Raw genomic sequence first — 113,944 nt, forward strand, 5'->3', positions numbered from 1 at the left:
CGCGATGGAGCAGGGCCTGCGCTTTGCGATCCGCGAAGGCGGCCGCACCGTCGGCGCCGGCGTTGTGTCGAAAATCACTGAATAAGTCGCGTAAGCGAATGATCAGACGGAAAGGGCGTCCCTCGGGACGCCCTTTTTTTTGTTGCAGCTATGATCTGGATGTCTCTCAAGGTGTCTGAGATGTTGCCTTTTGGCCGCGACTCACTGCACTCACGCATGAAAATATTGTTGAAATCAAAACCTTTTCTTACGGTCCTTGAAAACGTATCGCGCCTGATGAACGGCTGAGCGTGAAGAGGGAAGGGGACGGCAATGAAGATATTCTGGGCACTTATCTTCATCTGTGTTCCGCAGTTTCTGCTCGCGCAATCCTTGTCTCCCACGCCCCAACAAACAGAGCCAACAAAGCGAGAGCTGATCGGGTTCGGTTGGATGTTCACGGATGATCTGATTGGTGATGATCACGACCGTTGGCAGACATCGTCTCTGAACCTGTCGTGGATTCTGGCGCGGGGCTGGAGCGAGGAACTGCCAGAAACCTTTGGGGACGTGATCGAGATTCGGGCGTACACGCAGATGATATCTCCCGAGGATCTGGTTACGCCAAACCCGCAGGACAGACAGTATGCCGGGATCCTGTCGCTTGGTGCGTATACGCATTTTCAAAGACATAGTGCGCAGTTCACTGTTGGCGCTGAATTGGTGGCCGTAGGGCCGCGAACGGGCGTGGACAGCCTGCAGACCGAATTTCACAAGCTGATCGGAAGCACGCCACCGTCGCGGGCGGTCCTGGATGAGCAGATTTCCAATGATTTTTATCCCACCGTAGTCGCGGAAATCGGGCGAGAGTGGGATTGGGGCCGAAACACGCGCCTCCGCCCGTTTGCCTCTGTGCGGGCCGGAGACGAGACTCTCGCTCGCGTTGGAGTGGATGTGACCTTTGGACAAGTGGGACGGTCAGAGCTACTGATCCGCGACAAGATCACTGGTCAGCGCTATCGCTCCATGCGGACAGGACCAAAGGGTGTCAGCGGTGTGTTCGGGTTTGATGCAGCCTACGTGGACGACAGCGCATATATCCCGAATTCCGGGGCGGTCAGCCTTAAGCATGAACGGTATCGCGCGCGCCTTGGTCTGAACTGGGAGGCCAAATACGGAACTCTGTTTTACGGCGCGACGTATCTTAGCGAAGAATTCAACCAACAACCTGAAGGACAGGTTGTTGGATCATTGAGTTTCAAGGTCTCGTTCTGACCTTGTGTTGCTGTGAAACAGCGGCGGCCAGTAGCATTATTTCAATGCAGATTCCGCGGCCGCCCGAACCGAAGCGATATTCGCACCATAGACGTCAGGTTGGTCAACCGACCCGCCTTTGAACACGGCCGATCCCGCGACCAGCACATCCGCGCCTGCTGCTGCGACCAGCGAGGCTGTGTTTGGGTCAACACCGCCGTCAATCTCGATATGCACCGGGCGGTCTCCGATCATCTGGCGGAGCTTGCGGACCTTGCTGGTCATGTCGATGAACTTTTGGCCTCCGAAGCCCGGGTTCACGGTCATGACGCAGACCAGATCGGCGAGGTCCAGCAGATGCTCGACCGCCTCGGCAGGGGTGCCCGGGTTCAGGGCAACACCGGCCTTCATGCCTGCGGCGCGGATGGCTTGCAGGGTGCGGTGTGTATGTGGACCGGCCTCGACATGGGCAGTCAGTATGTCGGCACCCGCATCGGCATAGGCCTGGATATAGGGATCGACCGGCGTGATCATCAGATGCACATCCATCACCGTTTTCACATGGGGGCGGAACGCTTTGACCGCCGGAGGGCCGAAGGTCAGGTTTGGCACGAAATGGCCGTCCATGACATCAACGTGGACCCAATCGGCACCCTGGGCCTCGATGGCCTGAATTTCGGCTCCGAAATTGGCGAAATCGGCGGACAGGATCGACGGAGCGATCTTGATGGAACGGTCAAAGCTCATAGCGGGCCTCATGCAGGAAACTGGGGTTGCGGGCGCGTATAACGGGGAATGAGCCTAAAGGGTAGGCCCTATGGTACGGGCTGCGGTGTTTACAAAACTTTCACTGAACCGACACATATCCGTTGAGTGCAATCCGTAGCTACCCGCCAACACGAATTGGGGGTGGCACGTGCTGCACATCAAAAAACTGACCAAACGTTTCGGCGAGAATGTGGCGGTGGATACCGCAACGCTGGACGTGGACAAGCCCTGCATGATCGGCATCATCGGTCGCTCGGGCGCGGGGAAATCGACGCTGTTGCGCATGATCAACCGGCTGACGGATGCCAGTGATGGCGAGATCCTGTTCCAAGGCCGCGACGTGACGCAGTTGAAGGGTCGCGACAAGCGCGCTTGGCAGGCCGATTGTGCGATGATCTTCCAGCAGTTCAACCTCGTGCCCCGTCTGGACGTGGTGTCGAACGTGCTTCACGGGACGCTGAACCGCCACTCGACCCTGGCTACGATGTTCAATCTGTTCCCGATGGATGAGGTCCACCGCGCTATCGACATCCTAGATCGTCTGGGCATCGCGGAACATGCGCCCAAGAGGGCCGAGGCGCTTTCGGGTGGTCAACAGCAGCGCGTTGCCATTGCCCGCGCCCTGATGCAGAACCCCAAGATCATTCTTGCCGATGAACCGATTGCCTCGCTGGACCCGATGAATGCTCAGGTGGTGATGCAGACCCTGCGCCGCATCCACGAAGAGGACAGCCGCACTGTCATCGCCAACCTGCACACGCTGGATACTGCGCGCCGCTATTGCGACCGCGTGGTGGGTATGCGCGACGGGCGTATCGTCTTTGACGGTCTGCCCGAACAACTGACCACAGGTGTCGCCCGCGAGATCTATGGCGCCGATGCCAGCTTCTCGGAAGAGGCAACCTCGACCGAGATCGAAACCCTCGACGCCACACAAAAGGCCCTGATGGAAGCCGAAGCGACCGTCTGAGCCACCCCAAACCCTTTCATCGCCCGGCCCGATGAGAGGTCGGGAACATCAAACTGGAGAGAGACAGATGAAAAAACTAGTTGCTGCCCTTGTTGCGACCACTGCCATGGCCGCGCCTGCAATGGCTCAGGAAATTTCCGAGCTGCGTATCGGCATTCTGGGCGGTGAGAACGCTCAGGACCGTCTGAACAACAACGAATGCCTGCGCGTCTACACCGAAGAGGCTCTGGGCGTTCCAGTCAAGCTGTTTGCCCCTGCCGACTATAACGGTGTGATCCAGGGCCTGCTGGGCGGCACCATCGACGTCGCCTGGCTGGGCGCGTCGGGCTACGCGAAAACCTACCTGTCCGACCCCGAAGCGGTTGAGCCGGTTCTGGTCAAGGTCAACACCGATGGCGGCTACGGCTATCACTCGATCGGTTTTGCCCGCAAAGACAGCGGCATCACCTCGTTGGAAGACATGAAAGGCAAGACCTTTGGCTTCGGCGATCCCAATTCGACCTCGGGCTACCTGATCCCGTCGATCGAAATCCCTGCGGCCACCGGTGCGACCATGGATCCGGGCGACTATTTCGGTGAAGTGAAGTTCACCGGCGGTCACGAGCAGACCATCGTTGCAGTGAACAACGGGGACGTTGATGGCGGTGTGACCTGGGCCGATGGTCTGGGCGAATGGGAAGACGGCTACCAGTCGGGTGCCCTGCGCCGTGCCGTTGATGCCGGTCTGATCGACATGAACGATCTGGTGCAGATTTGGAAATCCGAGCCGATCCCGGAAGGCCCAGTTGTTGTCCGCAAGGCCCTGCCCGCCGACGTCAAAGCCAAAGTGACCGAGCTGTGGGACACCCTGTCGGAGAAAGACCGCGATTGCTTCTACGGTGTGGCTGCGGGCGAAGCCAAAAGCTTTGATCCGATCACCCACGACGCCTACGAAATCATCATCGAAGCACGCAAGCTGAAGTCCAACTAAGCCTGTCTCTTCTATTCGCGGGGTCCGGTGTTTTGCCGGACCCCGTTTTCCACTCAGGAGCATTCCATGACAGACCTTTCGGCAGGGTCCTATAGCGTCGATCAGATCCGCGACGACTATACCGCGATGACGCGGCGCAAACGGGTATATGGTGGTATCCTCCTGATCCTGTTCGTTGCTCTGATGGCAGCGGGCTTCCGCACGGCGGATGAGCGCAACGCGGGCAGTTTCATTGACGGTTGGCACAGGATTCTGGACTACCCGTCCGAGGTTCTGTCCGAGGCGTGGGAAAAGATCGCCGAGATGCCGGCCAATCTGGTCGAATTCTTCCCGGCCCTGATCGAGACGATCAACATTGCCGCCGCCTCGACCCTGATTGGGACGATTGCGGGTACGTTTCTGGCCCTGATGGCGACACGGGGTATGGCGCTCTGGCCCTCGTTGATCCCGCTGTTCCGCCGGATCTCGGATATCTGTCGCGCGATCCCAGAGATCGTGATTGCTCTGGTTCTGATCTTCATTCTGGGTGGCGGGCCGGTGCCCGCGATGATCGCCATTGCCATCCACACGGCTGGCGCTTTGGGCAAGCTGTTCTCTGAGGTGAATGAAAACGCCTCTCTCAAACCTGTTGAAGGTTTGCAGTCCGTCGGGGCGAATTGGTCCCAGCGCATGTATCTGGGCGTGATCCCTCAGGTCGGCCCGAACTATGTCAGCTACGCTCTGCTGCGGTTCGAGATCAACATCCGCGCCTCAGCCATCCTCGGTTTTGTCGGTGCCGGAGGTCTGGGCTATGAGTTGCGCAACGCCATGTCCTGGGGGCAGGGGCGCTATGATGAGGCCGCGGCCATCTTCATCCTTCTCTTCGTCACTATTGTGGTCGTTGACCAGATTTCTGGCTATCTGCGCGACCGTCTGACCCACGGGTCGGAAAAAGGAGCCTCGGCATGAGTACCTTTGCCACCGATCTGTCGATTGATGACCTGAAGGCCGAAGCGGACCGCCTGTTCAGCCGTAAACGCATCGTGAATTTCGGGTTGCCGGGGCTGGTTGCCCTCTACCTGATCTACGTCTTCTTCGCCTTTGACGTTCCGGGATTGACCGAACGGGCCAACTGGGAAAACGGCAAGACGCTGGTGGCGGACAGCTACAGCTACAAGACGCATATTGAACGCGATAACCGCACTGGCGAGGTCTCCGCCGCGATCGAAGGTGAGCGGAAAGGGAGCTATCCCGATGGCACAGCACCCGATTGGGTCGCGCTGGGTGAGACCACGGTGATCGATCTGGAAGACGGCCATGTGGTGCGTTTCGGGCCTGAGACAGTCGAATACGACATCCCAGGCTACGGCACAGTACGCGCAACCCCCAGCCGGTCGGCCGGTGTGCAGGCCGAACTTCCTGCCGGAGAAGTTCCGGACTGGATCAATGTTTCCAAGAACCGTCTGGCCATCAAAACTGATGCAGGCCGTCTGACCGTCACCCGCAACCGGTCCGAGGTGTTCCGTTACTTCACCGGGTGGGAGCTGTTCTGGTTCACGCTCGACAGCCCCTACTACGGCAAGTCCTTCCCCGAGCTTGTGAGCCTTGCGGCATCTGGTGAGGCGGGCGCGATCCTGAATGACTTCTGGACCAACAAGATGTGGCGGCATCAGGACGTGGCCTGGGCGATCTTCGAGACGATCCTGATGGCGTTCCTCGGCACGCTGGGCGCGGGCATGATTGCACTGCCTTTGGCCTTCCTCGCGACGCGGAACTTCAATCCGCTGCGCTCGGTCCGCTTTGCAACGCGGCGCGTGTTTGATTTTGTACGCGGCGTGGATGCGTTGATTTGGACTGTTGTTCTGGCGCGGGCTTTTGGTCCCGGTCCGTTGACAGGGGCACTGGCGATTCTGGTCACGGATACTGGAACCTTCGGGAAGATCTTCTCGGAGGCGCTGGAGAATGTCGACAACAAGCAGATCGAAGGCGTCCAGTCGACCGGGGCAAACGCGCCGCAACGCTATCGCTTTGGGGTGATCCCGCAGATCACTCCGGTTCTGCTAAGCCAGCTTTTGTACTTCCTTGAATCCAACACCCGCAGCGCGACCGTGATTGGTGCGATCACTGGTGGCGGGATTGGTCTGTTGCTGACGCAGGCGATCATCACGCAGAAAGACTGGGAAGAGGTCGCCTATTACATCGTTCTTATCATTCTAATGGTGATGCTGATGGATTGGTTCTCGGGCTGGTTGCGCAAGCGTCTGATTCAGGGCGAGGCCGGCAAAAAGCGCAAGCCGCGCGGTGCGGCCAAGCTGCAATCCTGAGCGTATGGGGAATACGATGACGCGTCTGCGCTCTGATCAGCCTTTCATTCACCCGGATTGCCAAATCTCGGGCAGCAGCTTTGGCGCCTATGTTGAGATCGGCGCGGGGACGCGGGTCGCCAATTCGCGGTTCGGAGACTACTCCTATTGCGACCGAACCTGTGACATAGCCAATGCCGAGATCGGCAAATTCGCCAATATCGCCAGCTTCACCCGGATCGGCGCGACGGACCATCCGATGGAGAAAGCCTCCTTGCATCATTTCCTGTATCGCTCAGCGGATTATTGGGAGGACGCGGAAGACGATGCAGAGTGGTTTGCCCATCGTGCCGGGCGACAAGCGTCGATTGGCCATGACACTTGGATCGGCCACGCGGCGATCATCAAGCCCGAGGTGAAGATCGGGCACGGGGCGGTTGTAGCGTCCGGTGCGATCGTGACCAAGGATGTCGCCCCCTACACGATCGTTGCCGGGGTAACCGCGCAACCGATCCGGCGGCGCTTTTCCGAGCAGGTGTCGGAGAGGCTACTGGCTCTGGCCTGGTGGGATTGGAGCCACGACAGATTGCGCGACGTGCTGCCGGATTTCCGCGCATTGCACATTGAGGCGTTTCTGGAGAAATACGCGTAACCCTCCCGCGTCCGCATGTGCATCGGCTACGCCGATACCCGTTGGCGGTCTTAGGCCCAGCGCCGCGCTTTGCGCGGCGCGACCCCCAACAGGATGAGGCCTTCGACAGGAGGCTGAAGACGGGCGGGAGCACCCCCGGATCAGGTCTCGTGCAGCGTCAGGGTTACGCGCTCACCGGCGAAAACGGTTTTTCCATACTCGACCGGTTGCCCATCTGGGGCCGCATTGATCCCAAGCGAATGCAGGATCGGCGCGCCTTCGTTGAGGTTCAGGTGCAACGCTTGCGTCGCCGTGGCCGCGCGGGCCGTTAGCCGTGTGGATGTCCGTATGAAATCCTCGATACCGCAGAGTTGAAGCGCCTTGGTGACGGATTGGGTTTCGGTCAAGTGGGTGAGGATTTCAGGCAGTCTGAGCGCCGGAAAGACGCTTTGAAACAGCGCGATGGGTTGACCATCCGCCAAAGACAAGCCGTCATAAACATGAACTGGATCGCCGGGCTGCAAAGCCAGTGCTTCGGCTTCGGCCTCATCCGCAGCGCGGGTGGTCAGAGACAGGATGCGCTTGCCCGGTATCTTGCCGCTGGCGGAGATGCTCTTGTGATATCGAACTCGTTTGCCAATCGGATAATCCGTTGGCCGCGCGGTGACAAAGACACCGGCCCCGCGGCGAGGCTGAACCAACCCCTGCTCCGAAAGCTCGGCCAGCGCGCGCCGGACCGTATGGCGATTGACGCCGTGGGTGGCCGCGAGTTGCGCCTCGGTCGGCAGCCGGTCGCCCGTGCCAAAGCGCCCCTCGGCGATATCCGAGGTCAGGCTGAGTGCGATGCTTTTCCAGATCGGTGTTTTGCTCATGTCATCAAAACTTCATGGTCTCATGGATTGCCTGACAGGCGTATGCAGGTTAATATTTGTCTAGTTGTATAGTTCGAGTAGACAACCGCGACAAGGGCTTTCGATGACAGAACAGATGAAAAGCAACGGGATCACGCGTCAGGAGTGGATGGGCCTGCTGGCCCGCGCCCCCGAGGACGCGATGATGCCGCTTTGGGACAGGGTGGCGTATCATCCATCGTTCAAATGGCTGCGCAGCCCCGAGATTGGCGGAGTGATGGTGCGCGGTCGAGCGGGCGCCATTGGCGCGCCGTTCAATCTGGGTGAAATGACGGTCACGCGCTGCTCGTTGGCTTTGGAGGATGGCACTGTAGGGCATGGCTATGTCCAGGGCCGTTCCAAGTCCAAGGCTGAGGCCGCCGCACTGATTGATGCTCTGATGCAGACCGAGGCAGCGGATCGTCTGACCGAACTGGTGATCACTCCGCTCAAGACCCAAATGCAGGATACCCGCAAGGCGCGTGCGGCAAAAGCGGCGGCCACCAAGGTTGAGTTCTTCACGCTGGTCCGAGGAGAGGACTGATGAACGCACAACCGCATTTTTCAGGCGGATTTCAGGACGCCCCGCGTGATGCTGCGCACGCGTTTCGGGCCGCGATGACCGTGATGGCGCGACCCGGAGAAATCAGAACGCTAGTCGGGGCGGAACCTCCGGCACCGCTATCGGTTGCGGCAGGTACTCTGCTGCTGACTCTGTGCGATGCGGATGCAGGGGTTTATCTGGCGGGCGCGGCAGATACGCCGGACATGCGTCAATGGCTCGGGTTTCATACAGGTGCTCCAATCGTCGAGGCGTCGAAAGCGGATTTCGCCGTGGGCCGCTGGCCTGAACTGATGCCTTTGAACGACTACAGGATCGGCACGTCCGAATATCCCGACCGCTCGGCCACTTTGATTGTTGAGAGTGATGCACTCGCGCCTAAGGGCGCGGTTCTGAGCGGGCCTGGGATCAAGACCACGGCACGTCTGTCGCTGCCGGATATCGCGGCGCTGCAGGGCAATGCGATGCTCTATCCGTTGGGCTGTGACTTCTTCTTCACCTGCGGGGATCAGGTCGCAGCCTTGCCGCGTAGCACGCAGATTCAGGCCGAGGGGTAACCGATGTATGTAGCCGTCAAAGGTGGTGAAAAGGCCATCAAAAACGCCCATGCCTGGCTGGCTGAGGAGCGTCGGGGCGATACCGACATCACCGATCTGAGTATCGCGCAAATCCGCGAACAGCTGAGCCTTGCCGTCAATCGGGTTATGGCCGAGGGTTCACTGTACGACCCGGACCTCGCGGCGCTGGCGATCAAGCAGGCGCGCGGGGATCTGATCGAGGCGATCTTTCTGATCCGCGCCTATCGCACCACGCTGCCCCGGTTTGGCTATTCCAATCCGGTCAAGACGGGGGATATGGCCTGCGACCGTCGCGTCTCGGCCACGTTCAAGGACGCGCCGGGGGGGCAGGTGCTGGGGCCGACCTTCGACTACACCCACCGCCTACTGGATTTTAAACTGGCCGCCGATGGTGAAATTGCCCCCGCGCCCGAAGGCGACGCCCGGCAAGAACCGACACCGCATATCACCAGCTTCCTCAAGGGTGAGGGCGTTATTCAGGACGAGCCGCTCAGCGAGGACGCACCGGGCGACATGACCCGGGAGCCGATGGAGTTTCCGTCGAACCGCCCTTTGCGTTTGCAGGCTCTGACCCGCGGGGATGAGGGGTTCGTTCTCGGCATGGCCTACTCAACCCAGCGCGGCTACGCCCGTAACCACGCTTTTGTCGGCGAATTGCGGATCGGTAAAGTGGCGGTCGAGATGGACATCCCCGAGCTTGGTTTCGCCATTGAGATCGGTGAGGTCGAGCTGACCGAATGTGAAACCGTCAACCAGTTTCAGGGTTCCAAGACCGAACCGCCGCAGTTCACCCGTGGCTATGGTCTGGTCTTTGGGCAGTCCGAGCGCAAAGCGATCTCGATGGCTCTAGTCGACCGGGCATTGCGGTGGAAAGAGCTGGGCGAAGACTATCTGGGGGCTGCCGCGCAGGATGAGGAATTCGTCCTCAGCCATGCGGATAATATTCAGGCCACCGGGTTCCTCGAACACATCAAGCTGCCGCATTACGTGGATTTCCAATCGGAACTGGAACTCGTGCGCAAGCTGCGCCGAGAGGCGGAAGAACGCATAGCACCCAAGGAGGCTGCAGAATGAAAGCGGTGGTTTTTGATATCGGTGGCGTGCTTGTCGATTGGCAGCCGCATCTGGCCTGGGTCGAGGCGCTGGGGTCGGAAGACGCCGCACACGCCTTCATCAAAAGGACAGATTTCCTAGCGCGCAACGCGCGGGGCGACAATGGAGAGCGTTTCGCCGATATGGCGCAGGAGCTTTCGGACCCGCGCGATCAGGAGCTGTTCGCAGCCTATGTCGACCTCTACGCCCGCACGGTCGAGACACCGATCCACGGCACATGGGACGTTCTGGACCGCCTGAAGACGCAAGGCACGCCGGTCCACGCCATCACCAATTGGTCGGCGGAAACATGGCCCGAGGGACTGAAGGTTCAACCACGGCTGGGCGAGGTCTTTGGCACGCTGGTCGTGTCGGGCCAGGAGGGCGTGATGAAACCCGACGCGCGGATTTTCGAAATCCTGTGCGAACGTTCCGGCCACGCGCCCGAAGACTGCGTGTTCATCGACGACGGCCTGCACAATGTCAAAGGTGCACAGGCAGTGGGCATGGACGCCATTCACTTCACCTCGCCACAGGCTTTGGATGCCGCGTTGACTGAAAGAGGCTTGCTATGACCGAGTACAACTTCGCCTATCTGGATGAGCAGACCAAGCGGATGATCCGCCGGGCGATCCTCAAAGCGTTGGCGGTTCCGGGCTATCAGGTGCCTTTCGCTAGCCGCGAGATGCCGATGCCCTATGGGTGGGGCACTGGCGGTGTTCAGGTCTCGGCGGCAACGCTAACGCCCGACGATACGTTCAAGGTGATTGATCAGGGTGCGGATGACACGACCAATGCGGTATCGATCCGCAAGTTCTTTGAGAACACTGCCTGTGTTGCGACTACCGAAGAGACCGAGAAGGCCACCGTCATCCAGACCCGCCACCGCATCCCCGAGGCAAAGCTGACCGAGGATCAGATCCTTGTCTATCAGGTCCCGATCCCTGAGCCTCTGCGCTTTCTCGAACCACGCGAGACAGAAACGCGAAAGATGCACAGCCTTGAGGAGTACGGGCTGATGCATGTGAAGCTTTACGAAGATATCAGCCAACACGGTGCGATTTCGACCTCATACGCTTATCCGGTCAAAGTGTCGGATCGCTATGTGATGGACCCGTCGCCGATTCCGAAATTCGACAACCCGAAGCTGGAGATGGACGCGATCCAACTATTTGGCGCGGGGCGCGAACAGCGGATCTACGCGGTGCCACCCCATACCAAGGTCGTCAGCCTCGATTTTGAGGACTACCCGTTTGAGGCCTCCAAAGCCGATCACCCCTGCGACATGTGCGGGGCCGAGGACAGCTATCTGGACGAAGTCATCATGGATGACGCGGGCAATCGGATGTTTGTCTGCTCGGACACGGATTACTGCCGGTCGCGCCGTGAAGCGGGCCACCAAGGCCCCATGACCAGAGAGGACGCGGCATGACCCCGCTATTGCAAGTCAAGGACATCGAAAAAAGCTACGGTGCCCGGATCGGATGTACGGATGTAAGTTTTGATCTCTATCCCGGTGAGGTGATGGGGATCGTCGGCGAAAGCGGGTCGGGCAAATCGACGTTGCTGAATTGCCTGGCGGGTCATCTTGAACCCGATGTAGGGCAGGTGATCTTTGACACCCGTGCTGACGGTCCTGTCGATACGGTCACCATGTCCGAGCCCGAGAGGCGGATGCTGAGCCGCACGGATTGGGCCTTTGTCCATCAACACGCTCGCGACGGCTTGCGCATGTCGGTCAGTGCGGGCGGCAATATTGGCGAGCGTCTGATGGCCGTTGGCGATCGCCACTACGGTGACATTCGCGACAAGGCGATCGACTGGTTGGGCCGGGTTGAGATCAGCGAGGTTCGGGTCGATGATCGCCCCACTGCGTTCTCGGGAGGGATGCAGCAGCGCCTGCAGATCGCGCGTAATCTGGTGACAGGGCCTCGGCTTGTATTCATGGATGAACCGACCGGAGGGCTGGATGTTTCGGTTCAGGCGCGGCTTCTGGATCTGTTGCGCGGTTTGGTGCGAGAGATGGGTCTGAGCGCGATTATCGTCACCCACGATCTGGCCGTTGTGCGCCTGCTGGCGGATCGGTTGATGGTGATGAAAGACGGGCATGTCGTCGAAACCGGCCTGACCGATCAGGTGCTGGACGATCCGCAACATGCGTATACGCAGCTGCTCGTGTCCAGCGTTCTGCAGGTTTGAGAATTTGGGAAAAGATGAAGCAATGATTGAGCTTACAGACGTCAGCAAGAGCTTTACCCTGCACAATCAGGGCAGCGCGGTCATTCCTGTGATGGAGGGTGCCTCGCTGAAGGTCGGCCCCGGTGAATGCGTTGCACTGACCGGGGCCTCGGGCGCGGGCAAATCCACCTTGATGCGGGTGATCTATGGAAACTACCTCGCGGCCTCTGGAACAGTGCTGGTCGGCGGGTTGGACGTGGCCAACGCCCAACCGCGCGAGATTCTGGCGCTGCGGCGTGAGACGCTGGGCTATGTCAGTCAGTTCCTGCGGGTTGTCCCTCGAGTCCCGACGCTTGAGGTCGTGGCTGAGCCTCTATTGGCGTTGAGCTGTGACCGGCAAGTCGCTTTGGACAAGGCGGCGGGGTTGCTGGCGCGGTTGAACATTCCCGAACGGCTTTGGTCGCTCAGCCCGACCACGTTTTCGGGCGGTGAGCAGCAGCGCGTGAACATCGCGCGCGGTTTTGCGCATGACTACCCGGCGATGCTGTTGGACGAACCGACGGCCAGCCTGGACGCGCAGAACCGTGAAACGGTTCTGTCGCTGATCGAAGAGGCCAAGGTCCGCGGGGCCGCAATTGTTGGGATTTTCCACGACGTCGAGGCGCGCGAGCGTGTCTGCGACCGTTCGGTAGATGTCTCGGAATTCACGCCCGGACAGGCGGCATGAGCCTTGCGCCCGTCATAGCGGTTGTTGGCCCGTCAGGTGTGGGCAAGGACAGCGTCATGGCTGCACTAGAGGCCCGCGCGTCGGGGGTTCAGCGCCTGCGTCGCGTTATCACGCGGCCCGAGGGGGAAGAGGGCGAGGATTTCGACCGGGTCTCGGTCGAAGTGTTTGAGCAGATGGTGCTGGATGGTGCCTTCTCGATGCACTGGCAGGCGCATGGGCTGCATTACGGTGTGCCGGTGCAGATCGCGAAACAGCGCACGAAATGTCAGGCTCTTCTGGTCAATTTCTCTCGCGCGGTTCTGCTGCAAGCGCAGGAGGTGTTCGGAAACCTCATCGTGATTTCGCTGACCGCCGATGCGAAGGTTCTGGAACAACGCCTTGCAGCGCGGGGGCGCGAAACCACAGAAGAACAGGCCAAGCGCCTTGGACGCGCCAAAGCGCCGCTGCCCGAAGGGTTGCGCCGGGTGATCGAGATCGACAACTCGGGCGCGTTGGACGATACGGTCAGCGCGATCCTTGCGCGGCTTCAGCCGGAAAGGGCGTAGCGATGGATCAGGTGAAAACGTCCATCCTCGGCCTCGCCCATCAGGGCCAGATCCTCGATCCGGAAGGGCGCGGGCAGCTTTGGGGCCAGATGCGCGTTCAAAGCCGCTTCGACCTCCGCCAGCACAGGTTTTGCCAGTTTGCCGCTCAGCGTGATGTGGAAGCGGAAGGCCTCCAACACGTAAGGGTAGCCCCATCGCACCAAATTGACGTCCTGTTCCGGGGTCAGGTTTGCCGCGCGGCGGCGGGCCAGTTCGGCCTCGGACGCAGGCGCGCGGAACGCGTCAAGCTCTTGCACACAGGCCGCGGCGAGGGCGTTCAGGGCATGGGTTTCTCCGACCGGGCGCAAGGCCAAAAACCGGCCCAGTCGCGCGATCTCAAGCCCGTCCAGCGAGACCGGCGCGTGGCGCGCGGCCAGCGTGGCGCTGGCCTCGAAGAGCGCCTCAACCGTCTGCCCATTGCGCAGCCGGAACGGAGGTTTCATCGTCGCGTGCAACCCGTATTTGCGCGGCACCTCGGTGACGGATGCAACGTCGATACTATCCACGGCGGGATGCGCCACCGACGCCCCGGCTTCCATGTCCCAGCCCAGCCAGCTGGTTGCAAATTGCGTCCACTCTGCATCGGCAGGGGGGGCATAGTAGATCGCGTATCGCGTGAATGTCACATTGGCCTCCTATTGCGTGGCCCGTTCAATAGCTCAAACTGTGTGAAGTTCAGATGACAGAAGAAATGATCCTTGCCAATGCCACGCTCGTTCTGCCGGACGAAACCGTAACGGGGAGTGTTCGGGTCGTAGGAGAAAGCATTGCGGATATCGACGCAGGCGCCTCGGTCCCTGCAGGGGCGGTCGATTGCGAAGGCGACTATATCAGCCCGGGTCTGGTCGAGCTGCACACGGACAACCTTGAGCGTCACATCCAGCCGCGCCCGAAGGTCGACTGGCCCCACGCCGCCGCGATCCTCGCCCATGATGCCGAGCTGGCAAGCACCGGGATCACCACCGTGTTTGATGCGATGCGGATCGGATCCATCCCCTCAGGCTCGGCCCGGTACCTGAAATACGCGCGCGGGCTGTCGCAGGAGCTCTGGGACCTGCGTGAACAGGATGCGCTGAAGATCAGCCACTTCCTACATCTCAGAGCCGAGGTGTGCTCTGAAACACTGGTCGAGGAGTTGGACGAGTTCGGCCCCGAGGACCGCGTTGGTCTTGTCTCGATCATGGATCACACGCCGGGTCAGAGGCAGTTTCGCGATATCTCGAAGCTTGAGGCCTATATGAAGGGCAAATACGCCATGGACGATGATACGTTCATGCAACACGTCGCCCATCTGAAAGGGCTGCGCGATCGCAACGGCGAGAAGCATGAGGTCGAGACCGTCAAGGCCGCCAACCGCTTTGGTGCGGTTTTGGCCAGCCACGATGATACGACGGAAGAGCAGGTTCAGGTCTCCGCAGGCCACGGTATTCGTCTGGCCGAGTTCCCGACTACGGTCGAAGCTGCTCGAGCCTGCCACACGCACGAGATCAAGGTGATGATGGGGGCGCCTAACATCATCCGGGGCGGGTCGCATTCGGGCAATGTCGCCGCGCAGGAGCTGGCGGAGCTGGGCCATTTGGACATCATCTCGTCTGATTACGTGCCCTCGGCGCTGCTGCTGTCGGCTGTGCGGCTGGGACAGATGTGGGACGACATTGCCCGTGGGCTGAGGACTGTGACCCAGACCCCGGCACAGGCCGTGGGGCTAGACGACCGAGGCGTGTTGCGCACCGGCGCCCGCGCGGATCTGATCCGGTTTCGCATGCGGGCAGGTGTTCCCGCCCTGAATGCGGTCTGGTCGCGTGGGCGGCGCGTCGCCTGATCACGCCATGTAGAACAGGTAGCGGTCCGGAGCGATGGTTTCGGGCCCCTCGATCTGATCGAACCCGACCAGAGGCTGGCCCGAGATCAGCAATCCTCCGGGCTGCATCACCTGCGCGATCAAAGGGCTGAGGCGCGCCGCCTCGGCCACGTCATCCGCCTTGATCCCTCGGCCGAAATCATAATGCGCCATCGCCATCTTGTGCCCTGCGCTGGCAAGCTTTTGCAGCATCGGTTCGGCCTCACCTTGCAGGAAATCCTGTTCCGGCGGAGTGCTGTCGGGATGGCATTGCAGAACGCGATCCATCACCCAGATGCGGCGCTCGGGCAGGATTTCACGCAGATGGTCATAGGTGCGCCCATTGCCGAGCCCCATATCCAGAACATCACCTTTCTGATCAGCGATCTTCGCAGCGGCCCAGTTCAGCCCGTCGCGTTGCGCGGTCAGGCGGCGCAGCATGGAATCCAGTCGGCTCATTCGGGGTCTCCGTTTCCGTGTCTGGGGGCGGTCCAGAGGGTCGCCGGCCCGTCCAGCATGTGTTTCAGCAAAGCTTCGGTAAAGGCCCAGATGTCTTGATCATGGACCAGATGATGGGTCAATACGCCAAGCGGTTCGCTGTTGTCGGCGTGCCCTTCCCGGCGGTCACGCAGCAGCGCGGTGGTTTTCTGGATCAGCGCGTCAGGATCCACCAAGCTCCGGCTGCCGCGCCAATCGATCGGGTCGATATGGGTGTTCACCTGCTCCAGCCCCGGCGCGGCCTGCGCTGATGTCCGAGGGGTCGCGGTCGAGAGGATTTCATACCCGAGATCGGGCAGGCGCGCGCCAATCTCGGGCGCGATACGGTTCCACGGCGGGACGAACATGGGACGCAAACTATCCGGAAACAGAGACCGCAGGCGCGTCATACCGGCCTCGGCGTCCTGCAAGATCGTCTCCATGGGACGGTGCAGCCGGAATTCGGATTTCTTTTCCTCTGGCGGAGCGTGGTTTTCATGCGCCCAGCCGTGGACAACGGGTATCAGGTACGGCCGTTGCGCCATGTAAGTCGCCAGTTCGCTCGTTACGTCACGCGGGATGATCGCCAGGTGAACCGAAATCCCAAGCCGTTCGGACAAATCGGAGAGTTGGTCCAGCTGAGGGGTCGGAGCAATCGCATCGTCGTCCCGCCACCACAGCGGAAAAGACAGCCCTTGGTCGCGCCAAATGGCCAGTTCTTCGTCCAATATGTGCCAATTTGCCATCATCTGCGCGCGTCCCAGAGCCTCTGAACGATCTCAACGCTGCGCTGCGCTCCGTCGAAGCCAAAGCCCTGCGTCGAACGGGGTACGTCAGAAATCACTCGCTCCAGCGCCTCGGAAAGACGGGTCGCGTCAAGGTCCTTGCTGGGAAGAACCTCCATCGCCGAAAGTGCAGAGAGGCTTTGCCCTCGCAGGCTTTGTTCCACTTCATTGCCGTCATCAAAGGGCACCATCACCGCCGGAGTCCCCGATTGCAGCAGGTCCATCGCGGTGTTGTAGCCGCACATGCTCACCGATGCCGCCGCATGAGGGAGCATTTGCCGAAAATCCGGGCGCACGGGTTCGATGACAACAGGCGCGCCTTTGGCCAGCTGGGACAGTTCGGAAATACGCGCTTCGGCATCACGCCCGCCCACCAACAGGCGCCAGCGCCTGTTGGGCATCTTTCGGGCGGCCTCGATGGCCGCGCGAAAGATCGGCTGCCCTACCGATCCACCGCCCGCGCTGACCAGAACCTCTCCCTCCCCAACACCGTCCGGATGGGGCTGCGGCGCAACCGGCGCGACAAAGCCGGTATAGTGCAAATACCCGGCCAGCCGGTCTGAGACGGGCCAGCTGACAGTCAGCGGCGTGATACGTTCATCCGCGTGAACCAGAACACCGTGATAAAACGCGTCAATAATCTCATCGGCCCGTTCGGCCTTGGAGGGTTTGGACGGTGGTGCCAGAATATCGCGGATTGAGCTGAGGATGACGGGGCGGTGAAGCAGTGCCCGCGCGGCGGTCAGTGCAGCCTCGAATTCATCCGCCAATACGCGTCGGCCAAAGGGGAAAAGCTCGGTGATCAACACGTCCGGCTGTAACGAACGGACGGCCTCAACCAACGCCACGGTCCGCGCGTTGCGATAGGTTTCATCAGCCTCTTCGCCGTCCTCACCCAACAGCCGGGTAAAGTTGGTCCCATCCGAGCGCAGCGGCGGCAGGCCAAACAGCGTCAGGCCCGTGCTGTCGAGTTGCGGCGCAGGCATGCCACCAGACACCACCATCACTTCATGGCCTGCACCCGAAAAGGCACGTCCCAGCGTCAAGGCTCGGCTCAGGTGCCCGGTTCCCAACAGGTGGGTAACGACAAGCATCACTTTCATGTCGTGGCCTCGCGCTTGATCAGGCGGGTTGGTTCTGCTTCGGGCGTCATCGTTTCCATGTCGATGACATAGAGCCTGTTGCGCTTGATTTTAAAAGGGACAGGGCCTTCAAAATCCCATCCCCAGGCCCGCGCCAGAATGACCCGCATGATGCCGATGTGGCACACAGCAAGCGCGTCTTGCCGGAGTTCTGCCAGCCAAGGCGCGAGACGATCTGCAACCTCAGCCGGGCTTTCGCCATTTGGCGGGCGGTAGTCCCAACCCCAGTCTTCGATATGTCGGTAGCCGCTGGACGGGTCTGCAATCAGGTCTACACCGCGCAAGCCTTCCCAATCACCCCAGTTCATCTCGATCAGCGTGTCGCTGGTCATCGGGGCGCGGCCCGAGACGATCTGCGCCGTCTCAAACGCGCGCTGCAACGGACTGGCCCAGATCTGAGCCTGCTCCCAAGAGGTGGGCAGGGCGTATCCGGACAGTTCAGCCCGCGCCTCGGGGTCGAGCGCAATATCACTGCGCCCCTGAATCTGTCCGGCGCGGTTCCACGGCGTATGACCGTGTCGCAGCAAGGCCAGTCTGGTCATGCCGAATCCTCCAACAAGGGGCGGATGGTCTGCCAGAACCGACGCGTTGCACCGGGCATCAGGTGGCGATCTGCCACGTATTTGCGGGCTTCACTCCCAAGGCGTTCCCGCTCTTCGCCGTTCTGCAACAGGGTCTGCATGCGCTGGGCCAGTCCTTGCGCCCCTTGATCGACACTGGGGTAGTCCGAAGGCGAAAGAACGTCGCGCACGCCGGGGCGGTCTTGCGCGACCACAGGCAGGCCTGTGGCCTGAGCCTCAAGATAGATCATGCCGTAGGCTTCGTTGACGCCGGGCCAGACCAGAAACCCAGAGTTCTGATAGAGGTGGCCTAGGCTCTCTTGGTCCAGTTGGCCCAGTAACGTGACCTTTTCACCGAACTGGGCCATGAGTGCTTCAACTGCGCCTCGAGCCGGTCCGTCGCCTGCGATCTGCAACTGCCAATCGCCAGTGAGATAAGTCAGAGCTTCGGCCAGCAGCTGATAGGAGGCCAGCTTGTCCCCGTGCCGCATCATGCCGACGGCCAGCATTGGACCTTCGGCAGCGGCCTGAGGTGGCAAATCCCTGATCGGCAGAAACGGTGGCAACTCGACCAGAGCCTGAGCGTCAAAGCGGTCGCGCTCCAACGTGATCAGGTCATTTGCGGTGTGATAGAAAATCACGTTGGCCGCATCGCAGGCCTCATGAGCGGATTGCGCGAACCCGACCCAAGGCCCCTTCAGGCGGCTGCTGGCCCGTGTGCTTTCTATTTGAACATAGGGGATTTGCCGCGCCGCGCAGACCTGAGGGCCAATCAGGTCCGGGGCTTTGTAGTAGTTGTGGTAGGTCACCCAAGTCGACGTGTCTTGCGGCAACGCGGCGATCAGGCGTTGCGTTTCGGCTTCGGCCGCCGCGCGCAAAGCGCGCTGTTTGGCGCTATCTCCGTGCTTGTCGTAGATCCGCAGCTCGGAGACGAGATCTACTTGGTCTCCTTCGGCGGCAATGGCGGTGATCAGGTTGCGCGCCATCTCGCGGTCGCCCGAAGGGGTCGGGCTGTGTGGGGACTTCATGGGGGCGTAAAACGCCACGCGAGTCATCAGACCGTTTCCAGGCACAAAGCGTTCAGCCGATCCGAAAGCCGCGCGATGCCGGGGTCCATCCGGAACTCGGCCAGCAAACGGTCATAGGCGGCCCGGGCCATTTTGGCGGTGGCTTCGGGATGGCTCGCCAGTGCTAGCACCGCGTCGGCCAGCGCCTTTGGGTCGTCATCCGACAGGATGCCGTGTGTGCCTGAGGAGATGAACTCAGGAATAGCGGACACCGGCGTCGACAGAATCGGCAGGAGTTGCGAGGCGGCCTCCATCAACACATTCGGCAACCCGTCCCGATCGCCATCCTCGGCAATGCGGCTGGGGAGGACGAAGAGATCGGCAGCGCGCATGGCCTCGATCACTTCAGGCTGATCGCAGGCGCCTTTCCAACTGATCCGGTCGGCAATGCCGGCTGCCGTGACGCGGTCGCGCAGGACGTCCCCCAAAGCGCCGCCGCCGATATGGGTCCAATGCCAGTCCAGCGTCTCGGGCAGCAAGGCCAAGGCATTAATCAGCCGATCGAAGCCCTTTTTCTCGACCAGGCGCCCGACCGAGATCATGTGAAACGGCCCGTCTGCTGTTCGTAGTTTCCGGTCCGGCGGGCTTGGGAAACGTGCTAGGTCCAACCCGTGGTAAATCAGGTCAACGCGTGTGGGGTCATCCGCCAGCTCCCGCAAATGGGCGGCCCCTATAGCGGTGCAGGTGGCGCCAAAGGCGGCCCCATGGGTCGCCGCTTGCAGTTTCTCGCGCTTTTCCCACTCGGGCGAAGTCCAGATATCCTTGGCGTGGGCCGAAAAGCTCCACGGTACACCGCGCATGATGGCGGCATAGCGCGCCACCGATGAGGGCGTGTGCATGAAATGGGCATAGAGCGCCTGCGTCGCTTCCGGTAGCTCAGCCGCCAAAACGCAGGCCTGTCCGAAGCGGCGAATGCGGTTGTGGGTCGGGTCGCGGCGTAGGTCTTGCCGCCACACGCGGTAGGCCTCGGCATAGCCGGGCAGGCGTTGGGCGATGGCCCGTGCGGCCCAGACGCGCTGTGGTTCCTGATAGAGGTATTCGGGCAGATAGTGCACCTGCCCCTTGAACCTGTCATGCAGGGGATGGCGCTTGGTGTCGGTCGGATGGCGCAGCGACCAGATGTCAAACTGATGCCCGGCCTCCTGCAAGGCGACCAGTTCCTGAGCGATAAACGTCTCGGACAGGCGCGGCCATCCTTTGACCAGCACCGCGAGTTTCGGGTCTTGGGATGTCATCCGGTCGCTCGTTCCTGTTCCCGGCGCAGCAGCGCATCGATGCGACCTGTTACATAGTCCAGCCCGTCCAGCAAGCCGTCGCTGATCGCCTGCGAGGGCAGGGGCTGTCGCGGCAATTCGCGGATGGCGCGGATCATCGCGTCGGTCGTCAAGCCGTCGCGGTGTTCGTCCAGCATCCGGACAAGGCCAAGGTTTTCAGCGCGCGAGGCGCGTATCCATTGTTCCAATCGAGGCGTGGTGCGGGGTACGATGACGGCGCGTTTGTCGAAGGACAGGACTTCGCAGAAGGTGTTGTAGCCCCCCATGCAGACGACGCCCGCCGCCCCGGCAAAAAGCGTTTCGATCTGGGATTCAAATCCAACGGCTGTCACGCGCCCGTTCAGCGCGGCCACGCGGGTTTCAAATTCATCGCGTGACTCGCCCGACAGGAAGGGTCCATAAACCAGCACCGCGCGGGGCGACAGGGTCGGGTCCTGTTCGTAGGCCGAGAGGACCAGGTTGACCATCGCCTTTCCATCGCCGCCGCCACCGGGCGTGATCAGGATATAGGGCTGTTCCGGGGGCTCTCCGACCGGGCCGAGATCGCGGCGCAGATAGCCGGTCCAGTGTAGGCGTGATCGGGCCGCTGCGCTGAGGGGCAGACCCTCGGTCGGGTCGTAGATCGAATGCAACCCGTAGACCCAGATCTCATGATAGAACCGCTCGGTCGCAGCGATCGCATCCTTGCGGTCCCATTCGGCGGCCAGAACCTCAGGCTCGTCCAGAACATCGCGCAGGCCCAGAACCAGCTTGGTGTCGCAGGACTGTTCGAGGAATTCCAGCGTTGGCAGCAACTCGCCGCGAAAGCCCGTGGGTTCCTTGTCGACGATCAGGACGTCGGGATCGAATTGCTGAACGGCTGTCTTGATCAGGCTCGAGCGCAGCTCGGTCACCTCATCAATGCCCATGCCAATCGTGCGGGCCGCGTAAGATCCGTCCGAGCGTTTGGTAACCCCCGGCAGGCGCACATGGTCGACGCGGCGGGGAAAGGTGAAACGCCCGGCCACAGGCGATCCAGTCAGGATCAGGGCGGATGCGCTTGGGTCGGCTTCTGTCATCGCCGCAGCCAACGCGCGCGAACGGCGCAAGTGGCCCAACCCAAAGGTATCGTGGCTGTAAAATAGCAGGCGCGGCGCGCGGTCCGGATTGTCTTGTTTTTTGCCTAGGCTCATAGGGTCGCCCGTCTTATTGGTCTGGGTACTACATCCGCGCGTATGCAAGCGTTACCGTATATCCTTATGCTGCGCTTGCCAAAGGGGAAATCGCCCGCCTGCAAATGTGCCAAACATGGCGATTTGGCAACAGGATATTGAGGATATGGGTTCAATTTGCACCAGTCGTCGCCGTTTCGTTCAAAGCGCGAAAACAGGCGGCGGGAGGATTTGAACAGGTCCAACAGGTTCTGTACGGTGTGCGCCAGTGAAGAAATTGGATGCAAGACCCTATGAAACCGAACTTTCTGGCCGCGACGCTTTTGGCATTTTGGGCTCTGTTGTTGGCGTTTCCAGCCAGTGTGGCGGCGCAGACCTCGCTGATACCGGGCTATAGTTCAGGCTCCGCTACAGAAGAGACTGCAACCAACGACAGTGATCTCGCCGACGCGATCCGCACCGCCACCGAGGCTGGTGCCAGTGTCATCGTCATCGATAGTTCGGGCAATCTGGTCTCCACCGCGGGTGAGCAGCCCGAAGCGGAATCGGCTGTGGCTGACCCCATGGCGGAGGCCTCGCAACTGATGCGGACACAGGCGCGATTCACCAAGTTCCGTGAATCGGTCCAATCACGCCTTGAGGCACTGCCCTATTCGGTGTTCGAAGTGGAGTATATCCTGCGTCAGACCAGCCCGGATGGTCGTATCCAGACTTATGTCGAGGTTCTGGGCTGGAACATCCTCTTCCTACTATTGGGGCGGTGGCTCTCAACCGAGATCTATGGCAAACGGATCGCCAAGCGCTGGGTCGTGGCGCGGATCAAGGAGAACCCGCAGGGCTATCGCGAGAAGATGCCGTTTCTCGTGTACCGCTTCGTGATGGGAATCGGCGGCACGATCTTTGCCATGTTGATGGCATTGATCGTGGGCTATCTTTTCTTTGGCGAGGCCGAAGATATCTCGATCCAGTTTACCGTGACCGCGATCTTCACGGCCTTTTTCCTGTCGCGCACGATCTCGGACCTGTGGCGAATGGTGCTGTCACCTTACCTGAGCCAGTATCGCCTGCCGCCCTTTTCCGACCGCCACGCCAAGCGGCTGTATATTTGGGCATCGGCGGTGGCGACCTATGACGTTTCGGTCGTTCTATTTTCGACCTGGGTGGCGGATTTCGGTCTGAACTACAACGTCTACGCTTTGGTCTATGGGTGCCTGACCCTGTTTGGGGCCTTCTTGAATATTCTGATGATCCTGTTCAATGCCGGGGCCATTTCAAACGCGATCCGGGGCGGGCGGGCACCGTCTCAAGTTTCGTGGATTCTGCGCTTCATCTCATTTGCTTGGGCTCCGGTGTTGATCCTGTACATTGTGTTCAGCTGGTCGAAGCTGGCCGTGGATCTGGTGCTTGAGAATGAAAACTCGGTCCCGATTGTTGCCAGCAGCTATGCGATCTTCATGTCGGTTGTCGTGGCCTATGGCGCGATGAACTACCTGCTGGAGCGCTATTTCGATCGCAACCGCAAGATCGAACAGATCAACGCCGAGGCAGAGATTGAGGCAGAGGCACCCTCGCCCGAGGCGGTACAACGCAAGCACGCCATTCTGACCTATGAGGACCTAGCCCGCCGGGTGGCTGGCATTCTGGCCTTTGTCGTGGGCAGCTACGCGCTGGTGGTGATCTGGAACCCTGACGCCAGCTGGAGCGAGGATCTGCCGATCGGGCGCGCGCTGGACGTGATGGTGATCCTGTTCATCGGTTACATCCTGTTCAATTTTTTCCGCATCTGGATCGACAGCAAAATCGCCGAGGAATCCGATGACGGCTCCGAGGCCGAGTTGGGCGATGAAGGCGGCGAAGGCGGTCAGAGCCGCTTGGCCACCTTGCTGCCCTTGTTCCGCGGGGCGATTCTGGCAGTCGTTGTCGTGACGATTGTGCTGATTGTTTTGATGGAGCTGGGCATCAACGTCAGCCCCCTGTTCGCTGGTGCTGGTGTGGTGGGTTTGGCCGTCGGGTTCGGGTCGCAAACCTTGGTGCGCGATATCTTTTCGGGCGCGTTCTTTCTGTTGGATGATGCGTTCCGCAAAGGGGAATATATCGACATTGGGGATGTGAAGGGAACGGTCGAGAAAATCTCGGTCCGCTCGTTCCAACTGCGCCACCATCTGGGGGCGCTGAACACTATCCCCTTTGGGGAGATCAAGGTTCTGACCAACTATTCGCGTGACTGGGTGATCATGAAGCTGCCTCTGCGCGTGACTTATGACACGGATGTTGAGAAGGTGCGGAAACTGATCAAGAAACTGGGTCAGGAGTTGCTGAGCGATCCGGTTATCGGAGACAACTTCATCCAGCCCCTGAAGTCTCAGGGCGTGATCGAGATGCAGGATTCGGCGATGATCATCCGGGTCAAATTCATGACCAAGCCGGGCGATCAGTGGCTGGTGCGCAAGAAGGTGTATCAGGATATCCGAGAACTGTTCGCCCGCGAAGGCATCAAGTTTGCGCATCGTGAGGTAACCGTTCGTCTGGCTGATGGCAAAGAGGCCGAAGACCTGACCCCGAAACAGCGCGAGGCGGTGACTGGCGCGGTGCAGGCCGCGATTGATGAGGATTACCTGGACGATATCGGGCCGGGCGGCGACGACCGCTAGACGGTTCTCCCGCCCCTTTGGGCCGGGCCGCGCGTGCCGCGCGGCGGTTGGCGCGTCAGGGCCAGGTTGGCTCGGATGTGCCCAGTTGTGGGGCGGGCAGGTCCCACCTCATCACCGTCTGACCAATGGTCAGTGCGGGTTTTAGCCGGTGGCCAGGGCCCCATCCGGACTGTTCGGTTTCTTCGCCATAGTCGGATTGGTTGGCCGTGATCGCGTCTTGCCCTGTATCGGTTTTGCCAAGAATGGCTAGCAACTCGGCGGTGCGCGCCAAAGATAGATGGGCGTGCATGATTGAATTTCCCGAGGCTGCCTCGGCGAGTGCAGAAAGGACTGCGGCCGCTATCAGGTATCCGGTCGCATGGTCCAGAGCCTGAACTGGCAGCGGGGTGGGTTTGTCGGCATTTGCCCATTCCATCCCGGCATAGGCAATACCTGCGCTCATCTGAACCAGGCTGTCGAACCCTCTGCGTGTGGCCCAGGGGCCCTGCCAGCCATAGGCGTCCAGAGTGACCTCGACCCGGTTGGGGGCCAGTTCGTCACGCTTTGCTTTGCCAAGCCCCAGGGCGTCAAGCGCGCCGGGGCGGTACCCGTGGATGAATACATCTGCTTGTGACAACAGGTCTTGCAGGTGGGTCAGGCCCTCGGTCGACTTCAGGTCCAGATAGGCGCAGCGTTTGCCCAGCGAGATGTCGGGAATAACGCCCGGCTCATCCCAGCCCGGAGGGTCGACGCGCAGCACAACCGCGCCGAATCCGGCCAATGTGCGGGTTGAGACGGGACCCGCCAGAACGCGGGTCAGGTCTAGGACGCGCAAGCCGGCAAGCGGGCGGTCGGCTGTTGCAGCCTGGCGATCTCGCAGAGTGATCCGACGTGGGTTCTGCCAACTGATCAGTGGATCACGGCTAACGGCGCGGCCTTGGGGGTGTTCCAACCATTCGGCGCGGCTGCGCATGGCGGCTGCGACGCCGCCCTCGGCTACAACAGCGCTTTCCAGGTCAGCGATAGCCCAGCTACGCAGGGCCTGTGAGACCGCGTCGCGGTCTGCTTCGGTACCCAATACCCTTAGGGCGGCAGCGCGGTGGTGGGGCAAGTTGGTGTGCAGCCTGATCCAGCCGTCAGACGCGCGATAGTCGCCTGCGATGGCGTCCCAAAGGCTGGGCATCTCCCAGCCATCGGGTTTGAAGGAATAGCGATACCAGAGCGAAGCGAGGCGGTGATCCACCGTGACCTCTGGCGCGGTTGGTGACAGGTTTGCGGCGGCCATGTATCTGGCCATCTCCCGACCGACCGCGGCGAAACTGGCGGTCGCCAGTTCGGAGACAGCAAAGGCGCTGGGCAAGGTTCCCTCGCCGGTGGTGCGATAGCTGTCGGCCGACGGAAGAGAGGACAGCAGGCTCATTGCTGATATGGGTCCAGACTGTCGCGCAACCCGTCGCCGAGGAAGTTGAAGGCCAGAACGACGACGATGATGGGCAGCATCGGAATGGCCGTCCACGGGTAGATCTCGATCGAGGCGAGGTTCTGCGCGTCGTTCAGCATCACGCCCCAACTCACCGCAGGCGCACGTAGGCCGAGGCCGAGGAAGGACAGCGCGGTTTCACCCAGGATCATCGCGGGAATCGACAGGGTGGCCGACGCGATCAGGTGTGACATGAAGTTCGGTAGCAGGTGCTTTCGGATCACCCGCCCTGAGCTTGCGCCCATCATCTCAGCCGCGCGGACGTATTCTTCCTCTCTCAGGGATAGGAATTTGGCGCGGACGGAACGGGCGAGGCCGGGCCAGTCGAGAATGCCGAGGATGATCGAGATGATGAAGAAAACCGCGACGGGGCTCCAATTCGAGGGCACCGCGGCGGACAAGGCGAGCCAGAGCGGCAGTTCGGGTAGGGATCGCAGGACTTCGATCACACGGTTAATTGTCCAGTCGATGCGCCCTCCGAAATACCCGGCCATCGAGCCGAAGAGGATACCAAGGAAGAACGACACTGAAATGCCGATCAGACCCACGGTCAGCGATAGCTGCGCGCCATAAAGGATGCGGCTGAAGATATCGCGGCCCAGCCGGTCCGAGCCCCATAGGAACAGCGTCGCGCCATCAGGGGCACAGAACAGATGCCTGTCAGAAGGGATGAACCCTGCCAAGCGATACTCCGACCCTTCACAGAAGAACTTGATCGGACGAGGATCCTCGGTGTCTGGAATGAACTTCCACTGGAAGGTCTCAAGATCCGCTTCAGCTGTGATGGGGTAGACATAGGGCCCGATGAACTCGCCCTCGTGGAACCAGTTGATCGACTGGGGCGGGGCGTAGAGGTGCTCTCCGTTCCGGTCATTGGGGCCATAGGGGGCGATGAAGCCTGCAAAGGGCAGCATCAGGTAGCACAGCAGCAGAAAGACGCCCGAAATCAGGCCCAACTTGTGCGTGCGGAATTTGCGCCAGACCAGAACCCAGTTCGGGGCGTCCAGATCGGCGCGCTCGAGTTGCTGGACCGAGGCCTGCGGGTCGAACGGAGCGTCATCAACATAGCGATCATCGGGGCGTTGGGTCATGCGTCTCGCCCCTCATACCGAATGCGCGGGTCGAGTATGACCAGCAGGATGTCCGAGATCATGGTGCCGATCAGGGTCAGCAGGGCCACGAACATCAGGATGAACGCCGACAGGAACTGGTCTTGCGTCTTCAGCGCTGTCAGCAGGGTCGGGCCAATGGTTTGCAGGCCCAACACGACCGATACCAGAACCGAGCCGGACACCATTGAGGGCAACAGGTTCCCGATGTCGGCGACGAACGGGTTGAAGGCCACACGCAACGGATATTTGGTCAGCATCCGCGATGGGGCCATGCCCTTGGCAACGGCTGTCTCAACATAGGGCTTGCCCAGCTCGTCCAGCATGTTCGCGCGCAGACGCTGCATCATGGCCGACGCGCCCGAGGTGCCGATGACGAAGGTCGGCACGATCAGGTGGACAAGGATGGATTTCAACTTGTCCCAACTCATCGGTTCGCCTTCGAATTTGGGGTCCATCAAGCCGCCGATGGGCAGGTTGAAATACTGATGTCCGTAGTAGAACAGGATCAGTGCCAGCAAAAAGTTCGGCGTGGCCAGACCCAAATAGCCGACAAAGGCCGAGGTATAGTCGATCCACGTGCGCGACCGCGCGGCGGCGATCACACCCAAGGGCAGGGCGACAGCGTAGACGAACAGGATCGCGGCAAGATTGACCACAACCGTCAGCCAAAGCGTATCGCCCACGATGTCTGAGACGGGGCGGTCGAACTCAAAAGACCAGCCGTAATTGCCTTGCAGCAGACCTTCGAAGCCGTGGGGGCCGGGCCAGAAGCCCATCCAGATCAGGTATTGCTCCCACATGGGACGATCCAAGGCGTACTCGGCCCGCAGAAATTCGGCCTTGGCAACGCCGGCGGACTGGCCTGAGGCCTGAAGCTCGGCGATCTGATTGCTCAGATAGTCGCCGGGCGGCAGGTTGATGATGACAAATATCAGAACCGAGACCACCAACAGTGTCAGCAGCATCGTGAAGAAGCGATAGACCGCATACCGCAGCATGATCATTTAGCTGCTCCTGCTCAGTCGACCAAAAAGAACTCATCCGGGCGATGGACGCCGAAATGCGCGCCGGGTTCCCACGCCCACATGGCCTGCTCGGGGACATTGCGCAAACGGTTCGAGACGACAATGGGCTGCGGTGCGCCATTCAAAATGCCGATCGCGTATAGCTGGTCAGCGTGGATTTCCAACATCTCGGTCCAGACGGCAGCGCGCTGCTCATCCGTTGTGGCGGTCTCCCAGTCATGGACCAAAGTCATCAAGCGCTCAGCCTCGGGCATGTCGGGGGCCTCACCCACTTCGCCGCCGGTCTGATAGTACTGTCCCCATTTTGGCCAGGCGAGAAACACCTGATCCGTCGGGGCAAGATAGGCAGGCGAGGTGTGGATTTGGGGCAGCCCGTCATCCCAGCCGAACCAGACCGAAGCCATCGTGTTGCCTGCAAAAACCCGGTTGCGCAGGATATCGCGATCCAGCGGGCGCATAACCAGATCGACGCCAATCTCGCGCCATGTGTCGGTGACGATCTGCAGGGCGTTTTCGACCTCCTGCCGCTCACCAGCGGTTTCGATGATTAACTCCATCGGGCGCCCGTCGGGCAGCAGCCTAATGCCGTTCTTGTCGCGCTCGTTCAGCCCAGCCTCGTCCAGCAGTGCGTTCGCCAGATCGGGATCATACTGGGCCCAGGCCTGGGCGTTTTCTTCGCTGTAGAAGGGGGAGGCCGGCAGAACCGCCATCGCGCCCGGTTTTGCCAGTTTGAAATAAAGCGCCTGGTTGATCGTCTTGCGATCAATCCCCAAAGACAGGGCGCGGCGCACGCGCACGTCTCGCATTACGTCCCGCCAAACCTCATCCGCGTAGTTCAGGTTCGGATAGATCGCGATTTGCGAGGCCACTCCGGTTTTCCAAAGCAATGTCTTATAGTTGCCAACCGCCTCACCCTTTTTCAGGATCGAGGCATCTCGGAACGCCAGACCACGCCCCTGCAGGTCGGTCTCACCCGCATTGGTCTTTGCGGCCACCAGTCCCGGTGCCACAATCTCCATCTCGACCACGTCGATATAGGGCAGTTGCACCCCTTTGGAGTCGATACGGTGGTAGTACGGATTGCGGACGAAGTTGTGGCGGATTTTCTTGCCCGAGCTTGCATTCAGCCAGGGCTGAAGCGTGGGCAGCTTGTGGTTGTCGAACTTGTAGAGGTTGTCCAGCTTGTTGTGCAGGGCCGCCCAGCTTTTGACGCGGGCATCATCGACCTGCGCGGCCAGATCCTCAGGATCAACATAGTTTTCGTGATATTGTTTCAGAAAAGCCGACGGGCGGTAAATGAAGGGCGGGCGGGCCTGTGCCAGCGTTTGCAGGAAATCTGGGTTCGGATCATCCCATTCGTAGATCACTGTCGTCTCATCCGGGAAAGAGACGGTCGGGGCCTTGCCCTCGACGATCAGAAAATCAGGTGGTCCGGAGGGGCTGAGCAATTCGTTATTGGCGACATCTTCCCACCAATACCGGAAATCTTCCGACGTAAACGGCGAGCCATCCGACCATTTGTGCCCTTCGCGCAAGTGCAGAGTGAACTTGCGGTTCCCGTCATTGTCGAACGAAGCCAAAATGTCGGGTACGATATTGTAATCACCGTCAAAACCAACCAACCGGGCGTAACCGTAGACGACCATCTGCCGGATATCCTTGGACCGGGTTACCATGGTCCGCATTGTGCCGCCGGGGGTGCCGAATTCACGCCCCTTCGCGGCCAGATCCACCACCAGAGGGTCTTTGGGTAGGCGTTCCGAAACCGGGGGCAGATCGCCCGCATTCACCTCAGCCGACCAAAAGCTGCTCTCTTGCGGAACCGGCACATCGGCCAGTGCAGGCAGCGTCCAGCCAAAGGCCAGAGTGGCGGCCAGGATCAGAGGGCGAGTGGTCTTAAACATGGCAACGTACCTTATGGCCCGGTTCCAATTCCACCAGCGAAGGTATCACGGTGTCCGAGAAACGAAAGGCCTCATCCCAACTGTCCGGCGCGCCGGCACCCAGAGAGACCATTTGCAGGTCAATCGGGCGGTTAATGTCGGGTTCTGGTTGAGCGGCAATCAACGCCTTTGTGTAAGGATGGCGCGGATTGTAGAAGAGTGTTTCGGGCGGGGCTTGTTCGACAATCAGCCCCCGACGCATAACGGCAACTTCGTCAGCGATACGGGCCACGACCGCAAGGTCGTGAGAGATGAAGAAATAGGACAGGTTCAGGCTGTCCTGCAGGTTTTCCAAGAGTGTCAGGATTTGTTCCTGAACCGACACATCCAGCGCCGAGGTCGGCTCGTCACAGACGATCAACTGCGGGTCCAGCATCATGGCGCGGGCGATGGACAGGCGCTGTCTCTGCCCACCGGAAAACGCATGCGGATAGCGCTTCAGCATATCCGAGTTCAGCCCCACGCGTTGCAGCATCTCGGCCGCTTTGTCGCGTTGTTCCGAGACGGAACCGATACGGTGTATTTCCAGCGGCTCGGTCATTGCATCCTGAATACGCATCCGTGGACTGAGTGAGCTGTAGGGATCCTGAAACACCATCTGCGCCTTGCGTTGAAACGCGGTGCGTTGGGCGCGGGTCATATGGTGGACCGGGATGGGGTCTTCGCCTTGGGCGGTGCAGAACAGAACCTCTCCGCCAGGATCGGGCAGTTCGGCGCCAAGGGCAATCCGGGCGGCGGTGGTCTTGCCAGAGCCGCTTTCGCCGACAATCGCCAGTGTCTTGCCACGTGCAAGTTTCAGGTCGACGCTGCGACAGGCATGGATCTGTTTGTCTGCCTGCCAGCCCTTGCTGGAGCGCATCGTATAGGTCTTGGAGACCCCTTTCATATGCAGGATCAGGTCCTCGTCCGGCATCGGAATGCCTACGGCGTCCTGATCCGGAATGGCTGGGGCCGCATCGAACAACTGCTTAGTATAGGGATGCGCCGGCGCGGTCAGGATGGGGGCGGCGGGGCCTGCCTCCATCACGCGACCTTTGTGCATGACGACGACCTGCTCGGCCATATTCGCAACTACGCCCAGATCGTGCGTGACAAGGATCAGCGCCATCCCGGTTTCGCGCTGAAGTTCCTTGATCAGGCCCAAAACCTGAGCCTGCGTTGTCACATCCAGCGCAGTAGTAGGCTCGTCTGCAATCAGCAGCTCTGGCTTGGAGACCATCGCCATGGCGATCATAGCGCGCTGGCGCATACCTCCCGACAGCTCGAACGGATAAGAGTCATAAGCCCGCTGAGGGTCTGGAAAGCCCACGCGTTCAAACTGGGTCAGGACTTCCTTACGGGCTTGCGCCTCGGACGCGCCGCGATGCAGCCAGAGGACCTCGCTGACCTGATTGCCGATCTTGTGCAGTGGCGACAAAGATCGCATCGGCTCCTGAAAGATCATCGAGACGCGGTTGCCGCGAATGCTGCGCATCTCCCGCTCGTTGATTTGCGTCAGGTCGGCCTGGCCCTTGGAATCATTCAGAATAATCGAGCCGCTGCGAATCTGCGCCACGCGGGGCAGGATGCGCAACACGGCCCGGCAGGAGATTGTTTTGCCCGAACCCGACTCACCCACCAATGCTAGTGTCTGTCCGGCCTCCACGTCGAAATTCACGTCTCGCACAACTGAATCCGCCGTGCCGAAACCGATGCTGAGATCTCTGACAGACAACAACGCAGTCATTCGGGTTTTCCACCCGTTTGGCCGTAGATGAGCATCGGCTTTTTATTCTCCCCGTTTTTTGACTTACTGTCGCGCGGTTTCACCCGACTCGTCAAACCCGTTCTTAGGCTGAAATGTCGCGGGAATGTGAAACTTTCGCCTCTACAACTACACAAACAGTTGAGTTTTTGCCATCAAGTTCGTGACCAGCACCATTTAAGCTGGCGATGAGTATCAAAGAGAGAATCCCCTGTGTCCGAAAACCAAAGCCGACTGGATCTGTTTATTGACCGCATGGTGTCGCAGCGCGCCTGCCTTGATTTTGCAATCGCGCAGACAAAAGGCATGTCCGGGCCGGTGTTCGAACTGGGCCTGGGTAACGGTCGAACCTACCACCACATGATCCAGTACATTCAGAATCGCCCGGTTTTCGTGTTTGAACGCGCGGTGGCTTCACATCCCGACTCTACCCCGCCCGAGGGTCGGGTGATTTTGGGCGATGTGCGGGACACTCTGCCAGCCTCGGTGGACCGGTTCGGCGCGACGGCCAGCCTGATTCATGCGGATCTGGGTGGGCACAACCGCGAAAAGAACGACGCCTTCGCGCGGTTTGTTTCGCCTTTGATTGAACCGCTTCTGGCGCCGGGTGGCCTGATGGTTTCCAGTGATCGAATGTATTTCAATGCGCTGACTGAATTGCCCTTGCCCGAGGGCGCGGTCGAGGGCCGCTGTTTTATCTACCGGCGGTGACGCCTTAGGCGCGTCCGGGTCCACGAAAAGGCTAAGCAAACCGGAGGAACATAATGCAGGCCATCCTGACGCTGAACGCGGGAAGTTCGACCATCAAATTCGGAGTTTACCGCGCCGACGCTGAACCCGAATTGCTGTGGCACGGGCAGGTGGACAATCTGGGGCCGGTCGCCCAATTGCAAATCAACGGCGACGGGTTTCATGAGACACGTGAGATCGGGCCTGCTGACCACGTGGCCGGGGTCGCGGCGATCTTGCAGAACATCGAGCCTTTGCTTCAATCGGATCTAATCGTCGGTGTAGGCCACCGCATTGTCCACGGCGGACAAACCTTCGAAGGGCCAACGGTTCTGGATGATCACGTGCTGGCCCAACTTGAAACGCTCTCGTCACTGGCCCCGTTGCATCAGCCCCACAATCTGGCGGCCGTCCGCGCTGCACGAACGGCTTTCCCGGGTGCGCAACAGATTGGGTGTTTTGACACCTCCTTTCACGTCGGCCATCCGTTTGTAAACGATGCCTTTGCCATTCCGCGCCGCTTTTATGAGAAAGGCGTTCGGCGCTATGGGTTCCACGGCCTGTCCTACGACTACATTACCGGCAAGATGGCTGAGGATTTCCCGGATCTGGCAGCAGGCCGGGTGGTTATCGCGCATCTGGGCAACGGGGCCTCGATGTGCGCTGTGGCCAACGGAAAGAGTATCGGCTCAACCATGGGTTTTTCCGCGCTTGATGGGCTGCCTATGGGGACCCGTTGCGGTCAGCTTGATCCCGGCGTGTTGCTCTATCTGATGGAGCAAGGTCACTCTGCCGAGGCGATCACGCATATCCTCTACAAGAAAAGTGGCCTGCTAGGCCTTAGCGGGATCAGCCACGATATGCGCACATTGCTTGAAAGCGATGATCCCCACGCGCGTGAGGCGATAGACTATTATGTCTTCCGGATCAGGCGGGAACTGGGTGCGATGGCGGCTATTCTTGGAGGTGTTGATGCGGTGGTGTTCTGCGGCGGCATTGGTGAGAACGCTGCGCCTATTCGCCAGAGCGTGCTGGATGGGATGGGATTTCTCAACATCCATCTGGACGCCGAGATCAACGTCCAAAACGCGACGGTGATTTCAGATGGCGGTATACCCGTGCTCGTGATCCCAACCGACGAAGAACGGGTGATCGCGCGGGCGGTCGCCAAGGCTTTGAGCTAAACACGACAGAGGGAAAACGGATGATCTTTTACGACTGCGCCACTGCTCCGAATCCGCGCCGCGCGCGTATGTTCATTGCCGAAAAAGGCTTGGAGATCGAAACCCGGCAAATCTCGATCGCGGAGGGAGAGCAGTTGAGCGATGCTTTTCGCGCAGTTAACCCTCGGGCCACGATCCCTGTGCTGGTGACCGATGAAGGCACGGTTCTGACCGAGAACCTTGGGATTGCTGCGTATCTTGAGGCGCAGAGCCCGGAACCCCCATTGATGGGCAAGACGCCGGATGAAAAGGGCCGTGTTCTGATGTGGAACGCAATCGCTGAGCAGCAAGGCGGCATGCCCATTGCCGAGGCTCTGCGCAACGGCCATCCTGCTTTCAAGGATCGTCCTATTCCGGGACCAGAGAACTATCCTCAGATCCCCGAGCTTGCGCAACGGGGTCGCGACAGGGTGGCGGCGTTTTTCGATTTGCTCGAGGACCATTTGCAAGACAGTCCGTTTTTAGCGGGCCAGGATTTTTCCTTCGCCGATATCACCGGGTTCGTCTTTGTCGATTTCGCCCGAGTGATCAAAATGCGTATCCCGGAAGCAAGTACCGCGACTCAAGCCTGGTTCGACACGATCAAATCCCGGCCCAGCGCCAGCCTTTAACAGGCACCTGAATTGGCCGAAACAAGCTTGCGCTCGACACTGTACAGAAATGTCTAGACAGAAGTGAACAGTGCCTCTAGCGTTTCACCCGAGTCGTGCAGCGGAGGGCAGGATGAAATCTCAGTATCGCGTTGTGGTCATCGGGGGCGGGGTCGTTGGGGCCTCGGTCCTGTATCATCTGGCCAAGTTCGGCTGGTCGGACGTCGTCATGTTGGAGCGGCGTAGGCTGGCCTCTGGGTCATCCTGGCACGCGGCGGGCGGTATTCACGCCTTAAACGCGGATCCGAATATGGCGTCCTTGCAGGCCTATACCATTGACCTGCTCAGTGAGATCGAAAAGGAATCCGGGCAAAATATCGGCCTGCACATGACTGGCGGTTTGACGCTGGCTGGCACCCCGGAACGCTGGGAATGGCTGCAGGCAAACTACCGCATCTTCCAATCCATCGGAATCGATGATTGCGAGCTTCTGACCCCGGACGAGGCACAGAAACGCTGTCCGATTATGTCCACCGATGGTGTGTTGGGCGCGATGTGGGCGGATCGCGAGGGTTATATTGACACGACCGGCACGGTGCAGGCCTACGCGACGGCTGCAAAAAAGCGTGGTGCGGAGTACTATGAGGAAACCAAGGTCGAAAGCCTGACGCAGACCGCCGATGGCTGGCAGGTCGTGACCGACAAGGGCACGATCACCTGCGAGCATGTGGTGAACGCAGCGGGCCTTTGGGCCAAGCAGGTGGGCCGGATGGCCGGAGTGGAGCTGCCGGTCTCTCCGCTTAAACACCATTACCTGATCACCGACACGGTCCCCGAGGTTGCCGAAGCCGAGTTCGAGATGCCGATGACTGTCGACCTCGAAGGCTTCACCTATATGCGGCAGGACCAGAAGGGCGTTCTGGTTGGCATCTATGAGGTCGACCATGAACACTGGGCCATGGACGGTGCGCCTTGGAACTATGGTGAGGAACTGTTTCAGGAACAGCTCGACCGCATCGAGAACGAGCTGACGCTGGGCTTTGAGCGCTATCCCTCGATCCAGAATGTCGGCATCAAGACATGGGTCAATGGCGCGTTTACCTTCTCGCCCGACGGGAATCCTCTGGTCGGCCCGGTTCCGGGCAAGCGTGGCTACTGGTCGGCCTGCGCCGTGATGGCCGGGTTCCTGCAGGGCGGCGGCGTTGGCAAAACTCTGGCCGAGTGGATGATCCACGGCGAGCCAGAGGCCGACGCGTGGCCAATGGACGTCGCCCGCTATGGCGATTTCGCGCAGAACAAACGCTACATCCGCGAAACGACCGGTCAGTTCTACTCGCGCCGTTTCGTGATGACCTACCCGAATGAGCAACTGCCGGCAGGCCGTCCGCTGAAAATGGCCCCGGCCCATGATGCGATGACAGAGGCCGGGTGCAAGTGGGGCGTCAGCTGGGATCTGGAGGTGCCGCTCTATTTCGCGCCCAAAGGGTTCGAGGAAACGCCGACACTCAAGCGGTCGAACGCCCATGACATCGTGGCAGAGGAATGCAAGGCGATCCGCGAAGGTGCGGGCCTGCTGGATATCTCGGGCTTCTCGCGGTTCAAGGTGACGGGCCCGAATGCGCAGGCCTGGCTGGACAAAGTCATGGCCTCGAAACTGCCGGGGCCGGGGCGCGCCAAGCTGGCGCCGATGCTGGGTGAGACCGGGCGGCTCAAAGGCGACCTGACTGTGTTGAACTGGGGTGACGGAACATGGTGGATCATGGGCAGTTACTATCTACGCGCGTGGCATTTGCGCTGGTTCAACGAACACATGATGGAGGGTGTGACTGTCCGTGATCTGGGCGAGGAATATTGCGGCTGTGCTGTGGTCGGCCCGAAATCGCAAGCCGTGATTGAGAAGCTGGCGGAACAGGATATCTCGGGCCTGAAATTCATGGGCTGCGGGGATTTCGATATCGGTCTGGTCCGCGCCCGCGTCGCCCGCATGTCTGTAACCGGCGAAAAGGGCTATGAGATCAACTGTCGCTATGGCGATCACATCAAGCTGCGCCGGATGCTGTTGGAGGCAGGTGCTGACGAAGGCATCCGCGAATGCGGGTTCAATGCCATGCTCTCAACCCGGTTGGAGAAGAGTTTCGGCATCTGGTCCGCCGAGTTTACCCAAGCCTACACGCCGGGCATGACCGGAATGGATCGCTGGATCGACTGGGAAAAGGATTTCGTCGGTAAACAGGCCGCCTTGGCCGAACGTGACGGCAATGGCCCGGCTCAGATTCAGGTGACGCTTGAGGTCGATGCCGTGGATGCCGACGCCAGCGGGTATGAGCCGATCTGGTCCAATGGCGAGCGCGTGGGTTTTGTCACCTCGGGCGGCTACGGCCACTACACGGGCAAGTCCCTGGCGATGGCATTGATCAATCGCGACAAGGCCGAACCCGGGACGGAGTTGACCGTGCATGTGGTTGGTGTGGAACGGCCTGCGCGCGTGGTTGCGCCATCTCCTTACGATCCGCAGGGCAAGGCGATGAGGGGCTGATGGTGATCTCGCAGACATCCGAGCGTGGTCGGCGACGGCGCGGGCGGGGTGCAGACGCTGCCCCACCGCCCTCGCGCGATGTAAACTACCGCCAGCTGCGCAACCCTTTCCCGCAAATGGAGGTGTTCCCCGAAGATCAGATCGCGGACATGCACGAAACGGCGCTGCGTGTGTTGCAGGAACTTGGGGTGAGAGTTCTGCTGCCTGAAGCCCGCCGCATCTTTGCCAAGGCTGGTGCGCGTGTGGACGAAGACACTCAGATGGTCTTTATCGGGCGCGATCTGGTTGAGGCCGCCGTGGCCTCGGCCCCCAAATCCATCGTGTGTCGCGCCGGGGCGCGGGACCGCGATTTTACCCTCGAACTGGGTTCGCTAGTGTTTCAACCGGGTGCAGGTGCCCCGAACGCAACCGATCTGGAACGGGGCAGGCGACCGGCGTCGGGTCAGGATTACATTGAATTCCTGAAGCTGACGCATCACTTCGACGTCTTCCAGATGATTTCGCCTCAGGTCGAGCCGCAGGATGTGCCGACCCATCTTCGCCACTATTTCACAACGCAGGCGCAGATGGAGTTGACGGATAAGTTCCCCTTCTTCTTCTCGCGCGGCACCCCACAGGTGTTGGACAGTTTTGAGATGCTGTCTATCGCGCGAGGGCTTTCGGATGATGAATTCCGGGGCAACGCGCATTGCTATACGATCATCAACACCAACAGCCCGCGCACGCTGGATATCCCGATGGCGCAAGGGCTGATCGATTTTGCGCGACATGGTCAGATGTCGATCGTCACGCCGTTCACCCTGATGGGGGCGATGGCCCCGATCACGGTCGCGGGGGCCATCACGCTTTCCCATGCCGAGGCTCTGGCGGCCGTGACACTGACGCAATTGACCAACCCGGGCGCGCCGGTCTGCTATGGAACCTTCACCAGCAACGTCGACATGAAATCCGGCGCTCCGGCCTTTGGGACGCCATCGCATTTTCAGGCGTCTTTGGCGGCAGGCCAACTGGCACGGTTCCTAGGCCTGCCCTGGCGGTCGGCGGCCGGGTCGGCCTCGAACATCAACGATGTACAGGCCGCGAATGAAAACCAATTTGGCCTCTGGGGCTGTTTGATGGCCGGGGCGACGGTGATCATCCACTCGGCAGGCTGGCTCGAAGGCGGGCTGTCCGTGTCGTTTGAGAAGATGATCTGTGATGCCGAAGTGCTGAACATGGTGGCTGAGCTCTGTGCTGGCGCGCAGGCCGGACAGGCCGAGATCGGCTTTGACACCGCGCTGAGTGAGGTTGACCCCAGCGGGCATTTCTTTGCCTCGTCCCAGACGATGGATCGCTACAATACCGAATTCTACCAGCCTCATGTTCACGACTACGCCAATTTCGGCACCTGGACCGAGCGTGGATCTGTCGATGCCAATCAGCGTGCAACGGGTGTCTGGAAAGGCATCCTGAATGATTTCAAACCGCCCGCAGGCGATAGCGATCGGCTCGGGGCCTTGCACGATTTCATCGCGAAGCGAACTGCCGAAGGCGGCGCGCCGCCGGAGAGTTGAATGAGCACCAAACCGATCCTGCACCGCGATGACCCCAAGGCAGAGCCTCTGGTCGGCAACATCAAAGTCACGCGAGATGACTGGCTGAATGTGGCGATGGACGTGCTGATCTCGGACGGGGTGGATCAGATTAAGGTCATGAACCTGGCCGAGCGCATGGCCGTGTCCCGCTCGTCTTTCTATTGGTACTTCAAATCGCGGCAGGAACTTCTTGATGCTTTGCTGGCGCGGTGGCAGGCGACCAATACGGCGGCGTTGATCGCGCAGTCCGAGGCCCCGGCCGATACAATTACCAGCGCGGTCTGCAACGTGCAGCGATGCGTGGTGAACACGGATTTGTTCGACACGGCACTGGACTTTGCCATCCGGGACTGGGCCCGCAAATCGGGCAAAGTGCGCAATGCGCTGGATCAGTCCGATGCACGACGCCTCAAAGCACTGCACGCGATGTTTGCGCGGTTTGGCTATTCGGACATTGAGGCCGAAACCCGGGCGCGCGTCCTTTACTACATGCAAATCGGGTATGATTTGGCGCAGCTGAATGAGCCAATGGAAACGCGTCTAGCGCTTGTGCCTCACTACCTGCATGCTTTCACAGGGGTTCAGCCTCGGGCCGAGGAAATTGAAGAATTTCGCGCTTATTCCAAGCGCTATTGGGAAGGAAAGACAGAATGAGCCAACCAGATGCAATCATAATCGGGACAGGCGTCATTGGCGCGGCCATCGCGTTCGAGATGTCCAAGTCCGGATGGAAAACCCTTTCGCTGGACCGCAATACGCAGGTTGGCCATGGCTCGACCGCGGGGTCCTGCGCGATCATCCGCATGCACTATTCGACGTTCGATGGCACGGCTTTCGCGTGGGAGGGCTACCACTACTGGCGCGATTGGGCCGCGTATCTGGGCCTGCCCGCAGATGCCAATCTGGCGCAGTTCCGCGAGACCGGGTGTCTGGTGATGAAAACGGATGCCAACGGGATGCTGGAAAAGCATATGCAAAACAGCGCGGGTCTGGACTGCCCGTTCGAGGAATGGTCGCCCGAGACGGTCACCGAACGCCTACCGGTTTATTCTCAGGACAGCTTCGCCCCCGCGCGCCGGATGGACGACCCGGAGTTCGGACAATCGAATGGGCGCAAAATGCAGGGCGGCGTGTTCTGGCCTCAGGCCGGCTATGTCACCGACCCGGCGCTTTCGGCGCAGAACCTGATGGATGCGGCAATCCAGAACGGGGCGGAGCTGCGCACCGGGGCCGAGGTTGTTGAAATCCTGATCGAGGATGGGCGCGTGGCGGGTGTCAAACTGGCCTCGGGTGAAGAAATTCGCGCCAAGGTCGTGGTAAACGTGGCCGGGCCGGGATCGGCCATTGTCAACGGCATGGCGGGCGTTCTGGACGACATGACCATCGAAACCCGCCCGCTGCGGCAGGAAGTGGTCCATGTTCCCGCGCCTGAGGGGTTCGATTTCGAAAACAACGGGACCATCGTCTCGGATAGTGACATCGCCTGCTACTGCCGCCCCGAGCACGGCAACCACATCCTCGTGGGGTCCGAGGACCCCGAATGCGATCCGCATCAATGGTGCGAGGATGACAAGACATATAACCGCGATTTTACAGACCAGTGGACGATGCAGGCGATGCGCTACGCACAACGGGTGCCGAGCCTTGGCATTCCGTCCAAAACGCGGGGTGTGGTTGACCTTTATGATGCGTCGACCGACTGGATTCCGATCTACGATAAATCCAGCCTGCCGGGGTTCTACATGGCCTGTGGCACTAGCGGAAACCAATACAAGAACGCTCCGATTGCGGGCAAGATGATGACGGCTCTGATCGACTATTGCGAGGGCGGTGCTGACCACGATGCTGAACCGCTGCAGTTCGAACTGCCTTACATCAAGCGCGTGATTGATGTGGGATTCTATTCGCGCAACCGCCCGATCAACGAAGAAAGCAGTTTTTCGGTCCTGGGGTAGTCAGCCCGACAATTGGCCCTAACATAACGTAAATGCGAAAAGGAGCGGATACGTGATGCCTCAGACGCCAAACAAAGTTCTGATCCTTGGCAGTGCGCCGTCAGCGGTGGCTGCCCGGGATTGGGATCGGACGCCGTTCACGCATATCGTGGCCATCAACAACGCATGGCGCATTCGTCCGGATTGGGACATCCTGATCCACCCTGAGGATTTTCCGCCGGAAAACCGACCCAGAACTCTGACGAAAGACCAAAGGATCGTGACAGCCGAAGACTATGTGCCTCGGCAAAACGCTTATGGCGGTTTTGTCTATGCGGGCGGCACCATGGCGTTTACCGCGGGCTATTGGGCGCTATCAGCCCTCAAACCTTCTATGATTGCCTATTTTGGTTGCGATATGGTTTACCCCGGATCTGGGAAGACGCATTTCTATGGCAACGGAACCGCTGATCCGCTGCGTGCCGACATCTCGTTGCGGTCGCTTGAGGCGAAGTCGGCCAGATTGGGCGTGTTTGCCGCCGCGCAGGGCTGTCGCATGGTGCGCTTGACCGAGGGTGAAAGCAGGCTGCTCTATCCATCGCTTCGCGCGTCACGGATGGAAGACGCACCGATGCCGTCGACCGTTGGCGCGCATGACGCATTGGAGGCCGAAGTTCGCCTCGGCTACTATGTGCCATCAGGGAGGTATTGGGAATCCGAGCAGCATTTCGATCCGGACGAATTGGATGCAGTGGACCGTCTTTGGATATCCGCCTACCAAATCGCGCAAATGGACCGCGTTGCTTAAGACCTCAGACGGCGAAAGTGATCCAAGCCCAAACCATGGCAATATAGGTCAGGCTGTGCATCAGCTGGTCCAGACCAGTTGCCCGCCAGAATGCGGCTTGATTGGGCTGTAGCTTTTTCTTGTCAGAATAGCTGGCCTTGGCGAAATCAATATTGAAGTGGATGATCCATTCTAGGGCCGAGATGATCAGGATAAAGCTGATCGGTGCTCCAAACAGCAAAAAAATAAGGGCCGAGCCCACAACATGCACCCCTGCATGTTGCGCGCGTCCCAAATGAAAATACTCGCCACGCCCGGTCAGCATCTTGGGCGTCTGTAGATAGAAGTCCGCGAACATATGTTTGATCTGCAACAAGCAGAGCAACAGCAACACGGCACCATAGCTTTCGGGCAAACGTATCCTCCCGATATCGTCCTAAAGGGAACTCTAGGCGCTAAAATGCGTGTAGGCAAATGAACTAGTTCACACATGCGCAAAGATTGGCACTTTGTCGGAAACTATTTGCCTAGCAAAGCAAGATTACTGTAAATTCAGACTGTTAATTTTCCGTGCATCGTTTCGAAACCGGATCATTGATCAAAAGCAGGGACAGGTTCCATAGAACGCACGATTTTCCGCTTCATCTGGAAATACTCCAAGCGCGACCAGTTGATCCTGCTGGCCGTGACCTCGACGTTGTTTCCGCTGCTCTATCTCACGCTTGAGCTGCCCAAGCGCATTATCAATGACGCGATTGGTGCCTCGAGCAGCGTGGTTCAGGTTTGGGGCTACAGCCTGCAGCAGACGAATTTCCTGATCATTCTCTGCTTTGCCTTTCTGGCGGCGGTGCTGGCCCACGGCCTGATGAAAATGCGCATCAACACAATGAAAGGTGTCCTGAGCGAGCGTATGTTGCGCCGCTTTCGCTATCAGTTGATCAGCCGCGCCCTTCGCTTTCCTCAGCCCTATTTCGAGCGGGTAAGCCAGGGTGAGATGGTCTCGATGATAACTGCCGAAAGCGAACCGATGGGCGGGTTGATGGGGGATGCGATCAGCCAGCCGGTTCTGCAAGCCGGGCAGATGATCACCATCTTGTCGTTTCTGTTCCTGCAAAGCGTTTGGTTCGGTCTGGCTGCGGTGGCGCTGATCCCTGTGCAGGCCTGGTTGATTCCCAAGCTGCAGCGCCAGATCAACCTTCTCAACAAAAAGCGCATTCAGGAGGTGCGTATCCTTGCCGCTCAGATTGGCGAGAACGCGGCTGGGGCCTCGACCCTGCGCGCAAATGGGGGCTGGCGGTATCGCAGGGCCATGATCTCGGATCAATTGGGGCGGCTCTTCGGGATCCGGTTCGAGATCTACCAGAAGAAGTTCTTTATGAAGTTCATAAACAACTTCATTTCACAGCTGACGCCGTTCATGTTTTATCTGGTGGGCGGTCTGCTGGTCCTCCAAGGCTCGGTCTCGTTGGGCGCGCTGGTGGCGGCGTTGGCGGCGTATAAGGATCTCAGCTCTCCGTGGAAGGAACTGCTGACCTACTACAACCAGACGCAGGACATGTCGTTGCGTTGGGATGTGGTGATCGAACGGTTCGCGCCGGCCGGAATGCAGGATGAAGCGTTGTTTGAGGGTGAGCCAAAGACCCGCCCGCATCTTGATGGCGACATCGCACTGGATCGGGTGTCGGTGCGCGACATGGACGGAAACCAGATCCTGGACGATCTTAACCTGACCTTCCCGCATGGAAAGACAATCGGCATCGCCGCGCCTAGCGAAGAAGACCGCCGCGCCATTGCCGAGCTGCTGACCCGTGAAATCCTGCCGAGCGCTGGGCGTGTCCGCATTGGCGAGCAGAATCTGGCCGAACTGCATCAGGGCGTCGTCGCCGCGCGGATCGGCTATGCGTCATCGCGGCCGGTGATGTTTCAGGGAACGCTGGGCGATAATGTGATGATGCCGATGCGCTACAAGCCCCTGTCGGAGGGGGGCGACGATCCCGGATTTGCCGAAACCTTGCGGGCGGGCAACAGCGCCGACCCTTTCAGGGCTGAGTGGCTGGACCCGTCTCTCGCTGGGCTGGAATCGGCGGATGCCCTGCGAGATTGGTGGCTGCAACTGATTGATGGAATGGGGTCAGGCGCGGCCTTGTTCCAGCGCGGGGCCGAGCAGGTTTTCGACGCTGCACTGCATCCGGAACTGGCGCAGAAACTGGTCAAGCTGCGACCGTTGGTGCAGCAGGCGGTGAAGAAGGCAGGGCTTGAGCAGCAGGCGCTGATCTTCGACAAGTCCATCTATAACCCGGCCTTGCCCGTGGCCGAGAACCTTCTTTTTGCCACGCCCCGTGTACCGGTCACGCAAGCGCTGTTGGCACAGCAGAGAGTCTTTCTGGGTCAGTTGCGCGAACTGGGGTTGGACGAGACTCTTATCGCGCTGACCCGTGATGTGATCGACATGCTGCGCCAGATCTTTGGCCTGGATGGAACAGATCACCCGCTGTTTCGCAAGTTGGGACTTGAGGCGCAGACCTATGAAACAGCCGTCGAACTGGTCGAGCGCACCCGCAAGGAAGGCGCTGAGGGGTTGGACGACGAACAACTGGCAACATTGCTGGCGGTGCCTCTGGTCGTCTCGGCTGAACAGATCGGCCCGGCCTTTTCGGATGAGTTAAAGGATCGTATTCTGGAGCTGCGCCACAGCCACTCGGAAAAGCTGATGCGGCCGTTGATGGACGTCTTCGTGCCGCTGGACCCTGAGGCCGTCGCGCCCGGCCTGACCGTGATGGAGAACGCGCTGTTCGGCAAGGTCAGCGAGATCGGCGGCGCGCGCTCGGACGAGGTGCGCAAGCTGATCGTTGATGTTCTGGCCGAACACGGCGCGCGTCCGTTGGTAGTCGAGCTGATCTATGACGTGCCGGTCGCGCTGGGCGGTCAGAACCTGCCCGCAGTCTTTGCCGAACCCCTGGCGTTCACCCGTGCGACGATCAAGAAGCCGGACATTCTGATTTTGGAAAACGCGCTGGCCAGCTATGACATGCAGACGCAGGTCGCGGTCTACAAAAACCTGCGCGCGCTGTTGCCCGAGACCACGGTCATCTATCTGAACGATCAATTCCAAAACCCCGATGTCTTCGACATGTATGTCGAGATACGGCAAGGTCGGGTTGTCACAGATGAAGGACCGGGGGACGTGGAAGAGGATAGTGCCGCCTCGGCCGACTTGGCCCGCAAGCTGCGCGCCCTAGAGCAGACGCCGCTGTTTTCCGGCCTTGATCGGCGACAGTTGCGCCTGCTGGCTTTTGGTGCGCGGTGGTTTGATGCCTCTGCCGGGCAGGTGATCTTCCTTAAGGATGACCAACCGACGGATGGTGCCTACGTTGTTCTTGAAGGCGAGGCGGGCCTATACCTGCCCAAATCAGGCACGCCGGATGAGCTGATCCTACGCGTCGGCCCCGGGGCATTGGTTGGGGAGCTGGGCTTGATCCGCAAAGAGCCCCGCGCGTTGAGCATGGTGGCCGAAACCGACCTGTCCTGCTTGCGCATCGGGGAAGAGGAATTCCTGGCCGTGGTCGAAAACGACGCGGCGACGGCGTTCAAGCTGCTGCAGGTGGTTGCGGGATATGTCTCGAACTAGCGCCGTTCCGGGTTAACCCCGGAACGCTTCTCTGTCAGTCTTTCGGCTTGCAGAACAGTTGATAGAGCAACTCGATCACCTGTTTCGTGTTGCCATCCTCAAGCGAATAAAACACCGTTTTCCCAGCGCGTCGGGTTGAGACCAAACCGTCCTCACGCAGGCGGGCCAGCATCTGGCTAACGGCGGCTTGCCGGATTTGCAAAAGCGCCTCCAGTTCGCCCACCGATTTCTCGCCGTCTTCGAGGTGGCACAGGATCATCAGGCGGCCCTCATGCGCCAGCGTTTTCAGAAACGCGGCGGCACGGGCGGCGTTGTCTTTCATTTCCGCCAATCCGTCCGATGCCGGGGCTTGAGTGGTGCTGTCTTTCAGTGTCACCGGTCAACCGTTCTTCAACTAAGTCTTCTGACACTATGCCCTAAGAAACGTTATAATGTCACCCCTCAGATACGGGAGCCCCACCCTGAAAGGCGTTACCATTGGCATAGTCGCACGGTTCTTCCTGCATCTGAAGGTGAAGCCCGTCGCCTTTGTAGGGATGCGCGCGAGCCAGATTTTCGTCCACTTCAATCCCAAGTCCGGCGGTGGTTGGAGGGGGCACGAACCCGTCCTCAACCCGGATTGAGCCCTTGATCAACTGGTCATGGAATGGCGTTTCAATGGTTTCCAGTAGCAACAGGTTCGGGATAGAGGCCGCCAGATGGATATTCGCAGCCCACTCCACCGGCCCGGCATAAAGATGCGGGGCCATTTGCGCGTTGAACACTTCGGCCATCGCAGCGACTTTCTTCATTTCCCAAATACCGCCTGCACGCCCCAAAGCCGGTTGCAAAATCTCCGCCGCGCCTGCGCGCAGAACCGCGCCAAATTCGGCTTTGGTGGTCATGCGTTCTCCGGTCGCGACAGGTATGCGGACGTTGCGGGCGACGCGGGCCATGTCCTCGATATTGTCGGGCGGAGTGGGTTCTTCGAACCAAAGCGGAGAGTATGGTTCCAGCGCCTGACCCAAGCGGATAGCGCCTGCGGTGTTGAACTGGCCATGGGTGCCAAACAGCAAATCAGCCTTGTCGCCCACCGCCTCGCGGATCGCTTTGCAAAACGCAACGGACATTGAGATATCGGACATCGCAGGCATGTGTCCGCCCCGCATCGTATAGGGCCCGGCGGGGTCGAACTTGACGGCGGTATAGCCGCGACGGACCGCATCCGCCGCGGCCTCAGCTGCCTGTTCGGGCGATGTCCAGAAGTCGGTCAGGTTGTGCTGGGGCAGGGGGTAGAGGTAGGTATAGGCGCGAATACGGTCATTCATCTTGCCGCCCAACAGCGCATAGACCGGTCGGTCGCGGTCTTTGCCCAGAATGTCCCAGCATGCGATCTCGAGCCCCGAAAAGGCCCCCATCACGGTCAGGTCCGGGCGCTGTGTAAAGCCCGAGGAATAGGCGCGGCGGAACATCAACTCGATGTTTTCCGGATTCTCGCCCTGCATGTGGCGGTCGAACACATCCCGGATCACGTGGCGCATAGCGTCGGGTCCGATGGACGAGGCATAGCACTCGCCCCAGCCGGTGATGCCGGTATCCGTGGTCAGCTTGACCAAAATCCAATAGCGTCCGCCCCATCCTGGGGCTGGCGGGGCTGTGACGATAATATCGAGGTCTTGCAGTTTCATCCTAGCCCTCTCGTGCTTGGTCAAACGCAATGAGTTCGCGATCAATCTCGGCCACCACCTCGGCGCTGCCAAAGAACGCCAAGTCAGGGGCGTCGACCTCGTCCATGAAGGCCTGAATTTCGATCAGCGCTGGTTTGCCGTCGAAACTGCCCTCAATCTGCCAGCGGCTGCTTTGGTCCACGGGCAAATCCGACAAGTTGTCCGCGATCTGGGCGACTAGTGCGTCGGGCAGCCCAAACCGGGGGTTGTTGGCGAGGCCTGTCAGGAAAGGCGGTACCTCTGCCAGATCGAAATTCATCGATGTCTCCGAGGTGGACGGCGCAGGTTTCGCCGCCTCGGGTTTGAAGAGATCGGTCAGGAAACGCAGCATCGGCCTACCTGTCGAACAGGATCACATTGCGCTTGGCGGATCCGGTTTTTGTATCGGCAATCGCCTCATTGATCTGATCCAGAGACCAGCGGCCCGAGACCAGTTCGTCCAGCTTCAGCCGCCCCTGTTCATAGAGGTCGATCATCCAGGGGATGTCGCGCTGAATAACCACGTCGCCCATCTTTGACCCCACCAGACCTTGTCCCAACGCGGCGAGGATCACCGGTTCATAGCTAGCTTCGTCCCCGGAATGGGGCATGCCGATCATCACGGCTTTGCCGCCCAAACCCAGATACCGTGGGGCCTGATCATAGGCGGGGATCGCGCCGACGGTGATCAAAACCGCATCTGCACCGCGGCCACCCAGCGCTTTGTATGCTGCCTTCCATGGTTCTTTCAGGCTGGCGAGCACGCCGTGGGTGGCACCGAATTCCTTGGCGATCTCAAGCTTCTCTTCGGTCATGTCGACCGCAACGATACGGCGCGCGCCGGCAATCCGAGCGCCTTGGATGGCGTTAAGGCCTACGCCGCCCGCGCCGATCACCACTACATCCTGACCAGGGCGCAAACCTGCGGCGTTCACCGCTGCGCCGACCCCTGTGATCACGCCACAGGACAACAGGCTTGCGAGGTCTTTGGGCAGGCTTTCCGGAATCCGAACGATCTGCCGGTGGCTGACGACGACTTTCTCGGCGAAGGCACCGCAGGCCATCGCCTGTTCCAAAGGTCCTCCGTCACCTGTACGCAAAGGACCTTTGACAGTGTCATAGGGGGTTTCGCAAATCGTAGGTTTGCCACCTGCACATGAAGGGCAGGAGCCGCAGGCCCGGATCAGTGTCACGACCACTGGATCGCCTAGTTTGAAATCCCCTGCGGCTTCTCCAACTGCACTGACCACCCCGGCTGCCTCATGCCCATAGACAGCGGGCAGGAACCCGCCCCATGCACCGTCGGCATATGAGATGTCCGAATGGCAGATGGCCACCGCGTCCAGTGTAACCTCGACTTCGCCGGTGCCGGGTGCGGCCAGTTGGACCTCTTCTATGGTCAGAGGTTCCCCGAACGCCCGGCATACGGCGGCTTTGATGGTTTGCATGTCGTCCCTCGCTTCGTTTGGTTTACGGTGGCGCGGGAATTGGCATCTCGCAAGACGGAAACCGTCACGGGTATGTCGGTATTACGCTACGGCAGGTCGAGCGCGCAGAAACAGGACAAACCCGGCGGCCATGAGGATCAATGCCAAGAGGAACGGTGCTCCGGGCAGGTAGAGCGACGTGTCGGGCCGGATGAACCACGCAAACACGCTGGTCATCAACAGGGGCGAGATCACCATTGACAAGGCGTGCAGAGACGTCAGGACGCCCTGAAGTTCACCCTGTTGCGAGTCCGGCGTCGCGCGCGAGGTCAGCGCCTGCAGGGCGGGCGTGATCACGGCGCCCAAGGCGGTGATCGGGATAAGCATCAGGGCGATGGTGCCGTTGGTCAGGAAGGCTAGCAGGGCGAAGCTGATGACCTCAAAACCCATGCCACAGATGATGGTCATGCGCTCCCCAAGATGACGCGTCGCGGGTCTGATCAAACCGCCCTGAACGGCGGCCATGCCGATGCCATAGACGCCGAGAGACAGCCCGATCATCTGCGGCGACCATCCGAAACGCTCGGTCGTGAAATAGGACCAGATCGCGGGGTAGACGTAGATTGACACCGAGTAGAGGAAATAGACCCACAATAGAGGGCGAACTCCGGGCAGGGCGGCAATGGCCTTTAGCGCATTGACAGGGTTGGCGCGTCGCAAGCTGAAGGCGCGGCGGGTTTTGTCTGTGACCGTTTCAGGCATGACCATTAGACCGAGGCCGAATGAGAGGGCTGAAAGGGCTGCAGCCGCCCAGAAAGGCGCGCGCGTCCCGTATTCGGCAAGCAGGCCGCCCACTACGGGACCAAGAACAAATCCCATGCCAAAGGCCGCGCCCAGTAGGCCGAAATTGGCGGCTTTGTCTTCGGGTTTCGAGACATCTGCCATGAAGGCAGCCGCGGTCGCGTGGGTTGCGGCTGTGATTCCTCCCACAATACGACCGAGCAAAAGCAACCAGATGCTGCCCGCGATGGCCATGACCACATAGTCCAAAGCCATCACAAACAGTGAGACCAGCAAGACACGCCTGCGGCCATAGGCGTCTGACAGGTTGCCCAGAATAGGACCGAATACGAATTGCATGGCGGCAAAGGCAGTGCTGAGGACGCCTCCCCAAAGTGCGGCGTCGGCAAGCGTTCCGCCCTGCACCTCGACGATCAGTTGCGGCATGATCGGCATCACAAGGCCGATACCCATCGCGTCAATCATGACGGTCAGAAGAACAAAGACAAATGGCAGACGCATGGAACCCGGCTATATGACCCATCGCTCACCCTAGAGGGGCCAGCAGGATGTGGGAAGGGCGCAAAGACACCAACCCGGATGACGTCTCGTCAGGCGGCTAAAGTTTATCCGACAGCTCATCCAGTATTTGGGCAAGTTGCCGCGGGTGCGAGAAGAACGGAGAGTGTGAGCTGTCGATATCCCTCCGTAAATGGGCTGGAATTCGCTCGCTCATATCTTTCTGGTAGGTCGGAGGAATGGTGTGATCTTCGGTGGTGCGGATATAGGCCTTTGGGACCTGGTCAAAGTGATCCCCCAATGAAAGCGGAGTGCCCTGCGGCTTGATGGCCTGCGGGCAGAGCCGGGCAAAGGCATAGGGCAGTATCTCGGGCTTGCAATCATGATAAAACAGATCCTGAACGCGGTCGGGATGCACGGTATAGGACAGCCCATCGGTGGATTTGTCGACCGCATCGCCAATGGTTTGCTCAGGACCTCGTCTGCGCATATCGACAAGAGACAACCCGTCCTGCGGGATATAGGCGCAAAGATAAATCAGCGCGCGCATGGCGTGCGGGTCGGCCTCGGCCGCGGCGCTGATCGGATAACCGCCCCAGGAATGTCCGACAAGGATCGCTTCTGCTGATGAGGCCGCGAGCACGGCGTCTCGGCAGCTCTCCAGCGTTACATCGCAGATCGGTGTCGGGTCCGAGCCGTGGCTGGGCATGTCGATGGCACGGGCGGAGTGGCCGAACGCTTCAAGCTCGGGTATCAGGTCGCGCCAGCACCAGGCGCCGTGACAGGATCCATGGACCAATAGAAATTCGGCCAAGGGACGCTCCTTCAAATGTGACCGATCTCGGTCAGGAATTGCCGCAACAGGGCAGCGTATTCAGCGGGGTTTTCGACGCAGGGCAGGTGGCCCACCCGGCGCATCAATTCGAACCGCGAGCCGGGGATCAGGTCTACTGTTTCGCGTACCAGATCCGGCGGGGTCGAGCCGTCCTCATTGCCTGCGATCCCAAGGGTGGGCAGGCGCAGGCCGCTGGTCGGCGTGTAAAAATCGGTGCCCGCAATGGCGGCACAACAGCCCAGATATCCTTCGGCCGGTTGGCTGACCATCATCTCGCGCCATGCGAGGTGCTGGTTGGCGGCCCGGAAATCGCGCGAGAACCACCGCTCCATCGTCGCATCGGCCAGCGCTTCGATTCCACCGGTTCGGACGGCCTCCATCCGGTCCTGCCAGATTTTCGGCATCCCGATCTTGGCAGCGGTGTTCGACAGTACCAGCGCGCGGACCTGATCCATCCGTTTCACCGCTAGCCCTTGGCCAATCATACCACCAATCGACAAGCCGACGAAGACGCAATCCCGTATTTCGAGATGATCCAGCAGCGCCTCGGCATCGCGGATCAGCGCGCCCATGGCGTAAGGCGCAGGCGGGACCGAGGATTTGCCGTGACCGCGCTTGTCATAGCGAATGATCCGCAGTCCGTCGGGCAGGTGTGGTAGCACATCGTCCCACAGGTGCAGATTGGTGCCCAGCGAGTTTGCAAACACGATGGGCGCACCGTCCGGCGCGCCATCAATCCGGTAGTTTAGCTGAACGCCACCCAGATCAGCGATCGTCATTCTTTGGTTCCTTGCTCGACCTTTGCGTGCAGATTGCACAAACCCGATATGGGTGTCAGGTCAGGAATTCCAACGCACGCTTAAAGACGCCGGGATCAACGTTTCCGCCTGAGGCGACAACGATCACGTCATCCCCTTCGACTTGATCCTGTCGGAACAGGGCCGAGGCCAGCGAAACCGCACCGCCCGGCTCCAGCACGATCTTGAGGCGCAAAAAGGCCAGCGCCATGGCGTGCAGCGCCTCGTCTTCGGTTACGGATAGGCCGGGGCCGCAGAGGCGGTTTAGGATCGGAAAAGTAATGTCACCCGGTTGCGGTGTCAGGATCGCGTCGCAGATGTTGCCAGCAGTCGCAAGATTGCCTTGGATCTGCCCCGCCTCCAGCGAGCGTTTGACATCGTCGAACCCGTCCGGTTCACACGGGCGGGCACGCAGGCCAGGGGCGTGGGCCTCAAGCGCAAGCGCGATGCCCGAGGTCAGCCCGCCACCGCCGCAACAGACCAGAATGTCGGCATCGGTCACGCCCGCAGCTTTGGCTTGGCGCGCAATCTCGAGCCCGGCGGTGCCTTGCCCCGCGATGACTTGGGGTTCGTCGTAGGGGCGGATCAGGGTCAGGCCGCGTTCTGAGGCCAGTGCATTGCCGATCTCTTCGCGGCTTTCCTTGGCTCGGTCGTAAAGAACAACTTCACCGCCCAAGGCACGCGTGTTGTCGATCTTCAGCTGCGGCGCGTCCGAAGGCATGATGATGACCGAGGAGATTCCGTGCTTCGCCGCCGCCAAGGCCACCCCCTGCGCATGGTTGCCCGAGGAATAGGCGATCACGCCGCGCTGTCTTTCCGCCTCGCTCAGCGCCGAGATGGCCGACCATGCGCCGCGGAATTTGAAGCTGCCGGTGTGTTGCAGGCATTCCGGTTTGACCCACACCCGTCGCCCGGCGATTTCGTCCAGAAAGGGTGAGGTCAGAAGGGGCGTCTCGCGAACATACCCTTGCAGCCGATGGGCGGCGGCTTCGATCAGCTCTAGTGTACTCATGCTTGGTCCAGAATCTTGCGAATAACGGTGAGGGATTGCGGCTCGTCCAGAAAGGGCACATGGCCGCGATCCGGGATTTCAGCCGTGATCAGGCCCGGGCGGCGGGTCTGTATCTGTTTCAGTGTTTCTTGGCTCAGGATGTCCGAGTTGGCGCCGCGTAGAACGCCCGTCGGAATGCCCTGCAGCGCCTCAAAGAAGGGCCATAGATCCGGTACTGGGCCAGCTGCGGCTTGTTCCAGAAGGGCCGTGCGCAGGGCTGGGTCATAACGCAAGGCCAGCCCCTCAGGTGTCTCCTGATACTGGTTCTCGGCCTGTATGCGCCAAATTTCCAACGTGACGCCGGGGAAATGCGGCTCCATCACCGCTTTCAGAGTGGCGGCGGCCTCATCATAGGTCTTTGAGTTAGGTGCTACGCCCACATAATCCATGATCCGAGCCATACCTGAGGCTTCAATCACCGGACCCACGTCATTGAGGATCACGCCCGCCAGTCGGTCCGGCTGCATGGTGGCGAGCGTCATCGCAATCATCCCGCCGCGCGACGTGCCCAAAACCACCACTCGGTCAAGGGCCAGATGGTCCAGCAGTTCGACAACATCCTGAGTTTCGCGCAGGACGTTGTAGTTCGCGTGGTTCGGATCATGATCCGACTGCCCACGCCCCCGCGCATCCAATGTGATAAGGCGGGCATCGGCTATATGCGTAGCAAGAAGAGAGAAATCGCGTCCGTTGCGCGTCAACCCTGCAAGACACAGAAGAGGAGTGCCTGCGCCACTCTCCTCATAGTGCAGCCGAATCCCGTCAGACGTTTTGAATTCGCCCATTACAGCCCGGCCAGTTCGGGGATTGAGGTCAGGTCAGACAGAACATGCGCCGGTTTCCACGGCAGTCGATCCATCGGTTCGCCAGTGCGATTGACCCATGCGGTAACAAAGCCGTATCCGCTTGCCCCGGCAGCGTCCCAACCGTTGGAACTGACGAACAGAACCTCATCGCGGGCACATCCGAACCGGCCCTGCACAAGATCATAGACCTTGGCGTGGGGTTTGAAGATACCGACGCTTTCTACCGACAGCACATCGTCCAAAACATCGCCAATACCGGCCGATTGCACCGCGCCATCCAACATGGGAGGCGACCCGTTCGACAGAATCGCGGTTTGCAGCCCGCCTTGTTTCAGCGTCTGTAGCATCTGGGGCACCTCGGGATAGGCGCGTAGCTCCCAGTAAAGATCCAGCAGCCGCTGGCGCAGCTTGGCATCCCCGTGCAGCCCCGTCGCCTCGAGCGCCCAGTCCAACCCGTCTTGTGTGACATCCCAGAAATCGCAATGAGCGTCTGCGACGGCGCGCAGCCATGTGTATTGCAATTGCTTGAGCCGCCAGTGATTTGCCAGGTCCGGCCAAGTATCGCGGAGCGCCTCAAAGCCCGGCTCTACAGCGGCCTGACGTGCCGCAGCCGCCACATCGAACAATGTGCCATAAGCGTCAAATATACAGGTCGTGATTGCCACTAGCTCTCTCCCCTTTTTCTGGCGCAAGTTGGCACAAGAGGGCGGTGCAGGAAAGAGCCAAGGTCCGACAACATTTTGTCAGGCGCGGGCTAGTTAGGCGAAGTGACAGTAGCGGTTTGCACTTTTTCTGAAGCGAGAGACCGGGTATTTCTTCTGTCGGTGTCAATGCTAACGAGACTCGCTCATCCCTGCTCAAGAGAGCATAAAGAAACCGATAGTGATCTGAGAATTGGTGGAGCCTAGGGGAAATGCCGCCGAACGACTAATGCACTGATAGTAAAAGCTATTGTAGTGTGTTGGTTTGCGGTGTGTCTCACCTTATTGTCACACTCCAATATGCACAACCTCTTCCGCAAAGCTGTGCACATCAAAGCATACAAACCTCTTTAGTGCCCTGCTTGGTCTACTGTTCAGACCTACTGCTTCTTCCGTTTTGAAGTGTTGCGAACGAAGTTGAACAGTTGTGTGCGGATCTGCTCGGCAACTACCTTACTCACGCCGTACTAAGCCGTATTAAAGCCACTTCGCTATCTGCAGCGAGATTGGTCTTTTTGATTTCAATCAGTTATATTTGAATGTGATCGCTTGAAGGCGGGGTGGGGCAGGTGAACAGTTCTATTTCTGATGAGGCAATGGCAAGGCTCCCATTTTGGGTAACACCCCCGGGGGAGACAGACGGTTTTCTGATCGTTGTTGGGTTGGTTCTAGTCATAGTGCTGATGGGTTTTGGTGCGCTTTACTTCACCGTACAGGCCATTCCAGACCGCATGGCAGCAGGTGCTCACAAAGTGCAAATGCAGTTGGTCGGTGTGCTTGGGCTGATCTCTCTCTTCACCCTCAACAACGCTTTTTGGATCGCAGCAATTCTGATCGCCGCCGTGCCCTTGCATGAAATCTTTCCGCTCAAGACCGAAGTAGACATCTCGGAGAGCGACGATGCTTGAGTTGGTCTTCTCTGCACTGATCACAATCGTCCCGGACTACCTTTATCGCCGCTACAAGCAGGGCAAGCGGTGGGGCCAGGAAATTACCCTCTTCAATGTCTGGTATGAATTGCGGTGGGGTTTGACCGCCTGTGCAATACTGGCTGTGACGCTGATCACGGTGATCTTCTATTTCCACCCTTCAACGCGGAATGTCTCAGCTGCATTTCGCACAGTTACCATTCTGTCGGATCGCGTGGGGCGGGTCGCGGAAGTCTACGTTGCCAATAATGAGGACGTTATGGCTGGCGAGCCGATTTTCCGACTGGACACCACACGGCAGGAGGCAGCAGCAGAAACGGCTCAGCGACGTATCGAGGAGATTGAGGCGGCTTTAGGCCTGACCGCAACGGAAGTTGTGAGTGCCACCGCCAGGGTTGAGGCGACAGAAGCTGACCTTGCTCAGGCGACGAGTGATTTGGAGCGACGCCTGGAGCTTGCGGAGCGAAACAACACCGTTGTTAGTAAGCAGGAACTGGAACGGTTGCAAACCGCAGTGACCGGCGCAGAAAGTCAGCGCGCAGCCGCTATTGCCTCGTTAGACGGTTCCAAATTGCGCCAAACCACCCTTCTCCCTGCACAGCTTGAAACTGCGCGTGCGGTTTTGAGAGAGGCTGAGAACGAGATATCAAAATCCACCGTATTTGCCGAGGTGGATGGGACGGTAACGCAATTTCTCCTCAAGCCAGGTGATATCGTTAATCCAATACTACGCCCTGCAGGGATTTTGGTGCCTGAGGTTACGGGACAGGGGCGCTTTATCGCGGCTTTTGGTCAGATTTCTGCCAGCGTACTAAGGCCGGGTATGCTGGTGGAAATCACCTGCGCGTCTAAACCGTTGACCATAGTCCCGATGGTTGTGGATGACGTGCAAGGGGCGATTGCTGCGGGGCAGTTCCGACCGGGCGATGCGCTGCTGGATCAGCAGGATCGAGCGCGACCCGGTACAGTTACAGCGTTCCTAGCACCTATTTTTCCAGAGCATCTTGATAGCATCCCGCCCGGTAGTGCGTGCGTTGGTGTTGCTTATACGAGCAGAGCAAAGGAGATCGACGCTGGTGAGATCACGGGCCTGTCTGCCTTCATTGCAAGGATTGTGGATGGTATGGGAATAGCAAATGCAATTGTCTTGCGTGCACAGGCCATTCTGCTTCCTGTTAAGACATTGGTATTCAACTAGGCCCACAACTGGCAGTGAGGTAGAGGTTCGCTATGGGTTGCGACGCCAGCTACATTTGCACGTTTCTATCAGTTTTCCTTTGGGACCTGATCTACCTGTCACCGATACTCGTATTCTTGTTGGTTTTGGTGTGCGTGCTTGGGGTATCAATTGGCCGGATCGAAGGCTGGTCGACCGGGGTGAGCCTTTACCATGCCTTCATAAACGCAACTACGGTTGGCTACGGAGACATTAGGCCTGAGAAACCCACGAGCCGGGCTTTATCGGTTGTTAACGCATTTGTTGGGCTTATCTTTGCAGGCATTATCGTCGGTATAGGTGTACATGCCGTCGAGACTGCGATGGTCGCCGATTTATAGTTAGCTATCTCACTCTTTGGTGGCTGTGCTGTAGGTCTACTAGATGAGGGTTTGTTTTGTATTCAGTATGCGTCACAGCGGTGTTTCGAGCGGTCTAAACGCGACAGCAACGCCTGTGCTTGCTAACAAAATGAAATAGCCCTTTTGTGAACCTGTGCGCGTAGTTAGTTTATCGCACTTGCTGCATGAAGATGTTTAGTTTTTTAGCCGCTGCGAACGGCTGTCACTTTTCGGAAAAAAAACCTCTCTGTCATCCCAGTACCAATCATAGCGTGCAGTGTGCATTTATTGAGACAACAACACCGAACTAGAGCGGCGATAACTTATAGTGACTCGCTCTATGGTACAACTTTCTCTATCCAATACGACAGATACTGGCTCGGAGAGATTTGCCAAAATTTTGCGGTAAATTCGGCCAGCACGGCGGACATTGACGCGATATATAGCGAGTGAGCGTCCTAAGTCCAAAACACTCAGTTCCTCAGAGCACCGGCTCCAGACGAGAGTCGCTTCAAACACAAATTTCTAAACGCGATTAAGCGCGAGCCAGATCAAAAAACCAACGTACAAGAAAACAGATACGTTCAAAACCGTATCGACGATAGAACCTGTCATTTGGTGGCCTCTTTTGAAAGCGACTTGAGGAGACAGATCACAAGTATTGGCACGATGAATACAAACGCAATTGCCGAGAGTGCGATAATAGATCTGACAAGTGAAACATCATTTACGAGGATCATGGCTAGACCCAAGGCGCCTAGAACTATCCCCCAGATGGTTCGAACGCTCGGCGAGGGGTTTTCGTCTCCGCCTGTTCCAATCATTGCAAGTGTGAAGCCTGCGCTCACGACGCTCGTTACAACAAAGAGGAAAGCGGCAGTTATCGTCGCTATCTGCGTGATAAACTTCAATGGAAACTGTTGCAGGAGAGCGAATGTCGTCGCATCAAGGCTCTTTTCGTTGACCTCAAGAAGATGACCACTTCCATCCAAAACATCAAAAAAACCTACACCGCCGAGCACTCCAAACCAGAAAATCGAAAAAAGAGTGGGCGCAATTATGACCCCGGCCAGAAACTCGCGTATTGTGCGCCCCCGCGAAATGCGTGCAATGAAAATGCCGACAAATGGAGACCATGCAAGCCACCAGATCATGTAATTAAGCGTCCAGTCTTGAAACCAGGTGGAAATGCTCTGATCGAAAAATTCTGTTGTCGAAAAACCGGCAGGTATGACGTTGTAAACATAACGTCCAAAACCCGAGACGATCGAATTCATCACAAAAGACGTGGGACCGACGACAAGTAGAAAAACCAAAAGACTGATCGCGATCGCCATCGCCAAGTTTGACAGTTTTGACATTCCTTCTCCTAGATCACGTCTCAGAGGAATAAGGAAAGCAACGCACATGGCGGAAAAAATAATTGCCGTTAGATAAGGAGAATTTGGTATTCCAAGAACCCCTGCCAGTCCTGTTTGAATTTGAAACACACCCATGGCCAACGAACCCGCTAGGCCAACGGCTATGGCGACGACCGATAAGAAATCGAACAACCATGCCAACCCGCGGGTCCAAGTTTTCTCGCCGTACACGTCCAGCAACGGAGCGCTTAGCAGCAACGAACGTTCACGTCGAAACGCAAAATAGGCAACTATCAGTGCAACGACACCGTAGATGGCCCAGGCGTGGAACCCCCAGTTCAAATAGGTTACGAACATGGCGAGCCTTGCGGCTTCTGGATCGGAAGAAAAATCGCGTATTACCGAAAAGTGGGTTAGTGGCTCTGATACGCCAAAAAACAGCAGGCCCACTCCCATACCAGCCGCGAAAAGCATTGCAATCCAAGCTGTAGTCGAAAACTCGGGCTCTGAACCTTCGGGTCCAATTCGGATAGAGCCGTACTTGGAAACTGCGAAATAGATTGCCAGCAACAAAAGTGCGCTGGCTTCGAGCATTATGAACCAGCCTCGGCTTTCGAACTGGATAGTGACAATTCTTGAGGAGACAGAACCCAAGCCATGCGGGTCGACAACACCCCATAGTGCAATACAGCTGCTGACGAAGAGAGCCGAAATCAAAAGCGCATTGACTTTCATAAAATTCCCAATCGAAGAAAAATGGCTTCGTTTAATCGTAGCAGCGATCATCCAGCTCTAATAGCTGGAAACTTTTCTTTCCGGATTGAAACAGATGACCGTTTTGTCCCGCTTTGTAGTCTTTCGATTCACATAGACCAGCCAATTCCACGAGATGCCTGTTTTTGGGTTCCGAGCAGAACTAGAAACAGCTTACAGGGCTATGGGGAGCTTAAGGGTAATGCTTGCTCCTCTATCGACTTGGTTGATTTCGACTATTCCTCCATGCCTCTGCGCCACTGCCGAGACGATGGATAACCCTAGTCCGCTGCCCTCGGAATGTTCTAACTGAGAAAATCGATTGAATGCTGCTTCGCTTTGGTTCGGCGAAAGGCCAGCCCCGTCATCGGCCACCGTTAGCTCAACGTGTTTGCCCTCACACTGCAGCACTACTGAGATTTGGCTCAACTTTGGGCCACCGTGTTTGATTGCGTTGTCCAATAGGTTCTTTAGAGCTTCAATCAGAAAGATACGGTCGCCGAGTACCGCGACCACCGTCTCAGGCATCGTGACATCAAATTCAATACCCTTTGCGAGGATGTGAACGCCCATCTCCGCGCAGGCCTCTTCCACGACCGAGCGGAAGTCAATTTTATCCATTTGGTCTTGGTGCGTCGGTTGCCTAAGCCTCTCAAGTGACAACAGCTGTTCTGCCACTGTTGCTGAGTTTTTTGCCGCCGCCACAAGCTCTGAGATGCGTTTTTCTCGGTCGTCAGCTGTTTTCGCATCCTGCAGCGCTTCGGCCATTGACTGCACGGCCGCCGCCGGATTCCGCAGTTGATGCGCAGCTTCGGATATAAACACTTGATGGGCGTTGATACTGTTTTCCACCTGTCCAAAAAGTCGGTTCAGGGTTCTGACAACTCCTTGAACTTCGATGGGGACGGGGCGCTTGATCTCACTGAGGTCATCTGGTGAACGCAAGTCAATAGCGTCCTGCAAATCCAACAAGGGCCTCAGACCACGCGCGACGCCGAACCATACCACAATGGCGAGGGTGGCCAGCAGAATTCCCATAAGAATTCCAGCGCGGATTGACAATTCATTTGCGAAAGCGTTGCGATCCGCCATACGTTGCCAGACTGTAACTGTCGCATCTCCGATGAGATTTTCTATCGTTACTCTTTCCGTCATCTTGAGAACGCGAACTGGTTCTTGGCGGTAGAGCGCTTCGAAAAACTGCGGCTTGTACACCTCTTGAGTAGACGGGTTGGTGGCTGCCGGTGGGTAGGCATAGCCTGTCACATAGATGCCACCGGGTCCCGTTACGTGGTAAAAAATCTCTCCGCCCGATGCGTCGCGGATCATGCTGCGTGTCGTTGGTGAAAGCGCATCACCCCCCGAAATCGCAACATCTCGCGATATTGCGAGGCCAGCAGATAAAAGGCTGTCGTCGAACAATTCTTGAGCCGTATTCTGCGCAATCATAAAACGCCAAAGACCAAGCAGAGCGGCAATTAGCACCAACGGGGTTAGGATAAGAATGAAAAGTCTTAACCTGAGCGAGCCGTGATTGATCACTTCTGCACCTCAAGCAGATATCCCAGACCACGAGCTGTCTTAATTCTAATACCGAGATCTTGAAGACGTTTTCTCAGCCGAGACACATGAGGCTCAACGGCCGAGGCCTCGACATCGGCACCGACGCCATAGACATAGTCTGTAAGTTGGCTTTTGGGAACAATTCTGCCCCTGCGCTCTAACAGGCATTCAAGAACCGCGATTTCCCGCCGCGGAATATCCAGAACTTCGCCTTGCACACTAACCTGACGGGCAGCGCGATCGAATTCCAGGCCACCAATGCTCTCCTTTGCGCCGTAGTCGAGATCTTTGCGTCGAGAAAGCGCTCGGATGCGTGCTTCCAACTCGTCCATTTCGAACGGCTTAACCAGGTAATCATCGGCGCCCATATCCAACCCCGAAACCCGGTCGCTTGTTTCGGCACGTGCCGTCAGCAAGATCACTGGTACGCCGTCACCACGATTGCGAAGAGATTTCAGGATCTCCAGTCCTGACTGTCCGGGCAAATTGATATCCAGAACAACCAAGTCGGCACCCTCTTGCGCAAGATACAAGTCAGCCTCGTCGCCATCCGTAAGCACTTCTGCCGCATGACCGCGGTCACGCAGACGATAAGCAATGGCGTTGGCGAGGGTCTCGTTGTCTTCGACGATGACGATCCGCATCGAGTCTCCTGCAAGTTTCGCGCAAGGTTGGCGCTCCATGATTGCCAGATGGGAGGGGGAATCAACCCCACAGTTCTATTTGCGATCACGGTGGCGCAGAGGGCGCCAGCGTGGTTGTCTGGTCAACAGGGAGGAACCAATGACCATTTCCAACTTCACCCGTCGCGCGGTCGTGGGGCTGATCGCCGCCGCCGGTATCGCCGCACCTGCCGCCGCCGAGGTCGATTTCTCGGGCAAGACCGTTGAATGGGTTATCCCATTCTCGGAAACGGGCGGATCCGCCAAATGGGCCAACTTCTTTGCGCCGCTTCTGTCCGAAGCACTGCCGGGTCAACCGACTGTTGTCGTGAAATTCATGCCAGGCGCTGGTTCGACTAAAGGCGCAAACTGGTTTCAAGAGCAGAGCCACGACGATGGAACGCTGCTGTTTGGCACCTCCGGTTCAACTCAATTCCCGTATCTGCTGAGCGATCCGCGCGTGCGCTATGAATACAACGACTGGATTCCGGTTATGGCGTCGGGAACCGGTGGTGTTGCCTATCTGAACGCCGAGGATGGAGCAAAGTTTGATGGCTCCGCAAACGCGCTGAAAGACACCAACTTCATCTATGGCTCGCAGGGCGCAACCCGACTGGACCTCGTGCCGCTGCTGGCCTGGCAAATGCTGGGCATGAATGTCGAGCCTGTCTTTGGGATCAAAGGCCGCGGCGATGGTCGCCTGATGTTCGAACGCGGTGAAGCTAACATCGATTATCAGACCTCGTCCGGCTATCTGGGTGGTTCGGCCCCGCTGGTTGAATCCGGTCAGGCTGTGCCGATGATGACCTGGGGTGCTCTGGATGCAGACGGTAATATCGTCCGTGACCCGACCTTCCCGGACATCCCGACGTTCAAGGAAGTCTGTGAAGCCACCGATGGTTGTGAAACCAGTGGTGAGGCATGGGATGCTTGGAAAGCATTCTTTGTAGCCGGTTTCCCGGTTCAAAAGCTAGCCTTCCTTCCGGGTGATACACCTCAGGAAGTGGTCGACGCATACACCGCCGCATTCCAGGCTGTAACCGAGCGCGGCGACTTTGCCGAAATCTCGTCAAAGCGTGTCGGCAAGTACCCCGTGTTCGTAGGTGACGGCTCTAAGGCGGCGCTGCAAACCGCAACAAATGTCGACGACAACGCCAAAGCCTACGTTCTGAACTGGCTCAAAGAAGCCTATGGTGTCGAGCTGAACTAAGCCCAGACACCACCGCGCGTGCCCCAATGTCGGGCGCGCGCTTTTCCAAACACAAGACAATTTATGAAAGGCGGCCGCTATGGAGGTTTTCGCCACCGCTCTTCCTGCGCTCAGTGATGCGTGGGGTCTGATCCTGCAACCTATTGTTCTGGGATATCTTATTCTCGGTGTCGTTATGGGACTGGCCGTAGGTGTTTTCCCCGGACTTGGCGGTATCGCTGGTCTGTCTTTGTTGTTGCCTTTCATGTTCGGCATGGACCCTATCCTTGGGTTGGCGCTGATGATCGGAATGGTTGCTGTTGTTCCGACCTCTGACACTTTCGCATCAGTTCTTATGGGCATCCCCGGCAGTTCCGCCTCGCAGGCGACTGTGCTGGATGGCTTCCCGATGGCGAAAAAGGGTGAGGCTGCGCGGGCATTGTCAGCGGCCTTTGCGTCATCGCTGTTTGGCGGTTTAGTCGGCGCGACCTTCCTGACCATGTTCATCCTGATCGCGCGACCCATCGTTCTGGCCTTCGGCCTGCCCGAGATGTTGATGATCACAATTCTTGGCCTGTCGATGGTCGCCATTCTGGCCGGGCGTATCCCGCTGAAAGGCGTCGCCGCTGCCGGGTTGGGCCTGATGGTTGGCACGATTGGTGAGGCCGACGCGGGTGGCTCTCTGCGTATGGCCACCTATGACATTCCCTACCTGACCGACGGTCTGAAATTGGTCATCGTTGGCTTGGGTATCTTTGCGGTGCCGGAAATCGTCTCGCTGCTGCGTCAAGACCGATCCATTGCCAAGGGCGCTTCGCTGGGAGCGGGTTGGTTTGATGGCGTCAAAGACTGGGCTGCGAACATTTGGCTGTCGGTCCGCTGTTCGATCATTGGCGTGGTTGTCGGTGTCATTCCCGGCCTTGGGGGTTCGGTTGTTGACTGGATTGCCTATGGCCACTCGGTTCAATCGACCAAAGACAAAAGCAACTTCGGCAAGGGCGAAGTGCGTGGCGTCATCGGGCCGGAAAGCTCGAACAATGCCAAGGAGGGCGGGGGGTTGGTCCCAACGCTGCTATTCGGCATCCCCGGCTCGGGTTCGATGGCGATCTTTATCGGCGCAGTTGCGCTGTTGGGATCTGGCGATATCGAGGTTGGTCCGAGCATGCTCAAGGATAATCTCGATATCACCTATTCGATTGTCTGGTTGCTGGCTCTTGCCAACGTGGTGGGCACCATCCTGTGTATCGCGGCCTCTGGCGGGATTGCCAAACTAACGACGATCCGCTTCACCTATCTGGCGCCGTTTCTGTTCATGCTGATCAGCTTTGCGGCATTCCAATCCGGTCAGAATTTCGAAGACCTTCTGGCCCTGTTTGTCATCGGCCTGATCGGCATTTTCCTGCGCCGTTTCGACTGGTCACGCCCGGCCTTCCTGATTGGATTCGTGTTGTCCAACCCGGTTGAGAAGTTCACCAACCAGGCGTTCCAGATCGCCTCTTTCCGCTTCCGCAAAAGCTTTGGCGAAGGCATGGAGTACGTCTTCAGCCCGATCGTCATCGTCCTGATCGTGGTCACCGTGGTTTCGGTTATTCTTGGCATTCGTCAAGCCAAGATGATCATGGCCGAAGGTGAGGTCAAATCCGGTAGCAAGCGCGCGCCGCTGATCTTCCTGCTGGTGATCATGGCCTATCTGATCGTGGCGTTGATCAATGCCAACATGATCCCTGACTACAACATGACTGACAAGATCATCCCGCTTGTGATCGGTAGCGTGTCGCTGTTCTGCTGCGTCATCCTGCTAATCCAGATGATGCGGCGGCCCGAGGGTGACGCGATCTTTGCAGACAAGGAACTCGCCGGTGAGGATGCAAGCGCGCCGCACGGACTTTGGTCAACGCTCGCGTGGTTTGCAGGTCTGATCGCGGCCACTTGGGTTGTTGGGTTCATCCTCGCCCTGATCGGGTTCCTGATCGCATTCTTCCGCATTCGCGCCGGGTCCAGTTGGCAGATGACGCTGCTCCTGACGGCTTGTGGCATCGGTTTCATGTGCTTCATGGCTGGCGCTTTGAACCGGGATTTCCCGCCAGGTCTGCTGCAAGACATGGTGAACCTGCCATGGCCGCTCAAGTAGGCGCTCAACGTCTGCCCGGCCTGCCTATCTGGCAACCGGGCAGCACTGAAATCAGAAATTTCAACGGTTTGTAAAGGAGGGTTCGCAATGACCCAGACAGCAATCCCATATGTTTTCATGCGCGGCGGCACTTCCCGAGGGCCTTATTTTCGACGCTCTGATCTGCCTGAAGATAGGGATAAGTTGGCTGATGTTCTGGTCGCTGCCCTCGGGGCTGGGCAAGCGCTCAATATCGACGGGATCGGTGGCGGTAACGCGGTGACGACCAAAGTGGCGATGCTGTCTGCCAGCGAGGACGACTGGGCCGATATCGACTATTTCTTCGCGCAAGTTTCTGTGGATGAGAAGCTGGTCGATTTCAAACCCACCTGCGGAAACATCCTCTCAGGAGTTGGTCCAGCTGCGATCGAAATGGGATTGTTTCAGCCCAACGGCGATGAGACCGAAATCCGTATTCGCGCCGTCAATACAGGCGCCCGCGTCATTGCCAAAGTGCAGACCCCGGGCGGCGATTTGGTCTATGAGGGTGACGCGGAAATAGCCGGAGTTCCCGGCCATTCTGCACCGGTGCAACTGAGTTTTATGGGCGTTGTGGGCTCGGCAACAGGTGCATTTCTGCCCACGGGAAATTTGCGCGATACAGTGCAGGGGATCGAGCTGACGTGCATGGATGTCGCTATGCCGATGGCGATAGCCCGAGCAGAGGATTTCGGACTGACAGGATATGAAAGCGCCGAAGAGCTGGATGCCAACCGTGCTTTCTTTGATCGGATGGAGGCCGTGCGGATCGAAGCCGGGGAACGGATGGGTATGGGGGACGTATCGAAATCGGTGACTCCCAAATTCGGCCTGATGGCCCCCGCCAGAGAGGGTGGAACCCTTGCGGTTCGGTATTTCATGCCATGGAAAACCCACCCAACTATGGCCGTAACGGGAGCGCAATGCATGGCGTCTTGCGCTTTGACGCCCGGAACCGTCGCAGACGGGTTGCTTGATCGTCCGGATTCAAGCCCGGCGGACGTTGTGTTGGAGCACGCCTCAGGTAAGATCGACGTTCTGGTGGACTTCTCGAACGACGAGGAGTTCAACGTGAATACCGCCGGTCTGGTGAGAACAGCGCGCAAATTGGCGGATGGGCATGTCTATGTACCGGAATCTGTGTGGAACAACAGTTGAAAAGGCGGATCTCAAAAGGTATACTATGGTATACATAAAGAGGATGTTCCGATGGATGACTATTCTGAATGCCTTGGTATCGCGCGTCAGGAACTCAGGCTGGCGCAGTCGGCTCTGCGGAGGGACATTGCGGACTACCCGACACCGATTGCCGGGTGTGATGAGCAATTCAACCATTTGCTGGATCAGCGCGAACGTGTTCGCAACGCGCTAGAAGCGCTCGACACACGTCATTTTGTGTCGACGCCAAGAAAATTGAGCTTCGAATAGGGTATAGGAAGTCGATGAAAGTTCACATTCTGGATGATTGGTTTGATACTCTGCAGGGCCTGCCCTGTTTTGAGAAGCTATCTCGCCATGACGTGAAGGTCTGGACAGACCATGTCGAAGATACCAGCGAATTGGCTGAACGCTTGCGGGAGGCTGAGGCGCTGGTGTTGTTTCGCGAACGCACCAAGATCACCCGCGATTTGGTTGAAAAACTCCCAAACTTGAAATTGATCAGTCAGCGCAGCGTGTATCCGCATGTTGATGTGCAGGCATGCTCGGATAACGGAGTGCAGCTGTGTTCGAACATGCATGGCGGGACGCCTTCATATGCAGCAGCCGAACTGACATGGGCGCTGATCATGGCCGGGATGCGCGATTTGCCTGCGCAGATGGCCTCGGTCAAAGCTGGGCGTTGGCAGGCCGGGGTTGGCAAGACCCTGAGAGGGCGGCAGCTGGGGCTGTATGGATATGGCCGTATCGCCCGCGCCGTTGCTGGTTACGCCGAGGCATTCGGCATGAATGTGGTCTGGTGGTCCTCGGACGATGGCCGGGCGCGAGCGCAGGCAGACGGCGCGCAGGTTGCCGCAAGCCGCGAAGCGTTCTTTGCCAGCAGCGATGTTGTCTCGGTCCATGTTCGCCTGAAGCCGGACACACACGGCATCATCACAGCGTCGGATTTCTCGCAGATGCAACCCGGGGCGTTATTTGTGAACACCTCCCGGGCCGGGCTGATTACTACGGGTGCTTTGTTGGACGCGTTGAACGCCGGTCGCCCGGGCAAGGCCGCAATTGATGTCTTTGATGCCGAGCCCCTGACGGACCCGAATGACCCTTTGCTATCGCACCCAAACCTTATTGCGACACCGCATATCGGCTTTGTGACCGAGGACGAATTCGACCTGCAATTCGCAGACATTTTCGATCAGGTGAACGCCTATGCTGAAGGCGCTCCCATTCACATGATCAACCCCGAGGTTTGGACCAGCGCAGGATAAGATTGGCCGCTATGGGCGCGCCGATGATCACCAGCACGATCCTTGTGAGATGGTGGGTGATTACAAAGCCCAGATCCGCGCCCGAAACGATAGCTAGCACTGTCATCTCTGCCTGTCCGCCGGGGGCAAAGGCCAAGAAAGCCTCGACCGGTTGGCCAAAGCCCAACGTGGTGACAACAGCGGTGAAAGCGGCTGCAAGGATGGCAAGGACAATGACATAGGCGACGCCCGCAGCAACCACCCGGCGGAGTTCGACCCAAGTGACGCCCACGAACTTCACGCCTATCCCGCAACCGATGAAGAACTGCGCTGCAAGGATGGCCTCGCGCGGTGGTCGGGTATGAATGAAGTCGCCCAGTGACAGAGCTGCTGTCAGGATCATCGGGCCGAGGATGGATGCTCCGAACAGGCCGATCCGCTCACCGCCTTTCCAGCCTATAAGGGCGGCCAGCACCATCAGCGCCAACTCATGTATTGGCAGGTCGCGCGCAGGCTCTCCGATCGGATTGGTGAGTTGGGCATCGTAGAACACTGTCAGAAACAGCGGGGCCAGCGTCACGATGATCAACACGCGCGTACCGTGGATCAGCGAAAGTGTACGCGGGTTGGCGCCTGCTTCGGCTCCAAAGATGATCATGTCCTGCAATCCGCCTGGCATGGCGGCGTAAAACGCGGTCGTAGAGTCAAACCCCCAGATCTTGCGAAAGAAAGGCACGCCGACCAGTGCGATCAGCAGGATGAAGAAGGGGACCAGTGCAATAGACGCGGCCATCTTCGGCAGCTCTGCGAAAAGGGCAGGGGTAATCGAAGCCCCAACTGCAACGCCGAGTATGGTGCGCGCTGCAACCGAAACCTGACCAAAACCTTCCATAGGGGCATGCGCCAGGGCAGCGATCAGACATGCGCTCATCGGGCCGAACAGAAAGGGCAGCGGCAGGTTCAACGCCCAAAATACTCCGGTGCCCAGCAGTGCAAGGACCAGTGTTACGGCCCGCTTCTTTAGGAGTGAAAGTGTTTTGTTTTGGGTGGGCAAGGCGGGGCTTCCGACAATATTGACTCATTGTGTATCCAAATGTATACAACTGGACGCAAGAAGACAAGAGAGCGCTCGATGACCATTCAAGACGACCCCTTACAGTCTGGCCCTCAAGGCAATTCAGCGTATCAACGCCTGCTGGACGAGATTCGGGATGGCACACTTCTGCCTGGCGAGCGGCTGCGCGAGATTGAGCTGTCGGAACGACTAGGCGTCAGCCGTACTCCCGTACGCGAGGCTATCCGGCAGTTAGAGGCCGACGGGCTAGTCACTCATGTGCCACGGCAGGGCGCAACTGTACGCAGCCTCGACTACGCCGAAGTAATGGAGCTCTATGAAATGCGCGCGGTGCTCGAGGGAACTGCGGCCCGTTTAGCCGCGCGTGCTGCGTCGGATGTCGAGTTAGACGAGCTGAGCGTTTTGAATGATCGCTTGGCTGAGGCTGGCACCGGTTCGGAAGCGGCTCGGATCAACCGGATTTTCCACGCCACACTTTTGGACGCAGCAAAGAACCGGTTTCTTGCCAAGTCTATGTTGTCTTTGCAAAAAGCGCTGTTGATCCTTGGGCCGTCGCAATTGCTGGACGGTGATCGGGCCGAGACAGCAGTGGCAGAGCATAAGCGCGTCATGGCTGCCTTAAAGGCCCGCGATGGCGCAGCGGCTGAAACAGAAATGCGTGCGCATATTCAGGCCGCACAACGGATGCGTATTCGGGCGTTGCAAGAGCGCGACCGGACAACCGACGAAAATCAATAGGTAGACAGGATATGGCCACCCAAAAGGAAGCATATGATATCGCTGTGATCGGCGGTGGGAACGCAGCCCTTTGCGCCGCGATAACCGCTGCCGAGGCAGGCGCCCGTGTTCTGATCCTCGAGACGGCGCCAAAACCCTATCGTGGTGGAAACTCCCGCCATACGCGCAATTTTCGTTGTATGCATGGCGCTCCTCTCGGCCCGCTGATCGAAGAATACAGTGAAGATGAGTATCTTGAAGATCTGCTAAAGGTCACTGGCGGCAAAACCGACGAACATCTTGCTCGCCTCGCGATCCGAACCTCCGAGGAATGCCTGCCGTGGATGGAAGAACACGGGGTGCGTTTCCAACCCTCTCTGTCCGGAACACTGTCGCTGGCGCGGACCAACGCCTTTTTTATGGGGGGAGGGAAGTCTCTGGTAAACGCCTATTACCGAACTGCCGCGGGTTTGGGTGTCGATGTTCTGTACGAAGCTGCTGTCACGCATCTGGAGTTGAATGGTGATCGGATCGAGTGGGTCGACTACACCTATGCAGGCCAGTCTCATCGCATCACGCCCAAGGCAGTCATCGTTGCCTCGGGTGGGTTTCAGGCTGACACGGATTGGCTGACCCGTGCATGGGGCGAACCTGCCAAGAATTTCTTGATCCGGGGCACACCCTATAACCGTGGCGTGGTTCTGTCTGATTTGCTGGATCAGGGTGTGGACAGCGTCGGCGATCCGACCCAGTGCCACGCCGTCGCCATTGACGGGCGCGCGCCGATGTTCGACGGCGGCATCGTCACCCGCCTGGACTGCGTGCCGTTTTCAATTGTCGTGAATAAGAATGCCGAGCGGTTTTATGACGAGGGCGAAGACGTATGGCCCAAGCGCTATGCGATTTGGGGGCGTCTTGTCGCGGCCCAGCCGGATCAAGTTGGCTATGTGATCATCGATGCGAAGTCCCTGAACCTGTTTATGCCCTCGGTCTTTGCACCGCTAAAGGCGGATAGTTTGGAAGAATTGGCTGGAATGATGGACCTGCCCGCCGACAAGCTGAAAGCAACCGTTGCTGAATTCAACAAAGCATGCGGCGATACCAGTGGTTTTCATCCGACCGAGCTGGACGGTGTCACGACCTCGGGTCTGACGCCGCCCAAGACGAACTGGGCGCGTCCGATCACGGAGCCGCCCTTTTATGGCTACTCGCTGCGCACCGGCGTGACCTTCACCTATCTGGGTCTGAAGGTCGACGACACAGCGCAGTGCTCAACCCCTGACGGCAAGATCAAGAACCTTTGGGCCGCTGGCGAAACCATGGCCGGGTCAATCTTGGGGCAAGGCTACTTGGCCGGGTTCGGCATGACCATCGGAACCGTTTTTGGACGCATCGCAGGACGTGAGGCCGCCGCTTATGCAAACTGACCTTATTCAAGAAGCCCGCCGTCAGGCCGAGATTTGCAACGCCTGCCGGTATTGCGAGGGCTACTGCTCAGTCTTTCCATCCCTGCATGCGGAACGCGCGTTTTCCGATGGAGACATCATGCAACTCGCTAACCTCTGCCACAATTGCAGGGGGTGCTACTACGCTTGTCAGTATACCGCACCGCACGAGTTCGACCTGAATCTGCCGAAAGCTCTGGCCGAAGTGCGGCGGGACAGCTGGGAAAGCTTCGCCTGGCCGCAGCCTCTGGCGCGCCGGTTTCACACTCACGGCGGGGCTATTGCCTTGGCACTGGTAGTTGGATTTGCCCTATTGTTCTGGGCCATTCGCGCCATCGGATCAAGCGGGGGAGAGGGGTTCTATGCCGTCCTGTCCCACAATGCGATGGTCGCAATCTTTGCGCCCGCATTCTTGTTGCCACTCTTTAGTGTGGCTATCAGCCTAAGGCGCTATTGGGCGGAAGTCGGTGGCAAACCCCTCCAATTGTCTGATTTGAAGGCCGCCTTCAAACGCGCTGGTAAGATGCAGGATCTAGCTGCCGGGCATGGTGAGGGATGTAACTTTGAAGATGAAGATCGGTTCAGCCAAGGGCGCCGTCACATTCACCACGCTATCATGTACGGCTTCCTGCTGTGTTTCGCGTCGACCTCGGTGGCGACGGTTATGCACTACGGGTTCGGGTTGCACGCGCCTTACGGGTTCTGGTCCCTGCCAAAACTCTTCGGCGTTTCCGGAGGTATCCTGCTGACAATGGGATGCGGAGTCATGGTTCTGCTCAAGCAGAAATCTGATCGAGAGCTTGGCGATCCGTCTGCTTGGGGGGGTGACATCGGTTTCATCCTGCTGCTCGGTTTTGTCGGCCTGAGCGGACTGGTCCTTTACGCCCTTGGTTCAACGTCTCTGATGCCTGCGCTGCTTGCCATCCACCTTGGATCGGTTCTGACTTTCTTCCTGCTAATGCCCTACACCAAGATGGCTCATGGCTTCTATCGGCTTGCGGCTTTGATCAGAGACGCGCAGCGGAAGAGAGAACTATCAGTTGTTTCCTAGTAAACACCCAACGCTAGGCGCGTTTCTTTATCTTCCTTCAGCTGGAAGTTGTAGTATACGGCCTTGATTTGTTGATCTGATCTGAGGTCAGTTCAGCTCAAGCTTCCTGTCCTTGGGCTTTGAGCAAACATAGGTGGCGTCAAATTGTTGGTCGACCTCAATGGCAGCGAAACGGACCTTCCGAATAGCATAGGCGCGGTTCTTCGTCATCAAAGAGAACTTTTCTTCGGTCTTCGGGTAGGTCGCTGCGATGTCCGCAGTGACGGCTGCGCGGAGATAGTAGACGTCGCCATGGCGATAGAGTCGGGAGTGTCCAGGCATCTTCTCAAGCGTCCTCATTGTGACACCTCAACGTAACAGAGTCGTTTTTAAACTCTCGTAAATTAAGGGGATAAACCCAAACCAACAGCATATGAAGATTTGGTGGAGCCTAGGGCCATCATACCCTCATTGAAAACGCTGCGTTTTCCGCCAGTTGGGATATCTCGCCCCCATAAAGAAACTCACGTATTACTGAATTCTTCTGATTTCAACTGCTGTCAATTGGGCCAATGAAACCAATTTGGCAATCCAAAACCTTGCTGTCGCGCGGTGCTATCACCTTCATCCAGACAACTTGGCCAACGTGCGTTCAACATTGAGGAATGGAAATTGAGAATTGAGTGGGGCATCCTAGTTGTATTGCATTTCTTGTAACTAAAGAATTGAGCGTTGAGCATCTGATGCCAGATGGCCTGGGAGGCATCCTCACTTCTTGATTTCTTTGTGGGATTGCAACAGCCGATTTGGTTTTTCACTCGAAGGAGCGGAACACCTCGCACTCGAACTCCGTAAACCACGGGTCAATCCCAAGACAGCGACAAGAACGCAAAGTTAAGCTATTATGTCAGTATTTTTGATGTAAATATGACGAAGTTGCCGGTTCTGTGACCCATGACGAGAAACAAGCTAAACGCGGCCCGGATGGCAAATTCCTGCCCGGGCACAAGCCGCGAAAGTCAACCGGTCGACCGCGGGCCGCAAATGGCATTAAAGTACGCGCAGCACAGCTTGCGGGCGAACGGCTTGAAGAGATGCTCGGGCGCGCCACTGACGAAATTTCCGACGAGCTTGATATCGGCAATCCAACCGTAGCCCAATGGCTCGTTGATCGGGTTCGGCCTCCTACACGCTCTGACTTCGCTCAATTGGCTGACAGGAACAAATTGAGTTCAATTGAAGATATCCGCGCCGCTTCAGAGCGAACCACAACTGCAGCATCTTGGAGCGAAATCAGCTTGCAACAGGCAAGGCTTCTTCGGGATGCCCTGGGTCGTCACGCCTAGCTCAAAGGGCTTGAAGAACTGTCCGCACTCCGTGCGGAGGTCGAGGAAATGCGACGTGCGGATAGAACGACCGCCGCAATTGATAAGTCATTGCTACCAAAATGGGGCCGCCTGAGCGAGGAATAAAAATGAAGAGAGGGTCATGGACAGACATCGGAGGAATGGCTGAAACTCGCTCCCCCATTTCCGATAGGACCGCCATCAAGGCTGCACTTAAAGCCACAATCGAAGCGGCTGATAGGTTAGAGATATCAATCCAGCATTCTGAAAAGATAGGTGCGCGGCCTCCAAACCTGATGTCTGGTCGGCGTGAACTCTACGAGGCGAGACGACTACTGGCTTCGGGTATCGCGCACCTAAGAGAAATGCGTTCTTAGCAACACTTGTACGGGCTGAAGCAAAAAGACGCATTTCCCGCTTTGGTAAAATTATCCGCAAAATCTGTCGTTCAAGCAAGTCGCAGCGAATGACTGCACTGAGCCCATGGCAGACATTGTTCAATGTGTTCGACAACCCCACGTTTTACGAAAGTGACAAGTCGCCGCGTTAGTACTAAGTTGAGACATAAATATTCAAATATTTGACTGCCCAGTTTCTCAGCTTCACCCAGCGCGAGTTTCATATGTCCAAGTTTAAATTTCCTACCGCTTTTACCATTCTGTTCATACTGATTGCCGTCGTGGCCGCCCTTACATGGGTTATTCCGGCCGGTGAGTACGACCGTCAGATGAACGAAGCTCTGGGCAGCGAAGCGCCAGTCCCAGGCACCTATCACGAAGTCGAGCCGAACCCTCAGGGGCTTGCAGCGGTTATCCTTGCCCCGATTGCCGGAATGTACGATCCTGGTCTCCTTGGAAGTTCATCCAGCGCCGCAATTGATGTCGCTTTGTTTGTCCTGGTCATTGGTGGTTTCCTGATGGTTGTCACCAAGACAGGAGCTATCGACGCCGGTATCGGTTGGCTGCTGCACAGGTTGGCCGGGCGGGAAATCCTGATGATCCCAATCCTGATGATCGCCTTTGCCTTTGGCGGGACAAGCTATGGCATGGCCGAAGAATCCTTGGCGTTCTACGCTCTGATCATTCCGGTTTTTATTCGGGCAGGATACGACTCCTTGACCGGGGTCGCGGTGATCATGCTGGGCGCAGGCATTGGGACCCTGGGCTCAACCTTCAACGCATTTGCGACAGTTGTTGCCTCGCAAGGTGCGGGTATTCCGTTCACGAATGGGATCGTTCTTAGGTTCATTATTCTTGTCCTTTGTCTTGCTGCAGGCATCGCATTCGTCATGCGATACGCATCACGCGTGAAAGCCGACCCGTCATTGTCCGTGGTGGCAGATCAGGCCGAGGAAAACCGGGCGCATTTTCTAAAGGGTTCGGAAGGCGATGATACGTTCCCCGATATGACCAAGACCCGTTCGATCATTCTGATTCTTTTCGGGATTACCTTCGCCATTATGATCTATGGTGTTGTCGCGCTGGGGTGGTGGATGGCGGAAATGTCCGGTCTCTTCCTGGTGATGTCCATCATCGTCTGGTGGGTCGGGAAAACGGATGAAGGGTCCAGAATGGACGAAGGGACCTTTGTGGAAACCTTCGTTGATGGCGCGCGCGATTTGCTGGGCGTTGCCCTGATCATTGGCGTCGCACGCGGTGTTGTCGTCATTATGGACGCGGGCAAGATCACCGACACTATCCTTGCAGGGGCAGAGGGGTTTGTCTCAGGACTGAGCGAGTTCGCCTTTATCAACGCGATGTTTGGCATTCAGATCTTGATGTCATTCCTGGTGCCGTCCTCGTCAGGGCTGGCCACGCTTTCGATGCCGATCATGGCGCCACTGGCAGACTTTGCAGGCGTCGGCCGTGACCTTGTGGTTACTGCGTATCAGTCAGCAAACGGATGGGTGAACCTGTTCAACCCGACATTTGCCGTCGTCATGGGAGGGCTAGCCATTGGTCGCGTGTCATATGACAGGTGGCTACGCTTTGTTTTCCCGCTGCTCGTAATTCTGGCGGTGATTATCTGCGCGGCACTTACCGTTGGGGCCATCACTGATCCGGGGATCGACAGGCCCACAACCGAGACTCCAGACACAACATCGAACTGAGCCGTCGCAATGACCGATCGCGCCGCCACAGACACAACATCGACATCCGGTGCCCTTGGGCTGACGGCCTGTATTGCCTTGGTCGTCGGAAACATGATCGGGTCGGGAGTGTTCCTTCTACCAGCGTCACTTGCACCGTTTGGGCCAATCGCAATCGGCGGGTGGATTCTGACTTCGGCAGGGGCGCTTGTTCTCGCGATCATATTCGGAAGGCTGTCACGCGTCGTTTCTAAACCCGGTGGTCCTTATGCCTATTCGCAGGAAGCATTCGGAGACTTTGCAGGTTTCATTATCGCCTGGGGGTACTGGATCGCACTTTGGACCGGGAACGCCGCAGTCGCTGTCGCGTTGGTGGGGTATCTGGGGTTCCTGTTCCCTATTATCATCGAAGTGCCGATGTACGGCCTCTCGACTGCGTTGGTTGCAATCTGGACGCTCACCTTGGTTAACATCCGAGGCGTCGAAGGGGCTGGTTTGGTTCAGATCGTGACCACCGTGCTCAAGCTCGCTCCGCTGGTATTGATTGGCACATTGGGTATCTTCTGGATCAACACCGAGAACTATGTTCCGGTCAATCAAAGCGGCACCACTGCGTTTACGGCGATTTCTGCCGCGGCTGCTCTGACGCTTTGGGCCTACCTGGGTCTTGAATCTGCGACGGTTCCCTCTGGCGATGTTATCGAGCCGGAAAAGACCATCCCGCGCGCCACCGTGATCGGCGTGATTATCGCCGCAAGCGTCTATATCTCGGTAACCGCCGTTTCGATGGGCGTCATTCCTGCCGAGCTGCTTGCTGTTTCCGCCGCACCTCTTGCAGCCGTCGGTGAGGTGATGTTTGGTCCCGTTGGTGGTGTCCTTGTTGCTGTGGGCGCGGTGATTTCGACCTTTGGTACTTTGAACGGCTTTACGCTGCTCAGTGGCCAGGTCCCTTACGGTGCCGCCTTGGATCGCGTCTTTCCTGCAGCCTTGGGCCAAAAATCCAAATTTGGAACGCCTGCTAATGCGTTAATCCTGTCGAACGCGTTGGCCTCGGTTTTGATTATCATGAACTATGCGCAAGGGCTGGTCGCCGCATTCAACTTTGTCATTTTGCTCGCCGTTGTAGCCAGCCTGTTGCCCTATGCCATCTGCTCAGTGGCCGAGATTATGATCCGGCTGAAAGGCGGGCAGGTCCTGCATGGCCCGGAACTGGCGAAGGTCATCGTACTGGGCGCGCTTGGGTTCATTTATTCGGTCTGGGCCTTCATCGGCTCAGGCGCTGAAACTGTTTTGGTTGGCTCGGTCCTGCTGCTTATGGGCGTGCCTATCCATGTCTGGGTCCGCTGGAGCCAGGCCAATGACGTTGAAGACATTCAAAAAACAGATAGTTCGAAAGGAGAGTTACAATGAAGCTCGGCGTTCATTCCGAGATCGGAAAGCTCAACAAGGTGATCGTCTCACGCCCCTCGCTGGCGCATGATCGTCTGACACCGCGAAACTGCGAAGAGCTTCTTTTCGATGATGTCATCTGGGTCGAACAGGCTCGTAAGGATCACGCTGAATTCTGTTCCCTGATGCGCGAACGCGGGGTCGAGGTCTATGACATTCAGGATCTGCTGGCTCAAGCTATCGCGGACGACCCAGAGGCGCGGGCCTTCATGCTGGACCGCTTGATCACGCCAAACATGGTCGGTCTTGGCTTTTCAGTTGAAATGCGCGCCTGGCTGGATGAGATGGACGCCAAGACCTTGGCACGCCACATGCTGGGTGGAATCATCTTTGCCGATCTGCCCAAAGGTATGATCGACGAACAATTTGGCGACTTGGTATCGCTGGGCGATTTCATCCTGCCCGCTGTTCCGAATGCGCAGTTCCAGCGTGACCCGTCTTGTTGGATGTTCAATGGGGTCACGACGAACCCGATGTTCTGGCCGGCTCGCAAGCCGGAAACACTGATTATGCGCACCGTGTATCGCTTCCATAAGATGTTCAAGAACGCCGAATTCGAATTCTGGTGGGGCGACAGCGACGACGATTTTGGCCTCGCCTCGGTCGAGGGTGGCGATGTGCAGCCGGTGGGCAACGGCACAGTGTTTATCGGCATGGGCGAGCGCACGACCCGACAGGCCGTGGCACAGGTTTCAGAAGCGCTGTTCCGCAAGGGCGGCGCCGAACGTGTTGTCGCCTGTGCGATGCCCAAGAGCCGTGCAGCCATGCATCTGGATACTGTCTTCACTTGCCTCGACCATGACAAGGTCACCGCATTCTCAGAAGTTGCGGACCAGATCACCTGCATCTCGATCCGTCCGGGTGACCGGGGAGATTTAGATATCCACGTTGAAAAAGGGCACCTGTTCGACGTCTACAAAGAAGCCCTCGGGCTGAACTCGCTGGAAGTCATTTCTACCGGTGGCAATGAATTCCAGGCCGAGCGCGAACAATGGGATGACGGCAATAACGTCGTGGCCCTCTCGCCAGGTGTTGTTGTCGGCTATGCGCGCAACACGTTCACGAACGGAAAGATGCGCGCAGCCGGTGTCGAGGTGATCGAAATCTCGGGTCAGGAACTGGGGCGCGGCCGTGGTGGCGGCCACTGTATGACCTGCCCGATAGACCGCGACCCCGCCTATTGAATTTACCATGGGCGCAGCACCTGCGCCCTCTGATTTTTGTTAGGGAGAGATAAAATGGCATTCAATCTCAAAGGCCGTAGCTATCTGAAAATCGCCGATTTCAGCCAGCGTGAAATGCTGTATCTGCTGGATCTGGCCCGCGACCTGAAGCGCGCCAAATACGCCCGCGCCGAGCAGCCGTCGCTGACCGGCAAGAACATCTGTCTGATCTTCGAGAAGACCTCGACACGTACCCGTTGCGCCTTTGAAGTGGCCGCATACGATCAGGGCGCGAACATTACGTATCTCGATCCATCGGGCTCGCAGATCGGGCACAAGGAGTCGATGAAAGACACGGCGCGCGTTTTGGGACGTATGTTCGACGGGATTGAATTCCGCGGTGCGGGACAGGACATGGTCGAGACACTGTCAGACTATGCCGGCGTCCCGGTCTATAACGGCCTGACGGACGATTGGCATCCAACACAGATGCTGGCCGATATGCAGACCATGATTGAGCATGCCGATAAGCCCCGCAAGGACATTGTCTACGCCTATTCGGGTGACTGCCGATCGAACATGGGCAATTCGCTTTTGATGCTGGGCGCGATCATGGGCTGCGACGTTCGGATGATTTCTCCGAAAGAAACCCAGCCCCATGACGATGTGCGAGAATTGGCGATGGAGCGGGCCGAAAAAACGGGCGCACGTGTGACCATCACGGACGATACGTCTGCTGTCGAAGGCGCGGACTTCATTCATACCGACGTCTGGGTATCGATGGGTGAGCCAAAAGAGGTTTGGGCAGAGCGCATCAAACTGCTGAGCCCATATCAGGTAAACATGGATCTGATGAAGAAAACGGGCAACCCGAGCGTCAAGTTCATGCACTGTCTGCCAGCCTTCCACAATCTGGAGACTAAAGTTGGTCAGGACATTCACGAACAGTTCGGCATCACCGAAATGGAAGTGACCGAAGAAGTCTTCGAAAGCGATATGAACATTGCGTTCGAGCAAGCAGAAAACCGGATGCACACCATCAAGGCGATCCTCGTCGCCACACTGGGGAGCTGATCCATGGGACGCGTTGTTGTAGCACTCGGCGGCAACGCGCTTCTTAAACGGGGCGAGGAAATGACGGCGGACAATCAGCGCAAGAACGCGAAGATTGCCGCCGAAGCCCTCGCTCCGCTGTGCGAAGCGCATGAAACCGTCATCACCCACGGGAACGGTCCGCAGGTCGGAATGCTGGCCCTGCAAGAGATCATGTACACCGATGTCGAGGAATACCCACTGGACGTGCTAGTGGGCGAGACGATGGGGATGATCGGCTACATGATCGAGCAGGAGCTTGGCAACATCCTGCCCTTCGAGCATCACATCGCCACCCTGCTGACCATGATCGAGGTAGACCCGAGCGACCCGGCCTTTGACAATCCGACCAAGTTCATCGGGCAGGTTTATTCCGAAGCGGACGCCAAGAAAGAGGCGGCTGACAAGGGCTGGACGGTGAAACCGGATGGCGAGTACTGGCGGCGCGTGGTGCCCTCGCCCCGCCCGAAACGTATCTTTCAGGTCGAACCGATCCGTTGGATCCTGGAAAAGGGCGCGACTGTGATCGCTGCTGGCGGAGGTGGCATCCCGACGATGTACGAGGCAGGAGCTGAACGGAAACTGGTCGGGGTCGAAGCCGTCATCGACAAGGATTTCGCCTCGTGCCTTCTGGCGCAGAACCTTGGCGCAGATTTCTTTGTCATCGCTACAGATGCAGAAGCTGTGTTCCTGAACTGGGGAACGCCTGACCAAAAAGGCATTCGGTGCATCACGCCCGACGCGTTGGATGAATACGACTTCCCCGCTGGATCAATGGGTCCCAAGGTGCAGGCCGCCCAGGACTTTGTGCGATCCTCGGGCGGGCGCGCGATTATTTGCGCGCTCGCCGATGTTCCCGCCGCCGTTCTTGGCGAAAAAGGTACGACCGTATCGCTGGAGGCGGGGGAAACACAGTTTCACTAGGCTCGAAGAATAGGCCTTGTTCATTATGATGCTCTCTATGGGAAGCGCGGGAAGACGCTGCACGCTGCGCGTCAATAGATCGTGCGTATGGGCTATCAGGCCATAAAATTTAACTTCCTCTGAAATTCTTGTGGGCGGAATGCTGGCCAGGCACGATGCAGATCCACTGCCAAGAAGTTGACACCGAATGGGTGCTTCAGGATGTCCATTCTAGCACCTTCAGTGCCTTTCTAAGCAAAGGTAGTTTCAGAGCCATTTCAGTCCGAACATTTCCTTCAGCGCAGACAACAGAAGCGTGGGCAGTGCGGCGATGAAGAACACTCCGAGCAAATGCGACAGAGGCAGTGAAACTGTTCCAAGCACGAAATGTCCAGCGCCGGTATAAATGGCGAGAAGAGACAGCAATAAGGAAATGCTCACCGGTCCAAGCAAGGTGCGGTTGCCGAGCGGCGACTTGCGGTAGAGCGTAGAGGTCGTTCGGGCGTCGAAAATATGCCAGATCTGGGCAAAGATCAGTGTCATGAACGCTGCTGTCTGGGCGTGTTCCAAGGAGGCGCCTCGTTCGAGAAACTCCTGGAAGACATAAAAGGTCAGCAGGCCGAGCAGCGTTCCCCGGATCAGGATCCGCTCTTTCATTCCGCCACCGAACAGATTATCGTCGCGCGGGCGCGGTGGGCGCTGCATCAGGTCGGGTTCCGCTTTCTCGAAGCCGAGTGTCAGAGCCGGTAGCCCATCCGATACAAGATTCACCCAGAGGATCATCAGCGGTGTGATCGGCAGGAGCGGGTCTGCCCCCATCAGTAGGAAGGCGAACAGGATCGTTGAGACCTCGGCCACGTTGGCGGTGAGCGCCTGCCGAATGAATTTCAACAGATTGTCGAAGATGCGCCGGCCTTCGCGGACTGCCGTCACGATGGTGGAGAAATTGTCATCGAGCAGCACGAGGGCAGCGCTGTCCTTGGCGACCTGCGTGCCGGTGATGCCCATGGCGACACCAATATCCGCCGCTCGCAGAGCGGGCGCGTCGTTGACGCCATCCCCGGTCATTGCCGCCACCTCGCCATTCTCCTGCATGGCATTGACGATGCGCAGCTTGTGCTCCGGGGTCACCCGGGCAAAGACGGCCGCGTGCTGCACCATCTCTTTCAAATCCTGATCGCTCATCTGGTCGAGCTCGACCCCGGTATGAACCGTCTGCGCGTCGCTGGTGCGAATGCCGATCTGTTCCGCAATCGCTTGGGCGGTCACGGCGTGGTCGCCGGTGATCATCACCGTTCGGATGCCGGCCCCAGTTGCCTCCGAAACGGCGATGGGTACTTCGCTGCGCGGCGGGTCCATGATGCCGTGAATGCCAAGCAGTACGATCCGCTGCTCGGGATCGGCATGGTCCAGATCCTCTTCTGCCACCTCCCGATAAGCCACGGCGAGGGTCCGGAGCGCCTTCTCGCCGAAACTGTCGATCACCGCCTCGATCTCTTCCCGCAAGGCCGGGGAGATCTCAAGCGTTTCCCCGGCCATGCGGACATGGCTCGCCCTTGACAGGATCACATCAGGCGCCCCCTTGGCGCCGAGCACAGTGCGCCCATCCGGCAATCGAGCGAAGACAGACATCATCTTGCGCGTTGAATCGAAGGGGAATTGCCGAAGCGCCTCGACTCGCGCTTCTGTCAACTTCTCGCGGGAAATCCCGACCTTGGCCGCGGCCACGACCAGAGCGCCCTCAGTCGGGTTGCTCTGGATCGCCGGGCGCCCGTCAGCCTCGATCATACGCGCATCGTTGCAATAGGCGGAGACGGCCAGCATCTGCCGAAGATCCGTTTCGGCCTCGATCTCAGCCACGCTACCGTCTTCGGAACGGAACTCGCCATGCGGATCGAACCCCTCGCCGGTCACTTCCCAGTCCTTGCCACCGGCCAGCATTGCATCACCTGCATTTGGTTCTGCGTGAGCGTGCCGGTCTTGTCTGAACAGATCACCGAGGTCGCGCCGAGCGTTTCTACAGAGGAAAGCCGTCGCGCCAAGGCGTTGCTGGCAGCCATGTTTTGCGATCCCAGCGTCAGAACGATGGTGACTACTGTCGGCAGGCCCTCCGGGATCGCCGCGACCGACAGCGAGATTGCCGTGTTCAGCATCTCAGCCGCATCCATTCCATTGACCACGCCAATGCCGATCACGATGGCGACCACGATCAGGGCCGCCATGATCAGCACCTTGGAAAGGCCCTCGATCTTGAGTTGCAGCGGGGTCTTTGGCTCTTTCGCAGAGGACATGAGGGCAGCGATGTGACCGACCTCGGTCTCCATTCCGGTGCCCACGACAATGCCTTCACCAGCGCCGCCAGTGACCTGCGTGCTCATGAAGCCCATATTCAGACGATCGGCCAGAACGACGTCTTCGTCCTCGATCGGATCGGCATGTTTGTCGACCGGTTCGGATTCTCCCGTCAACGCGGCCTCGTCGACCTGCATCCGGCTGGCGGTGACAAAGCGAATGTCGGCGGCCAGAATGTCACCGGCTTTTACTCGCAGAATATCGCCCGGCACGAGATCCGCCGCCGGTACTTCGACGATCTCGCCGCCGCGGCGCACGAAGGCCTGCGGTGCAGACATCTCCCGCAGGGCTGCCAAAGACTGCTCGGCCTTGTATTCCTGCCAGAAGGAGATGAAGGCGTTGAAGACGGCGATCGCGAATATCGCAATCGCATCAACCCAATGCCCTGTATAGGCCGAGACAAGAGCACCTGCTATCAGGATGATCAGCAGCGGGCTTGCGAATTGCCGCAGGAGCATCTTCCAGGGCGGCACTGTTGCAGTTTCTTCCAAGCGGTTTGGACCGTGTGTTGAAAGCCGCTTGGCCACCTCGTCCGGATTCAATCCCGTCTCAGGGTTCACGCCGAGGTTTTCGGCGACCGCTCTTCCGTCCAACACCCAAGGTGCGTTCGCGTTACCAAGAGCCGATGGGGTTGTCTGCGCGAAACCTGACATTCTCAACTCCGTATGAGCAATTGCGTGACCGGAAAAATCTTGGGGTGCCAGTGCCCATTCTCAGTCAATGAGCCAACCTGCGCAGTTCATTGACGGTTCTCCAATTTGTGATGCGCACACCTTTAGACAGCTACCAGCAGCGACGGAGCTTTGTCATCTGCAAAATCGAGAAAGGTCAGAAAAGCAGATATCCGCCATTGAATGGAATACGCCCAGCCTAGAGAGACCGCAGCTAGCCGACATTCGGGCTCTTCCTGTCAAGGGCAGCAATGTCCCGTCAGCCGTCCAGCTCTGTTTTTGATGTTGGCTTTACCCACCACCGCTAAACTACGATCATGCTAACGTCAGCCGCCTTCAAAACCATCATGCTTGCGCTTGTCATCGCGCTCGTCCTCATTGGACTTTGGATCACGGTTCAAAGACAAAGCCTTCCCTGGAACTGGGCAGAGCTTCAAAACTTCCGTGAGAAGGATATACCCATGCCGTTGGCGGCCGCTTTCCGGAATGATGTCCGGTTTGTGTGCATAAACACACCCTACTCTGACCCAACACAGCTACCGAAAGATAGCCCTTCGTCGCTGGTTGATCAGCTCGACCTCTCTTGGGTGGGGGAGAACGCCATTCGGTTCTCACTTTTCAATCCCGAAATGAGGCTTCTTCATGAATACGCCCAGCCTTTTGTTGCCGACAAATTTGTTTTTTCCAATACAGGATTACGCGGCTATTGTGGGCCAGCTGGTACCCTCAGGCTAAGAGTTCATGGCACGCCTGAGTGGTTATTAGTCGAACTGTTGTACCCTGAGTAACGGGCATCTGCTTCCGCGATTGGAAAAGCAGACCTTGGCAAAAGCCCAGCGAACGGCAGAAAAGTCCGCAACTCAGACGCAGGTCTTGTGCCATCCGCTGACCGGTTACAGTCGCAATCTGGGCATTCGACAATGGTGCCCAGATGGCCGCGCCGACCCGGCGTGCATCTGGGTTTGAAATTGGAACTCTGCTATGTCCCCAGGAGCAGCGCAACGAAGGAGCACATCATGAAAATTCACCGCGCGGGGGACCGGCCCTCTCAATTTCCCGGCAATGAGTATTTCACCGGTACAGTCCGCTTTGATCCCGTTGTTACAGGGAATGATCCCTCGCCGGTCAAGATCCTTACTGTGACTTTTGAGCCCGGAGCACGGACGGCGTGGCACACGCACCCCGCCGGTCAAACGCTGCATGTCTTGTCGGGCTCGGGCCTAGCTGGAGCTGAGGGGCAGTCAGTGCAGGTGTTGCGCCCTGGCGATACGGTGTGGTTTGCGCCAGGAGAGCGGCATTGGCACGGCGCGGCGCCAGACTGTGCGATGACCCATCTGGCTGTGCAGACGTCTGTCGAGGGCAAGACTGCTGATTGGATGGAGCATGTGTCAGACGAGGATTACAGCGCAGCGCGCGCAGAATAAAGCGCGTGGGCCCTGCCGAGCAAGTCGCTGCAGAGAAACCTAATCAGAACCCTTCCGGATTCTCTCTACGCCTATTTAAAGGGGGGTAACGGTTTTCTCGCCTTCGGAAAAACGTGGCCCATGTTGCGACTCTGAGAGGCCCGCGCAGCAAGCTTTCAATTTTCCGAATATCTGGCCTCTTCAGCCACCCACCTACCCAGCGAAATCCCATCGCTGCAGAACGTCTCTCGCCCGTGCCATTTTCTGCGCGTTGATCACGACCTCTTCCGCTCCGTTGCGCACCTCCTCACCGAGCAGAAATGGCTCCTCGTACCCACATGCATTGCAGGCAGCTTTCTCACCCGTAATCAACGTATCCGGCGATCCGCATTCAGGGCATCGTGCCTGGACATCATCGTTGAACATATACCGGCCTCTCCTTCATTTACCGATTGCCAGAACCGGGTCCGCCCGCCAGAATCGCTGATTGGCGCATCCGCTTGAACTCGTCTGGGGTGACGGTTCAGCTGCTGGCATCGATACCTTTTGGGATGCGCGCTCTCTTGTGTCCAATCGCGCGAACGCTGCCTCTTGTGATCTCTTAACAGGTCGACTCGTAGCCTGTCAGCCCGCTTGTGTTGATTTGGATGGCAGTCTGACCGTTCGCGTTAGTGACCAATGGAGCCTTGGGAGGTGGGTTGCACGCTGAAACCAGCAACGCGAACCCAATGTAAATCCATCTGTGCATACGAAATTCCCTTTTTTCTCTAAAATAGGCTGGCAGCCGTTCAGTCCAATCTGTCTGTTACCAGCTCCGAGCGCATAGGAGACACTTACAAAATATCATCGCATGACCGAATCGAGCCCACTTTCCCCAATGCCGCGCGATGCCCCAATTGCAGCAATGCGCAGAAACCGGACGTTGCAAATTCGATGAAATCTTCAAAAAGTTCCATGCATCCGAAAAACGCCAGTGCTATCACGAGAAATAGCTTCTGCCGCCACGTGGGGGCTAACCCGAAAGTGCAACAATTGAATGTCTGACAAAACGTCCCATTCTCACGGATCATCCCTTCCGGTTCTGCAGGGAGTTCTGCCTATTGTTCCAGCCAAGCTTCCGGCCGAAATCCTTGCCGGAGTGACCTTCGCGTGCCTCGCGATACCCGAGGTCATGGGCTATACGAAAATTGCAGGAACACCGGTCATTACCGGGCTGTATACGATTATGATTCCGATGACGCTTTTCGCGATATTCGGATCTTCACGCCACCTTGTGGTTGGTGCAGACTCGGCGACCGCTGCCATCACTGCATCAGCCTTGGCTGGCATGGCTGTAGGTGGTTCGTCTGAATACATAGCGCTTGCTTCGCTTTTGGCGCTGATGGCAGGTATTCTCTTGATCGCGGCCAGAGTCGTCGGTCTGGGGTTTCTGGCCGATTTCCTGTCCAGAACGGTTCTGGTCGGCTTTCTGACCGGTGTTGGTATTCAGGTCGCCTTAGGCGAGTTACCTGGGATCTTAGGCATTGAAACGAGCGGTCATGGCACGATCCAGAAACTCTCAAGCGCTTATCAGAACATCAGTCAGATCAGTTGGGCGACATTTTTGATTGCAACCGCAGTTTTGGTCATTGTGATCGGAGCGAAACGCCTGTCCCCAAAGGTGCCTGGGCCATTGATTGCTGTCATCGGGATCATCGGACTAAGTTGGTATTTTGATTTCGAAAGAAACGGGATTGCCTTGCTTGGCCCCGTGCCGAGCGGTTTGCCTTCACTCTCGATCCCGCAGGTTGACTGGAACTGGACGACATTCAAACAGCTGCTCCCTACAGCGCTTGCGATACTCGTCGTCATCCTGGCGCAGAGTGCTGCGACATCTCGCGCCTATGCTGCGCGCTACGGGGAAAAGTTCAGCGAAGATACCGATCTTGTCGGGCTTGGTATTGCCAATATTGGCGCGGCATTCAGCGCGACTTTTGTCGTCAATGGAAGCCCTACCAAGACCGAGATGGTTGCCGGTGCCGGAGGTCAAAGCCAGATAGCCCAATTGACTACGGCGCTGGTCGTGTTGTTTGTTCTCTTGTTCCTTACACAGCCTCTTGCGTTCTTGCCTGAGGCAGTGCTGTCCGCCGTCGTATTCCTGATTGGTCTGAAGCTGATAGACCTGCGCGGATTGCGAGAAATCTTCGTTCAAGCGCCTACTGAGTTCGGGATTGCAATGGGCACGGCCGCGGTGGTCGTGGCCACCGGAGTCGAACAAGGCATCATTTTTGCGATGGTTCTTTCGCTGATCGATCATACGCGTAAAGGATACCGGCCCAAGAATTCCATCATCACTAAAATGCCAGACGGGGAATGGCTGGCACGACCACTCGACAAACCCGAGCAATTCGAACCTGGGCTCATTGTTTACCGCTTTTCACACGGGATGTACTATGCGAACGCGCAGCGATTTGCGAATGAGGTTGTCGATGTCATCGCCGCGATCGAAGAAAAGACCCACTGGTTCTGTATCGACGCTTCTGCAATTGACGACATCGATTACACTGCCGGGAGCGTTTTGAAATCAACTATTCAAACACTCCACGATCGTGACATTAAGGTCGTGTTTCTCTTTGCCGAACCATCGATAGAGGCAGAACTCGAACGCTATGGAATAGCCAATCTTGTCTCGAAGAAGTTCTTTTTTCGAACAGGCCACGAGATGATCGAGGCCTACGAAGTCGAAACATCGCATAGTTGAATGCATTCCAACTAACGCGAACTCGCCCCATCTAGCGACAACAAAACGTAGGATTGCGCGTCCACTGCGAGTGAACCACAAAGCAGACATTCGCATTAGATATCAACTGTGGCTTTCCCTTACATTCACGCACCACTTGAAACGCAATGCTATCAGCGGCCGAAGTTGCAGACCAGTTAGGAGGTCGGCTATGCTTTGGCGAATTGCCTGAGTTTTTCTTCACCTAAGCCATGAGATTTTACTCTCCTCACAGATTTTCCCCTAGTCTGCCTTCCGGACATCGGTTTCCGAAGGGCAAGTACAAAATGCTTCACACGCTACTGCTGAAAGACGGTATTCTTCAGGAGGCACAGATCGCAAAATCTTTGCCAGCTAGCGATGAAGCGGTATTGCGTGCGCACGCCGCCGGTTTTGTCGCGCAGTTTGAAAACGGGGAACTGGAGGAAAAGGCCATGAAACGGATTGGCTTCCCGTGGAGCCGGGAACTTGTGAGGCGGGTTCGCGCCACGGCCGGTGGCGCAATTGCTGCTGCTGAGACCGCTCAGGAGTACGGTATCTCGGGACAGCTTGCTGGCGGCACTCACCATGCTCATCCTACGTTTGGATCTGGCTATTGCGTCTACAACGATCAGGCTGTCGCGGCGCTCCACCTGCTTGCGGCTGGCATGGTCGAAAGGGTCGCAATCATCGATCTTGATGTCCACCAGGGTGACGGTAGCGCCGCCATTTTCGCCGACAACCCATCGGTCTTCGTCTTTTCGATGCACGGGGAAAAGAATTTTCCGTTCCGCAAGTTTCCAGCGGATCTCGATGTTGCCCTGCCGGATGGCACCGGCGACAAGGACTACCTTCGCGCCTTAGCCGATCACTTGCCGGCTGTGTTTGAATTTCGTCCCGACCTCATTCTATACCAGGCAGGCGTTGATCCGCTGGCAGAAGACAAGCTAGGGCGGCTTGCGCTGACCCATGATGGCCTTATCCAACGCGATCAGGCGGTACTGAACGCCTGCAAAGGCCGGGGCATCCCGGTCTCGATGGCAATCGGCGGCGGCTATGCCGACCCCATTGAGGCGTCCGTCACGGCTTACGCCAATACCTACCAGGTCGCAAAGAAGCTTCACCGATTTTGATGACAGATCTGATCTCAGTGATTTGTCATTCTCACCGTGTTTAGATGGTCCTCAGAGAGCCTAAATTTCCAGAGGCTGCGCTCTTCTCGAACGGCCGGTTTGCGCAACATATCACCGTGCTCATACAGATACAATTGGAGCATAACTTCCGTCTTCGCGGTGTACTTCGCGCCCGCTGAGCGGTGGATTGAATACGCAGACAAGCCGAAGGTCAAACTCTGTTGCACGCACTAAATGTCGGTCGTGTTGATCCAAGGCATAGAGGGAAAATGGTTCAAGGAAATGCCAGGTTTCATCTTCAAACGCTCTGATCTGCCCCTTGCCCTCGATGCAGTAACACGCTTCCAAATGATGGGTATATTTCAGCTCCAGCACTGCGCCTTTTTTAATGATCGTATCAGTCAGCGAGAACCCCATCCCATCCGACGCGAGAAGCAGTCTTCTGCTATTCCAACCGGGCCCGGAAACGTCCCGATCTGTGCCAAGGATATCTTTGAGTTCCGTAACAATCATTTTAGCACCTCTTTGCTATCGTACCGCGCGGTTCATCCCGCCATCGGATAGAATGCTCTGACCGTTAATGTACCGGGCTCCATCGCTGGCAAGAAATACGCAGGCTTGCCCGATTTCTTCGAATGTTGCCGGCCGCTGAGCTGGGATTTCCCGACGGGCCTGTTCGGAAAGATTTACGTTTTCGCAGAACCCGGGCAGCAGGTTGTTCATGCGTATATTATGCCGTGCGTAGCGATCCCCATAAAGCTTTGAGAAACTGTGCAGAGCGCCACGCAGCATGCTCATGGGATAGGGCGCACGCGGCTCGATTGTGTTCATGGACGAAATGTTTACGAATGCGCCCCCGCCCTGTTCGATCAATATGGGCGTGACAATGCGGGCGATCTTGACGACGTTCAGTACGTACATATCCAGACTTTCGTGCCACAACGCGTCGCTGAGTTCCAAAAGCGGCCCGTCAAAGTCGGGATCAAACCCTACCGTCTTTATCGCTTCTGGCACCGCACCGCCGTGGCCCATATTGCTGACGATTGCATCGATCCTTCCATATTTGCTCATGGTGTCGTCGATCATCTTTCGGAGATCGTCGACGTCTAAAACAGAGCCACGACGACCAATGCCCCCAAGCTCTTCCGCCAGTTCAACAGACCGGTTTGACGGGGACATTAGCGAAACTTTGTAGCCCGCGTTTGCCATTTCAATGGCGCAACCCCGGCCAATACCTTGTCCTGTGCCTGTCATCAGCGCGACTTTGGTATCGGGCATGGTATCCCCTTTCTTCAGATGTATAGTATGTGAGAATTATTGCTTTGATAGCAGTGTACCCTCTTGGAATTAGGTAATCCTATCGAGTTAATTGAACATTTCTGTTAGGTTTCCTCACATCATGGAGAACCTCAGACACCTTCGCGCCCTTCAGGCATTTGACGAGACCGCTACCCACTCCAGCCTGAGCAGAGCAGCGGATGTTTTGAACGTCACCCACGGGGCGATCAGTCGACAAATCAAGTTGCTGGAACTGCATCTTGGTGTGACGCTCTTTCACCGCCGACCAAATGGTGTTGAACTGACCGAGGCCGGGGAACGCCTGCATCAATCAACTCGCGGGGCGTTTTCGACATTGCAGCTGGGCGTGATGGAGGTGAAACGACTTCATCACCGCCAGTCGATTACAGTGTCTTTGTCCACATCGCTTGCGCTCAAGTGGTTTGTGCCGCTACTCAACTCGTTTCAACAAGAACATCCTGGTATTTCATTGTTGCTGGACACGAATGATGTATTTGCGGATTTCGATGTATCCGAAGTTGATGTCGCTTTGCGCTTTGGCGAACCCGGCTGGGACGGGCTATATCATGAGCAAGTCCGGCAAGAGGAACTGATTGTCGTGGCTGCGCCGTCTCTTGTTGATCAAACCCGGCTGCCAATGCGCGCCGAGGACGTGGCCAGTCTTCCACTTTTGCACGACGCCTTTAACGTCGGATGGGAAAGTTGGGCAACACAAGTTGGTTTGAGCCCTGATCGTATCAACGCGCAGAGCATCAAGTACGTCGACAGTGCTGTTTTGTTGGAGGCCGCGATTGACGGGCAAGGCGTGGCGTTGGCGAGACGTCTTTTGGCAGCTAGGGACTTGGAACTTGGTCGGTTGATCCGTCTGGATGAAACCCGTGTTCCATTGGATCGCGCACTCTACTTCGTCTGTCGTCCGGGTGATCAAGAACGAGTCACAGTAAGGATTTTCAAGAAATGGCTCATGTCGATTTAAGCCGTGTGCCTCAATCGAAGCTTCGAAAGAGCGGTCACTAGACCACGTTCTTCAGAAGTCGGCTTTGTCCGCGTCGCGGTCGTTTGCGCAGATTGCAGCGAACGGCGGCTACGAGCCCGATGCGGAAGTGACACAGCCCTGACCTTCGAAGCTGCAGCAACACCACGGTTGAAGCCGATAGCCGCAACGCAGAAGCAAAAGCTGCCGTTCGTCCCAACCGCAGCGAGTTTTTCGACACCGCCGTCCGACTTGCGGGCAAAGCAAGTTTCTACTGCGGCTGCACAAGTGGCTGTTCTTAGTTATTCGCGAAGCATTTATGACCTATCTTCCAGTACAAAGAGCGGTAGTAACCGCCTTAGAATTGGCGGTCTATTAGAATGCCAATGGCTTTGTAGTAGACCGCGATTACATGACGGTCCTTTGTTCGACATGAGCTGGTACGAGGGCCTTGACGAGGTCTTTCATGTTGAGAACGCCGACCTGTTCACTGCCGCTCATGACCCGGTAGGTTTTGTAGGTGTCACCGCCCGATATCGAGATCAGGTGTTCGAGATTGTCATTAACATCCACATCCCCATCAAACTCGCCCTCATGGGTACCGTCCTTGTCCATAACTGAACGCACGCGCAGCACGCGGGCGCGGTTGATGTCGCTGACGAAGTCCTCGATGTAAGGGTCGTTCGGGTTCAGCAGGATATTTTGCGGCTCACCCTGTTGCACCACGTAGCCATCCTTGAGGATCACCAGGTGGTCGGCCAGTTTGAGCGCCTCGTCTAGGTCGTGGGTGATGAATATGATCGTCTTGTGCAGATCCTTTTGCAACTCAAGCAGCAAGTCTTGCATGTCGGTGCGGATCAGCGGATCGAGCGCAGAGAACGCCTCGTCCATCAGCATGATCTCGGAATCCGAGGCCAGCGCTCGGGCGATGCCCACCCGTTGCTGCATGCCACCGGACAACTGGTGCGGAAAATGATCCTCGTAGCCAGCAAGACCCACTCGGGCGAGCCATTTCCTGCCCGCTGCGACGATCTCGTCTTTGCTGTTTCCACGCACCGCCAGAGCCATGCCAGCGTTCTCGGCCACGGTCTTATGTGGCAGCAGCGCAAACTTCTGGAACACCATCGACATGGTGTTCAGTCGCATGTCGCGCAGCTTCAGAGTGTCATACTCCAACACGTTCTTGCCATTGACCCAGACCTCTCCGGCAGTGGGTTCGATCAACCGGTTCAGGTGCCGGATAAGCGTCGATTTACCCGACCCCGAAAGACCCATTATCACCGTGATCTCACCCGCCTGCATGTCGACATTGATGTCCTGCAGGCCCAGCACATGGGCCTCTTTCTCAAGCAAGTCAGTCTTGCCCATGCCCTGCCGCACATGTTCCATCGCGCGATCGGGATGCGAGCCGAAGATTTTGTAGAGGTTGCGGATCGAGATTTTTGGTTCAGCGTTCATATCTCGCCCCTTCTTAGTGTTTCTGCGCGGCAGAGACGCGCGCCAAGGCTGCTTTGGATACGCGGTCGAGCACAATGGCGAGCAGCACAATGCCCAGACCGGCGATCAAACCAACGCCCAATTCCAGATTTCGGATGCCGCGCAGAACCAGAACACCCAATCCGGGCGCAGAAACCAGCGAGGCAATCACAACCATTGCAAGGCTCATCATGATGGTCTGGTTGACACCTGCCATGATGTTGGGCAGCGCCAGCGGCAGCTCTACTCCCCACAGTTTCTGTCTCGGCGACATACCAAAAGCGTTGGCCGCTTCGACCACATCCTTGTCAACCAGCCGGATGCCCAGATCGGTCAATCGGATCACCGGCACGATGGCATAAACGATGATGGCGATGCCATATAGCTTCGGCTCGGTGACGCTAAACAAGAAGATCAGCGGGATCAGATAAACGAAAGTCGGCAGCGTCTGCAAAAGGTCTAGCACCGGCAGGATCATGCGTTGGAAACTGTCGGATTTCGCCATGGCGATCCCGATGGGCACACCTAAAAGGATACAGAGCCCGGTACAGACCAGCACAATGGAGAGCGTCTGCATTGCGGGCTCCAGATGGTCGATCAGGCCCAGGAAACAGAAGACAATGATCACGAACCCGGTCACGATGGCCGAGCGCGACACATACCAGGTTAATACGAACAGCGCTGGCAGCATGATCCACCACGGCACCGCATCCACTGCAATCAGCGCCCACTCTAGCATCCACGATAGCGGCTGCGTCAGCGGATCCAGCACGAATTTCAGCGCGTCCTTGATCGCTAGGAACCCGTCCTCGACCGCCGAGACAAAATCCCGCGATTGCGGGATACTCGGGCAGGCCTCGTTCAGTGCATCGAGTGAGGGGAAAGGAAAGGCCGGGCCATTCTCGCCGTTTGTTGCATTGGTCTGTGCCAACAGGTCCGCCATTGATAGATTGGCGCCGCTGCCTGATGCGTCACACCATTCCCGAAGTCCCAACGCATCGAACATGCGGTCATAAAAAGCCATGTAAACCCTTTCCCTGCCAACCCGGGCGACGAATTGGGACGCCCGGGCCTTTTTGCGAATTTTTTGTTATTTCAGTAGCGCCGACAGTTTCCCGCGAGCGTCATCGTTCAGCCATTCACTCCAAGTGTCCTGGAAGTTGGTCAGGAAATACACCGCAGCCTCTTCGCCCGAGGCGTTGTTCTCTTCCTGCCAAGCCAACAGACCGTTCATGACCTCGTTTGTGAACTGGACGTTTTCCATAAGCGCCGTCTCTTCAGGATGCGACTCCGCAAAAGTGTTGGTCACAACCGTGGTCACGTCGCTCGAAGGGAAGGCCCCCAGCACTGGTTCGGCGCATTCTTCCTGGCTGTTACACTCGTGCGCTTCCGGCACATGCGGGCCCACATCAACCTGCACCATCGGGTAGCGGCCCAGGATTGAGGTCGGCGCCCAGTAATAGCCGAACCACGGCTCTTTGGCGTCATAGGCCGAGGCGATAGAGGCCGCCAGCGTCTCGCCCGAGCCGTGGATGAAATCCTCGATCCCCGCATCAGCAAGACCAGCCGCCTTTGCCATGTTCGAGCTGACCCGCTGACAGGTCCAGCCTACCGGGCAATTATGGAACCGGCCGCCCACCAAATCCGGATTGGCCAAAATGCCTTCCATCGTTGTAAGCTCTGGATGCGCCTCGGCAAGATAAGTGGGAATCCACCAGGCCTCGACCCCGCCATCCGACAGCACCTTAGCGCGTTCGATGATTGCGCCGCTTTCGATCAAGCCAGGATAGGCCGGGGCGCCGTTGGTTCACAGCTCGGTTAGAATGTCCGGCTCACCGGTTTCCGCAACCGATGCCAGCGCGGGCGTCGTCGCCGATGGAACAATCGTCACGGAACAGCCATAACCCTGTTCCAGCAGGAACTTGCTGACCTGCGTTACGATAATTGCAGAGCCCCAGTCCATCTCGGTAATTGAAATTTCGCCGCAATCTGCCTGCGCCGAACCGGCAACACCAAGCGCGACCGCAGCGCTGGCCGCGAGTAGTTTCATTTTCATTGTAGTCTCCCTAGTTGGTTGTGCCCTGGGCGCTTGCCGGCCCTTCAGGCGTAGAGTTCGTTTTTCTTTAGCCCGTGCAAATGCTCCCTCTTCTTGTTCCCGGTTCCGAATTGCCGAGTTTTCACGATACAGCGCCTCCAGACGAAGTCCAAAAGTTTCTGGAACCAAGTGCCTGGCACGATGCAATCCATCGAAGCGGGCGCGCATATTCCGCTTTTTAGCAGCCTGGTGGGCTTAGGTGTTGTTCATGAATTCAATATCGACCGGCCGCCCATCCTCAAAAAAACCGGCGGCAGTCGCAGCCTCCAGCAACTCGGCCCCACGCCGACTACGTGTCGTGATCGAATTGGTGCCCGGGTCTGTGGCAGAGTCCTCTCGGTCCGGCGTACCGTCCGGCCAAGTGTCTGCCGCTGCGATGTCGGCACCTCTTCACAGATGCCCGCCGGACAGATCTTGCAGCGAAACGGCAGCGATCAGCAACCTTCGTCTTCCCCCAAAATAATCGAGCTAGTGAAAATCCCGGCGCGTCCCATCCATCGTTTCAATCGTGGTGGGTCCCGGGTAACCGCGCCCGCGGTAGCGCAGAGAGGAAACTTGGTTCCGGTCAATCCCGTTGTCGGACAGGAAATGCGACATTGCTTGATCGGGCACAAACGAGATCAACATCAGCCTTGTCTGACATAGACTGAATGTTGGCCCTTAGCTCACCATTTTCATCCTTGATTATGCTCACTTTTTCAGGACCAAGGAGCGAAGCACAAAGCTCGCACCCGATGCATAGCCCATCAGTTACAATCCGATCGAAACGCGCGTAGTATCCGTTGCGGTCATTTGTTCGAATTATACCTACTGGTTAAGAATGGTCCAATTGCACCAAGTGATGAAGAAGCAATTTCGTTAGTACATCCTCCCAAAAAGCGGTACGGCCTTTGCTCGGATTGGTGACGCGGCCACCTACTGAAGCCAAGACCACGTGGCTTGCAATGGTGTCCCGTTCCAAGGTCGGATTATACTGGGGATTAGCATCTGCCTCGCCAGCCGCCACCAGGCAGAATTTCATTGAGCTCAACCTGTAGTTTTTCTGTCGAGGCATACCACACATAGTGTCCAGGAAGCGGGCCACAGTGCATTCCCCTAGCGGGCGTCGAGCCGCCGCTGTTTCGACCTGTTTGTTCTATTTTGCATTTTTCTCAGACAGTTTTCGACACGCGGATGCGGTGTTTGTACAGATGATCATAGTGAGGCTTCATCCTGCGGTGCACACGGCGCACGCGTTCTGGGGCGTCGGCCACTTCGATATACCTTCGTTTCTGGGGTTGCAGACCGGTAGACCGGGCTAGGTTCGCATGGAAAGACCCACCGTCCCACCAGCTATGCTCGGATGGGTCTCCACCAGCTTCCCAGGTCAACGCGTCTGCGATGAAGGGGATACCGACAGAAGTACAGAACGCAGCGGTGACGTGCTGGGGGTCTTCCAGAAGGTCATCACTGTCGATAACCGGGGGGGACTTGCCGCCATTCAGCGCAGTCAATAGGTCAAACAGCGCGCGCTGCTCGGGAAAACCGACCTCAAGCTCATCAAAGTCCGGCCACTTGTTGTACATTGAGGAAATCGTCTTGGCGGGGTCGCGGATCAGGAACGCATGGGTGAAATGCGACAGGAATTCTGGATCCCACATGTGGTTGATGTAATGCGGGAAATCCTTGATGAAGACCGGACCTTTTTCGGCACGATCTTTGATGTCTTCCCACACGCTTTCCAAGGTCAAGCCGGGGGTTGTGACTTCACCCTCTTTGAAACGCGGCCACATCGGGTCTTCACCCTGGTACCAGGCCTCACCAAAAGGTTCATGAAGGCAATCAAGATCACCGCGCTGGCGCATCATCCATTCAAACGCGGTTGAGGTGGAGCGAGGAATCGCCCAAACAGCTAAAATCTTGTGCATCACTTCAGTCTTTCAGGGAGGAGAGCAGGCTGCCTTGCCGGGTTTCCGGGGCCAGGCCCAAGGTTTTGAAAATGCGCCAGTAGAGCGCGGTGTCATGGCCGATGACTGGCTTGCCGAGGCGTTTTTCAAGCTCGACTTCGTAGTGAACCGGGCGACGGGCGATTCCGTCGGACGGGCGGCGGTAATTGCTCATCCCGTTGATCAGATAGGCATCGACATTGGGCGCGTTGTCAGCGGTATAGTCGAAGGACTTGTAAATTAGCTCTTCGTCAAAGCACCAAATGCAATCGTCAACCTCTTCCTGACTGTCGAACCACCCTTGGTCAAAAAAGTTTCCAACCCAGACCACATCAAACCCGGCTTCTTTTAGAAAACCTACGGTGCCCTGATACCAGGTGTCTCTGTGGTAGCAGGCGTTGAGCGCTACCTTCTCGACATTCTGATCGCGCAGTGCCTCGACCATGGCATAGCCTGCCATATGGAACGCGGTCTCGTACTTGTCGCTCAGCATTTCGCAATGGTGACGGATGCCTTCGACACCCAGCCCGCTGGCATGCACCCAGTTCGAGCCAACTTGTCCACAGACGTCAGCGCCGTTATTGGCCATACATTCCATGTACTCTTCCAGCAGGCCAAAGTTCTTTTTGCGCTGATCCAGGCGGTGGGCATAGTCCGGCACGTGCAGCATTCGACCATGCACGCCAACGCTGCGCGGGGCCATGCGCAGGAAATCGGACGGGGCCGCATCAAAATCATGCGGAGGGCAGGTAAACCCCACTTGGTGGGGAAAAAGTTTCACTTTGGGGTCGGCCCATTTCCGAGGCTTAGAATAGTCTGTCACGGCTTGCCCAATCAGATTTAGATCACGAGTTCTGCTGGTGAGGATGGCTGTGGACGCATGCGTTTTCCATTGCTTTTATGTGCTCATAACCATATCAAGAATGATATAGTGGATCGTAGATACAATATCCCTTCTTTAAGCTCGCTTGTTGCATTCGAAGCGGTTGCTCGTCTAAGGGGTTTTGCACGCGCTGCCGAAGAGCTTAATACATCGCAGCCGGCAATCAGCCGCCATATACGCAATCTAGAAATCCGGTATGGTGTCGCGTTCTTTAATCGCGACAAGAGCCCTGTAGCCCTTACCTCCAAGGGCAGCCAGTTCTACGCCGGTGTTGTCCAGGGCTTCAATGCTTTAGAAAATGCGATTGAAGATTTGAAGCAGGTGGACAATCGGGTCACGCTGGTTTGTTCGCACTCAGTCTCGCACCTGTTGTTAATGCCCCGATACGGAAATCTTCGCAACGCCTTAGGAAATGAGGCCGAACTGCGGATCACGACAGCCGAATACAATCTGATTGAAGCGGCAGTGGATACTGGTGGCGATATTGTCTTCGAGTATTCTGAAACAGAGCCCGATACGGAACATGTCCTGGTATGTGAGGAACAGATAAAACCGGTTGGTACGCCTGAAATGGTCAGGAGAGCGTTAGACGCTTTATCGGGAAAGTGTGAAGCACCGCCTCTTCTGCGGCTACAGAAAGAAAACTTCGGCTGGGTGGATTGGATAGATTGGTGGAGGGCACACCCAGAATACGCTGATTGGCCGATTTCAGAAGAATTCGACAGTTATGTCTATCTTTTGGAAGCCGCGGCTTTGGGTCAAGGTTTGGGTTTGGGCTGGCGAAGCTTTGTTGATCCGTATCTGGCGCGTGGCGATTTGGTAGAGATGCCAGTCGATTGGTATTCGACGTCCACAAAGGTCTATGCCCGGCTAACGCATTTTGGGCAAAAAAATCTTGTGGCAAAAAAATGTTTGTCTTTGCTGGCCAATCTTCAATGAGTGTGACCGCCAAACACGGCTTTTCTACAGTGTCGACGATGTTTCCGACCCCGCTGACAATAGTATTCGTTTTCTTGGTTGCTGCTCTATCTGGCCGAGAAGACGGACAATAACGAGAATCTCGCTTTCTGGATTGCGGTGATCCCGAAAAACGCTCACGCAACGGTAGTTCATGTCCGATGCAGCATCCGTGGCTAAGGGCTCATCGCGGACCTCGGAGGCAGCACAGGATGCTGTAATAGAATTTTCCGGTCGACGCCGGTTTGTCGTTGTGACCGATCAGGGATTGTCACTTTGTTTCGTTGGCTGACCGCAGGTGGGACAGTGATCAACCTGTGACATCGTTTCGGCATGTACGCGGTTGCGGATATGATCCGCAGCGCGGCGCGAGAGACCCAATTGCTTGCGAACTGCGTCAATTTCTTTCTCATCGGCCTCGCAGATATCGCCGTCTACCAACGCCTTTCGAAATTCACGTTCCAGGCTGGCCCGTCGGCGGTGCAACTGGTCGTTTAGACCGCTTGCGATGATCCCTGCTGGCAATGCAGCCATACCAATGCCAATCACTGTGATCGCAGCGCCGAAGATCTTACCAGCAACTGTCACGGGCGTTACGTCGCCATAGCCGACGGTTGTCAATGTCGCCATCGCCCACCACATCGCCGCCGGGATTGAGCCAAAGGCTTCTGGTTGCGCCTCGTGCTCTGCTAACCAAGCGCCACTTGCAGCAAAGATCAGCATCACCATCAGGATGAAGAAACCCGCAAAAAAAGCACCGGCTTCTTCCTCGAACACAGCAAGCAACATGCCGAGCGCGGGTGAGTACCTTGTGAGCTTGAGCAAGCGCAACATACGAAACGTCCTGAGCAGGCGCAGGTCAACCGGAAAGAGCAGGTAAAGCAGTGCAGGCAGTATGGCCAATAGGTCGATTATAGCGATTGGAGAAACGGCCCAGGATGCGCGCGTTTTGTAGTTTGGGTTTTCTGTCGCAACCCAAAGCCTAGCCGCGTACTCCACTACGAAAACGAACAATGAAAGACTTTCGAACAGGTTGAGTGCGAACCCCCAGCGGTCATAGATTGAATCGACCGTTTCAAGGATAACGGCGGCCACGTTCAGCGTGATCAGAGCGATTAGAGCGAGTTCAAGTACCCAAGGGCCGGTCGCAGCACGGTCTGGGCGCTCGAGCCACCAGTACACTCTTTTTCTCAGGTAGTTTGCAGCTGTGACCGCTTCAGTCATGGCGAAGCTTCGCTCTTGCGCGCATCAAGGGAAACGCGATTTGCGACAACAACGCCGTGCCCCAAATCAGATTGCCAACCAACGATGGGACATGCGGGACGATATAGAAACACGCGATTGCCAGAACGATCCCAAACACCCGCACATCCCAGCGCCCGAAATCTGAGGCCACACGGTGTTCAATGACGTTCTGAAGTACCCAAAGCATGGCGATGTAGCCTGCAAGGCCGAAACAGCCAATGGCGGCATATTCTGTTGGGTAAGGCTCCCAAAACCCGACCTTAACCTCGGCCGCAAGGGCCACGCCGACCATTACGCCACACAACATCAAGACCAGATGAGCAAGCCACCAGATCACCAAGGTCGAAACCTTTTTGTCTTTAGGTTTGGCGTTGCCAACGAAGTCGAAGTAGATCCAACACATCACGAACATCGAAACGCCGCCAATTACAAAGTTGACCAGCACGTCGGGTGAAACTTTGTAGATGCCTTTCTCAGACAGTGTGACGACCAGTTTGAAGAACCCTTCACCCAAAACGATCAGCGTTAACAAGGCAAACCGCTCTGCCATATGACCGAGGCGCGGGACGAACCGTTCAAAGCGCAGGACAGTGACGCCGGGGATCATGTACATCGCCTGCGTGGCAACCATCGCGGCAGCAAACGCCCAATAGGCAAGCGGTTTAGGCAGAAACGCCGTGATGGCAAAGATCACTGCAAAGGCCGAGAAGTTGCGGATCTGTGCCGCCGACATCGAAACGCCCGAGGAATTGGTTCGCTGAGCACGGAAATATAGCGCGGCGATCATGGCTCTGTTCGCGGCAAAACCCAACGCGAAGTAAACCCAGCCCTTGCCGTCTATGGCGGGGATGGCGGCGGCCATGAACATCACCGTACAGATCATCACGGCCATGATCAGGCGATGCCAGAAATCGGTGCTGACGTAGATCGAGTTGAAAATGCTGAGTTCGCCCCATGCGTACCAGAGCGTTATGAAGACACCGGCGAACACAAGAAACCCACTCAGATCGAGGTGGTGTGACAGGTAGTTCCCAAGAAGGAAGATCGTTACAACATGGATCAGGTCATAGAACAACTCGGCCCAGTGGACGTGGTCGTGAGTGTGGTCGAGGTCTTGATGATGTTGCGGCTTCCGCCACATGGGGTGGTTATGCAGTGCCATAAATTAGGGACCCTTCAAAATTCCAAGGTTGTAGTGGTCGGCAAGCGACCACCCCGATTGAGTGTTTTTCTGTAGGATGAAGGTTGTCGTGGAGACCCTCGCCTTGCAACCCTGCAAGGTTTGTTCAGCGAGGGCGCACTGGAATTTCCAGTCCGACCGTGTGGTGATCATGCCGGAAATGCCCGGCATTCACCGCTTCAGCTTCCTTTCACATCGCTCGAAAACCGCGCTGCGTTTTCCTTAGCAAAGGCGCTGGCATCTGCGGCGGCGTCCCAGAACTGAGGGTTGGCCTTGGGAATGGTCAACGCCCGCTGCACGGCGGGCCGGGCATCAATGCGGTCGAACCATGCGTTCAGATATGGCAGGTCCGATACATCTACCCGTGCCCAGACATGAGCACGCGCCCACGGGTACAGCATCATGTCGGCAATGGTGTATTCGTCCGCAGCGATCCATTCACGCCCGTCCAGACGTGTATTCATCACCTCCATCAAGCGGCGGCTTTCGTCCACGTATCTGCGGATTGAAAAGGGCTCTTCGTGGCCATTGGGTGCTGCAATGTGCTGGAAATACATTGCCTGTCCCATCATGGGGCCTACATGGCCGACTTGAAACAGAACCCATTGCATCACCTCGGACCGTTTTACTGGATCCGCAGGCAGGAACTTTCCGTATTTCTCGGCCAGATGCCACAGGATTGCACCGGATTCGAAGATGGCGCGCCCTTCCAAACGATCCTCGATTGTCGGGATCTTTCCGTTAGGGTTCAGCGCCAGATAATCCGGCGCCTTTTGTTCCTGCTTGGAAAAGTTGATGTGAGTCAGGTCGTAAGGGACACCTGCCTCCTCTAGAAAGATAACCGGTTTGTACCCGTTCATCGTTCCCGCAGTGAAAAGATGGATATCAGGCTGGGACATGTTCAACCTCGGTAAATGTGGTTTTCAGATGTACGTCAAATCGAGCGAAATCGGCCTCGATTTCCGGGTTCTTCATGACATCAAATGCAGCAAAAGTCGGAAGGGGCTGCATGGCAAAGAACTTTGCGTTCAAGTGCATCGGTGCTAGTAGGTCGTCGACGCTGGCTCCCGCAAAAAAAGGCTCGAACGCATCATCGAACGCTTCTTTCGGGGCGTTGAAGGTAACCGACAGCATGTATTTCTTGCCATTTAGCGTGCCGCCGGTGCCGTAATTAGCCTTGGGTGAGTTAGTCGTTCGACCGTCGCCTGCGCACATACGACCGTCCATGCCGGCCGTATAAACCTCATCTATGTATTTCTTGAAGATCCACGGAACACCCATCCAGTTCACCGGGAACTGCATGATGACTGTATCGGCCCAGAGGTGCGCCTCAACCTCAGCATTCGAGTCATAGCCGTCGGCGACGGTGGTCACGCGAACGTCGTGACCCATTGCAGTCAGCATGTCGCGCGCTCTCTCGGCGAGGCTGGCGTTCAACTGTCCGGGGGCGAATTCGTAGGGCTGAGTGCCGTTCACGATCAGGATTTTGCTCATGTCCATATCCTATTTGTGCAATCTCTGAACCCTTGACTTTCAGCGGGTTCAAATAGCATTTGAGAGTGTAGGTATGAGAAATCAACTAGTATACTTTTGGTAACCTAGTTGTCTGAGCGAAAGGACGTTGATGCGGGCGCGAATTGAAGAGGATGCCAAAGGGCGCCGACATGCGTCAGAAGCCTGTCAGGAGCCATGCGCAATCGAGCGTGGTATGCGGATCATTGGCGGAAAGTGGACAGGTTCGATCTTGTGGCATCTTAGGAATGGACCTGTGCGCTTCAACGATCTTTCGCGCATGATTGGCGGGGCCAGTAAGAAGATGATTGCCGAGCGGCTGCGCCAGCTAGAAGAGCAGGGGCTGGTGAGCCGATACGTGATGGATACCGCTCCGGTTTCCGTGCAATATTCTATCACTGACCTTGGCTGCACGGCACTTGGGTTTCTCGACGAATTGCGAAAGTGGAGCGAGGAGCTGCCTAACGGTTTAACGAGATAACTATAGTCTTTATTAAATGATCTGAAAGCTAGAGTTTTTCTGACCGCGCACCGAATGAGGGTGTCACCAATCTGCGGATGAAGTGACAAGGTTACTTGGAATAGTAACCCAAGGCTTTGCTTTCTCGAAAAAAGAATTGCGAACAAATTTCTGCCGGCCCTTCAGTGCTGTTTGAGCCCACAAGCGACGTAACAGCTGTCCCGCAAGCAGCGAGTTTTATTGAACTAGGTTCTGGCATCCACAGCGAACGGCTGCTTTGGCGGCCGCACCGCGGCAGCGGCTTTGCCAAGTAAGCGGCGGCAATGACCAGTAGAAATGCATTGCGATTTCCGCTTTGTCCGCAACTCAGTCGTTTACGGAATTTAGCCGAATGACCGCACCGAGCCCATTTTGTGGGATGCTGCAATGAGCCAGAATGACCACTTTTGGCATTTCTAAACGGTCATAGTTTTGTCTCGGGCTGGATTGGAAGCAGGAAGGTCGATAGTCGGTGGCACGAATGACATTGAGGAAAAGAATACGGGATGCAGCGTTTTTGGCGTATGCAAAGATTACAGAAATTCGCCGCCATTCACTCCTCCCTCTACAACCACTTTAATCAGGAGCGGTCTCTCAACAGCCGAGGAGCCTTCAAGCTGACACGCGCCGTTGCTCTCGGCGAGTGGCGCGAACTCGGCGCGGCATGAAGGACAGCTCTACTGCCCTAGGAAAGACCAGTTCGATTTCGTCTGCCAGCACCCTCCGAGAACTAACTCCTTCCAATTGTGCGCATCATTTGGCGGAAGAACAGCGACGGAGCTAATCGGTTCATGACGTTCGATAGGGTTGCAACTCGACCAACGGGCACAAATGCTTTTCGGTTCCGAGCCCCGCGGAGAATGATCTTAGCAGCGTCTTGTGGCGTCATGTAGTCAACACCGTCAGTTGCGGAACCCGGACGGGCGAAACCCTTCATATCTTTTTCGGTTTGCCCGATGTTCGTCGCAACAAAGGAAGGTGCAGCAATAGTAACGGACACCCCATGACGGGTTTCCTCGGCTCTCAGAGACTTAAAAAAACCTTCCATTGCGTGCTTGCTAGCGGCGTAGGCAGTTCTATGGAAAAGCGGTGCAAATCCCGCGACTGATGAGATCGCCAGATGCGTTCCCTTGGACTTTCTTAGTGGAAGTAAGAAGTGCCGAGCGCACTCAATTGCAGAAAAATAGTTGATCTCAAAAAGGTCGCGATGGGAGTTCATGTCACTGTCGGCAAACGCCGAGATTTGTGTGACCCCTGCGTTGTAAACAACCATGTCAATTGAAGGTCTATCCTTCAAAATCTGAGTGCATATATCTGCACACTGTTTAGGTTTTGTGAGGTCACAAGCGTAGAGACTTAGATCTTCGCCCTCCGCCAAACCGTCCAGGCGCGGGCTTGGCAGGTCAATGATAGCGTTATGCCAACCTTGTTCTCGCAATGCTTCAGATAAAGCTTGCCCCAGACCGCCAGCACCACCAGTTATGACTGCAGTTTTTTTCACTTCGCGTGCTCCCACCAGAGCTCAAATGCTTCGGCACTTGAGTATTTGGGTTGATAGCCGAACTTCACCTTGAGTGCCGTATTGTCCAGCACTGGCCGAAACTGCAGAAATCGAACTTGTTCAGGACCATAGCGAGAAAGCCCTACGGGTCGGGCCACGGCCAGTGCCATCTTGACCAACTTTGGCGGCAACCAGCGCACAGTCTTGCCCATGGCCTTGGCGATTTGGGAAACAGTAAGCGTACCGTCGCCAGAGACGTTGAAAATGCCCGCAGGCCCGTTTGTCGATGCCCGCAGCAGTATTTCTGCCAGGTCCTTGTCCCATATGAAGACAAAGGGGCTTTCTGATCCTTTAAGCCCAATCAGGCAAGGCTTTTGGAACAAGGACGTAATCTGGTTCTCGATGTGGTTCCCGAGAACCGTCCCAACCCTCAATACGACTTGCTCTAAATCTGGGGCTGTTTCTCTCGCGTCTGCCAACATCTCTTCGACCAGTCTTTTGTGCCAAGAATAGGCGAATTCCTGATTGCCTCGAATTGCGTCTGTTTCTCGCAATAGCGCTGGATTGTCGGCGTGATAGCCATAGGCCGCGCCTGAGGACGTAACGACCAGTCGCTGTACCCCCGCGGAAATGGCGGCATCAAGAACTTTGCGGGTGCCCTCAACATCGACCTGGTACTCAAAGTCCCGGGTTGTGTCTGGCCCGGGGGTTACGATCGAAGCGAGATGCACGACCGTGTCGGGGCGTTCTGACATGATGACGTCGTGTGGGTCGCTACTGGTCACATCCATCTTGATGAACCGCGCGTTGGGCGGCAATTTTGCCGGTTCTCGGATATCCGTAGCTATGACGGTACAATTGTCCTTCTGCGCCAAGCGACTTAGCAGCGCTGTTCCGACTGAACCTGCAGCGCCAGAGATGAGAAGGCGTTTCATGCCGGAAGCTCCCGCCTTGCGAAGAAGCCCGCAAGAACCAAGCCAGAAATCGCGTGCCATATGCCCCACAAAGCGGCGGCAACAGCCATACCTCCCATTCCTCCAAAAAAGGCAAAGATCAGGATGAGCCCCAGCCCCGAATTCTGAATACCTGTTTCAATTGTAACTGAACGGCGATCCCGCTCGGACAACCCTGTGATCGTTGCCGTTGTGTACCCTCCAAGGAATGCCAGCGCATTGTGGACAACTACGAGACCAATGACGGCTCCGGCGACCTGAAGAAAATTCGCCCAATTGGCAGCCAGCGCGAGCACAATGAAGGCAATAAAGATGGCCATTGAGAGCCACTGCATTGGGCGGCGAATGCGATCAGCCAATGGTTTTAACCGCGCGTTTACTAGCATTCCTAGGACCAATGGTAGGATCAGCATGAACCCGACCGTTATTGCGACGGCGACTGGGTCGATTTCAGTGCGCTGCAGGATCTCGCGCGTCGGGCCATAAAGGTTACCCCAAAATGCAATGTTCGCCGGAGTGACGACGATGGCTCCGACCGTCGCGAAAGCGGTCATCGAAACTGATAGCGCCACATTCCCTTTCGCCCGGTGGGTCATGAAATTTGATATGTTCCCACCAGGGCACGCAGCAACGAGGATAAGGCCCATCGCTACAGATGGCATTGGCCGCAGTGCGACGATCATAAGAAAAGTAAGCGCAGGAAGTACTAGAAACTGCGACACAAGACCGACAATGAGGGTTTTGGGTGCACCTGCAATGCGCCGAAAGTCGTCCGTACGCAAATCCAGCGCGATTGAGAACATGACGATCGCTAGGATGGCATTGAGAACTCTAAGATTTCCGGCATCAAAATTCAGAACGACCTGATCTATTCCGTTCATATTTCAGCCGCCTTGAGTGCAGCGATTTGGCCCGTTACCTCTCTCCGGTAGGTCGCTTTGTCCACGTAGTAGGCCATGCGCGGAAGGTCGATGTAGTTCATACCTCCTGTTGCTCTCTCATACCCATCGGACTTGGTGGAGCGGATTGCCTGCGCCGCGGAGTTGCCTGACCGCAATCCGGAAATGTAGCGAGCGACTATTTCGGCCTGCTCATGACGTCCTTGCCAGCCCAGTCCCGATGCTTCGACCATGCCAAGAACAAACAGGTCATCTCGTTCTGGGTGCATGCAATTTAGGTAGAGGTGAGGCGCAGAACCCTTCCAATTCAGATGTTTCTTGTCGATGAACGGGTAGTGCAATTTATACCCGGTCGCGGCCAGTATCATGTCATATTCAGCCGAGGTCCCATCGCGGAAATGAACGGTTTTGCCGTCCAAACGCTCGATATCCGGACGAACCTTCAGGTCGCCATGCCCCGCGTGAAACAGAATGAGGGAGTTGACCACTGGATGCGACTCGTAAAGAGCGTAGTCCGGCTTCGGAAACCCGTATTTCTGCGGATCACCGACAAACCACTTAAGGATCGCTCCGTCCACCTTCCGCTTCAACCACATGGGCAGGCGGATCTTACCCCCCATTGTATCGGCAGGGACTCCGAAGACATATTTGGGAACAAAGTAGTACCCGCGGCGCATAGAGAGGTCGCAAGATACGCCATGGTGAATGGCATCGACCGCTATGTCGCAACCGGAGTTGCCCGCGCCAACAACCAGAACGCGCTTACCGGCAAATTGGGTGGGATAGCGGTACTCGGACGCATGGATGAGTTCACCTGTGAATTCACCTTGGAAATCCGGCATGTTCGGTTCCGACAGCGTACCGTTGGCAATCATTAACCCTGCGAAGTTTTGGATATGATGGGTGCCGGTCTTGTCTCGCCAGGTGATTTCCCATCCGCCGCTTTCCAATGGTTCGGTCTTCAGAACTTCGGCTCCGAAATGAAAGTGTTGATACAGGTCAAACGCGTTTGCGAAGTCTTGGAAATAGGCCTTCATTTCGCGATGTGACGGATATTCTGCCGTATCCTCTAGCATCGGGAAATCGGTGAATTCCGTCATGCGCTTGGAAGAAATGAGATGGGCGGTCTCGTACATCGTGGACCGAGGTGCATCGATGTTCCACAGACCACCCACATCATCGGCCAGTTCAAATCCTTGAAATGGCACTCCCTGCTCGACAAGCGTCTTTGCCATTGCAAGGCCCATTGGCCCCGCACCGATCAAAGCAAAACACTCTTCGGGGCGGGCCTTTGCCTCAACCAGCTGGCCCGCTCTCAACTGCGCCTGTTCCATTCGTGTCTCCTCCTGCGACAGTATTTATCTTGAACGAACGTTCTAAATAAGGCAAACTGGTTTTTGAGATGCCACAACATGCTGTAAAGGAAAGAAAAAGAGCTCCGTCGCAGCGATCCGTCGCCGCGAGAGAACGAATCTTCGACGCTGCAGAACAGGTTTTTGCCGAGAGGGGATTCGAAGGCGCTTCAATTCGAGACATTGCTGAACGCGCGGGGGTTCAGAAAGCCAACGTGAATTTTCACGGGGGTCCTAAAGAAGAGCTGTTCGAGCGCATAGTGGCGCGTCGAGCTTCCGAACTCTCTGAAGAGCGTCTCTCTAGAATTGAGTTGTTGGACGCACAGACGGACTGGAGTGTCGGTGATTTGTTGTCAGCCTTCATGCTGCCGCTCGTTTCGCGAGCCTTCAGCGGAGATCCTCAGTGGCTTGCTTATGCACGAATAGTGGCGATTGTCTCAGCTGATACACGGTGGCGAGATTTGGCCAAAACCCACTTTGATCCGGTGGCCATCCGGGTTGTAGAAAAGCTGTGCTCAAAACACCCTGAGGCTAGTCCAGAACGAGTCGCGGGTGCGTTGGTGTTTGCCGTGTCTTCAATGCTCGCCCTGTGTACGTCGCAGTGGCGAATTTTGGCCCTAAGCGGAAACATTGGCGAGGCGGATCGCGAGAGCATGACCTTGAACCTTTTGAGTTTCTGTGAGGCAGGCTTAATCGGCAGTTTGCAGAAAGCGGAGTGATTGACAGCAGCGCCTCGGTCTTGCCAGAAAATCTAGCTAAGGCCTTATAACCATTGGATAACAAGTCGCGCGAGTTGATTGCCGAGAAGATGCCCTTGGATCAGTCTTGTCATAAGAACTTGGTTTGAGGCGGGTAGGGGGCTTTCTAAGCTTCTATCCATGAAAAGATGATCGCCGCTCAAAGTGCTGTAAACCTATTCTCGGATCACTCGTCTGACAGCGCCGCCACCCATACCGGTCTGACTTAAGTTGTGTCCTCTGCCGGTCATTAAAGCGGAACTAAGAACACTTGAGCCCGGGTGCCACAATCCGGGTTAAACACTTGGTCCGAAGATGGACCACCCTGTGGCGCGGACCAGTTCTTGAAATGCGATTGTTGCCAAATGGGAATTGCCTTTTTGATCGAGCCCGGGGCTCCAGGCGACAACAGACGCGATACCAGGTACAATGCACAGGATTCCGCCGCCGACCCCGCTTTTCGCTGGAAGGCCAACACGGAAGGCAAATTCGCCCGAGGCATCGTAGGATCCACACATCATCATGAGCGCAGTAATTCTTCTTGCGCGTTGCGCTGACAATACTTTGGCGCCGGTGGCCGGGTTTTGCCCGGCTGCGGCAAGAAATCGACCTGCTAGTGCCAGCTGTTCGCAAGACATGGCGATGCTACACTGGCGAAAGTAGAGCAACAGAACCTCCTCTACCGGCGCCTTAAGATTACCCTCCGCCTGCATAAAATGGGCAAGTGCACGATTTCTTGATCCGGTTCGGATCTCTGAGCCTGCAACCGACACATCAACGTCAACCGAGTTGTCCTCCGAAAGCCCTCGGCACAACGTCAAAAGGTCGTTGATTGCGTCATCAGCAGAACGGTTTTCGAGCAGAACATCGGCCACTACGATCGCACCGGGGTTGATAAACGGGTTCCTGGGAATTCCGCGCTCGTGTTCAAGCTGAATGATCGAATTGAACGGATCGCCGGAAGGTTCTCGACCAACTCTCTGCCACAAGGTGGCGCCAACCTGTTGCAGCGCCAAAGTAAGCGAGAACACTTTTGAGATGCTTTGGATTGAGAACAGCGTGCCCGCGTCCCCAGCAGACACGAGCGGACCGTTGATGGGTGCAATGGCAATACCGAATTGGTTCAGATCAACTGTTGCGAGTTCTGGAATATACTTTGCTACCTTCCCCCTTTCGGACATGCCGGCAATGCGATCTGCAATGTCGTCCAAGACTTCCTGAAGCCTTTCGCTTTCAGTGGTTTTGAGTGTCGGCATGGATCTCCTCCGTCCAGACAGTGTGATCTACGCCCTTGCTAAGCTCGGGAAATTTGCTTGCGACAAAGCGAGGTTCAAGGTTCTGTCGGCGTTGCGAGAAATAATCCACCGTTAGTTTGTAGACGGTGCCAGAGAGCAGCACTATCGCAACCAAATTGATGGTCGCCATTATTCCCATGGCCGCATCCGCGAAATTGAACACTGTGGCAACAGCTTGCACTGCGCCCCAAACAACCATTGAAAGGCAACCCAATCGCAAGATGTAAATCGGTAATTTGCCTTCCAATTTTAGGAACGTCATCGCGTTTTCGGCATATGAGTAGTTGCCAAGTATGGATGTGAAACCAAAGAAGACGATGGCAATCGCGATAAAGTGGCGGCCTATTTCGCCGAGATGGACCGCCGCGGCGTCTTGAGTCAGTCGCATTCCGGTAGGTCCATCAATTTCGATTGCGCCCGACAGAAGAATAAGCAGTGCAGTTGCCGTTGCGACCAAAATCGTATCCACAAAACACCCAAATGCCTGAACGAAACCTTGGCTGGCAGGATGGTGGGGATCAGGTGTTGCAACCGCTGCAATGTTTGGGGCCGAGCCCATGCCCGCTTCGTTTGAGAAAAGTCCCCGTTTGATGCCGTTAAGCGCAGCAGCCATGACGCCTCCTGTCACGCCTCCGGCAGCTTCCTGAAGGCCAAATGCCCCGGCAACAATCGACCACAACATTGCGGGTACTTCGGAAATGTTCAGGACTACGACAACGCAGGCAAGCAAGAGGTAGAGACCCGCCATGAGCGGTACAACGATCTCTGCAAACTTTGCGATGGTTCTTATTCCACCGAATATAACTACCGCTGCGGCTGCGGCCAGCGCTATGCCAACCATCAATTTGTTTAACCCGAACGCGCCCTCGAAAGCTTCAGCAATCGAGTTGGATTGGACGGCGACAAAAACCAAACCAAAGCTGACAATCAGGCAGATCGAGAAAATGACTCCAGCCCAAGGAGCGTTCAAGGCGTTAGCCATGTAGAACGCAGGACCTCCTCTGAACCTGCCGTTGGAAGACGTGACTTTGTAGAGTTGAGCCAAAGTACTTTCGGAATAGGCGGTGGCCATTCCAACCAATGCCACGATCCACATCCAAAAGATTGCGCCTGGACCTCCCAAGGTCAGAGCGACCGCTACGCCAGCAAGGTTTCCAGTGCCGACGCGGGAAGCCAGACTTACTGTCAGCGCTTGAAAAGGAGTAATACCTCTTTTGTCCGTGCTCTTCGCAGACGTCAGGACACGCAACATTTCCCCAAAATGGAGAAACTGAAGCGCACCAAGACGAATTGTAAAAAAGATACCCGTCCCAAGAAGTCCGTAGATCAATACGTAATTCCAAAGAACCGTGTTTATGCCGTTAACCAATATTTCCAAAGCGCGCCTCTTGAGATTTCAAGCACTTCCAGGAAGCAAAAAAGTCTGCCTGTTTTTTTATCATGCACGAAGATGCGATGTTTGTCAGGAATATGCTGCGAAGAGTCTCTAAAGGCTTGGCGCTCGCGTCATTGATGTTGTGCCACAAACACATGATTACATTTGAGTTGGATGGTGCGCATGGCAGAGTTTGTACCGTCGTGATTTGAATTGAATTGGTTGAAAGGTCCTGAGTGACAAGAAAATATCCTCTTCGCATCGCCGCACGGGAGCGGACATCTGCGCAGCCGCAGCGAACTGTCGCTTTGTCCGCATTGCAGACATTGGGCGTAATTAACTGAATGTCTGCACCGAGCCCGAAGCGGAAGAAAAAGCGAGTTTGCTGTATCATTGAGCAACGGTTCATTCGCGTCATCGCCAAAAAGGAAAAAGGGCCGTGCTTGAAAAAATCCGACAAACAGAGGCCCATTAAAGATCGTTACAAGTCCTTTAAGGGCAAAAAAGACGGCCCCAGAAATCATTCCTGGCTTTATCTTCAAAGGACAAGTGTCTTACTTCGCTGAGCTCAAGGAGCCTATCCCCAGTATCTGAAACATGTCCGAAAAGCGTAAGCTCTACTTCTACGCCATCTTCGATGTATACAAAATGCTGCGTTGGCCCGAACACCTGAACAGGGTCAGAGTGGATAAATACAATCTCTCCTGACATAGGTATCAAGACATTCTCGATATAGAAGTCGGCCTCGGGCGCAATATCCAGAATTTCTCCATTCTCTCTATGACCATCCCACTGGACCTCACAGAGCACAGTATCTGCGTCGATCCTCAGAACGTGTGGCTCACGGTCTCGAATGAATGGCTCTGGAGGCCAAGCCCCCTCAGCTTGGACAGAAGCGCCAAATGAACAGACAACGGCGCACAGCTTTATAGTGGTTTTCATCTTTTTCCTCAGCAGTGTTCAAAGAAGCCCATGATGCACTCTTTGGCCATTTTCTCGGCTTCTATGACCTCTTCATGTGAAAGGGCGGATACCATCTGATGGCTAAGTCTCTCTCTCTCCGGTTCGTTCTCGCCAAACCGAAGAGAGATGATCATCCACATCAAACCTTTCTGAATGTCCCTCTCAACCCCCCTCCCGTTGGCATGCATCAAGCTGAGAAGCGCCTGGGATTTCGTATCACCTTTTCGTGCTCCAAGAGAGAGCCACATATGCGCCAATGCATCATTTTGCTCCACGAGGCTTGTTCCTTTGTAGGCACTAGATCCGAGGTGATAAATTGATGGGATAAAGCCAGAATTCGCAGACTCTTCAAACCAGTAAAGGGCTTGGTCAATATCTGAATCAGTGCTGCCGGGCTCCCAAGACTCTTCAAACCAGAAGCGGTCCTCGTCATTATCTGAACCAGTCGCGTCATCTCCCCGGCTTTCAAGAAAAACAGCATAAGTAAACTGTGCCGGAGAGAAGCCTTCTATCGCCATGCCCTTAAGCACTAGCATTGGCACATCACCACCTACTTCGTTGTTATGCATGTCCACAGCATTGCGATATGCGACTTCGTTCTCCGCTGCTTCACGGATCATATCCGCAATCTCATCTCTCACGTATGGCAGGCCTGTCAGTCCTAAGACCTCGGGATTCACGTTACCATTAGCGAAATCGAGTACAGAGTATCCGAATTTATCCTTATTGAGCACACTGGCCTGTTTCTCAAGAAACATAGCGACGACTTCCTCCAATGGACCACCAGTTCGACCCATGTGCCAATGCAACGGGGTCTGTCCGTATTTCTTGTCACGGGCATGTACGTCGCCGCCTGCGAATAAGAGTGAGGATGTGAAGTAGATTGCATCCTCATCGTCCGGATCCAGTGCCCCCCAGATCAGTGGCACTCTTCCGTCTTCCATAAACCCGTTGGCATGCTCGCCATCAGCAACAAGAGGAATAACATCGAACCCGGATTCGAGACTGAACATAAAGTCTCGGGAACAGAGTCTGTTGCACTCGGGTGTTTGTGCATGAGCAATACCGGCAAGCATAACAAGGATAGAGGAAAGGATAGTTCTTCGCATTCTTGGGCCTTTGGAAAGCTAATCTGAGTTGCGATCATCTTTAGTGACCATAACAACTCACCCAACAACAAATTTTGTTTCTTGAGTGTGATTGCTCTTAAAGTTATTGAAAAGACACACTTGTTCCTGTCTTTTGCTCCGTGCCGGCTCGCCGAATAAGTTTCTCCTGCTATTCACGAGCACGGTTGGCGGGCGAAGTTTCAAGGCCGCAAAAGCAATACACCGTGCTGGTGAAAATGCTGGTATTTTGCGAGACTTCAATGTCGCACCGCTTGTGCCTCAATAACATGAAGGAAGGAAGTTCCGATCGTCCTTGATCGATTGAAAGCGTTCCTGGCAAAGCCACGGAAGTCTGATGCCAAAGAACCGTTGTCGTTGAACGTTATTCTGACAGAAACACACGGAAGACTTTTGGAACTGTCGTTCGCTGAAAGTTCACCCGAGCGGCAGAACGAAGTCGCTTTCTTGCTGGAATTTATGCTCAGCGAGTTGAGTCTGACGCGCGCAGAAGCCTTTATCGAACCAAAGAACTTGGCCCATGAATTTATATCAGCGATGATCGACAAACGCGAAGACGATGCGGCTAATCTTGAATATGCAATTCTTAACTTGGTACGCGATGCTGGTCGCAGTGAGGAACAAGTATCGAGGGTCATGATGTTCATGGTAGCTCCAAACAGAGCTAACGATCTCAGCTGGTCACCTGTCGGATAAAAATCCACCTTCTGAATTTTGATTACTACTTTTGCCTGAAATGCGCAGAAGATCAGAAACCTCATCAGTCTTCATTTCGACTTTGCTAGTGTTGCCAGGCTAAACGCCAAAGGCAGCCCAGAGGCGTTCAATGTGCGACCTCGGGAATTGCGCAGTTCGCCTAACGACCATTGGTGAATGCAACTGTGTGCCCCGATAAGCAGGATGCTTCGTTACTACGGCAGCTATTGAAGTGTTGTTCTTGGTTTCGAACCGATGTCAGCTTCGTCCGCACAGCGGTCATTGATGCACTACGCTGCCAACGACTGCTTCGAGCCCAAAGGCGACTTAGGTTATGGGCGCAGCATCTGTCGTTTTGGGCGGGAAGCAGACCTTCGCTGCACCGTTCATCGAGGTCCGCAGAATGGAGCTAAGCAGGCGTTGGTAAGGCTCGGAGACGGCCTATGAGGTGCGCCAAGCGTGACGCCAGTGGTAGAACGGCTGGATCCAAGCATGTCAAAAACAAACTTTCTGCACCCTTGTTAGTCAAAAGAGATAGTGTGAGGCTTCAAGTGGTATAGCTGCATTTGGGGGATCGTATTTTGAGCCTCGTCTACCTGTGGGCATTTCTCGTCGCGCTTGCGCAGGTGTCTTTAGCCTTCGGAGTCACTGTGCATGCCGTTCTGAGAAAGCGCGATACGCGCGCGGTGATTGGCTGGTCAGCTCTTGCTTGGCTTGCGCCGTTTGTTGGCTCGTTGGCGTACATCATACTGGGCGTCAATCGGATCAACCGGGCTGGCACACGGATGGGCCTGTCAGACACCATGCGCCGAATTCCAGGTTTCTCTCTCTCGGAAAGTGAGAGAGTGTTGTTTGAAGAGGCTAATATCCAACTACCTCACTTGGCCGGATTAGCCCGTGCCGGGGAAGCTCTTAGCGCAAAGCCACTCTTGCCGGGAAACACGGTCGATTGCCTGCGAGATGGTGATGAGGCCTTTCCGGAGATGATCGCTGCCATAGATAGTGCCAAATTATCGGTTGGATTGTTGAGCTATATTTTTGACAGCGACCGAGCAGGAGAAGAATTCTTGAATGCGCTCGTCCGCGCCAAGGATCGCGGCGTGGTAGTGCGCGTTCTTATCGACTGCGTTGGCGCGCGCTACAGCAAAGAAAATATGGTTACTCGTTTGGAAGAGGTGGGCATTGAAGCCGCGAGTTTTCTTCCTACGAGCGGGTTCTCCTCACGCCGCTTTTCAAACCTCAGAAATCACAGAAAAATCCTTGTTGTGGATGGCTACATTGGCTTCACAGGCGGCACCAATATTCGTGAAGCGCATTGCCTGAACCTCGATCCCGAGGCGCCGGCACAATGCCTGCATTTCAAATTCGAGGGACCGGTTGTAAGCCATTTCAAACAAGTGTTTGTCACGGACTGGGCCTTCACTACAGGTGAGCAGTTGAGCGGCCCGGCATGGTTTCCAGAGCTTACCCGCCATGGCACAGTCTGGTCGCGGGGGATTTCGCACGGACCAGACGAGGATTTCGAGACGCTCAGCAAACTCATTTTCGCAGCGCTGTCGGCCGCGCGGGAACGGGTGCGTATTGTCAGCCCTTATTTCCTGCCAGATTCTCGGCTGATAGAAGCGCTTTCAGTGGCGGCGCTCCGTGGCATCAAGGTCGAAATCTACCTGCCATCCAACAACAACGTTAAGGTTGTCGAGTGGGCAGCTATGGGGCAGATTGGGCAAATTTTGGAACATGGTTGCCGGGTTTTCTTCACCAAGCCACCGTTCGATCACACGAAACTCATGCTCGTGGACGACGTTTGGGCTCTTGTTGGAAGCACAAATTGGGATCCCAGAAGCCTGCGATTGAACTTTGAGTTCAATGTTGAATGCTATCATCGAGAGCTGTCGGAAGAACTCCATGCCATACTTGACTCAAAAGCACTTGGCGCTCGAGAAATCAGCCTCGAAGAGATCAATGATCTCCCGCTTTTGGCCAAATTGCGCAACGGTTTCGCCCGGCTACTTTCCCCTTACCTGTAGGCAGCCAAACTTAGCCTTACACCCGAACGTCCAAGCGAGCGGTCTGAGAGGTAGTTCTTTTTTGGTATCCGCAACGCCCTTAAAAACTTGACCCAAAATGGACAATGCAGAGGGTTTGTCCGAAATTGAAAGGGAAGGCTGAACGTCCCTTTGTCTATTTCGCGGTGTTGAAAAGTTGCGCCAACAAGCTCGTGTGGCTATCATCTTGATATGGAATTTATTGTGGGTGGCATAGTTACGGTTGTTCTGGTGATTTGGGGCGCGGCCTCATTTTGGCGAGCGCCCTCAAATGACCAAAAAAAGGAAAAAGACAAAAAGTAGCGGCATCGTCTGCAAGCACTTTGAGCACGCCTCATGGGATGCATCACCATCCAATTCACCAAACAAACGTATTCGCCGACTTTATGGATAGCGTTGCAGCGACGACAGGGTGGACATTGCCCCCTTTATCAATAGACATTACCCATCGAATACTCGCGACCAGGTCTCCTGATCCAAAAGCGAAACG

At 57.1% G+C, this 113,944-nt stretch carries 108 protein-coding genes and 2 pseudogenes (1 of these 110 cut by a window edge); 54 read left to right on the forward strand and 56 right to left on the reverse strand.

Annotated features, from left to right (window positions below):
* Positions 1-85: EF-Tu C-terminal domain-related protein (locus ACRZ95_RS05990; RefSeq protein ID WP_226783293.1), on the forward strand; the 85-nt coding region annotated here is incomplete at its 5' end.
* Positions 86-312: 227 nt separating this feature from the next.
* A complete protein-coding gene (locus ACRZ95_RS05995) occupies positions 313-1,254 on the forward strand; it encodes a lipid A-modifier LpxR family protein (protein ID WP_170676725.1) in 942 nt (313 codons plus the stop codon).
* A 36-nt stretch (positions 1,255-1,290) separates the two neighbouring features.
* On the opposite strand, the gene rpe is transcribed toward ACRZ95_RS05995, so the two are convergent.
* Positions 1,291-1,980 (reverse strand): ribulose-phosphate 3-epimerase, encoded by a 690-nt coding sequence (gene rpe, locus ACRZ95_RS06000; protein WP_170676727.1) that lies wholly within the window; start codon positions 1,978-1,980, stop codon positions 1,291-1,293.
* A gap of 169 nt (positions 1,981-2,149) precedes the next feature.
* Here rpe and phnC point away from each other — a divergent pair, with 169 nt between their 5' ends.
* The 5 genes from phnC (at position 2,150) to ACRZ95_RS06025 (ending at position 6,875) form a co-directional block, all read left to right on the forward strand.
* Entirely contained in the window at positions 2,150-2,971 is an 822-nt protein-coding gene (gene phnC, locus ACRZ95_RS06005) for a phosphonate ABC transporter ATP-binding protein (RefSeq protein ID WP_170676729.1), read from the forward strand.
* A 67-nt stretch (positions 2,972-3,038) separates the two neighbouring features.
* Positions 3,039-3,941, forward strand: a complete 903-nt coding sequence (phnD, locus tag ACRZ95_RS06010) for a phosphonate ABC transporter substrate-binding protein (protein WP_170676731.1) — start codon at positions 3,039-3,041, stop codon at positions 3,939-3,941.
* A gap of 66 nt (positions 3,942-4,007) precedes the next feature.
* A complete protein-coding gene (gene phnE / locus ACRZ95_RS06015; protein WP_170676733.1) occupies positions 4,008-4,889 on the forward strand; it encodes a phosphonate ABC transporter, permease protein PhnE in 882 nt (293 codons plus the stop codon).
* Positions 4,886-6,244: a phosphonate ABC transporter, permease protein PhnE gene (gene phnE, locus ACRZ95_RS06020; RefSeq protein WP_170676736.1), complete on the forward strand. Its 1,359-nt coding sequence runs from the start codon at positions 4,886-4,888 to the stop codon at positions 6,242-6,244. The genes phnE (ACRZ95_RS06015) and phnE (ACRZ95_RS06020) overlap by 4 nt, the downstream gene beginning before the upstream one ends.
* A gap of 16 nt (positions 6,245-6,260) precedes the next feature.
* Entirely contained in the window at positions 6,261-6,875 is a 615-nt protein-coding gene (locus ACRZ95_RS06025; RefSeq protein ID WP_170676738.1) for an LbetaH domain-containing protein, read from the forward strand.
* 140 nt (positions 6,876-7,015) lie between these two features.
* Here ACRZ95_RS06025 and phnF read toward each other — a convergent pair whose 3' ends face one another.
* Positions 7,016-7,726, reverse strand: a complete 711-nt coding sequence (gene phnF / locus ACRZ95_RS06030; RefSeq protein ID WP_170676740.1) for a phosphonate metabolism transcriptional regulator PhnF — start codon at positions 7,724-7,726, stop codon at positions 7,016-7,018.
* A gap of 103 nt (positions 7,727-7,829) precedes the next feature.
* Between phnF and phnG the strand changes: the two genes are divergently transcribed.
* From phnG to phnN, 8 genes are read left to right on the forward strand one after another with little or no spacing between them, the layout of a single operon-like run.
* Positions 7,830-8,288, forward strand: coding sequence for a phosphonate C-P lyase system protein PhnG (gene phnG, locus ACRZ95_RS06035; protein ID WP_480554671.1), 459 nt, complete (start codon positions 7,830-7,832; stop codon positions 8,286-8,288).
* Positions 8,288-8,863 (forward strand): phosphonate C-P lyase system protein PhnH, encoded by a 576-nt coding sequence (phnH, locus tag ACRZ95_RS06040; RefSeq protein WP_170676742.1) that lies wholly within the window; start codon positions 8,288-8,290, stop codon positions 8,861-8,863. Before phnG ends, phnH begins: the two co-directional genes overlap by 1 nt.
* A gap of 3 nt (positions 8,864-8,866) precedes the next feature.
* The gene (locus ACRZ95_RS06045) at positions 8,867-9,958 is read left to right on the forward strand and encodes a carbon-phosphorus lyase complex subunit PhnI (RefSeq protein WP_170676744.1); all 1,092 of its coding nucleotides are present in this window, start codon (positions 8,867-8,869) and stop codon (positions 9,956-9,958) included.
* Entirely contained in the window at positions 9,955-10,551 is a 597-nt protein-coding gene (locus ACRZ95_RS06050; protein ID WP_170676746.1) for an HAD family hydrolase, read from the forward strand. The genes ACRZ95_RS06045 and ACRZ95_RS06050 overlap by 4 nt, the downstream gene beginning before the upstream one ends.
* Positions 10,548-11,408 (forward strand): alpha-D-ribose 1-methylphosphonate 5-phosphate C-P-lyase PhnJ, encoded by an 861-nt coding sequence (locus ACRZ95_RS06055; protein ID WP_170676748.1) that lies wholly within the window; start codon positions 10,548-10,550, stop codon positions 11,406-11,408. The genes ACRZ95_RS06050 and ACRZ95_RS06055 overlap by 4 nt, the downstream gene beginning before the upstream one ends.
* Positions 11,405-12,175, forward strand: a complete 771-nt coding sequence (phnK, locus tag ACRZ95_RS06060) for a phosphonate C-P lyase system protein PhnK (RefSeq protein WP_170676750.1) — start codon at positions 11,405-11,407, stop codon at positions 12,173-12,175. The genes ACRZ95_RS06055 and phnK overlap by 4 nt, the downstream gene beginning before the upstream one ends.
* Positions 12,176-12,197: 22 nt before the next feature.
* Positions 12,198-12,881, forward strand: a complete 684-nt coding sequence (gene phnL, locus ACRZ95_RS06065; RefSeq protein WP_170676752.1) for a phosphonate C-P lyase system protein PhnL — start codon at positions 12,198-12,200, stop codon at positions 12,879-12,881.
* Positions 12,878-13,426: a phosphonate metabolism protein/1,5-bisphosphokinase (PRPP-forming) PhnN gene (phnN, locus tag ACRZ95_RS06070; protein ID WP_170676754.1), complete on the forward strand. Its 549-nt coding sequence runs from the start codon at positions 12,878-12,880 to the stop codon at positions 13,424-13,426. The genes phnL and phnN overlap by 4 nt, the downstream gene beginning before the upstream one ends.
* Here phnN and ACRZ95_RS06075 read toward each other — a convergent pair.
* Positions 13,408-14,091 (reverse strand): DUF1045 domain-containing protein, encoded by a 684-nt coding sequence (locus ACRZ95_RS06075; RefSeq protein ID WP_170676756.1) that lies wholly within the window; start codon positions 14,089-14,091, stop codon positions 13,408-13,410. The genes phnN and ACRZ95_RS06075 overlap by 19 nt on opposite strands.
* A 53-nt stretch (positions 14,092-14,144) precedes the next feature.
* Between ACRZ95_RS06075 and ACRZ95_RS06080 the strand changes: the two genes are divergently transcribed.
* Positions 14,145-15,287 (forward strand): alpha-D-ribose 1-methylphosphonate 5-triphosphate diphosphatase, encoded by a 1,143-nt coding sequence (locus ACRZ95_RS06080; protein WP_170676759.1) that lies wholly within the window; start codon positions 14,145-14,147, stop codon positions 15,285-15,287.
* On the opposite strand, the gene ACRZ95_RS06085 is transcribed toward ACRZ95_RS06080, so the two are convergent.
* The 7 genes from ACRZ95_RS06085 to ACRZ95_RS06115 are packed head-to-tail and all read right to left on the reverse strand — an operon-like array spanning position 15,288 to position 21,782.
* Positions 15,288-15,764, reverse strand: a complete 477-nt coding sequence (locus ACRZ95_RS06085) for a class I SAM-dependent methyltransferase (protein ID WP_170377542.1) — start codon at positions 15,762-15,764, stop codon at positions 15,288-15,290. It abuts the gene before it with no gap.
* A complete protein-coding gene (locus tag ACRZ95_RS06090) occupies positions 15,761-16,531 on the reverse strand; it encodes a polysaccharide deacetylase family protein (RefSeq protein WP_170676761.1) in 771 nt (256 codons plus the stop codon). Before ACRZ95_RS06090 ends, ACRZ95_RS06085 begins: the two co-directional genes overlap by 4 nt.
* Positions 16,528-17,670 carry a glycosyltransferase gene (locus tag ACRZ95_RS06095; protein WP_170676763.1) on the reverse strand — a complete coding sequence of 381 codons (1,143 nt, stop codon included), beginning with the start codon at positions 17,668-17,670 and terminating at the stop codon, positions 16,528-16,530. Before ACRZ95_RS06095 ends, ACRZ95_RS06090 begins: the two co-directional genes overlap by 4 nt.
* The gene (locus ACRZ95_RS06100; RefSeq protein ID WP_170676765.1) at positions 17,667-18,251 is read right to left on the reverse strand and encodes a histidine phosphatase family protein; all 585 of its coding nucleotides are present in this window, start codon (positions 18,249-18,251) and stop codon (positions 17,667-17,669) included. The genes ACRZ95_RS06095 and ACRZ95_RS06100 overlap by 4 nt, the downstream gene beginning before the upstream one ends.
* Positions 18,248-19,324, reverse strand: coding sequence for a glycosyltransferase family 4 protein (locus ACRZ95_RS06105; protein WP_170676767.1), 1,077 nt, complete (start codon positions 19,322-19,324; stop codon positions 18,248-18,250). Before ACRZ95_RS06105 ends, ACRZ95_RS06100 begins: the two co-directional genes overlap by 4 nt.
* Positions 19,324-20,571 (reverse strand): glycosyltransferase, encoded by a 1,248-nt coding sequence (locus ACRZ95_RS06110; RefSeq protein ID WP_170676769.1) that lies wholly within the window; start codon positions 20,569-20,571, stop codon positions 19,324-19,326. Before ACRZ95_RS06110 ends, ACRZ95_RS06105 begins: the two co-directional genes overlap by 1 nt.
* Positions 20,568-21,782, reverse strand: a complete 1,215-nt coding sequence (locus ACRZ95_RS06115; RefSeq protein WP_170676771.1) for a glycosyltransferase — start codon at positions 21,780-21,782, stop codon at positions 20,568-20,570. The genes ACRZ95_RS06110 and ACRZ95_RS06115 overlap by 4 nt, the downstream gene beginning before the upstream one ends.
* Before the next feature lie 272 nt (positions 21,783-22,054).
* On the opposite strand from ACRZ95_RS06115, the gene ACRZ95_RS06120 reads away from it, so the two are divergent.
* On the forward strand, positions 22,055-24,412 hold the full coding sequence (locus tag ACRZ95_RS06120) for a mechanosensitive ion channel family protein (protein ID WP_170677275.1): 2,358 nt from the start codon (positions 22,055-22,057) through the stop codon (positions 24,410-24,412).
* A gap of 55 nt (positions 24,413-24,467) precedes the next feature.
* Here the strand turns inward: ACRZ95_RS06120 and ACRZ95_RS06125 are convergent, their stop codons facing one another.
* From ACRZ95_RS06125 to ACRZ95_RS06145, 5 genes are read right to left on the reverse strand one after another with little or no spacing between them, the layout of a single operon-like run.
* Positions 24,468-25,811 carry a CoA transferase gene (locus tag ACRZ95_RS06125; RefSeq protein WP_170676773.1) on the reverse strand — a complete coding sequence of 448 codons (1,344 nt, stop codon included), beginning with the start codon at positions 25,809-25,811 and terminating at the stop codon, positions 24,468-24,470.
* Positions 25,808-26,962 carry an ABC transporter permease gene (locus ACRZ95_RS06130; RefSeq protein WP_170676775.1) on the reverse strand — a complete coding sequence of 385 codons (1,155 nt, stop codon included), beginning with the start codon at positions 26,960-26,962 and terminating at the stop codon, positions 25,808-25,810. The genes ACRZ95_RS06125 and ACRZ95_RS06130 overlap by 4 nt, the downstream gene beginning before the upstream one ends.
* Positions 26,959-27,987 carry an ABC transporter permease gene (locus tag ACRZ95_RS06135; protein WP_170676777.1) on the reverse strand — a complete coding sequence of 343 codons (1,029 nt, stop codon included), beginning with the start codon at positions 27,985-27,987 and terminating at the stop codon, positions 26,959-26,961. Before ACRZ95_RS06135 ends, ACRZ95_RS06130 begins: the two co-directional genes overlap by 4 nt.
* A 14-nt stretch (positions 27,988-28,001) precedes the next feature.
* Entirely contained in the window at positions 28,002-29,912 is a 1,911-nt protein-coding gene (locus ACRZ95_RS06140; RefSeq protein ID WP_170676778.1) for an ABC transporter substrate-binding protein, read from the reverse strand.
* The gene (locus tag ACRZ95_RS06145; protein ID WP_170676780.1) at positions 29,905-31,677 is read right to left on the reverse strand and encodes an ABC transporter ATP-binding protein; all 1,773 of its coding nucleotides are present in this window, start codon (positions 31,675-31,677) and stop codon (positions 29,905-29,907) included. The genes ACRZ95_RS06140 and ACRZ95_RS06145 overlap by 8 nt, the downstream gene beginning before the upstream one ends.
* A 231-nt stretch (positions 31,678-31,908) precedes the next feature.
* On the opposite strand from ACRZ95_RS06145, the gene ACRZ95_RS06150 reads away from it, so the two are divergent.
* From ACRZ95_RS06150 to ACRZ95_RS06185, 8 genes are all read left to right on the forward strand, one after another.
* Positions 31,909-32,406: a class I SAM-dependent methyltransferase gene (locus ACRZ95_RS06150; RefSeq protein WP_170676782.1), complete on the forward strand. Its 498-nt coding sequence runs from the start codon at positions 31,909-31,911 to the stop codon at positions 32,404-32,406.
* A 53-nt stretch (positions 32,407-32,459) separates the two neighbouring features.
* The gene (locus tag ACRZ95_RS06155) at positions 32,460-33,608 is read left to right on the forward strand and encodes an acetate/propionate family kinase (protein ID WP_170676784.1); all 1,149 of its coding nucleotides are present in this window, start codon (positions 32,460-32,462) and stop codon (positions 33,606-33,608) included.
* Between the two features lie 20 nt (positions 33,609-33,628).
* On the forward strand, positions 33,629-34,258 hold the full coding sequence (locus ACRZ95_RS06160) for a glutathione S-transferase (RefSeq protein ID WP_170676785.1): 630 nt from the start codon (positions 33,629-33,631) through the stop codon (positions 34,256-34,258).
* 112 nt (positions 34,259-34,370) lie between these two features.
* Positions 34,371-36,773 (forward strand): GcvT family protein, encoded by a 2,403-nt coding sequence (locus ACRZ95_RS06165; RefSeq protein WP_170676787.1) that lies wholly within the window; start codon positions 34,371-34,373, stop codon positions 36,771-36,773.
* On the forward strand, positions 36,773-38,326 hold the full coding sequence (locus ACRZ95_RS06170) for a trimethylamine methyltransferase family protein (protein ID WP_170676789.1): 1,554 nt from the start codon (positions 36,773-36,775) through the stop codon (positions 38,324-38,326). Before ACRZ95_RS06165 ends, ACRZ95_RS06170 begins: the two co-directional genes overlap by 1 nt.
* Positions 38,327-39,001: a TetR/AcrR family transcriptional regulator gene (locus ACRZ95_RS06175; protein ID WP_170676791.1), complete on the forward strand. Its 675-nt coding sequence runs from the start codon at positions 38,327-38,329 to the stop codon at positions 38,999-39,001.
* Positions 38,998-40,302 (forward strand): FAD-dependent oxidoreductase, encoded by a 1,305-nt coding sequence (locus ACRZ95_RS06180; RefSeq protein ID WP_170676793.1) that lies wholly within the window; start codon positions 38,998-39,000, stop codon positions 40,300-40,302. Before ACRZ95_RS06175 ends, ACRZ95_RS06180 begins: the two co-directional genes overlap by 4 nt.
* 55 nt (positions 40,303-40,357) lie before the next feature.
* Positions 40,358-41,089, forward strand: a complete 732-nt coding sequence (locus tag ACRZ95_RS06185) for a hypothetical protein (RefSeq protein ID WP_170676795.1) — start codon at positions 40,358-40,360, stop codon at positions 41,087-41,089.
* A gap of 4 nt (positions 41,090-41,093) precedes the next feature.
* On the opposite strand, the gene ACRZ95_RS06190 is transcribed toward ACRZ95_RS06185, so the two are convergent.
* Positions 41,094-41,483 carry a DUF3307 domain-containing protein gene (locus ACRZ95_RS06190; RefSeq protein WP_170472196.1) on the reverse strand — a complete coding sequence of 130 codons (390 nt, stop codon included), beginning with the start codon at positions 41,481-41,483 and terminating at the stop codon, positions 41,094-41,096.
* 216 nt (positions 41,484-41,699) lie between these two features.
* On the opposite strand from ACRZ95_RS06190, the gene ACRZ95_RS06195 reads away from it, so the two are divergent.
* The gene (locus tag ACRZ95_RS06195; RefSeq protein ID WP_480554771.1) at positions 41,700-44,696 is read left to right on the forward strand and encodes an ABC transporter transmembrane domain-containing protein; all 2,997 of its coding nucleotides are present in this window, start codon (positions 41,700-41,702) and stop codon (positions 44,694-44,696) included.
* A gap of 34 nt (positions 44,697-44,730) precedes the next feature.
* On the opposite strand, the gene ACRZ95_RS06200 is transcribed toward ACRZ95_RS06195, so the two are convergent.
* From ACRZ95_RS06200 to ACRZ95_RS06245, 10 genes are all read right to left on the reverse strand, one after another.
* Positions 44,731-45,018, reverse strand: a complete 288-nt coding sequence (locus ACRZ95_RS06200; RefSeq protein ID WP_170677277.1) for a metalloregulator ArsR/SmtB family transcription factor — start codon at positions 45,016-45,018, stop codon at positions 44,731-44,733.
* A 112-nt stretch (positions 45,019-45,130) separates the two neighbouring features.
* Positions 45,131-46,363 (reverse strand): mandelate racemase/muconate lactonizing enzyme family protein, encoded by a 1,233-nt coding sequence (locus tag ACRZ95_RS06205; protein WP_170676799.1) that lies wholly within the window; start codon positions 46,361-46,363, stop codon positions 45,131-45,133.
* Between the two features lies 1 nt (position 46,364).
* Positions 46,365-46,733 carry a hypothetical protein gene (locus tag ACRZ95_RS06210; protein WP_170676801.1) on the reverse strand — a complete coding sequence of 123 codons (369 nt, stop codon included), beginning with the start codon at positions 46,731-46,733 and terminating at the stop codon, positions 46,365-46,367.
* A 4-nt stretch (positions 46,734-46,737) separates the two neighbouring features.
* Positions 46,738-47,829, reverse strand: a complete 1,092-nt coding sequence (locus tag ACRZ95_RS06215; RefSeq protein WP_170676803.1) for a Zn-dependent alcohol dehydrogenase — start codon at positions 47,827-47,829, stop codon at positions 46,738-46,740.
* Positions 47,830-47,910: 81 nt separating this feature from the next.
* A complete protein-coding gene (locus tag ACRZ95_RS06220; RefSeq protein WP_170676805.1) occupies positions 47,911-49,110 on the reverse strand; it encodes a TCR/Tet family MFS transporter in 1,200 nt (399 codons plus the stop codon).
* A 97-nt stretch (positions 49,111-49,207) separates the two neighbouring features.
* A complete protein-coding gene (locus ACRZ95_RS06225) occupies positions 49,208-49,921 on the reverse strand; it encodes an alpha/beta fold hydrolase (protein ID WP_170676807.1) in 714 nt (237 codons plus the stop codon).
* Positions 49,922-49,932: 11 nt separating this feature from the next.
* Positions 49,933-50,721, reverse strand: coding sequence for a 3-oxoadipate enol-lactonase (pcaD, locus tag ACRZ95_RS06230; protein WP_170676809.1), 789 nt, complete (start codon positions 50,719-50,721; stop codon positions 49,933-49,935).
* Between the two features lie 55 nt (positions 50,722-50,776).
* The gene (locus ACRZ95_RS06235; RefSeq protein ID WP_170676811.1) at positions 50,777-51,751 is read right to left on the reverse strand and encodes a threonine/serine dehydratase family protein; all 975 of its coding nucleotides are present in this window, start codon (positions 51,749-51,751) and stop codon (positions 50,777-50,779) included.
* Positions 51,748-52,575 (reverse strand): alpha/beta fold hydrolase, encoded by an 828-nt coding sequence (locus ACRZ95_RS06240; RefSeq protein WP_170676813.1) that lies wholly within the window; start codon positions 52,573-52,575, stop codon positions 51,748-51,750. The genes ACRZ95_RS06235 and ACRZ95_RS06240 overlap by 4 nt, the downstream gene beginning before the upstream one ends.
* Positions 52,575-53,261 (reverse strand): haloacid dehalogenase type II, encoded by a 687-nt coding sequence (locus tag ACRZ95_RS06245; protein WP_170676815.1) that lies wholly within the window; start codon positions 53,259-53,261, stop codon positions 52,575-52,577. Before ACRZ95_RS06245 ends, ACRZ95_RS06240 begins: the two co-directional genes overlap by 1 nt.
* A 605-nt stretch (positions 53,262-53,866) precedes the next feature.
* Here ACRZ95_RS06245 and ACRZ95_RS06250 point away from each other — a divergent pair.
* From ACRZ95_RS06250 to ACRZ95_RS06260, 3 genes are read left to right on the forward strand one after another with little or no spacing between them, the layout of a single operon-like run.
* Positions 53,867-54,205 carry a hypothetical protein gene (locus tag ACRZ95_RS06250; RefSeq protein WP_170676817.1) on the forward strand — a complete coding sequence of 113 codons (339 nt, stop codon included), beginning with the start codon at positions 53,867-53,869 and terminating at the stop codon, positions 54,203-54,205.
* Entirely contained in the window at positions 54,198-55,424 is a 1,227-nt protein-coding gene (locus tag ACRZ95_RS06255) for an HlyD family secretion protein (RefSeq protein WP_170676818.1), read from the forward strand. Before ACRZ95_RS06250 ends, ACRZ95_RS06255 begins: the two co-directional genes overlap by 8 nt.
* 32 nt (positions 55,425-55,456) lie before the next feature.
* Positions 55,457-55,783: a potassium channel family protein gene (locus ACRZ95_RS06260; protein WP_170639200.1), complete on the forward strand. Its 327-nt coding sequence runs from the start codon at positions 55,457-55,459 to the stop codon at positions 55,781-55,783.
* Positions 55,784-56,394: 611 nt separating this feature from the next.
* Here the strand turns inward: ACRZ95_RS06260 and ACRZ95_RS06265 are convergent.
* The 3 genes from ACRZ95_RS06265 to ACRZ95_RS06275 all read right to left on the reverse strand — a co-directional run bounded on the left by ACRZ95_RS06265 (position 56,395) and on the right by ACRZ95_RS06275 (position 60,104).
* Positions 56,395-57,930, reverse strand: a complete 1,536-nt coding sequence (locus ACRZ95_RS06265) for a BCCT family transporter (RefSeq protein ID WP_480554678.1) — start codon at positions 57,928-57,930, stop codon at positions 56,395-56,397.
* Positions 57,931-58,071: 141 nt separating this feature from the next.
* Positions 58,072-59,439: a sensor histidine kinase gene (locus ACRZ95_RS06270; RefSeq protein ID WP_480554680.1), complete on the reverse strand. Its 1,368-nt coding sequence runs from the start codon at positions 59,437-59,439 to the stop codon at positions 58,072-58,074.
* Entirely contained in the window at positions 59,436-60,104 is a 669-nt protein-coding gene (locus ACRZ95_RS06275) for a response regulator transcription factor (protein WP_170676820.1), read from the reverse strand. Before ACRZ95_RS06275 ends, ACRZ95_RS06270 begins: the two co-directional genes overlap by 4 nt.
* Before the next feature lie 139 nt (positions 60,105-60,243).
* On the opposite strand from ACRZ95_RS06275, the gene ACRZ95_RS06280 reads away from it, so the two are divergent.
* The 5 genes from ACRZ95_RS06280 (at position 60,244) to ACRZ95_RS06300 (ending at position 65,883) form a co-directional block, all read left to right on the forward strand.
* Positions 60,244-61,332: a tricarboxylate transporter gene (locus ACRZ95_RS06280; protein WP_170377047.1), complete on the forward strand. Its 1,089-nt coding sequence runs from the start codon at positions 60,244-60,246 to the stop codon at positions 61,330-61,332.
* A gap of 79 nt (positions 61,333-61,411) precedes the next feature.
* Positions 61,412-63,442, forward strand: a complete 2,031-nt coding sequence (locus tag ACRZ95_RS06285) for a tripartite tricarboxylate transporter permease (RefSeq protein ID WP_170659840.1) — start codon at positions 61,412-61,414, stop codon at positions 63,440-63,442.
* A gap of 87 nt (positions 63,443-63,529) precedes the next feature.
* Complete coding sequence (locus ACRZ95_RS06290) at positions 63,530-64,618, forward strand: 4-oxalomesaconate tautomerase (RefSeq protein ID WP_170676822.1); 1,089 nt, start codon at positions 63,530-63,532, stop codon at positions 64,616-64,618.
* A gap of 51 nt (positions 64,619-64,669) precedes the next feature.
* Entirely contained in the window at positions 64,670-64,888 is a 219-nt protein-coding gene (locus ACRZ95_RS06295) for a hypothetical protein (RefSeq protein ID WP_170676824.1), read from the forward strand.
* A gap of 14 nt (positions 64,889-64,902) precedes the next feature.
* Positions 64,903-65,883 (forward strand): D-2-hydroxyacid dehydrogenase family protein, encoded by a 981-nt coding sequence (locus ACRZ95_RS06300; protein ID WP_170676826.1) that lies wholly within the window; start codon positions 64,903-64,905, stop codon positions 65,881-65,883.
* On the opposite strand, the gene ACRZ95_RS06305 is transcribed toward ACRZ95_RS06300, so the two are convergent.
* Positions 65,852-66,916 (reverse strand): AbrB family transcriptional regulator, encoded by a 1,065-nt coding sequence (locus tag ACRZ95_RS06305; protein WP_170676827.1) that lies wholly within the window; start codon positions 66,914-66,916, stop codon positions 65,852-65,854. The genes ACRZ95_RS06300 and ACRZ95_RS06305 overlap by 32 nt on opposite strands.
* Before the next feature lie 78 nt (positions 66,917-66,994).
* On the opposite strand from ACRZ95_RS06305, the gene ACRZ95_RS06310 reads away from it, so the two are divergent.
* From ACRZ95_RS06310 to tcuB, 3 genes are read left to right on the forward strand one after another with little or no spacing between them, the layout of a single operon-like run.
* Complete coding sequence (locus tag ACRZ95_RS06310) at positions 66,995-67,675, forward strand: GntR family transcriptional regulator (RefSeq protein ID WP_170676829.1); 681 nt, start codon at positions 66,995-66,997, stop codon at positions 67,673-67,675.
* Positions 67,676-67,686: 11 nt separating this feature from the next.
* Entirely contained in the window at positions 67,687-69,081 is a 1,395-nt protein-coding gene (gene tcuA / locus ACRZ95_RS06315) for an FAD-dependent tricarballylate dehydrogenase TcuA (RefSeq protein ID WP_170676831.1), read from the forward strand.
* Positions 69,071-70,150 carry a tricarballylate utilization 4Fe-4S protein TcuB gene (tcuB, locus tag ACRZ95_RS06320; RefSeq protein WP_170676833.1) on the forward strand — a complete coding sequence of 360 codons (1,080 nt, stop codon included), beginning with the start codon at positions 69,071-69,073 and terminating at the stop codon, positions 70,148-70,150. The genes tcuA and tcuB overlap by 11 nt, the downstream gene beginning before the upstream one ends.
* Positions 70,151-70,237: 87 nt before the next feature.
* Here the strand turns inward: tcuB and ACRZ95_RS06325 are convergent, their stop codons facing one another.
* Entirely contained in the window at positions 70,238-70,471 is a 234-nt protein-coding gene (locus ACRZ95_RS06325) for a DUF6538 domain-containing protein (protein WP_170676835.1), read from the reverse strand.
* Positions 70,472-71,076: 605 nt separating this feature from the next.
* Here ACRZ95_RS06325 and ACRZ95_RS06330 point away from each other — a divergent pair.
* The 6 genes from ACRZ95_RS06330 (at position 71,077) to arcC (ending at position 78,192) form a co-directional block, all read left to right on the forward strand.
* Positions 71,077-71,475, forward strand: a complete 399-nt coding sequence (locus ACRZ95_RS06330; RefSeq protein ID WP_170676837.1) for a hypothetical protein — start codon at positions 71,077-71,079, stop codon at positions 71,473-71,475.
* Between the two features lie 622 nt (positions 71,476-72,097).
* On the forward strand, positions 72,098-73,585 hold the full coding sequence (locus ACRZ95_RS06335; RefSeq protein WP_170676839.1) for a YfcC family protein: 1,488 nt from the start codon (positions 72,098-72,100) through the stop codon (positions 73,583-73,585).
* 9 nt (positions 73,586-73,594) lie between these two features.
* Positions 73,595-74,974 carry an amino acid permease gene (locus tag ACRZ95_RS06340; protein WP_170676840.1) on the forward strand — a complete coding sequence of 460 codons (1,380 nt, stop codon included), beginning with the start codon at positions 73,595-73,597 and terminating at the stop codon, positions 74,972-74,974.
* Entirely contained in the window at positions 74,971-76,197 is a 1,227-nt protein-coding gene (locus ACRZ95_RS06345; protein ID WP_170471693.1) for an arginine deiminase, read from the forward strand. Before ACRZ95_RS06340 ends, ACRZ95_RS06345 begins: the two co-directional genes overlap by 4 nt.
* A 54-nt stretch (positions 76,198-76,251) precedes the next feature.
* Positions 76,252-77,250: an ornithine carbamoyltransferase gene (argF, locus tag ACRZ95_RS06350; protein ID WP_170640571.1), complete on the forward strand. Its 999-nt coding sequence runs from the start codon at positions 76,252-76,254 to the stop codon at positions 77,248-77,250.
* A gap of 3 nt (positions 77,251-77,253) precedes the next feature.
* Positions 77,254-78,192, forward strand: a complete 939-nt coding sequence (gene arcC, locus ACRZ95_RS06355; protein ID WP_170676843.1) for a carbamate kinase — start codon at positions 77,254-77,256, stop codon at positions 78,190-78,192.
* A gap of 246 nt (positions 78,193-78,438) precedes the next feature.
* On the opposite strand, the gene ACRZ95_RS06360 is transcribed toward arcC, so the two are convergent.
* A complete protein-coding gene (locus ACRZ95_RS06360; protein WP_480554685.1) occupies positions 78,439-80,112 on the reverse strand; it encodes a cation-translocating P-type ATPase in 1,674 nt (557 codons plus the stop codon).
* Positions 80,082-81,176 (reverse strand): cation-translocating P-type ATPase, encoded by a 1,095-nt coding sequence (locus ACRZ95_RS06365; protein WP_480554687.1) that lies wholly within the window; start codon positions 81,174-81,176, stop codon positions 80,082-80,084. The genes ACRZ95_RS06360 and ACRZ95_RS06365 overlap by 31 nt, the downstream gene beginning before the upstream one ends.
* A 335-nt stretch (positions 81,177-81,511) precedes the next feature.
* Here ACRZ95_RS06365 and ACRZ95_RS06370 point away from each other — a divergent pair, with 335 nt between their 5' ends.
* The 4 genes from ACRZ95_RS06370 (at position 81,512) to ACRZ95_RS06385 (ending at position 86,467) form a co-directional block, all read left to right on the forward strand.
* Entirely contained in the window at positions 81,512-81,982 is a 471-nt protein-coding gene (locus tag ACRZ95_RS06370) for a hypothetical protein (protein WP_170676846.1), read from the forward strand.
* A gap of 228 nt (positions 81,983-82,210) precedes the next feature.
* Positions 82,211-82,618, forward strand: coding sequence for a (R)-mandelonitrile lyase (locus ACRZ95_RS06375; RefSeq protein WP_170555725.1), 408 nt, complete (start codon positions 82,211-82,213; stop codon positions 82,616-82,618).
* Positions 82,619-83,633: 1,015 nt separating this feature from the next.
* On the forward strand, positions 83,634-85,337 hold the full coding sequence (locus tag ACRZ95_RS06380) for a SulP family inorganic anion transporter (RefSeq protein ID WP_170676847.1): 1,704 nt from the start codon (positions 83,634-83,636) through the stop codon (positions 85,335-85,337).
* Positions 85,338-85,567: 230 nt separating this feature from the next.
* Complete coding sequence (locus ACRZ95_RS06385; RefSeq protein ID WP_170676850.1) at positions 85,568-86,467, forward strand: histone deacetylase family protein; 900 nt, start codon at positions 85,568-85,570, stop codon at positions 86,465-86,467.
* 120 nt (positions 86,468-86,587) lie between these two features.
* Here the strand turns inward: ACRZ95_RS06385 and ACRZ95_RS06390 are convergent, their stop codons facing one another.
* Both ACRZ95_RS06390 and ACRZ95_RS06395 read right to left on the reverse strand, forming a co-directional pair.
* Entirely contained in the window at positions 86,588-86,980 is a 393-nt protein-coding gene (locus tag ACRZ95_RS06390; protein ID WP_170676852.1) for an ectoine synthase, read from the reverse strand.
* A gap of 15 nt (positions 86,981-86,995) precedes the next feature.
* Positions 86,996-87,745 (reverse strand): SDR family oxidoreductase, encoded by a 750-nt coding sequence (locus tag ACRZ95_RS06395; protein WP_170555720.1) that lies wholly within the window; start codon positions 87,743-87,745, stop codon positions 86,996-86,998.
* 121 nt (positions 87,746-87,866) lie between these two features.
* Here ACRZ95_RS06395 and ACRZ95_RS06400 point away from each other — a divergent pair, with 121 nt between their 5' ends.
* Entirely contained in the window at positions 87,867-88,742 is an 876-nt protein-coding gene (locus ACRZ95_RS06400) for a LysR substrate-binding domain-containing protein (RefSeq protein ID WP_480554689.1), read from the forward strand.
* A 405-nt stretch (positions 88,743-89,147) separates the two neighbouring features.
* Here the strand turns inward: ACRZ95_RS06400 and ACRZ95_RS06405 are convergent, their stop codons facing one another.
* The 7 genes and pseudogenes from ACRZ95_RS06405 to ACRZ95_RS06435 all read right to left on the reverse strand — a co-directional run bounded on the left by ACRZ95_RS06405 (position 89,148) and on the right by ACRZ95_RS06435 (position 95,016).
* Positions 89,148-90,197 carry an ATP-binding cassette domain-containing protein gene (locus tag ACRZ95_RS06405; RefSeq protein WP_170676854.1) on the reverse strand — a complete coding sequence of 350 codons (1,050 nt, stop codon included), beginning with the start codon at positions 90,195-90,197 and terminating at the stop codon, positions 89,148-89,150.
* Between the two features lie 13 nt (positions 90,198-90,210).
* Entirely contained in the window at positions 90,211-91,239 is a 1,029-nt protein-coding gene (locus ACRZ95_RS06410; RefSeq protein ID WP_170676855.1) for an ABC transporter permease subunit, read from the reverse strand.
* A gap of 66 nt (positions 91,240-91,305) precedes the next feature.
* Positions 91,306-92,478: pseudogene (locus ACRZ95_RS06415) on the reverse strand (ABC transporter substrate-binding protein).
* Positions 92,479-92,778: 300 nt separating this feature from the next.
* Positions 92,779-92,937, reverse strand: coding sequence for a hypothetical protein (locus tag ACRZ95_RS06420; RefSeq protein ID WP_170676857.1), 159 nt, complete (start codon positions 92,935-92,937; stop codon positions 92,779-92,781).
* A 187-nt stretch (positions 92,938-93,124) separates the two neighbouring features.
* The gene (locus ACRZ95_RS06425; RefSeq protein ID WP_170677286.1) at positions 93,125-93,373 is read right to left on the reverse strand and encodes an inositol monophosphatase family protein; all 249 of its coding nucleotides are present in this window, start codon (positions 93,371-93,373) and stop codon (positions 93,125-93,127) included.
* Positions 93,374-93,461: 88 nt separating this feature from the next.
* Positions 93,462-94,217 carry a sulfotransferase-like domain-containing protein gene (locus ACRZ95_RS06430; RefSeq protein ID WP_170676859.1) on the reverse strand — a complete coding sequence of 252 codons (756 nt, stop codon included), beginning with the start codon at positions 94,215-94,217 and terminating at the stop codon, positions 93,462-93,464.
* A gap of 4 nt (positions 94,218-94,221) precedes the next feature.
* Complete coding sequence (locus tag ACRZ95_RS06435; RefSeq protein ID WP_480554692.1) at positions 94,222-95,016, reverse strand: hypothetical protein; 795 nt, start codon at positions 95,014-95,016, stop codon at positions 94,222-94,224.
* 99 nt (positions 95,017-95,115) lie between these two features.
* Here ACRZ95_RS06435 and ACRZ95_RS06440 point away from each other — a divergent pair, with 99 nt between their 5' ends.
* Positions 95,116-96,057: a LysR family transcriptional regulator gene (locus ACRZ95_RS06440; protein WP_170676863.1), complete on the forward strand. Its 942-nt coding sequence runs from the start codon at positions 95,116-95,118 to the stop codon at positions 96,055-96,057.
* A 279-nt stretch (positions 96,058-96,336) separates the two neighbouring features.
* On the opposite strand, the gene ACRZ95_RS06445 is transcribed toward ACRZ95_RS06440, so the two are convergent.
* From ACRZ95_RS06445 to ACRZ95_RS06460, 4 genes are all read right to left on the reverse strand, one after another.
* Complete coding sequence (locus ACRZ95_RS06445) at positions 96,337-97,299, reverse strand: ion transporter (protein WP_170676865.1); 963 nt, start codon at positions 97,297-97,299, stop codon at positions 96,337-96,339.
* Positions 97,292-98,482: a low temperature requirement protein A gene (locus ACRZ95_RS06450; protein WP_170676867.1), complete on the reverse strand. Its 1,191-nt coding sequence runs from the start codon at positions 98,480-98,482 to the stop codon at positions 97,292-97,294. The genes ACRZ95_RS06445 and ACRZ95_RS06450 overlap by 8 nt, the downstream gene beginning before the upstream one ends.
* A gap of 197 nt (positions 98,483-98,679) precedes the next feature.
* Complete coding sequence (locus tag ACRZ95_RS06455; protein ID WP_170676869.1) at positions 98,680-99,399, reverse strand: glutathione S-transferase N-terminal domain-containing protein; 720 nt, start codon at positions 99,397-99,399, stop codon at positions 98,680-98,682.
* Positions 99,386-99,994, reverse strand: a complete 609-nt coding sequence (locus ACRZ95_RS06460) for an NAD(P)H-dependent oxidoreductase (RefSeq protein ID WP_170676871.1) — start codon at positions 99,992-99,994, stop codon at positions 99,386-99,388. Before ACRZ95_RS06460 ends, ACRZ95_RS06455 begins: the two co-directional genes overlap by 14 nt.
* 214 nt (positions 99,995-100,208) lie before the next feature.
* Here ACRZ95_RS06460 and ACRZ95_RS06465 point away from each other — a divergent pair, with 214 nt between their 5' ends.
* Together ACRZ95_RS06465 and ACRZ95_RS06470 are read left to right on the forward strand one after the other, a co-directional pair.
* Complete coding sequence (locus tag ACRZ95_RS06465; RefSeq protein ID WP_480554695.1) at positions 100,209-100,493, forward strand: winged helix-turn-helix transcriptional regulator; 285 nt, start codon at positions 100,209-100,211, stop codon at positions 100,491-100,493.
* A gap of 512 nt (positions 100,494-101,005) precedes the next feature.
* Positions 101,006-101,179 (forward strand): annotated as a pseudogene (locus tag ACRZ95_RS06470) (IS6 family transposase); the annotation flags it as partial.
* A 62-nt stretch (positions 101,180-101,241) separates the two neighbouring features.
* Here ACRZ95_RS06470 and ACRZ95_RS06475 read toward each other — a convergent pair.
* Genes ACRZ95_RS06475 through ACRZ95_RS06490 form a run of 4 tightly spaced genes read right to left on the reverse strand, consistent with a single transcriptional unit; the run spans position 101,242 to position 105,198 of the window.
* Positions 101,242-102,012, reverse strand: a complete 771-nt coding sequence (locus ACRZ95_RS06475; protein WP_480554697.1) for an SDR family NAD(P)-dependent oxidoreductase — start codon at positions 102,010-102,012, stop codon at positions 101,242-101,244.
* Positions 102,009-102,947 (reverse strand): SDR family oxidoreductase, encoded by a 939-nt coding sequence (locus ACRZ95_RS06480; RefSeq protein ID WP_170676875.1) that lies wholly within the window; start codon positions 102,945-102,947, stop codon positions 102,009-102,011. Before ACRZ95_RS06480 ends, ACRZ95_RS06475 begins: the two co-directional genes overlap by 4 nt.
* Positions 102,944-103,846 carry a bile acid:sodium symporter family protein gene (locus tag ACRZ95_RS06485; RefSeq protein ID WP_170676877.1) on the reverse strand — a complete coding sequence of 301 codons (903 nt, stop codon included), beginning with the start codon at positions 103,844-103,846 and terminating at the stop codon, positions 102,944-102,946. Before ACRZ95_RS06485 ends, ACRZ95_RS06480 begins: the two co-directional genes overlap by 4 nt.
* Positions 103,843-105,198 carry an NAD(P)-binding domain-containing protein gene (locus ACRZ95_RS06490; RefSeq protein WP_170676880.1) on the reverse strand — a complete coding sequence of 452 codons (1,356 nt, stop codon included), beginning with the start codon at positions 105,196-105,198 and terminating at the stop codon, positions 103,843-103,845. The genes ACRZ95_RS06485 and ACRZ95_RS06490 overlap by 4 nt, the downstream gene beginning before the upstream one ends.
* A 68-nt stretch (positions 105,199-105,266) precedes the next feature.
* On the opposite strand from ACRZ95_RS06490, the gene ACRZ95_RS06495 reads away from it, so the two are divergent.
* Positions 105,267-105,935, forward strand: a complete 669-nt coding sequence (locus ACRZ95_RS06495; RefSeq protein WP_170676882.1) for a TetR/AcrR family transcriptional regulator — start codon at positions 105,267-105,269, stop codon at positions 105,933-105,935.
* A 314-nt stretch (positions 105,936-106,249) separates the two neighbouring features.
* Here ACRZ95_RS06495 and ACRZ95_RS06500 read toward each other — a convergent pair whose 3' ends face one another.
* From ACRZ95_RS06500 to ACRZ95_RS06520, 5 genes are read right to left on the reverse strand one after another with little or no spacing between them, the layout of a single operon-like run.
* A complete protein-coding gene (locus tag ACRZ95_RS06500) occupies positions 106,250-107,209 on the reverse strand; it encodes a glutaminase (RefSeq protein WP_170676884.1) in 960 nt (319 codons plus the stop codon).
* Positions 107,187-108,626, reverse strand: a complete 1,440-nt coding sequence (locus ACRZ95_RS06505; RefSeq protein WP_170665873.1) for an alanine/glycine:cation symporter family protein — start codon at positions 108,624-108,626, stop codon at positions 107,187-107,189. The genes ACRZ95_RS06500 and ACRZ95_RS06505 overlap by 23 nt, the downstream gene beginning before the upstream one ends.
* The gene (locus ACRZ95_RS06510; protein ID WP_170676886.1) at positions 108,610-109,083 is read right to left on the reverse strand and encodes a hypothetical protein; all 474 of its coding nucleotides are present in this window, start codon (positions 109,081-109,083) and stop codon (positions 108,610-108,612) included. The genes ACRZ95_RS06505 and ACRZ95_RS06510 overlap by 17 nt, the downstream gene beginning before the upstream one ends.
* Positions 109,084-109,115: 32 nt before the next feature.
* A complete protein-coding gene (locus ACRZ95_RS06515) occupies positions 109,116-109,565 on the reverse strand; it encodes a hypothetical protein (RefSeq protein ID WP_170644380.1) in 450 nt (149 codons plus the stop codon).
* An 8-nt stretch (positions 109,566-109,573) separates the two neighbouring features.
* Complete coding sequence (locus ACRZ95_RS06520) at positions 109,574-110,599, reverse strand: SEL1-like repeat protein (RefSeq protein WP_170676888.1); 1,026 nt, start codon at positions 110,597-110,599, stop codon at positions 109,574-109,576.
* A gap of 507 nt (positions 110,600-111,106) precedes the next feature.
* On the opposite strand from ACRZ95_RS06520, the gene ACRZ95_RS06525 reads away from it, so the two are divergent.
* Positions 111,107-111,409, forward strand: coding sequence for a hypothetical protein (locus ACRZ95_RS06525; RefSeq protein ID WP_170556653.1), 303 nt, complete (start codon positions 111,107-111,109; stop codon positions 111,407-111,409).
* A 581-nt stretch (positions 111,410-111,990) separates the two neighbouring features.
* On the forward strand, positions 111,991-113,436 hold the full coding sequence (locus tag ACRZ95_RS06530; RefSeq protein WP_170676890.1) for a phospholipase D-like domain-containing protein: 1,446 nt from the start codon (positions 111,991-111,993) through the stop codon (positions 113,434-113,436).
* A 459-nt stretch (positions 113,437-113,895) separates the two neighbouring features.
* Here ACRZ95_RS06530 and ACRZ95_RS06535 read toward each other — a convergent pair whose 3' ends face one another.
* Positions 113,896-113,944 carry the final stretch of a hypothetical protein gene (locus ACRZ95_RS06535; RefSeq protein ID WP_170644150.1) on the reverse strand. It continues 338 nt past the right edge of the window, so 49 of the gene's 387 nt are visible here — the last part of the coding sequence; its start codon lies beyond the right edge, outside the window — the gene reads right to left on this strand; the stop codon is at positions 113,896-113,898.

The sequence above is a fragment of the Ruegeria sp. AI3 genome, assembly GCF_056541245.1.

Bases quoted from the DNA above. Each gene is read 5' to 3' on its own strand.
- ACRZ95_RS06260 (WP_170639200.1), top strand. From the start codon at position 55,457: ATGGGTTGCGACGCCAGCTACATTTGCACGTTTCTATCAGTTTTCCTT.
- ACRZ95_RS06430 (WP_170676859.1), bottom strand. From the start codon at position 94,217: ATGCACAAGATTTTAGCTGTTTGGGCGATTCCTCGCTCCACCTCAACC.
- ACRZ95_RS06310 (WP_170676829.1), top strand. From the start codon at position 66,995: ATGACCATTCAAGACGACCCCTTACAGTCTGGCCCTCAAGGCAATTCA.
- ACRZ95_RS06370 (WP_170676846.1), top strand. From the start codon at position 81,512: ATGCTAACGTCAGCCGCCTTCAAAACCATCATGCTTGCGCTTGTCATC.
- phnE (WP_170676736.1), top strand. From the start codon at position 4,886: ATGAGTACCTTTGCCACCGATCTGTCGATTGATGACCTGAAGGCCGAA.
- rpe (WP_170676727.1), bottom strand. From the start codon at position 1,980: ATGAGCTTTGACCGTTCCATCAAGATCGCTCCGTCGATCCTGTCCGCC.
- ACRZ95_RS06125 (WP_170676773.1), bottom strand. From the start codon at position 25,811: ATGAGCCTGCTGTCCTCTCTTCCGTCGGCCGACAGCTATCGCACCACC.
- ACRZ95_RS06295 (WP_170676824.1), top strand. From the start codon at position 64,670: ATGGATGACTATTCTGAATGCCTTGGTATCGCGCGTCAGGAACTCAGG.
- ACRZ95_RS06275 (WP_170676820.1), bottom strand. From the start codon at position 60,104: ATGCGGATCGTCATCGTCGAAGACAACGAGACCCTCGCCAACGCCATT.
- pcaD (WP_170676809.1), bottom strand. From the start codon at position 50,721: ATGACGATCGCTGATCTGGGTGGCGTTCAGCTAAACTACCGGATTGAT.
- ACRZ95_RS06155 (WP_170676784.1), top strand. From the start codon at position 32,460: ATGCAGGCCATCCTGACGCTGAACGCGGGAAGTTCGACCATCAAATTC.
- ACRZ95_RS06285 (WP_170659840.1), top strand. From the start codon at position 61,412: ATGGAGGTTTTCGCCACCGCTCTTCCTGCGCTCAGTGATGCGTGGGGT.
- ACRZ95_RS06345 (WP_170471693.1), top strand. From the start codon at position 74,971: ATGAAGCTCGGCGTTCATTCCGAGATCGGAAAGCTCAACAAGGTGATC.
- ACRZ95_RS06240 (WP_170676813.1), bottom strand. From the start codon at position 52,575: ATGGGCGAATTCAAAACGTCTGACGGGATTCGGCTGCACTATGAGGAG.
- ACRZ95_RS06120 (WP_170677275.1), top strand. From the start codon at position 22,055: ATGAAACCGAACTTTCTGGCCGCGACGCTTTTGGCATTTTGGGCTCTG.
- ACRZ95_RS06055 (WP_170676748.1), top strand. From the start codon at position 10,548: ATGACCGAGTACAACTTCGCCTATCTGGATGAGCAGACCAAGCGGATG.
- ACRZ95_RS06445 (WP_170676865.1), bottom strand. From the start codon at position 97,299: ATGACTGAAGCGGTCACAGCTGCAAACTACCTGAGAAAAAGAGTGTAC.
- ACRZ95_RS06140 (WP_170676778.1), bottom strand. From the start codon at position 29,912: ATGTTTAAGACCACTCGCCCTCTGATCCTGGCCGCCACTCTGGCCTTT.
- ACRZ95_RS06100 (WP_170676765.1), bottom strand. From the start codon at position 18,251: ATGACCAGACTGGCCTTGCTGCGACACGGTCATACGCCGTGGAACCGC.
- ACRZ95_RS06420 (WP_170676857.1), bottom strand. From the start codon at position 92,937: ATGTTGATCTCGTTTGTGCCCGATCAAGCAATGTCGCATTTCCTGTCC.
- ACRZ95_RS06515 (WP_170644380.1), bottom strand. From the start codon at position 109,565: ATGAAAACCACTATAAAGCTGTGCGCCGTTGTCTGTTCATTTGGCGCT.
- ACRZ95_RS06175 (WP_170676791.1), top strand. From the start codon at position 38,327: ATGAGCACCAAACCGATCCTGCACCGCGATGACCCCAAGGCAGAGCCT.
- ACRZ95_RS06360 (WP_480554685.1), bottom strand. From the start codon at position 80,112: ATGCTGGCCGGTGGCAAGGACTGGGAAGTGACCGGCGAGGGGTTCGAT.
- phnF (WP_170676740.1), bottom strand. From the start codon at position 7,726: ATGAGCAAAACACCGATCTGGAAAAGCATCGCACTCAGCCTGACCTCG.
- ACRZ95_RS06465 (WP_480554695.1), top strand. From the start codon at position 100,209: ATGCGGATCATTGGCGGAAAGTGGACAGGTTCGATCTTGTGGCATCTT.
- ACRZ95_RS06255 (WP_170676818.1), top strand. From the start codon at position 54,198: ATGCTTGAGTTGGTCTTCTCTGCACTGATCACAATCGTCCCGGACTAC.
- ACRZ95_RS06300 (WP_170676826.1), top strand. From the start codon at position 64,903: ATGAAAGTTCACATTCTGGATGATTGGTTTGATACTCTGCAGGGCCTG.
- ACRZ95_RS06085 (WP_170377542.1), bottom strand. From the start codon at position 15,764: ATGAGCCGACTGGATTCCATGCTGCGCCGCCTGACCGCGCAACGCGAC.
- ACRZ95_RS06340 (WP_170676840.1), top strand. From the start codon at position 73,595: ATGACCGATCGCGCCGCCACAGACACAACATCGACATCCGGTGCCCTT.
- ACRZ95_RS06290 (WP_170676822.1), top strand. From the start codon at position 63,530: ATGACCCAGACAGCAATCCCATATGTTTTCATGCGCGGCGGCACTTCC.
- ACRZ95_RS06405 (WP_170676854.1), bottom strand. From the start codon at position 90,197: ATGAACGCTGAACCAAAAATCTCGATCCGCAACCTCTACAAAATCTTC.
- ACRZ95_RS06115 (WP_170676771.1), bottom strand. From the start codon at position 21,782: ATGAGCCTAGGCAAAAAACAAGACAATCCGGACCGCGCGCCGCGCCTG.
- argF (WP_170640571.1), top strand. From the start codon at position 76,252: ATGGCATTCAATCTCAAAGGCCGTAGCTATCTGAAAATCGCCGATTTC.
- phnH (WP_170676742.1), top strand. From the start codon at position 8,288: ATGAACGCACAACCGCATTTTTCAGGCGGATTTCAGGACGCCCCGCGT.
- phnN (WP_170676754.1), top strand. From the start codon at position 12,878: ATGAGCCTTGCGCCCGTCATAGCGGTTGTTGGCCCGTCAGGTGTGGGC.
- ACRZ95_RS06095 (WP_170676763.1), bottom strand. From the start codon at position 17,670: ATGAAAGTGATGCTTGTCGTTACCCACCTGTTGGGAACCGGGCACCTG.
- ACRZ95_RS06425 (WP_170677286.1), bottom strand. From the start codon at position 93,373: ATGTGTGGTATGCCTCGACAGAAAAACTACAGGTTGAGCTCAATGAAA.
- ACRZ95_RS06495 (WP_170676882.1), top strand. From the start codon at position 105,267: ATGCCACAACATGCTGTAAAGGAAAGAAAAAGAGCTCCGTCGCAGCGA.
- ACRZ95_RS06520 (WP_170676888.1), bottom strand. From the start codon at position 110,599: ATGTTCAGTCTCGAATCCGGGTTCGATGTTATTCCTCTTGTTGCTGAT.
- ACRZ95_RS06235 (WP_170676811.1), bottom strand. From the start codon at position 51,751: ATGAGTACACTAGAGCTGATCGAAGCCGCCGCCCATCGGCTGCAAGGG.
- ACRZ95_RS06180 (WP_170676793.1), top strand. From the start codon at position 38,998: ATGAGCCAACCAGATGCAATCATAATCGGGACAGGCGTCATTGGCGCG.
- tcuA (WP_170676831.1), top strand. From the start codon at position 67,687: ATGGCCACCCAAAAGGAAGCATATGATATCGCTGTGATCGGCGGTGGG.
- ACRZ95_RS06145 (WP_170676780.1), bottom strand. From the start codon at position 31,677: ATGACTGCGTTGTTGTCTGTCAGAGATCTCAGCATCGGTTTCGGCACG.
- ACRZ95_RS06450 (WP_170676867.1), bottom strand. From the start codon at position 98,482: ATGGCACTGCATAACCACCCCATGTGGCGGAAGCCGCAACATCATCAA.
- ACRZ95_RS06210 (WP_170676801.1), bottom strand. From the start codon at position 46,733: ATGCTGCGTTTCCTGACCGATCTCTTCAAACCCGAGGCGGCGAAACCT.
- ACRZ95_RS06170 (WP_170676789.1), top strand. From the start codon at position 36,773: ATGGTGATCTCGCAGACATCCGAGCGTGGTCGGCGACGGCGCGGGCGG.
- phnG (WP_480554671.1), top strand. From the start codon at position 7,830: ATGACAGAACAGATGAAAAGCAACGGGATCACGCGTCAGGAGTGGATG.
- ACRZ95_RS05995 (WP_170676725.1), top strand. From the start codon at position 313: ATGAAGATATTCTGGGCACTTATCTTCATCTGTGTTCCGCAGTTTCTG.
- ACRZ95_RS06160 (WP_170676785.1), top strand. From the start codon at position 33,629: ATGATCTTTTACGACTGCGCCACTGCTCCGAATCCGCGCCGCGCGCGT.
- ACRZ95_RS06480 (WP_170676875.1), bottom strand. From the start codon at position 102,947: ATGAAACGCCTTCTCATCTCTGGCGCTGCAGGTTCAGTCGGAACAGCG.
- ACRZ95_RS06335 (WP_170676839.1), top strand. From the start codon at position 72,098: ATGTCCAAGTTTAAATTTCCTACCGCTTTTACCATTCTGTTCATACTG.
- phnK (WP_170676750.1), top strand. From the start codon at position 11,405: ATGACCCCGCTATTGCAAGTCAAGGACATCGAAAAAAGCTACGGTGCC.
- ACRZ95_RS06110 (WP_170676769.1), bottom strand. From the start codon at position 20,571: ATGACATCCCAAGACCCGAAACTCGCGGTGCTGGTCAAAGGATGGCCG.
- ACRZ95_RS06220 (WP_170676805.1), bottom strand. From the start codon at position 49,110: ATGCGTCTGCCATTTGTCTTTGTTCTTCTGACCGTCATGATTGACGCG.
- ACRZ95_RS06185 (WP_170676795.1), top strand. From the start codon at position 40,358: ATGCCTCAGACGCCAAACAAAGTTCTGATCCTTGGCAGTGCGCCGTCA.
- ACRZ95_RS06380 (WP_170676847.1), top strand. From the start codon at position 83,634: ATGTCTGACAAAACGTCCCATTCTCACGGATCATCCCTTCCGGTTCTG.
- ACRZ95_RS06410 (WP_170676855.1), bottom strand. From the start codon at position 91,239: ATGGCTTTTTATGACCGCATGTTCGATGCGTTGGGACTTCGGGAATGG.
- ACRZ95_RS06090 (WP_170676761.1), bottom strand. From the start codon at position 16,531: ATGATGGCAAATTGGCACATATTGGACGAAGAACTGGCCATTTGGCGC.
- ACRZ95_RS06385 (WP_170676850.1), top strand. From the start codon at position 85,568: ATGAGATTTTACTCTCCTCACAGATTTTCCCCTAGTCTGCCTTCCGGA.
- ACRZ95_RS06325 (WP_170676835.1), bottom strand. From the start codon at position 70,471: ATGCCTGGACACTCCCGACTCTATCGCCATGGCGACGTCTACTATCTC.
- ACRZ95_RS06375 (WP_170555725.1), top strand. From the start codon at position 82,211: ATGAAAATTCACCGCGCGGGGGACCGGCCCTCTCAATTTCCCGGCAAT.
- phnE (WP_170676733.1), top strand. From the start codon at position 4,008: ATGACAGACCTTTCGGCAGGGTCCTATAGCGTCGATCAGATCCGCGAC.
- arcC (WP_170676843.1), top strand. From the start codon at position 77,254: ATGGGACGCGTTGTTGTAGCACTCGGCGGCAACGCGCTTCTTAAACGG.
- ACRZ95_RS06500 (WP_170676884.1), bottom strand. From the start codon at position 107,209: ATGCCGACACTCAAAACCACTGAAAGCGAAAGGCTTCAGGAAGTCTTG.
- phnD (WP_170676731.1), top strand. From the start codon at position 3,039: ATGAAAAAACTAGTTGCTGCCCTTGTTGCGACCACTGCCATGGCCGCG.
- ACRZ95_RS06490 (WP_170676880.1), bottom strand. From the start codon at position 105,198: ATGGAACAGGCGCAGTTGAGAGCGGGCCAGCTGGTTGAGGCAAAGGCC.
- ACRZ95_RS06265 (WP_480554678.1), bottom strand. From the start codon at position 57,930: ATGATCGCTGCTACGATTAAACGAAGCCATTTTTCTTCGATTGGGAAT.
- ACRZ95_RS06200 (WP_170677277.1), bottom strand. From the start codon at position 45,018: ATGAAAGACAACGCCGCCCGTGCCGCCGCGTTTCTGAAAACGCTGGCG.
- ACRZ95_RS06390 (WP_170676852.1), bottom strand. From the start codon at position 86,980: ATGATTGTTACGGAACTCAAAGATATCCTTGGCACAGATCGGGACGTT.
- ACRZ95_RS06365 (WP_480554687.1), bottom strand. From the start codon at position 81,176: ATGTCAGGTTTCGCGCAGACAACCCCATCGGCTCTTGGTAACGCGAAC.
- tcuB (WP_170676833.1), top strand. From the start codon at position 69,071: ATGCAAACTGACCTTATTCAAGAAGCCCGCCGTCAGGCCGAGATTTGC.
- ACRZ95_RS06105 (WP_170676767.1), bottom strand. From the start codon at position 19,324: ATGACTCGCGTGGCGTTTTACGCCCCCATGAAGTCCCCACACAGCCCG.
- ACRZ95_RS06395 (WP_170555720.1), bottom strand. From the start codon at position 87,745: ATGCCCGATACCAAAGTCGCGCTGATGACAGGCACAGGACAAGGTATT.
- ACRZ95_RS06215 (WP_170676803.1), bottom strand. From the start codon at position 47,829: ATGCAAACCATCAAAGCCGCCGTATGCCGGGCGTTCGGGGAACCTCTG.
- ACRZ95_RS06130 (WP_170676775.1), bottom strand. From the start codon at position 26,962: ATGACCCAACGCCCCGATGATCGCTATGTTGATGACGCTCCGTTCGAC.
- ACRZ95_RS06280 (WP_170377047.1), top strand. From the start codon at position 60,244: ATGACCATTTCCAACTTCACCCGTCGCGCGGTCGTGGGGCTGATCGCC.
- phnL (WP_170676752.1), top strand. From the start codon at position 12,198: ATGATTGAGCTTACAGACGTCAGCAAGAGCTTTACCCTGCACAATCAG.
- ACRZ95_RS06460 (WP_170676871.1), bottom strand. From the start codon at position 99,994: ATGAGCAAAATCCTGATCGTGAACGGCACTCAGCCCTACGAATTCGCC.
- ACRZ95_RS06080 (WP_170676759.1), top strand. From the start codon at position 14,145: ATGACAGAAGAAATGATCCTTGCCAATGCCACGCTCGTTCTGCCGGAC.
- ACRZ95_RS06135 (WP_170676777.1), bottom strand. From the start codon at position 27,987: ATGATCATGCTGCGGTATGCGGTCTATCGCTTCTTCACGATGCTGCTG.
- ACRZ95_RS06050 (WP_170676746.1), top strand. From the start codon at position 9,955: ATGAAAGCGGTGGTTTTTGATATCGGTGGCGTGCTTGTCGATTGGCAG.
- ACRZ95_RS06400 (WP_480554689.1), top strand. From the start codon at position 87,867: ATGGAGAACCTCAGACACCTTCGCGCCCTTCAGGCATTTGACGAGACC.
- ACRZ95_RS06485 (WP_170676877.1), bottom strand. From the start codon at position 103,846: ATGAACGGAATAGATCAGGTCGTTCTGAATTTTGATGCCGGAAATCTT.
- ACRZ95_RS06025 (WP_170676738.1), top strand. From the start codon at position 6,261: ATGACGCGTCTGCGCTCTGATCAGCCTTTCATTCACCCGGATTGCCAA.
- ACRZ95_RS06440 (WP_170676863.1), top strand. From the start codon at position 95,116: ATGCGTTTTCCATTGCTTTTATGTGCTCATAACCATATCAAGAATGAT.
- ACRZ95_RS06165 (WP_170676787.1), top strand. From the start codon at position 34,371: ATGAAATCTCAGTATCGCGTTGTGGTCATCGGGGGCGGGGTCGTTGGG.
- ACRZ95_RS06205 (WP_170676799.1), bottom strand. From the start codon at position 46,363: ATGAAACTGCAAGACCTCGATATTATCGTCACAGCCCCGCCAGCCCCA.
- ACRZ95_RS06455 (WP_170676869.1), bottom strand. From the start codon at position 99,399: ATGTCCCAGCCTGATATCCATCTTTTCACTGCGGGAACGATGAACGGG.
- ACRZ95_RS06045 (WP_170676744.1), top strand. From the start codon at position 8,867: ATGTATGTAGCCGTCAAAGGTGGTGAAAAGGCCATCAAAAACGCCCAT.